The sequence below is a fragment of the Sphingomonas qomolangmaensis genome (genome assembly GCF_024496245.1).
Taxonomy (GTDB): Bacteria; Pseudomonadota; Alphaproteobacteria; order Sphingomonadales; family Sphingomonadaceae; genus Sphingomonas; species Sphingomonas qomolangmaensis.
Genome location: NZ_CP101740.1, coordinates 2367960 through 2481630, shown reverse-complemented (window position 1 = coordinate 2481630; position 113671 = coordinate 2367960). Strand labels below are relative to the sequence as shown.

Genomic DNA, 113671 nt, shown 5'->3' with positions numbered 1-113671 from the left:
ACGACGGCACCGCGCGCTTCGTCGCGTGGTTCGAGCCCGAGCACCATATCGTGCGCCACAATGCGCGCTTCTTCGTCGATCGCTTCAATTCGATGCGCTGGTCGATCCTCACGCCCGAATTGTCGGTGCACTGGGATTGCGAAACGCTGTCCGAGGGGCCGCCGGCGACAAAGGAGGATGCCCCCGACGGCGATCCGATCGAGGCGGTGTGGAAAACCTATTATGCGTCGATCTTCAATCCCGCGCGGCTCAAGGTCGGCGCGATGCTGCGCGAGATGCCGCGCAAATATTGGAAGAACATGCCCGAAACCGCGCTGGTGGGCGAACTCATCGCCGGCGCCCGGGCGCGGGAGAGTGGCATGATCGAAACCGCGCGCAGCGCCACCGGCGGCAATATCGCGGGCGCATGGGTAGCGCTTCGCGACGAAGCGGCGGGCTGCACGCGCTGCCCGCTCTACAAGCCGGCGACGCAGACAGTGTTCGGCGAGGGGCCGGTCGATGCCGAATTGATGTTCGTCGGCGAACAGCCGGGCGACCAGGAGGATTTGGCGGGTCGCCCGTTCGTCGGGCCTGCGGGGCAAGTGTTCGACCAAGCGTTGGCGGAGGCGGGCATCGACCGGACGCGGGTATACGTCACCAACGCGGTCAAGCATTTCAAGTTCGAACCGCGCGGCAAGCGACGGATCCATTCCAAGCCCGGGGTGGGGGAGATCGACGCCTGCCGCTGGTGGGTCGAGCAGGAACGGATGCTGGTGACCCCGCGGCTGACGGTGGCGCTGGGCGCGACCGCCGCGCGCTCGCTGCTCGGGCGGACGGTGACGATCGGCCGCGAGCGCGGGCGGCCGATCGAGCTCGCGGACGGCGGCGAGGGCTGGATCACCGTCCACCCGAGCTATCTACTACGGATCACCGATCCCGCGCAGGCGGCGGAGGAATCGGCGCGTTTCGTCGAGGATCTGAAGGCCGCCGCCGCCCGGCTCGGCTAACAGAAGGTCACGTCACCCCTGGGCCAGAGGATCGGGCCCCAGCCGCCCGTCGGCGCGATCCATCGAATCGATCGCCGCCATGTCGTCGGCATCGAGCATCCCCTCGGTGGCGCCGAAATTGTCGCGCATATGCGCTTCGTCCGACGCCTTGGGGATCACCGCCAGCCCGTGCTGGATATGCCAGCGCAGGATCACCTGTGCAGGACTACGACCGTGCTTCTCGGCAATCTTGGCGATCACAGGGCTGTTGATCGTTGTTCCCTGACCAAGCGGGCTCCAGCTCTGCGTGACGATCCTGTGCTGCTCGTGGAAGGCACGCGCCTCGCGCTGTTGGAAATCGGGGTGCAGCTCGATCTGGTTTACCGCTGGCATTACGCCGGTCGCGGCGAAGATCGCCTCGATATGCTCTGGCAGGAAGTTCGACACCCCGATCGACTTGGCCTTGCCCGCCTCGCGCAGCCGCACCAGCCCCTTCCAGGCCTCGACGAACTTGCCCTGGCCGGGTGCCGGCCAGTGGATAAGGTACAGATCGACGCTGTCGCGCCCGAGCAGCGCCAGGCTCTGGTCGAGCGCGCCCTCGGCATCCTCGTGCATGTTCGCCCACAATTTGGTGGTGACGAACACATCGTCGATGCTCGCAAGCGCCTGGCCCACGCCATGTTCGTTTTCGTACAGCGCGGCGGTGTCGACCAGCTTGTAGCCGGTATCAATCGCCGATCGCACGACTTGTGCGGCAATCGCCTGCGGAACCTTGTAGGTGCCGAAGCCGAGTTGGGGAATGGCGCGGCCGTCGTTCAGCTCGAGCATGCAAAGCCTCATGATTTGGGAGTTGGCTGCTACAACCCGCGGCGTGCGGCTTGGTTTCGCGCGATGACGGCGAAGCGTTCAGCGCGGTCGGGGGCGCGCTGTGCCACCATCGCACGATAGCGCGCGACGGTTTCGGGCGAGGCACGCTCGGGCGAGCCCGATTCGAAGGGCGGGGCGGGGTCGTATTCTAGCGAGAGCTGGACGAAGCGCGCATGATCCTCGCCGCGGATCGCCGCCATCAGCGCCAGCGCGAAATCGATTCCCGCGGTCACCCCGCCGCCGGTGACGCGGTTGCCGTCGAACACCACCCGCTCCGCCACCGGGATCGCGCCGAACAGCGCCAGATGCTCGCGCGTCGCCCAATGGCACGCGGCGCGGCGGCCATCGAGCAGCCCCGCTGCCGCCAGCAGCAGCGACCCGGTGCAGACGCTGGTGACCCAGGTAGCTTCGGTACCGACGCTGCGCACCCAGTCGAGCGTCGCTGCATCCTCCATCGCCGCGGTGGTGCCGAACCCGCCAGGCACGCACAATATGTCGGCGCGGGGCACCTCGGCAAAGGTGGCAGTGGGATGCAGCGGAGAGCCGCTATCGGTGGCCACCGGGTCGCGCGTCGCCGCGACCAGGTCGATCGTCGCATTGCCCAGCCGCGACAGCACTTGCGCCGGGCCGGTCAAGTCGAGCTGGGTAACGTCGTCGTACAGCAGGAACGCGATGTGGAGTGGGTTGCGTTCGGCCATCCGGTCCTCGGTCCGATTTCGGTTTAAAGTGTATCGTATAGGCGATACACTGCACGCAACTAGCGAAAGGTCTCGACCATGGGCATTCTCGATTTCCTCAAGAAGCAGTTTGTCGACGTCATCGATTGGGTGGAGCAGCCCGGCGACCTGGCGATGCGCTATCCGATGGAGGATCGCGAGATCCAGAACGGCGCCGCGCTGACGGTGCGCGAGGGGCAGGTCGCGTTCTTCTATAACGAAGGCCAGATGGCCGACGCCTTCGGGCCGGGCATGCACAATATCGAAACCGCGAACCTGCCGCTGCTCACCGCGCTGCAGAATTGGGACAAGGGTTTCCAGTCGCCCTTCAAGGCCGATGTTCTGTTCTTCACGCAGAAGGAGCAGGCGGGGCATAAATGGGGAACGTCGCAGCCGGTGACGGTGCGCGACAAGGAGTTCGGCCCGCTGCGGATCCGCGCGTTCGGCGGCTACAGCTTCCGCATCGAACAGCCGCCGGTGTTCCAGGCCAAGCTGATGGGCACGCTCGAGCGCGTCCGCGTCGAGGATGTCGAGCAGCAATTGCGCAGCGCGATCGCCACCCAGCTCGCAACCTCGCTCGGCCGCAGCGAATTCGGTTTCGTCGACATGGCGGCCGATCAGGCGGCGATGTCCGATCGGCTCAAGGAAATGGTCCAGCCAGCGTTCACCCAATGGGGGCTGTCGTGCCAGACCTTCTTCGTCGAAAGCGTCTCGCTGCCCGAGGAAGTCCAGAAATATCTCGACAAGGCATCGTCGATGCGAGTCGTCGGCGACCTCGACCGCTTCGTGAAGTTCCAGAGCGGCGACGCGATCGAGAAGGCGGCGAGCCAGGAGGGAGGGATCGCCGGCCTGGGGGTCGGTGCGGGCGCGGGCATGGCAATGGGCCAGGCGATGGCGGGCGCGCTCGGCGGCGGTGCCGGCGGTGGCGCGGCACCCGCCCCGGTGGCGAGCGAGGACGCCTATGGCCAGATCGAAAAGCTCCACAAGCTGCTGACGATCGGCGCGATCACCCAGGCCGATTTCGATGCCAAGAAGACCGAATTGCTGGGGCGGATCCGGTAAGCTGCTCCCCTCCCTGGCTGGGCCCGAAACATCCGTTCGTGCTGAGTAGAGACCGAGTAGCCGCGCAGCGGCGTGTCGAGGGCTCGTATCGAAGCACCGCCTCCCGGTGGCCTCCTTCGATACGCCGTCTCGATACGCCCCTGCGGGGCTACTCGACGGCTACTCAGGACGAACGGACCCAGGGCCGGCAGGCGAGCCTATTGGAAAATCCATGCTGACCATCGATTGTCCCAATTGCGGCGCCCCGGTCACCTTCCGCTCGGCGGGGCTGCCCGATCGTGTGTGCGACCATTGCCGGTCGATGCTGGTGCGCAGCGATTCGGGCGTAGCGATCGTGGGGGTGCAGGCGGCGTTGCCGTTCGATGTCAGTCCGTTGCAGATCGGTACGCGCGGGCGATTCGATGGCAGGCCGTTCGAGATCGTCGGCCGCGTTCGCTGGTCGTGGACCGACGGATCGTGGAACGAATGGCTGTGCCTGTTCGGCGACAACGGTTTCGGCTGGTTGGGCGAGGCGATGGGGCAGTTCATGATGACCTTCGAACGGCCGATGCCGCGGATCCATTCACCGGTGCTGATCGCGATCCAGCGCGGCGCCGACGCGCCGATCGGCGACCGGATCGAGCTCGAAGACGACATGCTGACGGTCGCCGACGCGCGCGAGGTCGAATGCATCGCGGCCGAGGGCGAGCTGCCCTTCACCGCGCCGCCGGGCTGGCGGATCTACTCGGTCGATTTCCGCACAACATCGGGCCGCGTCGCCAATATGCAGCGCGATGGCGACGAGGCGCATTTCTATGACGGGCGCTACGTGACGCTCGCCGAGCTGCAGCCCGCGGGGTTGCGCGCGATCGACGGCTGGGCGATCCCGGCGAATGGCTGACGCCGCCCCGCCCGCCCCCGCCGCCAAGGCGCTGGGCTGCCCGTCTTGCGGTGGCACGCTGGCGGTGCGCGCGGCAGGCTATACCGTGACGATCGCGTGCCAATATTGTTCGAGCATCCTCGACGTATCGCAGCCGCAAGTGAAGCTGGTGACGCAATATCACGAGGCGGCGGCGCGGCTCGAGATACCGCTCGGCACGCGCGGCACGCTGCGCGGGGTCGAATGGGAGGCGATCGGCTATCTCGCGCGCAGCGAGCGTGGCCAATATGGCTGGGAGGAATATCTCCTCTTCAACCCCTATCACGGTTATCGCTGGCTGATCGCCAATCGCGGCGGCTGGAGCTTCGGCGAGCTGCTCACCGTGGTGCCGGGGCATGAGGGCGGGATCACGCTCGACGGCAAGCGCTACAAGCCCTTCTTCGCCGACGGCACCGCGCAGGTCGATTATGTCGTCGGTGAATTCTATTGGCGAGTGAAGCGTGGCGAGACCGTCCGCACCGACGATTGGGTTCGACCGGGCTTCATGCTGTCGCGCGAGGCCGACGACCGCGAAGTCAGCTGGTCGCTGTCCGAACTGCTCGATCCCAAGGAAATGAAGGCGTTCGGGGTCACCGCCAATCCTAGCCCCTCGCCGCCACTGCCGCACCAGCCCTCGCCGCATGTCGGCTGGCTCAAGCAGGGGCTGGTCGTCGCGCTGCTCGCCATCGCGGTGCTGCTGGGGGTGGCGATCTTCAGCGGCGGCGGGGGCACGGTATTCACCGGCACCGCGCCGATCGCCGCCGACGGCAGCGAGCAGGAAGCGACGCTCGGCCCCTTCACGCTGGCGCGCGCGCGCCAGGGGGTGAAGATCGAGACGCGGGTGCCCGCGCTGTCGAATGGCTGGGTCGATATCAACTATGCGCTGGTCAGCCGCGCCGACCAGAAGGCCTATACCGCGTCGAAGGCTGCCGAGGCCTATTCGGGGCGCGATACCGATGGCAGCTGGAGCGAGGGATCGCGCAGCACCGGCGCCAGCTTCGCCGCGGTGCCCGCGGGAACCTATGACCTGATCGTGTCGTATCGCGGCAATGTCTGGGTCGATCCGACCGCGCCGCTCAATGGCGGATCGAACCCCGGTGATTTCTTCGGCGGCGGTGGCGCGGCGGCGCCGCAGCCCGCAGCGCCCGACTGGCGCCGCGACGGCGGCGAGCCGCCCCAACTACAGATCGAGGTGCGAACCACGCGGTTCCAGGGCGGCGTGCTGGTCCTGGCGCTGTTCCTGATCGCGATCCCGCTGTTGATCGGCCTGATCCGCCACGCCGCGTTCGAATCGGCACGCAGCGGCGAAAGCGATTTCGCCCCCGTGCTCAGCGATGAGGAAGACTGATGCGCAGCGGTATCCTGTTCTACGGCCTGTGGTGCGCCGGAATCGCCGCCGCGTTCCTGTTCGCGACCAACTACGCCTGGTCGCCCTTCGCCGATGCCAGCCGCCCGGTACAGGGGACGCGCACCGGCGGCGGTGGCGGCGGCATCATCTTCATTCCCACGCATAAATAAGGGACACGACACATGGTCACGACACTCCCCGTCCTGCTCAATACCCTGCTCTATGCCGGCATCGGCATGATCGTCTTCGCGGTGGGCTTCTGGGTGCTCGACAAGCTGACCCCCGGCCATTTGTGGAACGAGATCCACGACCAGCGTAACATCGGCGTTGCGATCGTCACCGCGGCGATGGCGCTCGGGCTCGCGTTGATCATTGCCGCGGCAATCCATGGCTGATTCGGACCCCGCCACGCCGCGCACCAAGCTGACGGCACCGGCGGGGGCGTTATTGGTCTCGGCCTTTGTCGTCGCGACCTGCGGGCTGATCTACGAATTGCTGGCGTCGACGATCGCCAGCTATCTGCTGGGCGACAGCGTCACGCAGTTTTCGACCGTTATCGGCAGCTATTTGTTCGCGATGGGGATCGGCAGCTGGTGCTCGCGCTATGTGAAACGCGGCGAGTTGCGGCTGTTCGTCCGCGTCGAATTGCTGATCGCGATCATCGGCGGCTGTTCGGCGGCGGCGTTGTTCCTGCTGTTCCCGCTGATCGATCATTTCCGGATCACGCTCTATGGCATCGTGCTGGCGATCGGCTTCCTGGTCGGACTCGAAATCCCGCTGCTGATCCGGATCCTCAAGGATTTCGACTTTCGCGAAGTCGTCTCGAGCGTCCTGACCTTCGACTATGTCGGCGCGCTGTTCGCTTCGTTGCTCTTCCCGCTGGTGCTGATGCCGCATCTGGGAATGATCCGCACCGGGTTCCTGTTCGGCTTCGCGAATGCAGCGGTCGCGCTCGCGGTGCTGTTCGCGTTGCCACGCGCCACCGGGCTGCGCGGCGAGAAGGTGGCGGCGGTGATAATCCTGGCGGCGCTGGCGGCGGGGTTCTTCGCCTCCGATCGGTTGCAGCGGATGGGCGAGGTCGCCGGCTATGGCGAGCCGATCATCTACGCCAAGTCGAGCCGGTTCCAGCGAATCGTGCTCACCCGCCGCGACGACGATCTGCGGCTGTACCTCAACGGCAATCTGCAGTTCTCGTCGCGCGACGAATATCGCTATCATGAGGCGCTGGTGCATCCGGCGTTGGGGCGCGTGACCAACCCGCGCAACGTGCTGATCCTGGGCGGCGGCGATGGCTTGGCGGCGCGTGAGGTGTTTCGCTACCCCAGCGTCGAGAAGGTGACATTGGTCGATCTCGACGGCGCGATGACCGGGCTGTTCCGCGATACCGGCACGCTGGCGCGGATGAACCGGGGATCGCTGTCCGATCCGCGCATGACGGTGATCAACGACGACGGCTTTCGCTGGGTGCGCGAGGCGACCGATCGCTACGACGCGATCGTCGTCGATTTTCCCGACCCCGTCGATTATTCGGTGGGCAAGCTCTACACCGAAACCTTCTATAACCAAGTCCGCCGGCTGCTCGCCCCCGGCGCGATGATGGTGGTGCAGAGCACCTCACCGCTGATCGCGCCCGACGCTTATTGGACCGTCGCAACGACGCTCGAATCGGCTGGGTTCGTGACGCGCGGCTATCACGCCTATGTCCCGAGCTTCGGCGAATGGGGGTTCCTGCTCGCCGCCAACCGCCCGATCCCGGTCGAAGCGCGTTTTCCGACCGGGCGGTTTCTGACGCCCGCGGTCGAGCGGCAGCTATACCAATTCCCACCCGACATGGCGCGCCGCCCTACGCAAGTGAACCGGCTCGACAACCAGGTGCTGGTGCGCGAGTTCGATTCCGCATGGAGCCGCTATGAAGGCTGATCGGCGAACGTTTCTGGGGGTAGGGGCGGGCGCGGTCGCCGCGGCGGGGGCGGGTGCTGCCTATGCGTTTCGCGAGGCACCCTTGCCACAGGGGGCGCTGCTGGGGGCCGATCTTGAACGCGGGCATCGGTTGCGCAAAGGGGGTTTTCCCGCGCCCACGCGGTTTGACGAGGCGGGGGTCGTCATCGCCGGCGGCGGGGTCGCCGGGCTGGCGGCGGGATGGACGCTCAACGAGGCAGGCTATAGCGATTTCCGGTTGCTGGAGCTCGAGGACGTCGCGGGGGGGAATGCGCGTTCGGGGCGCAATGCGGTGTCGGCTTATCCGCTCGGCGCGCATTACCTGCCGATCGCCAATGCCGAGGCACGCGCGCTGCGCAAGCTGCTGACCCGGCTGGGGATCATCACCGGCGAGCAGGACGGGTTGCCGGTCTATGACCCGCAGCAATTGTGCGCCGATCTGCAGGAACGGCTGTTCTGGCGCGGGCGCTGGCATGAAGGGCTGGTGCCCACCACCGGCCTGACGCCCGAAGATCAACGCCAGCTTGCGCGCTTCGGTGCCGAAATGACGGCGTTTTCGGCGGCGACGGGCAGCGACGGGCGGCCCGCCTTTGCGACGCCGATCGTGTATAGCTCGGAGGACGCGAAGTGGCGCGTGCTCGACCGGATCGGCTTCGGCCAATGGCTCGACGAGCGTGGGTTTAAGTCGCCGGTGCTGCGCGCGCATGTTCGCTATGCGACGCGCGACGATTATGGGACCGAGCCCGAAGATGTGTCGGCTTGGGCTGGCATTCATTATTTCGCGGGGCGGCGCGGAGCTGCGGCGGGCGATGTCGGGGACAATGTGCTGACCTGGCCGGGAGGCAACGGCCGCCTGACCCAGGCGATGGCGGGTGCCTTTCCGAAAAACATCACAACCGGGCGGATCGTCCACGCGATCGAGCGCCAGCCCGACGGGGCGTTCCACGTCGATCATTTCGACGTCGGCGAAGGCGTCACCCACCGAACGCGTGCGGCGGCGGTGATCGTCGCGATGCCGTTGTTCGTCGCCAAGCGGGTCTGCGCCGAACTGCCCGATACGGCTGCGTGCAGCTATGCACCGTGGCTGGTCGCCAACATCAGCGTGTCGCGGCTGCCCGGCGGCGCGGGCGTGCCGCTGGCCTGGGACAATGTTTCGACCACCAGCAATTCGCTGGGCTATGTCGTCGCGACCCACCAGTCGCGTGCGCTGGGCGCCGAAAGCGTGCTGACCTGGTATCTGCCGCTGTCGGACATGTCCCCCGCCAATGGCCGCCGCCTGCTGCTCGAACGGCCCGCCGGCGAATGGAAGCGGATCGTTCGCGACGACCTGCTGGCGATGCATCCCGACATGGCCGATGCGATCACCGGGATCGAATTATGGCGCTGGGGGCATGCGATGGCGCGTCCGGTGCCGGGCTATGTCTGGGGCGCGGCGAAGGCGTTCGCGCCCGAGGCGCCGCTCTACCTCGCGCATAGCGACCTGTCGGGGCTGTCGATCTTCGAGGAAGCGCACTATCACGGCACCCGCGCTGCCGAGGCGGCGATGGCGCGGATCGGCCACGCGCATGAGGCTCTGACATGATCCCCCCCTATGATGGCCGCCACCTGATTGCCGACCTTCACGACTGCAGCGGGCTCGACGACCTTGCGCTGGTCGAGCGCGCGCTGCGCGACGGCGCCGCGGCGGCGGGGGCGACGGTGCTCGACGTTCGGCTCCACGCCTTCGGGCCGGGACAGGGGGTGACCGGGGTGGCGCTGCTCGCCGAATCGCACATCTCGATCCATAGCTGGCCCGAGCACGGCTATGCCGCGATCGACATCTTCCTGTGCGGACGGCGCTGCGATCCGCAGGCGGCGCTGGCGGTGATCGTCGCGGCCCTGCGTGGGCGGGTGGCGAGCGAGACGGTCATTGCGCGGGGATTTGGGGTGGTGCCCACACCCGTTCGTGCTGGGTAGCCGCTGAGCTTGTCGAAGCGGCGTATCGAAGCATCCGCCCGCTTGTGGCAGAGTCCTTCGATACGGGTCTTCGCCTTCGCTCAGCCCCTACTCAGGACGAACGGTCATCCACGTTTCTCACCGCGCCGCCAGCGCAGCATTCGCCTCTCGCAGCCGCGCGGCGGTGTAGGGCTTCTCGATGATCGCGATGCAGCGGTCGTCGGCGTAGCGTTCGACCAATGCCGGGTCGGGGCCGTCGGAGGCGACCAGGATCGCCAGGCAGCGATGCTGCGCGCGCAGTTCGGCGACGAGCGCCTCGGCAAGCTCGGCATCGATCACGACGAAGGCATAGTCGCCGCGCGCGGCGCGCACCTTGCCCAGCGCTTCGCCCGCGGTCGCCGCGCCTTCGGACGGCACCCCCGAGCTCGCCAGCGCTTCGACCGCTAGGCCGCGGACCTGGTCGTCGCCCTCGACCACCAGCACGCGTTCGCTGCGTCCGCGATCGAGCACGTTGCGCACCGTCCGCGCGAGCGTTTCGAAGCTGAACGGCTTACCGATCATCTCGACACCGGGATCGAGCCGCCCGCCATGGACGATCGCGTTGCGCGTATAGCCCGAGGTGTAGAGCACGCGCAGGTCGTGCTGGATTTCCTGCGCCGCCTCGGCGACTTCGCGCCCTGACATGCCGGGCATCACCACATCGGTGAACAGCAGATCGACTGGCACGTCCTGGCGTTCGAGCAGGCGGATCGCCGAGGGGCCGTCATGCGCTTCGAGCACGCGGTAGCCGAGCTCGCGCAGGCATTCGACGGTATAGGCGCGGACATCGTCGTCGTCCTCGCACACCAGCACCGTCTCGCGCCGGACGCTGGGTTCGAGCCCTGTCGCGAGTGCCGGCTCGGGTTCGATCGTCACGTCGCGCAGCAGCCGCGGCAGATACAGCTTGATCGTCGTGCCCTCGCCGACCTCCGAATAGATCTTCACATGGCCGCCCGACTGCTTGACGAAGCCATAGACCATCGACAGCCCCAGCCCGGTGCCCTTGCCCACTTCCTTGGTGGTGAAGAAGGGTTCGAACGCGCGCTGAACCTGGTCGGGGGTCATGCCGCAACCGGTGTCGGTGACGCACACCATCACATAGCTTCCCGGCGCTACCTCGGCATGGAGCGCGGTATAGGGTTCGTCGAGATTGGCGTTGGCGGTTTCAATCGTCAGCTTGCCGCCATCGGGCATCGCGTCGCGCGCGTTGACGGCGAGGTTGAGGATCGCGCTTTCGAGTTGGTGCGGATCGGCCTCGGTGCGCCACAGTCCGGGCGTCGTGACGGTTTCGAGCGCAACAGTCTCGCCGAGCGCGCGGTTGAGCAGGTCGGCCATCGACGTGATCAGCCGGTCGACGTCGATCGGCTTGGGAGCGAGCGGCTGGCGCCGCGAAAAGGCGAGCAGCCGCTGGGTAAGCGCGGCAGCCCGCTCAGCACCCTTCATCGCACCGTCGAGCGCCCGGCTGGCGCGCGGATCATTGACCCCGGCGGCGGCGATCGCGCGCTGGGTGATGCCGATATTGCCGGTGACGATCGTCAGCAGATTGTTGAAATCGTGCGCGATGCCGCCGGTCAGCTGGCCGACCGCTTCCATCTTTTGCGCCTGGCGCAGCGCTTCCTGCGCCAGCATCAGCTCCTCGGTGCGCGCCTGGACGCGGGCTTCGAGCGTCTCGTTGAAATCGCGCAATTGGTCGCGCGCCACTTTCAGCTCGTGGATGTCGGTGCAGGTGCCGAACCAGCGGGTGATGTTGCCGTCGCCGTCGCGCATGCACTGCGCACGCCCGAGCACCCAGCGATAGTCACCGCTGTGGTGGCGAAGGCGATATTCGATTTCATAAGGATCACCGGTGGCCAGGCTGTGCCGCCAGCGCTCCCAGGCCTGGGGCTGATCTTCGGGATGGAAGATCCGGTTCCACTCCTCGCCATCGGTCGTTCCCGCGGGTACCCCGGTATATTCGTACCAGCGCGCATTGTAATAATCGTGGAAACCGTCGGGCAAGGTCGTCCAGATCATCTGGTCGATCGAATTGGCGATCGCCTCCATCCGCATTTCGCTGGCGGCGAGCGCGGCTTCGACACGGCGGCGATCGGCGAGCTCGCGCTGCGCGGCTTCGAACAACCGCGCATTGTCGATCGCGATTGCCGCCTGCCCCGCAAGCCCGACGATCAGCCGCTCTTCATGCTCGCCGAAACGGCCGGGTTCGGGATGGCCGAGCAGGATGCCGCCCAGCACCGCGCCCGAACGCCCCACCACCGGCACCGCAAGATAGCTACGCACCGGCAGATGCCCCGCGGGCAGGCCGTGATGCGGGGAGTTATGGCCATAGCGCGGATCGGCGAGGACATCGTCGGCGCGCACGACGCGATTGTCGAAGGTGGGCGCGAAGATTTGGGTCGCGCGCGGGTGGCCGAGTCCCTCGAAATCAGCGCGGCGCGCGCCCGATAGCGTGTAGAGCCCTAGCCGACCGCTGCTTTCGTCGACCAAATTGTGGAAATAGGCGGCATAGGCCGCGCCGGTCAGCTCGCGGCTCGAATCAGTGACCTGCTGGACGATTCGCTCGCTGTCGAAATCGGCGAACAGTGCAGCGCCCGCGCGTCCGAGTATGTCGAGGATGGCGAGGTTGTCAGTCGTGGGCTGGGGTGATCGTTGCAACAATAGATACTCTGCTCGCGCTTGCCGGCGCGGGGCCGGGGACAATCGGGGTGGCGGAGCGGGTGGGATTCGAACCCACGATGGGCTTTTGACCCATACTCACTTTCCAGGCGAGCGCCTTCGACCACTCGGCCACCGCTCCGCATACCCTTGGTGCAGAGGAGGCCGACTACGCTAACATTGCGGTAGTCGCAAGGTTCCCGCAACCATGTTGGCATTGCGTATCGGTGCGCCGGCGTGCCACCTTGGCACCCATGCCCATTTACGCCTTCGCACTCGCTGCGCTCGCCCTGCAAACGCCACCCGCGCCGCTGCCCGGCGATGCGTTGCCTACTGATTGGCGGCCGGTTCCGGCGGATGAATTGCTGGTGATGACGCTAGCCGACGGCCGTACCGTGGTGGTCCGGCTCGCGGCCCGGTTTGCGCCTGCGCATGTCGCGAATATCCGTACGCTGGCGAAGGCCGGCTGGTGGGACGGCGAAAGCGTCTATCGCGTCCAGGAAAACTGGGTCGCGCAATGGGGCGATGCGACTGAGAAGAAGCCGTTGCCCGCCGGCGTCGCCGCATCGCCCGCCCCCGAGTTCGAGATTGCGGGGTTCGAAGCGGCGCAGCGTATGGCGCGGTCCGATAGCTATTCGACCGCGTCGGGCTTCACCGCCGATGGCTGGCCGATCGCGACCGACGGCAAGGCTGCGTGGCTGACGCATTGCTACGGATCGGTCGGCGTCGCGCGCGATGCGCTGCCCAATACCGGCAGCGGCGCCGAGCTGTTCACCCCGATCGGCCAGTCGGCGCGGCGGCTCGACCGGAACTACACCGTGGTCGGGCGGATCGTCGAGGGGATGCAGAATCTGTCATCGCTCAAGCGCAGCGACGCGCCGCTCGGCGTCTATGCCGACCCCGCCGAGCGGACGCCGATCGTGTCGGTGCGGCTGGCGAGCGATCTGCCCGAGGCGGCGCGGCCGAAGTTCGAATATCGCGCGGCGGATAATGTGCGCTTCGCGGCCTATGTCCGCTCGCGCGAAGTGCCCGCGTCACCGACGGTAGCGGTGGGGGCGGCGGTGTGCGACTTGCCGGTGCAGGTGCGGCGGGCGGGGTGAGGACACCTCCACCGTTCATCCTGCGCTCGGTCCAAGAAGGATCGTCCTTCGACAGGCTTAGCACGAACGGGGCTAGGGCGGCGCGCTAACCCCTCGACTCGACCGGCGCTAGCCGCTCAGCGCCCCACCCAGTCAGCCACTTCGGCGGCAACCTGGTTCGCCGCCTGGTTCAGCGCGACTCCGGCATTGGCGGCGTCGATCGCGGTCACCGGCACGCGCGCCTCGAAGCGGCGCTTCTCGAATGCGGTCGCGTCCTTGCGCAACAACGCGCCATCATAGGTGACGACCGCCTCGCTGGTCGCCGCCTCGAAACCGAAGCTGCGCAATTCGCCCGACAGCAAGGCGCCCGGATCGACGTTCGACTGGCGGCCCGACAGCACGACGCGACCGGTGCGTGCGGTCATGGTGTCGGCCAGCAGCCGCGCGAACAGCCGGGCAGGGGGCTCGACCCATTGCGCGTCCTTCACATAGGCGATCGAGGTGTCGGTCGATCGCACCGGCACCCGCGCAACGCCCAGCTCCTGCGGCGTCGAGGGAACGCCGATAGTGATGGTCGGCGCGGTGCCCGAGTTCTGCGTCTCGCCGACCGGCACCGCCGCGGCGCTGGTAAGCGTCAGCAGCGAGGGCGGCGGCTCGGCGCCGAAGCTGATGCACGCCGACAACGGCAGCGCGGCGAGGAGGATTGCGAGCGTCTTCATGGCCGGTGCCTCACGAAATGCATCACTTGGGTTCATAATCGGGTAGCTTGGGCGAGCCGACCAGCGACCCTGCACCGCCGCGGTTCACCTTTTCGGCGACCTCGGAAAGCGCTTCGGTCATCTGGCGAAGGTCCGATACCAGCTGGCCGACCTCGGGAATGGTCTGCTTCGAAAATGCCTGCAGCCCCGGCCGCGCATCGCCGATCGCTGCGTCGAGCGATTCTGCGCTACGCTGCGCGGTTAGGATCGTCTTGTTGAGGTTTGCCATCACCGGGCGGATATCCTCGGCGAGCACGGTATTGGTGGTCGCGGCGAGCTGGCCGATCTGTTCGGCGGCAACCCCGGCGCGGCGGATCGCCATCTGCGTCTCGGCAAGCGTCGCGGCGATCTCGGGCCCGCGATCGGCCAGCGCATCGGACAGGCGATTGGTGTTTTCCAGGATACCCGCGATCGATTCCTGGTTGCGATCGGACAACAGCTCGGTCAGCCGCTCGGTCAGCGTCGAGATGCGCTCTAGAAGCAGCGGCGCGGTGTTCAGGATCGCGCCGAGCCCGCCCTGCTTGGTGGGAATCGTCGGCACGCCGAACGGACAATCGGCCGAGACGCCGTCGCTCGGGCACGCCAGCGGCGCAGCGCCCTTGACCGAACCATCGAGTGCGACTTGGCTGACGCCGGTGAAGCCGACGCCTTGGATCGTCGCGGTGGTGCCCTCGAGGATCGGCACGTCGCTGTTCACCCGGATGCGGACGCGCACAAATTGCGGATCGGGCACATATAGCGCGATGTCGGTGACCTGGCCCGACGGAACCCCCGAAAAGGCGACCGGCGATCCCTTGTTCACGCCATCGACCGCTTGCTTGAAGAAGATGTCATACTCCTTCTCGTCGCCACCGCTCAGTTGCGCCAGCCACACGGTGAAGAGCGCCAGCATCAGCAGCAGGATCAGCACGACGGCGCCGACGAGGACGTGGTTCGATCGGGTTTCCATGCCTTACCTCATGCTCGCTTTGCGGTCGGCCCGCTCGGCGCTGTCGACCGCTGCGCGTCCGCGCGGCCCGTTGAAATATTCCTGAATCCACGGGTGGTCCAGCGCCAGCAGCTCGGGGATCGTGCCGACTGCAATGACCTTCTTGTCGGCCAATACCGCGACGCGGTCGCAGATCGCATACAGCGTGTCGAGGTCATGGGTGATCAGGAATACGGTGAGCCCCAGCGTCCGCTGGAGCGATTTGGTGAGTTCGTCGAACGCCGCGGCGCCGATCGGGTCGAGCCCCGCGGTGGGTTCGTCGAGGAACAGCAATTCGGGATCGAGCGCGAGTGCGCGGGCGAGCCCGGCGCGCTTCTTCATGCCGCCCGACAATTCGGAGGGGTATTTGGGGCCGGCATCAGCCGACAGCCCGGTCATCACCACCTTGTACGATGCAATTTCGGCGAGCAGCGTGCGATCGATCCGAGGATAGAATTCCTTGATCGGCACCTGGACGTTTTCGGACACGGTAAGCGTGGAAAACAGCGCACCGCCCTGGAACAGCACGCCCCAGCGCTTGCGAATCTCGACCGCCTCGGTCTCTTCGCGGTCGAGCGTGGTTTCGCCGAAGACTTCGATCTGGCCCTCGACCGGGTGCTGCAGCCCGATGATCGAACGCATCAGCACTGATTTGCCGGTGCCTGACCCGCCGACGACGCCGATGATCTCGCCGCGCCGCACATCGAGGTCGAGATTTTCGTGGACGACCTGCTCGCCGAACGCGTTCTTCAGCCCGCGCACGCAGATGATGTGGTCGCCGTCGCGCGCGTCGGCAGCGGGCGGGTCGGACCGAAGCTCGGTCATATCCAGCCGATCCAGGTAAAGAAGATCGCGAAGAACGCGTCGAGCACGATCACCAGGAAGATCGCCTGGACCACCGCCGATGTGGTGCGCAGCCCGACCTGTTCGGCGTCGTTTTCGACCAGCATGCCCTGGAAGCAGCCCGACATCGCGATGATCGCGCCAAAGACCGGCGCCTTGACCAGCCCGACATAGAGATCGGTGATCGGCACGACTTCGCGGATGCGCTGGATGAAGGTGATCGGCGGGATGTCGAGCGTCGCCCAGCTGAGCAGGCAGCCGCCGACGATCGCGACGATCGACGCGTAGAAGCCAAGCAGCGGCATCAGCAGGATCGCCGCCAGCACTCGCGGCACCACCAGCGCCTCCATCGGGGAAACGCCGATCGTGCGCATCGCGTCGATCTCTTCGGTCAGCTTCATCGTGCCGATCTGCGCGGCGAAGGCCGAACCCGATCGGCCCGCGACCATGATCGCGGTCATCAGCACGCCGAGCTCGCGGAAGGTGAGCCGGCCGATCAGGTTGATCGTGAATACCTCGGCGCCGAACTGACGCAACTGCACCGCACCCTGCTGCGCAATGACGATGCCGATCAGGAAGCTCATCAAGCCGACAATGCCGAGCGCCGACACCCCGACGACTTCGAAGCGGTGAACGACCGCGTTGAAGCGGAACCGGCGCGGATGACGGATGACGTTGGCAAAGGCGATAACGGTGGCGCCCATGAACCCCAGCAGGCCGAGCATCGTGCGGCCCGCCTGCGCGGTAGCCGCGCCGATCTCGTCGAGGACGCGCAAGCCCGAGCGCATCGGCTTGCCGGAAACCGCTATCGGCTGATCGGCGGCTTGCACCTGCTCCATCAGCTTGCCGCTATCTTCGCCCAGCCCGACGATCTCGGCATTGCGATCGCGCGCGAACCGGTGGACGACCCAAGCGCCGACGGTGTCGATCCGATCGACGCCGCTGAGATCGATCCGGGTCACCCCGCTATCGACCTGCTCGAGCCGGTCGGGCAGGTCGCCCAGCTGCGCCAGCGACAGATCGCCCTGCATACGGATGGTGTCGCCATCGGCGCCGTCGCGGGCAAAGTCGGCCATTCGCTTCATCGCCTGCCTCCATCGTCGATTTGAGATGGATCGGCAAGGTTATAGGCGGCATGGCGCAAAGGATGATGCGGCTGGCGATCTACGACATGGACAAGACGGTCACCCGCCGCGCGACCTGGACGCGCTTCCTGATCGCGGGCGCGGCGGGCCATGCGCGCTGGCGGCTGGCGCTGTTGCCCGTCGCGGGGCTGTTGGCGCTGGGGCACCCGCTCGGGCTGATCGACCGATCGCGGCTCAAGCACGCGACGCAGCGGCTGATGCTGGGGCCGCGGCTGAGCGAGCAGGACCTTGCGCGGCTGACCGCGGCGTTCGCCGAGGCGATCGACCGCGACGAGGTGCTGGCGGCAGCACGCGCGCAGATCGCCGCCGATCGCGCCGCGGGTTACCGGCTGGTGCTCGCGACCGCGTCGTACCGCTATTATGCTGAAGTGATTGCGGCCCGCCTTGGCTTCGACGCCGTGGTCGCGACCGAGGTCCGGCGCAATGCTGCGGGCGATGTGCTGAGCGGAGTCGCGGGCGACAATTGCTATGGTCCCGCCAAATTGGCGATGATCGAGGCGTGGATGGCGCGCGAGGGGATCGCCCGCGGCGAGGCCCAGGTGCGGTTCTACAGTGATCACGTGTCCGACGCCCCCGCGTTGGCCTGGGCCGATGAAGCGTTCGCGGTGAACGCGCATGCGCCGCTCAAGGCACTGGCGGCGCGCGAGGGGTGGGAAGTGCTCGACTGGCGGTAAGGGTCTTTGGCGTAAACGATTGGAATTACAGCCAGCCATCGATCGCGTGGATCGCCAAGCCGACGATGCCGCCCACCAGCGTCCCGTTGATCCGGATATATTGCAGGTCGCGGCCGACCGCGTTTTCAAGGCGTCCGGTGATCGTCGCTGCGTCCCAGCCGCGCACGGTGTCGCTCACCAGCCGGACGATCGCGTCGCCATAATCGGATGCCGCCCCCACCACGGCGCGGCGCGCGAAGCGGTTGATCGTCGCGGCCAGCACCGGGTCGGATTGCAGTGTGGTGCCGAGCTGGCGAAGCGCCTCGCCCAGCCGGCCCGCCATCATCGCGTCGGGATCGCGCGCCATCCGCAGCAGGCCGGCGCGCATCGTCTCCCACACCCCCTGCCACCAATTGCCGAGCGCGGGGTTGTCGAGCATCTCGTCCTTGAACCGCGCCACTTTGGCCTGCGTCGCAGGATCGTGCTGCAGGTCGTGGGCGAGCTGCGCCAGGCCTTCTTCGGCCTTGGCGCGCAAGGGGTGGTCGGGATCGTCGGCCATGGCGTGGACCAGCTTTTCCAAGCCGTCGATGATCTTGTTCGCCAGCGTCTCGTCGAGCCCGGTCCAGCGCAGCACCGCGCCTGCGCGTTCGTGCACCATCGCGCGGATCAGATGCTGGTTCGATTCGAGAATCCGCGCGGCCCGACGGATCGTGCCGTCCATCAGCGGACCGTGACGGCCATCGGCGATCGCCGCTTCCAGCGCCTGGCCGAGCAACGGCGCGACGTCGAGCCGGCGCAACTGCCCCGACAGCGCGCCGCGGACCATCCCGCCCAGCCGTTCCTGGTCGAGCGATTCGAGGATGTTCGCCGCCAGCCGTGCGGCGCCATAGCGCATCCGCCCGCCCGCGGCGGTGGCGTTGCCCTCGGTCAGCCAGCGCCCCGCCGCGCCGGCGATGTCGATGCCGCGCATCCGCTGCGCGACGACGCGGGGAATGAGGAAATTGTCCTTGAGGAACACCGCCAGCGTGTCGCCGATCCGGTCCTTGTTGCGCGGGACGATCGCGGTGTGCGGGATCGGCAGCCCGAGCGGGTGACGGAATAGCGCGGTGACCGCGAACCAGTCGGCCAGCCCGCCCACCATCGCCGCCTCGGCGAACGCCTGGACATACCCCCAGGCGGGGTGGCCGCCCGCATTGAAGCGCGCGACCAGGAACAGCCCCGCCATCGCCACCAGCAGCCCGGTCGCGACGCGGCGCATCCGCAGCAACGCGGGCGGGGGGATATCGCCCAATCGGATGCCGGGTGTGCGCAAGCTCATTGCGCACATAATCCCCCAGCGGGGCGAAGGTTCACTCGGCGGGCTGGGTGCCCGGTCCGCCCTGCCCTGGCCGATAGGGGATCCGCCCGCCGGGGGTGTGGTCGAGCGTCGGGCCGACGGGATCGCCATCGCCGGGGCGATAGGTGAGCAGCCGCTTCGACAGCCGCGGCCCGATCCAACGTTCGATGCCGACCGCAAGGCTGAAGCTGGCGGGAACGATCACGAGCGTGAGAATCGTCGAGACGATCAGCCCGCCGATCACGGTGATCCCCATCGGCGCGCGCCACGATCCGTCGCCCGACAGCGACAAGGCGGTGGGCACCATGCCCGCGACCATCGCGACGGTGGTCATTACGATCGGCTGCGCGCGCTTGTGCCCGGCGTCGACGATCGCGGTGAACTTGTCGACGCCATGCTCCATCTCCTCGAGTGCGAAATCGATCAGCAGGATCGAGTTCTTGGCGACGATGCCGAGCAGCATCAGCAGCCCGATATAGACCGGCATCGAGATCGGGTTGCCGGTAAGCCACAGTGCGAGCAGCCCGCCTAGCGGCGCGAGCAGCAGCGACCCCATGTTCACGAAGGGCGGCATGATCCGCTTGTAGAGCAGCACCAGCACCGCGAAGACCAGCAGGATCCCCGATATGACCGCGACGATGAAGTTGTTGATCATCTCGCCCTGCCACTTGGCCTGGCCCAGCGTCAGCCGGTTCACGCCGATCGGCAGGTTCTGCATCGTCGGCAGCGTGTCGATCGCCTTCATCGCCTCGCCCGAGACGACGCCTGGGGCGAGATCGGCGCCGATCATCAGCCGGCGCTGCTGGTTGATCCGGTCGATCCGCGTGGGACCCGCGCCGAAGCCGATATCGGCGACGACGCGCAAGGGAACCGATCCGCCGCTATTGGTGGGCACCGGCAGATTCTCGATCGTCGACAATTTCTCACGCGCGTCTTCGCTCAGCGCGACGCGGATCGGGATCTGGCGATCGTTGAGCGAGAAGCGCGCGCTGTTCTGGTCGATGTCGCCGAGCGTCGCGATCCGGATCGCGCTCGACAGTGCCTGCGTCGTCACGCCGAGGCTCGCCGCCAGGTCGAGGCGCGGGCGGATCGTGATCTCGGGACGCTGCATGTCGCCCGTCACGCGCGGCGCGACCACCATCGGCAGCGTCGCCATCTCGGCCATGATCTTGTTGCCGGTCTCGTTGAGCAGCACCGGGTCTTCGCCGCCGAGCGTGATCGACAGGTCGCGCCCGCTCGATCCCCAGCCCATCTGCGAGCGGAAGGCGACGCGCGCGTCGGGGATCTTGTTGAGTTCAGGCGCGAGGCTGCGCTCGAACTCGACGCTGGTCATCTCCTTGTCCTCGGCCAGGATCGCGGTGACGCGGCCGTTGCCGACGAAGGCGCGGGCATAGGTGTCGGTGACCGCGGGCTGCGCCGCCAGCAGGTCGCTGACGCGGTCGACCACCGCTTGCGTCTGCGCCAGGGTGGTGCCGGGGACCATTTCGATCGTCGCGGTCGAATTGTCCTGATCCTGCGTCGGCTGGAACGTCTGCGGCAGCACCATCAGCAGCGCCGCGGTCGCCGCCATCGCCAGTGCGCCGAGCCCCATCACCCACAAACGATGATCGAAGATCGGGGCGATGAAGCGGTTGAACCCACCCTTTGCCGCGACGCGTGCCGCGCGATCGCGATTGAGCGACCAGCGCAGCAGCCCGACATAGCGGTCCATCACCCAGCCCTCGCCATGGACGGCATGGCCCTTCGACTTCAGGAAATACGCGGCGATCATCGGCGTGATGAGCCGTGCGACCGCTAGGCTGACGAGCACCGCCGCGACGACGGTGAGGCCGAAATTCTTGAAGAACTGCCCCGAAATGCCGGGCATCATGCCGACGGGCAGGAACACCGCGACGATCGCCATCGTCGTCGCCAGCACCGCCATGCCGATCTCGTCGGCGGCGTCGATCGACGCCTGATAGGCCGATTTGCCCATCCGCATGTGTCGCACGATGTTCTCGATCTCGACGATCGCATCGTCGACGAGCACGCCCGCGACCAGGCTCAGCGCCAGCAGCGTCATCTGGTTCAGCGTGAACCCCATCAGGTCCATGAACCAGAAGGCGGGGATCGCCGAGAGCGGAATCGCCAGCGCCGAGATGATCGTCGCGCGCCAGTCGCGCAGGAAGAAGAAGACGACGATCACGGCCAGGATCGCGCCTTCGACCATCGCGGTGATCGCGGTTTCGTATTGCGCCTCGACATATTTGACGTTGTTGAACAGCAGCTCGAACCGCACCTTCGAATTGCGTTCGTTGAGTGCCTTCAGCTTCTCCTGCGCGCCATAGAAGACCGCGACGTCGGATTCGCCCTTGGCGCGTTTGATGTCGAACGCGACGACCTGCGCGTCGTTATATTCGGCGTTCGATCGGCGCTCGGCGATGCTGTCGCGCACCTGAGCGATGTCCGACAGGCGAACCGTGCGCCCCGCGACGGGGATCTGCGTCTGGCCCAGATCATAGGCGGTCTGGGCATTGCCGATCACGCGTACCGATTGTTCGGAGCCAGCGATCTCGGCGCGCCCGCCCGCGGCGTTGAGGTTCACCTGGCGCAGCGCCTGGTTCACCTGGCTGGCGGTCAGCCCCATCGATTGCAGCCGCGTAGGGTCGAGGACGACGCGGATCTCGCGATTGACGCCGCCGATGCGATCGACCGCCGACAGGCCGGGCACCGACAGCAATTCCTTGGCGACGGTGTTGTCGACATACCAGCTGAGCTGTTCGATCGTCATATCGGGGGCGACCGCGGTGAAGCTCGCCAGGTCGTTGTCGGTGGTGTTGGCGCGGAACACCTGCGGCTCGAGAATACCCTCGGGCAGGTCGCCGCGAATCTGGTTCACCGCTTCGCGTACATCCTGCACCGCGCGGTCGATCGGCGTGCCGATGTTGAGCTGAATGATCGTCTGCGACGTGCCTTCGGTGACGTTCGATTCGATCTGATCGATGCCCTGCAGGCTGCGTACCGCCGCCTCGACGCGCTGGGTGACCTGCGTTTCGAGCTCGGTCGGCGCCGCGCCCGGCTGGCTGATGACCACGATCGCGATCGGGAAATCGATGTCGGGGTCCTGGTTCACGTCCATCCGCATGAAGCTGACGATCCCCGCCAGCGTCAGCGCCACGAACAGGACGAGCGACGGCACCGGGTTGCGGATCGACCAGGCCGAGATGTTGCGGAAGTTCATGGCAGCTTGTCGCCTATTGCTTGAGCGTCGTCAGTTGCGGATTCACCTTCTGCCCCGGCGTCAGGAAGCCACCGGCGGTCAGCACCACGCGTTCATTGCCTTCGAGCCCGCTCATGATCGAAACCCCGCGGTCGGACACTTCACCGACGGTGACGCCGCGCCGCACGGCCTCCTGCTTGCCGTTGAGCACATACACGTAATTACCCTGGGTGTCGCTCAAAACCGCCGATTCGGGCAGCAGCGGCGCGACCGCCGCGCCCGCCACGATACTCGCGCTGGCAAAGCCACCGGGGCGAAGCGCGCGGTTGAAGGGCAGCGCGATCCGCGCGATTCCCTGGCGGGTCTGCGGGTCGATCACCGGGGAAACCTGCCAGACTTCGCCCTTCACGGTCAGGTTGGTGCCGACCGGCGTGACTTCCGCGGGAACGCCGACCGAAATTCGTGAAAGGTCGTTTTCGCTCATCTGCGCGCGCATCTCCATCTGGCCGTTCATCGCGATGCGGAACAGCACCGCTTGGCCCCCGCCGACGATCTGGCCCGCCTCGACATCGCGCGACAGAACCAGCCCGGCAGCGGGCGCGCGGATGTCGAGCCGCTGATTGCGGGCGCGTGCCTCGGCCAACTGCGCTTGGGCGACGCTGACGCGTGCGCGCGCGGCGTCGCGGGTGGCGGTGCGGCGCTCGACATCGGCCTTGGACACGAAGCCGCGCGCGACGAGCTGGGCTGCACGATCGAGCTCGGACTGCGCGATCCGCGCGTCGGCACGCGCGACTTCGACGCCCGCGGCGAGCGACTGCGCGGTCTGCGTCTGCACCGAGCGATCGACCGTGGCGAGCACTTGCCCCGCGCGCACCAGATCGCCGGGTTCGACCAGCACGCGGGTGACGACGCCGCCCTCGCCGACGACGCCGATCGGCATCTCGCGCCGCGCGGCGAGCGAGCCGGTGCCCGACAGGATCGTGCGAATCGTCTGGCGTCCGGGCACCGCGACGGTGACGGTGGGAATCTGGCCCCCCTTATCGGCAGCTGCCGCGGCGGTCTTGGCTGCCGCGGCATCGTCGCCGCGGGCGAGGAAGAACCACGCCCCCGCAGCGATCGCGATCGCGACGACGATCGCGATGATGACCCAGCGCCGACGCTTGGGCTCGACGACCTCGCCGGGCAGCAACCGCCCGTCACTCTCGATCGTCGAACTTTCGTAATTCATCCATCCACCCCTTGGTACGCCCGGCGAGCCGATCCCGATCGGGATCGACCTGCCGCAATCTCGCTGTATTACAGGAATAACTCACCGGTCTCAAGCCACCGATTTCTAATGCGATGAGATGCCCGTTCCAACGTGATATCGCAAGCGAATGCGGATGCCCGGCGGGCGCCTTTCGGTACGGACGCGAATCGACTAAAGTCGGATCGATTTCGTTCAGCCGAGGTTGCCGACTTTATGGCACCTGATGGACGCGACTCATCCCCGGGGCGGAGAAATTCGATGCGATTCCTGATCCTTACTGCTGCGATTCTTACGCAAGGCGCGCTGCCCGTCGCCGCGCAGACCACCGTGACTGCAGCGGCGCCCGCCGACGTCACCTTGCTCGACGTCGTCGCCGAGGGGCGCACCACGCGGGTGCCCGATTTGGCGACGATCGGTGCGGGAGTGGTAACCCAGGCCGCCACCGCAAGCGAGGCGATGACCGCCAACGCTACCGCGATGGCGCGCGTCCTGGCGGCACTCAAGCGCGCCGGCGTCGCCGATCGCGATGTCCAGACCGCGTCGATCTCGCTCAGCCCGCAATATCGCTATGGCGAGAACCAACCGCCGATTCTCACCGGCTATCAAGCGTCGAACCGGGTCAACGTCCGTTTTCGCGACATTGCCAAGAGCGGGACGATCCTCGACGCGCTGGTGAGCGCGGGGTCCAACCAGATCGACGGGCCCAATCTGACGCTGGCCGAACCCGATGCAGCGATGGACGAAGCGCGCGCCGATGCGGTGAAGCGCGCCCGCGCCCGCGCCGAATTATACGCCCGCGCGGCGGGGCTTCGCGTCGATCGGATCGTGTCGATCAGCGAAAGCGGGCAGATCGCCCAGCCGATGCCGGTGATGATGCAGAGCGCGCGGATGGAAGCCGATGTCCGCACCAAGATCGCCCCGGGCGAGCAGGAGGTCGCGATCACGCTCAATGTCCGCTTCGCGCTACGCTGAGGCCAAGGCGATAAAGGACGCGCAATAAAAAAGGGCCGCCCCGCTGGGACGGCCCTTTTCGGCTTGGCTTTACGTTCGCAGAAATTAGCGAACGCGGCCGCGACGTACCAAGTTGACGATCGCGAGCAGGATGATCGCGCCGACCAGCGACGTCAGGAACGACGTAATCGTGATCTGCTGATTGATCGAACCGCCGTTGAAGATCAGACCTGCGATGAACGCGCCGACGATGCCGACGACGATGTTCAGCAGCACGCCCTGCTGCGCGTCAGTGCGCATGACCATGCTTGCAAGCCAACCGACGACGCCGCCGACGATAAGCCATACGATAAGACCCACCATGTTATTCTTCCCTCTGTTATCGCCCGGAATCAGCCGGGCGGTTCGGAAGGTAATGACTCGCGAAGCGGCGGAATGTTCCGGCAACGTTTTGAAACGAGTGCCCGAGGGTTGCAAAAAGATCAGAATTTTGTCTGGCGCTCGTACAGAGAACGATAATGCTGGATTCGCGTCACCCGCAGTCCCGGCATCCCCGAGCGATCGATCGCACGCTGCCAGCTGGCAAATTCCTCGACCGTCAGATTGTAGCGTTCGCACACTTCATCGACCGTCAGCAGCCCGCCATTGACCGCGGCGACCACTTCGGCCTTGCGCCGGACCACCCAGCGCGTGGTGCTGGGGGGCGGTAGCGTGTCGAGCGTGAGCGGTTCGCCGAGCGGCCCGATCACCTTGGCAGGTCGGATCTTTTGATTCTCGATCATAGGTACCCTCGATCGGGGCGGGGGGCCCCCGTCAATTTCATCATCTTGTACACCGTGCCTCTGAAGATCGGCTGAAATCCAAGGGTAAACATCGTCTTCATTCGCTAGTCCGTCGTGCCAGCGCTGCGGCGGTAGCGGCATTGAATGCAGCGTCGCATCGCAGCGGCGCGGTTTCGGTCACTGGCTGCAACGCCAGCCGCGCCTGCAATCGAGCGGTGACGCTGCCCGCCTGCCGCCCAGCCGCCGCGGCCAACAGCACCGCGAGCCCACCGGGCACCGCGGTGACGATGGTACCACGGTCGAACCGGGCGAAACTCAGATCCACGACTGCAACTCGATCATGCAGCCGGGGTAGCGACCATAACTGAAGGGCTGGTAAAGACGCGTTTTGCATCGACGGACCGCGCGCCTTATGTGACGGACCGATGATCGAAGCCGATTTCCAGCTTGGCACAGGCCAAAATCGCACGCCGCGCATCGTCGTCGCCATGTCGGGCGGGGTCGACAGCTCGGTGGTGGCGGCGCTCGCGGCACGTTCGGGCGCCGAGACGATCGGCGTGACGCTCCAGCTCTACGACCATGGCGAGGCGGTGGGGCGCGCGGGCAGCTGCTGTGCGGGTCGCGACATCCGCGATGCCCGCGCCGTCTGCGACCGGCTGGGGATCGCGCATTATGTGTTCGACCATGAATCGTCGTTCCGCGAACAGGTGATCGACGATTTCGCCGACAGCTATCTTGCCGGGCGCACCCCGATCCCCTGCGTGAAATGCAACATGGGGCCCAAGTTCACCGATCTCTTCAAGATGGCGCGCGACCTCGGCGCAGATGCGCTGGCGACGGGGCATTATGTCCAGCGGGTGATCGGCGCGGACGGCCCCGAACTCCACCGCGCGGTCGATCCGGCGCGCGACCAGAGCTATTTCCTGTTCGCGACCACCAGCGCGCAGCTTGATTTCCTCCGCTTTCCGCTGGGCCGGCTGCCCAAGGCGGCGGTGCGCGAGATGGCGGCCGAGATGGGGCTGGGGGTGGCGGGCAAGCCCGACAGCCAGGACATCTGCTTCGTCCCCGATGGCGACTATGCCTCGCTGGTGCGCAAGCTGCGACCGCAGGCGGCGGCGGTGGGCGAGATCGTCCATCTCGACGGGCGCGTGCTGGGCGAGCATCGCGGGCTGGTCAACTATACCGTCGGCCAGCGGCGCGGGCTTGAGATCGGTGGCTTGACCGAGCCGCTCTACGTCGTCCGATTAGACCCCGAGACCAAGCGCGTGCTGGTGGGCCCGCGCGCTGCGCTGGCGGTGGCGGCGGCGCGGATCGAAGACATGAACTGGCTGGGCGGCGACCATCGCGGGCCGCTGACCGCCAAGGTGCGATCGATGGCCAAGCCCGTCGACGCGCGGCTCGACGGCGACCGGGTGGTGTTCGATGCCCTCGAATATGGAGTCGCGCCGGGGCAGGCGGCGGTATTCTATGCCGGCGAGCGCGTGCTGGGCGGCGGGTGGATCGCCGAGACCGAGGCGGCGTTGCTCGCGGCTTAGGTGGGCGGATACTTCAACAAGAGAAAGAACGGCACTTCGACAGGCTCAGTGCGAACGGGGTTACGGATCAGACCTCGAAGCTTCCCTCGATCACCGTGACGCAGGCGCCGCGCACGATCACGCGCGCGCCGTCGACTTCGCAGTCGAGATGGCCACGGCGCTGGCTTGCCTGGAGCGCGGTGAAGCGGTTTCGCCCGAGGCGCTTGGCCCAATAGGGGGCGATCACCGCGTGCGCGCTGCCGGTAACGGGGTCTTCGTCGATCCCGGCGGCGGGGGCGAAGACGCGGCTGACCACGTCGGTCGACTCGCCGGGCGCGGTGACGATGTTGAGCGTGTCGCCGATCGCGGCGAGCGCGGCGAAGTCCGGCTTTACCGCCAGCACCGCAGCTTCGTCGGCGAGCACGACGACGCCATAGCCATTGGGGTGCCACCGCGTATCGACGGGATCGGTGACGCCGAGCGCCTTGACCATCGGCGCCATGTCGGCGCGTTCGGGGGGATAGGCGGGCAGCGCCATCGCATATCCGTGATCGTCCTCGCGTACCTCGAGCACGCCCGCCTTGCGCGTCATGAAGCGCACCCATTCGCGGTGGAAATCGGTGTGGCGCAGCACATAATGCCCCGCTGCCAGCGTTGCGTGGCCGCACAGCGCGACCTCGACCGTCGGGGTGAACCAGCGCAGCAGATAATCGGCCTGTTCGTTGCGATCGGCCACCAGGAAGGCGGTTTCGCTGAGGTTGTTCTCGGCGGCGATCGCCTGGAGCACCGAATCGTCGAGCCATGCGTCGAGCAGGAGCACCGCCGCGGGATTGCCGGTGAAGGCACGCGTCGCGAAGGCGTCGACCTGGGCAAAGGGTAGTTTCACACGCGCTTCCCGAACCAATGGGGGGTGACGTCGGCCTCGACCAGCGGATTGTCGGTATCGACATGCCCCTGCGGATCGAGATGGATCAGCACTTCGACCTTGGGGTGGCTGCGGCGAAGCGCGCGCTCGACATTCTCGACGATGTCGTGCGCGGCGGCGACGGTGAGCGTCGAATCGACCTCCATATGGAACTGCGCGAAATCATGCGCGCCCGACCGACGGGTGCGGAAATCGTGGATCCCCTTGAGCCCGGGCTGGCGCGCGGCGACCTCGATGAAGGCGGCGCGCTGGGCTTCGGGCCATTCCTTGTCCATCAGCTGGTCGATCGCGTTCGACGATGCCTTGAACGCGCCCCAGCCCAGCCAGAGCGCGATGGCGATGCCGAACACCGGATCGGCCCAGGTGAGCCCGGCGAACTGGTCGAGCGCGAGCGCACCGATGACCGCGGCGTTGAGCAGCACGTCGGACTGGTAATGGACATTGTCGGCCATGATCGCGACCGATCCGGTGCGATGGATGATGCTGCGCTGATACAGCAGCAGCGCGGCGGTGGCGCCGATCGCGATCACCGACACGCCGATGCCGAATTCGGCGTCGGCGGTGGGCTGGGGCGACTGGAAGGCGACGATCGCGCGCCAGCCGATCGCCAGCGCCGACGCAGTAATGAGTGCGACCTGGAACAACGCCGCCAGCGCCTCGGCCTTGCCATGGCCGAAGCGATGGTCGTGGTCGGCGGGCTCGCCCGCGAGCTTGACGCCGTACAACGTCACCAGGCTTGCCAGCAGGTCGAGCCCGGTATCGGCAAGGCTGCCGAGCATCGCGACCGAGCCGGTGTGCCACGCGGCGAAGCCCTTGAGCGCAAGCAGGAACAGCGCCATTGCAACGCTCGCCAGCGCAGCGCGCATCGCGAGCGGAATGAAGCGGCGGCGTTCGTCGAGCGTCATGGGAACAGCATTCCTTCGGTCCAGCCGGCGCCGGCATTAGGGGCCGATCGTTCGAAGACCCGGCGCTCGTGCAGGCGGTGCGCGCGGTCGTTCCACAATTCGATCCGCGCGGGGACGATCCGATAGCCGCCCCAGAAGGGGGGGCGCGGCACGCCGGTGCCGTCGAAGCGCGCCTTCACTTCCTCGAAGCGTGCTTCGAAGGTCGCGCGATCGGCGAGCGGGCGCGATTGGTCGCTCGCCCAGGCGCCGAGCTGCGAATCGCGGCCGCGGCTGGCGAAATAGGCGTCCGATTCGGCGTCGCTCACCCATTCGACATGGCCCTCGACGCGGACCTGGCGGCGCAGGCTCTTCCAGTGGAAGAGCAGCGCGGCATGGGCGTTCTGTTCGAGCTCGCCGGCCTTTCGGCTGCCGCGATTGGTGTAGAAGACGAAGCCTGCATCGTCATGCCCCTTGAGCAGCACCATCCGCACCGAGGGGCGGCCGGCGGCATCGGCGGTGGCGAGCGCCATCGCGGTGGGGTCGTTGGGTTCGCTGGCCCGCGCTTCGTCGAGCCAGGCGGTGAAGGTGGCAATCGGATCGGTCGTCATGGGTGATTCGCGCTCGGAAGGCTACAAAAGCTACACCACGTCCCCCCCGAATTGCCCTTCTCCGCGCCAAACGGATGCAGGGCGCGCGAGCAAAGGCGGGCATTGGAAGCGGGATTTCGCATAGCGCCCCTTAGCGCAAGTGACCGCTTGTAGGACAGCCCCGCCCAGAGGCTGTATCGCGACGGTATCGCAGGGGGATCGTGCCGGGGCGGAACGACTCGCCGCCTCGCGAATTGAATCGCCTTCGCAACGAAGGAACCGGCGATGGCGGCACGTGCATATTGGCAAGGGCAGATCCGGCTGGCGCTGGTGTCGATCCCGGTCGAAATCTATTCGGCGACACGGTCGGGGGCGTCGGTGTCGTTCCGCCAGATCCACGAGCCGACGGGCAAGCCGATCGCGTATGAGAAGGTGGTCGCGGGCGTCGGCCCGGTCGATGCCGAGGATATCCTGAAGGGCTACGAGATCGAGAAGGGATCGTACGTCCTGCTAGAACAGGACGAGATCGAGGCGGTGAAGCTCGAATCGAAGAAGACGCTCGAGCTGACGCAGTTCGTCGATGCCAACGAGATCGACGTGCTCTATTACGAGAAGCCCTATTTCGTGGTGCCCGCCGACGACCTGGCAGAGGAGGCGTTCATCGTGCTGCGCGAGGCGCTGAAGCGGACGAAGAAGGTGGGGCTGGGGCAATTGGCGCTGCGCGGGCGCGAATATGTCGTCAGCCTCAAGCCGTGCGGGCGCGGGATGGTGCTCGAGACGCTGCGCTATGCCGACGAGGTCCACAAGGCGCAGGGCTATTTCCGCGACATCCCCGATTCGAAGCCCGACGAGGATCTGCTCGAATTGGCCGAGACGCTGATCAGCAAGAAGAGCGCGAAGTTCGATCCGCAGATCTTCCACGATCGCTATGTCGATGCGCTGAGGGAGCTGATCGAGCGCAAGCGCAAGGCCAAGGGGGGCAAGATCATCGAGCAGGCCGACGAGGCGCCGGCGAAGCGCGGGTCGAACGTGGTCGATTTGATGGCGGCGCTGAAGAAGTCGCTCGAAAAGCCGGGGGCGACGACGGGGGCGGATGCCAAGAAGCCGGCGGCGAAGAAGGCGCCGGCGGCGAAGGCACCCGTGAAAAAGGTGCCGACCGAGGCTGCTGCGGCGAAGAAGGCGCCGGCGAGGAAGCGGGCGTGATGGGGCCACCGTTCGTTTCGAGCGAAGTCGAGAAACGGCAGCTAAGCGCGCCATATGGGTTTCTCGACTTCGCTCGAAACGAACGGGGAGAAAGGGATCGCCGTGGCTAAAGCCCCCGATCCGCTCGCCAAATATAACGCCAAGCGCGATTTCTCGCGTACCGCCGAACCCGCCGGGACGCTTGAGAAGGGCAAGGGCAACCGCTTCATCGTGCAGAAGCACGACGCCAGCCGGCTGCATTATGATTTCCGCATCGAGGTCGACGGGGTGCTCAAGAGCTGGGCGGTGACGCGCGGGCCTAGCCTAAACCCCGACGACAAGCGCCTCGCGGTGCGAACCGAGGACCATCCGCTGTCGTATGGCGATTTCGAAGGCGTGATCCCGGCCAAGGAATATGGCGGCGGGACGGTGATGCTGTGGGACGACGGCAGCTGGGCGCCGATCGCGGGCAAGTCGGCGAAGGATATCGAGGACGGCCATCTACACTTCATACTCGACGGGCAGCGGATGCGCGGCGAGTGGATGATGATCCGGCTGAAACCGCGCGGCAAGGAACGCGGCGAGAACTGGCTGCTGCGCAAGGTGAACGATGCCTATGCGGGGGGATCGGATGCGCTGGTCGAGGGCGAACTGACCAGCGTGAAGACCGGGCGGACGATGGCCGAGATCGCCGAGGGGAAGGCGGCCCCTAAAATCCTCCCCCAGCGGGGGAGGGGGACCGCGCCCGCAGGGCGTGGTGGAGGGGGGGAGCCGCAGGCGGTGCGCTCGCGGAAAGCCCCCTCCACCGCTGGGGGAGGATTTAGGGCGTTGCAGCTCGCCACGTTGGTCGACTCGGTGCCTGCCGGGAACGGCTGGCTCCACGAGGTAAAATATGACGGCTATCGCGCGCTGATCTCCACCGGGCCTAGCGCCAAGGTCTTCACGCGGTCGGGGCTCGACTGGTCGGACAAGTTTCCCGGGATCGTCGCGGTCGCCGAAACGATCGCGCCCGCGCTGATCGATGGCGAGATCGTCGCATTCAAGGATGGCAAGCCCGATTTCTCGACATTGCAGAAGGCGATTTCGGAGGGCGGCGACGGGCTGACATTGTTCGCGTTCGACCTGCTGGCAGAAGGTGGTGAGGATCTTGCCGCATTGCCGCTGGTGCAGCGCAAGGAGCGGTTGCGTCCGCTGATCCCCGCCGAGGACGATCGCATCCAGTTCGCCGAGCATGTCGTCGGCGCGGGCGAAGAGCTGTTCGAGGCGATGTGCCGCGAGGGCTATGAGGGGATCGTGTCGAAGAAGATCGACGCGCCCTATCGCGGCACGCGGACCAAGGCGTGGCTGAAGGTGAAGTGCACGCGGCGGCAGGAATTCGTGATCGTCGGCTGGCTGCCGACCAAGGCCAAGGGGCGCGGCTTCGCGTCGTTGCTGGTCGGGCTGCACGGCGACGACGGCCTGGTCTATGCGGGCAAGGTCGGGACGGGCTTCGATGCCGCGACGCAGGACGATCTGCTGGGACGGCTCGAAAAGCTCGCGCGCAAGACCGCGCCGGTGGACGTGCCCCAGGCCGCGGCGCGCGGGGCGCAGTGGGTGACCCCCAAGCTGGTCGCCGAGGTGGCGTTTGCCGAATTCACCGGAGAGGGCGTGCTGCGGCATGCGAGCTACCTCGGCCTGCGCGGCGACAAGGCGGCCAAGGACGTGGTGGCCGAGGTGCCGGTGGCGGTCGAGCGCGCGGCGTCGAGCGTGAAGATCAGCAGCGCCGATCGCATCATCTTTCCCGAGGACGGGATCACCAAGGGCCAGCTCGCCGATTATTATGCCGATGTCGCGGGAATCCTGCTGCCCTTCGCGGCGAACCGGCCGATCAGCCTGGTGCGCTGTCCGCAGGGGCGCGCCAAGCAATGCTTCTTCCAGAAGCACGACGCGGGAAGCTTCGGCAAGCAGGTCCACCAGGTCGATATCCGCGAGAAGGACGGATCGACCGAGCCGTATCTATATGTCGACGACGCCGACGGCCTGGCGGCGTGCGTGCAGATGGGGACGATCGAGTTTCACGGCTGGGGATCGCTGGTGGGCGATGTCGAAAAGCCCGATCGGCTGGTATTCGACCTCGACCCCGACGAGGGGCTCGGCTTCGACGAGGTCAAGCGCGCGGCGATCGATATCAAGACGCAATTGGCCGATCTGGGGCTGACGAGCTTCGCGATGCTGTCGGGGGGCAAGGGGGTGCATGTGGTGGTGCCGCTGACCCCGGTGGCGCAGTGGCCCGCGGTCAAGTCGTTCGCCGACCGCTTTTGCCGCGCCTTGGCGGCGAACGAGCCCGAACGCTATGTCGCGACGATGTCGAAGGCCAAGCGCAAGGGGCGGATCTTCCTCGACTGGCTGCGCAACCAGCGCGGGAGCACCGCGGTGCTGCCGTATGTCGCGCGCGCACGGCCGGGGGCGCCGGTGGCGGCGCCGGTGTCGTGGACCGAGCTCAAGGACATCGACACCCCCGCACGCTGGAGCGTGCGCGATGCCGCCGAGCTGATCGAACGTGCGAACGGGCGCGGGCTGGCAGGCTGGGGCGCGGCGCGGCAGGTGCTGCCCGATTTGTGAATTGCTCCCCTCCCTGGAAGGGAGGGGATGGGGGTGGGTGGAGTTGGGTGCGGTACGGTTGCCCGCGCGGTTGGTCGCGGTCGCCTGCACCAGCACTCGACCCACCCCCGGCCCCTCCCTTTCAGGGAGGGGAGTTATCCCGGTTGCGCCGTCGCAGAACTTGTGGTCACGTCGGCCTTCGTTTCAGCAGGGCTTTAAAGAGTGAACATGGCGACGCGCGCGACCAGCTTGTTCGACGCCGGCGTCATCGCCGATCGCTGGATCACCGAGTATTGCGGCGCGCACCCGCGCGGCGGCGACGTGCTGTGCAGCGCCAAGGGCGCCGCCGCCGAAGCATGGCGCACCGCGCTCGAGGAAATGGCCGGGGTGACCGGCGATTCGCTCGAATATGCGCGCGAGCGGGCGCAGCGCCAGGCCGACGATATCGGCACCGGCTTTCGCATCGCGGGCGAGAGCGAGGAGCGCGCCTGGCCGCTGTCGCCGATCCCGCTGATGATCGAAGCCGACGAATGGCGCGCGATCGAGGCCGGGGTGATCCAGCGCGCCGAATTGTTCGAGACGATCGTCGCCGACATCTACGGCCCCGGCCGGCTGGTGTCGGGCGGGCTGCTGCCCGCGAGCGTGGTGACGGGCAGCCCGTGGTTCCTGCGGCCGATGATGGCGCTCGAGCCGCCGGGCGGGCATCACCTGCATTTCGTCGCGGTCGACCTGTGCCGCGGGCCGACCGGCGAATGGCGGGTGCTGGGTGACCAGCTGCGCGCGCCGGTGGGGGCGGGCTATGCGCTCGAGAACCGGCTGGCGATTTCGCGCACCCTGGGCGGCTTGCAATCGCGGCTGCATGTCGAGCGCCACGCGCCCTTCTTCGCGCAATTGCGCGATGGGCTGGCCGAGGCATGCCACCGCGTCGAGCCGCGGATCGGGCTGCTGACTCCCGGGCGGCTCAACCAGAGCTATGCCGAGCAGGCGCATCTGGCGCGCTATCTGGGGTTCCTGCTGGTCGAGGGTGCCGACCTGGCGGTGATCGAGGACAAACTGTATGTCCGCACGATTGCGGGGCTCAAGCGGATCGACGGCATCTGGCGGCGCACCGATCCGCGCCTGCTCGACCCGCTGGCGTTCGATTCGACCTCGGCGATCGGGGTGCCGGGGCTGATCGATGCGATGGCGGCGGGCAATGTCGTGATCGCCAACGCGCCGGGCGCCGGCGTGCTCGAAGCCCCCGCGCTCGCGGCGTTCCTGCCCGCGCTCTGTACCCGGCTGACCGGCGACGCGCTCAAATTGCCCAATATCGCGACCTGGTGGTGCGGCCAGCCGCGCGAGGCGCGCCAAGTCGCCGACGAACTCGACAGCATGATCATCGCCTCGGCATTCGGGGTGGCGACGCGGGTGCTGCCCGATTGCAACGCGGTAGTGGGCGCCGACCTGAATGCCGCCGAGCGTACGGCGTTGCTCGCCGACATGAAGCTTCGCCCGCAGGATTATGTCGGGCAGGAGGTGGTGCACCTCTCGACGATGCCGGTGGTGATCGACGATGCGCTGGCGGCGCGGCCCTTCGCGCTCAGGGTGTTCGCGGCGCGCAACGGCGCGGGCGGCTGGACGGTGCTGCCCGGCGGCTTTGCGCGGCTGGGGCGGCAGGGCGATGTCCGCGCGACCGCGATGGGCGAGGGGCTTTGGTCGGCCGATGTGGTGGTGCACGGCCCCGAGCCGGTCGAGCCGCTCTCGCTGCTGCCCGCGGTCGATTCGCAGCATCTGCGGCGCAATCCGGGGACGCTGCCCAGCCGGGTGGCGGACAATCTGTTCTGGCTGGGGCGCTATCTCGAACGCGGCGAGGCGCTGCTGGGCGTCATCCGCGTGCTGCTGGGCAATTCGATCAGCGCCGATACCGGTGCGGCGCTCGCCGGGCCGACGGTCGAGCGGCTGGTGCGGCTGATCGTCGAAACCGGCGCGGCGCCCGCGCCGCCCAGCCTGAAGCGGCAGGACCTGACCGCCTTCGCGCGCGCGGCGATGGAGGGGGTCGAGGAGGGCTGGTATTCGGTGCGCGCGACCAACCGCCAGGCGCGCGGGCTGGGCCGCGTGTCGCGCGACCGGCTGTCGGCCGACATGATCCGGCTGCTCGACGCGCCGCATCCGGTGCGCGGCGGCATCCTCGATCGCGCAGGCTCGCTGCAGCGGCGCTATGCAGCGCTCGCGGGGCTGTCGGCCGAGCATATGGGGCGCACCGATGCGTGGCGGTTCCACGATCTGGGGCGGCGGATCGAGCGCGCGGCCAAGGTGGTGCGCAACCTGGTGGCGTTCGGGATCGATGCCTCGACCGCCGATGACCTGTCGACGCTGCTCGATTTGGCCGACAGCCAGATCAGCTATCGCCAGCGCTATCTGACCGGGATCGCGCGGGTGCCCGCGATCGACCTGGTGGCGCTCGACCCGGGCAATCCGCGCGGCCTGGCGTTCCAGGTCGCGGCGATCGGCGAGCATCTGGCGGCGCTGCCGGTGCTGAGCGACGACGGTCTTGGCGAGCCGCAGCAGATGGCGGCGACGCGGCTGCGTGCGATGGTGTCGACGCAGGCAGCCGCGACGCTCGATGCGGCGACGTTGGGGGCGGTCGAGGCGGAGCTTTACACGCTCGCCGAGGCGGTGGCGCGGCGCTATTTCCTGCAAGGGTCGGAACCGTTGCGCGGGGCGGGGCTTACGCTCGCGTGAGTTTTTCGGTTCCTTGCGGTGGCGGTGTGCCTGTCGGGGCGTTGGCTCCCGTTTTCCGCGGGTCGCGTCCGTGGATGGTTCGCGGCGGCCCTTCGACAAGCTCAGGGCGAACGGGGGGTGAGGGGTGTCGACCCCAATCTCCGTTCGTGCTGAGCTTGTCGAAGCATCGGCCCGCATTTTCCGCCGGGCGCGTCCGTGGATGGTTCGGGCCGACCCTTCGACAAGCTCAGGGCGAACGGGGGGTTGGGGCGCGCGCACCTCACCCGGACGGGGATAGGGTGGTTCGTTCGTCGATACGGGGATTCCCCGCCCGATGATGCGCTACGCCATCCGCCACGTGACGCGCTTCGATTATGACGAGCCCGTCGCATTCGCGCGCTGCAACCTGCGGCTGGAGCCGATCGAATGGCCGGGGCAGCGCGTCGAGCGTTATGCGCTGACGATCCTGCCCGGCGGGCGGACCAAGCCCGCGCGCGCGCAGGCGGGGCTTGCCAATGTCGTGCGGCTGGTGATCGAGAGCGCGGTCGAGGTGCTGACGATCGAAAGCGTCGCCGATGTCGTGGTCGAGCGGCTGATCCCGATGCCCGATCCGAGCGACCCGACGCTGCGCGAGATCGGCGAAATGGCGCGCGCCAGCCGCGATCTGTCGGCGCTGTCGCCCGCGGCGTATCTGTTTCCCTCGCCCCGCATCCCGATCGACGACGGCATCGCCGATTGGTGCGCGCAGGAGCTCGATCCCGAGCGGGGCGGGCTCGTGGCGGCGATCGCGCTGGCGCAGCGGATCCAGCGCGAATTCGCGTTCGATCCCGCCGCGACCCTGGTCGATACGCTGCCCGCCGAGGCGTTCGCCAACCGCCACGGGGTGTGCCAGGATTTCGCGCAGATCATGATCTGCGGCCTGCGCGCCGCGGGGCTGCCCGCCGCTTATGCGTCGGGCTATCTGCGCACGCTGCCGCCGCCGGGCGAGGAACGGCTGGTCGGCGCCGATGCGACGCATGCCTGGGTATTGCTGTGGTGCGGTCCGACGCGCGGCTGGATCGGGGTCGATCCGACCAACGGCATCTGGATGGCCGAAGACCATGTGATCGTCGCGATCGGCCGCGACTATGGCGACATCGCGCCGATCGACGGCGTGGTGCTGGGATCGGGGGCGCAGGCGATGGATGTGTCGGTCGATGTGGCGCCGGTGGGGTAACTACTCCCCTCCCTCCTAGGGAGGGGTTGGGGGTGGGTAGCGTCCTGGGGATATGGTTGCTGTTGCGCGTGCGGCTTCCGTATCGCGAGCACTCGACCCACCCCCGGCCCCTCCCTTTCAGGGAGGGGGGAAGAAGGGGAGGAAGATTGCGAATCCGGCTCCCTTCGCCCATCTAGGGCGCGACCAACCAACGGGGAACTACGTGGCCGATCCTTATGCAGCTTTGGGCGTATCGCGCGGGGCGAGCGCCGACGAGATCAAGAAAGCGTATCGTACGCTCGCCAAGCAGCTGCACCCCGACCGCAACAAGGACAATCCCGCCGCCACCGAGCGCTTCGGCAAGGTGACGCAGGCCTATGACCTGCTGACCGACAAGGACAAGCGCGCGCGCTTCGATCGCGGCGAGATCGATGGCGACGGCAATCCGACCTCGCCGTTCGGCGCGGGGCCGTTCGGGCAAGGCGGGCCGGGCGGGCCGGGCGGCTTCCGCCCCGATTATGGCGGCGGCAGCGACGGCGATATCGGCGACATCTTCGAAGGTCTGTTCGGCGGGCGCGCGGGCGGCGGCGGCTTTGCCGGCGGGTTCGGGCGACGCCAGCCGCCCGCAAAGGGCGCGAATGCGGCCTATCGGCTGGCGGTGCCTTTTATCGATGCAGCGACGCTCGCGCCGCAGCGGATTACGCTGGGCGACGGCAAGACGATCGACCTGAAACTGCCTGCGGGGGTCGAGAACGGCACCCAGATGCGGCTGGCGGGCAAGGGCCAGCCGGGGCCGGGGGGTGCGGGCGATGCGATCGTGACGATCGAGGTGCAGCCGCACCGCTTCTTCACCCGCGACGGCGACGATATCCGGCTCGACCTGCCGGTGAGCCTGGCCGAGGCGGTGCTCGGCGGGCCGGTGCGCGTGCCGACCCCCGACGGCGCGGTGATGCTAACGGTGCCCAAGGGGTCGAGCTCGGGCAAGACGCTGCGGATCAAGGGGCGTGGCTTCCACAAGAAGACCGGCGGGCGCGGCGACGAATTGGTGACGCTGATGATCGAGCTGCCCGCCGACGATGCCGCGCTGGCGGCGTTCGTCGAGGGGTGGGAGGGCCGCGACCAGGGCGATCCGCGCGCGCGGTTCGGGGTTTGAAATTACTTGAACAGGCCCTCACCCTTCCGGCGCTACGCGCCTCCCTCCCTCTCCCGCAGGCGGGAGAGGGAGGGAGGCGCGATAGGGTGAGGGCCTGTATCCGTGATTGAAGCCTCACCCCCCGAATATACCCCCGAAGCGCGCGCCAAGAGCGGGATGCGGCGGCGGTTGGCATCGCTGGGGATCGGCGACCGGTTCATCGAGGTCGCCAGGCGGGTGGCGCTGGGAACCTATGACGATGGCTTCATGCACGCGGGCAACCTCGCCTATCTGTCGCTGCTGACGCTGTTTCCCTTCTTCATCGTCGCGGCATCGATCGCGCAGATCTTCGGGCGGACCGGCGATGGGTTGCAGGCGCTCAACGCGTTCCTGCAGACGGTGCCGCCCGAGGTCGCGGTGTTGCTGCAACAGCCGATCACCGATGTACTGGCGGCGCGCGCCGGGTCGCTGGTGTGGTTCGGTGTGATCGTCGGGCTGTGGACCACCGCGAGCTTCGTCGAGACGGTGCGGCTGATCCTGCGCCGCGCCTATGGCGTGACGATGTCGCGGCCGTTCTGGGAATATCGGCTGGGGTCGGTCGGGCTGATCCTCGCCTCGGTGATCCTGGTGATGGTGGCGTTCAGCTTCCAGGTGATCCTGACCGGTGCCGAGACCTTCATCACGCGGCTGTTGCCCTTCGCATCGGATGCCGCGCGGATCGTGTCGCTCAGCCGGATCGCGCCCGCGGTCGCGCTGTTCGGCGCACTGTACATGCTGTTCTACACGCTCACCCCGTCGCGCTGGCGCTGGTCGAAATGCCCCAAATGGCCGGGGCCGTTGGTGGTGACGATCTGGTGGAACGCCACCACTGCGTTGCTGCCGCCGACGCTGGGGATGCTCGGCGGTTACGACCGCACTTATGGCAGCCTGGCGGGGGTGATGATCGCGCTGATCTTCTTCTTCATCATCGGGTTGGGGGTGGTGATCGGCGCCGAGCTCAACGCCGCACTGGCGGAAGTGCCCGAAAACGGGCTAGAGGACGCCCCCAATGACGAGAAGGCGGGTGCGGCGTGACGGGATTGATGCAGGGTAAGCGCGGGCTCATCATGGGGCTCGCCAACGAACGCTCGCTGGCGTGGGGGATCGCGCAGCAGCTCGCCGGGGCGGGCGCCGAGCTGGCGTTCAGCTATCAGGGCGAGGCGCTGGCCAAGCGCGTGCGACCGCTGGCGCAGCAATTGGGCTCCGATTTCCTGTTCGATTGCGACGTGTCGGACATGGCGGCGCTCGACCGCGCGTTCGAGACGCTCAAGGAACGCTGGGAGACGATCGACTTCGTCGTTCACGCGATCGGCTTTTCGGACAAGAACGAGCTGCGCGGTGCCTATTACGATACCAGCCTCGACAATTTCCTGATGACGATGAACATCAGCGTCTATTCCTTCACCGCGATCGCGCAGCGCGCGCAGGCGATGATGCCCAATGGCGGATCGCTGGTGACATTGACCTATTACGGCTCGGAAAAGGTGGTGCCGCATTACAACGTGATGGGGGTGGCCAAGGCCGCGCTCGACATGTCGGTGAAGTACCTCGCGATGGACCTGGGGCCGCGCAACATCCGCGTGAACGCGATCTCGGCGGGGCCGATCCGGACGCTGGCGGCGAGCGGGATCGGCGATTTCCGCTATATCCTGAAGTGGAACGAGCTGAACGCGCCGCTGCGCCGCAACGTGACGATCGAGGATGTCGGCGGCGCGGGGCTGTATCTGTGCAGCGACCTGGCGAGCGGCGTGACCGGCGAAATCCACCATGTCGATGCCGGCTATAACGTGATCGGGATGAAGGCCGAAGACGCACCGGATATCGCGCTGGCTTGAGGGGCGAGGACGATGCCGGTTGTCTTTCAAGCCGACGGGTATCGCTTCCATTTCTTTTCGCGCGAGGGCGATCCGCGCGAGCCGGTGCACATTCATGTCGCCAACCGCGGCACGGGCGATGCCAAGCTATGGCTTTATCCCGAGGTGGCGATCGCCTATAATTACGGCTTCGACGCTCGAACCCAGCGATGGCTCATCGCGCAGGTGACCGAGCGGCGAGAGGAAATCGAGAGCGCGTGGCATGAGCATTTCGGTACAGGCAACCAAGGTTGAGTTCGACGACGACCAGATGTGGGTTCATCTGAGCGACGGACGGACGCTTGGGGTGCCGCTCGCCTGGTATCCGCGGTTGTTGAACGCGTTGCCCGCCGACCGCGCCAAGGCCTGGATCAGCCCCAGCGGGCTGCATTGGGACGAGATCGACGAGGATATCTCGATCGCCGGATTGCTCGCCGGGCGGGGGGACATGGATCAGGCGCCGCGTTACGCCGCATGAGCTACAATAGTTTCGGCCGGGTCTTCCGGTTCACCACCTGGGGCGAAAGCCATGGCCCCGCGATCGGCGCGGTCGTCGATGGCTGCCCGCCGGGGATTGCGCTGAGCGAAGCCGATATCCAGCCCTTCCTCGACAAGCGCCGCCCGGGGACGTCGCGCTTCACGACGCAGCGGCAGGAGCCCGATGCGGTGCGGATTCTGTCGGGGGTGTTCGAGGGGCGCAGCACCGGCACCCCGATCAGCCTGATGATCGAGAATGTCGACCAACGATCGAAGGATTATTCTGAGGTCGCCAAGGCGTATCGCCCCGGCCATGCCGATTATGCCTATGACGCCAAATACGGCTTTCGCGACCATCGCGGCGGCGGGCGGTCTTCCGCGCGCGAGACCGCGATGCGGGTGGCGGCGGGCGCGGTCGCGCGGCTGGTGATCCCGGAGGTGACGATCACCGCCTGGGTCGAGGCGATCGGCGGCGACGCGATCGATCCGGCGCGCTTCGACGCAAGCGAGATCGACCGTAACCCGTTCTTCTGCCCCGACCCCGAAGCAGCCAAGCGCTGGGAGCGGCTGGTCGACGACGCGCGCAAGGCGGGATCGTCGCTGGGCGCGGTGATCGCGTGCGAGGCGACGGGGGTGCCCGCGGGCTGGGGCGCGCCGCTCTATGCCAAGCTCGACAGCGAATTGGCGAGCGGCATCATGTCGATCAACGCCGTGAAGGGCGTTGAGATCGGCGACGGCTTTGCCGCGGCGGCGTTGCGCGGCGAGGACAATGCCGATGCGATGCGGCCGGGTGAAGGCGCGCCCACGTTCCTGGCGAACCATGCCGGCGGGATCGCGGGCGGCATATCGACCGGCCAGCCGATCCGCGTGCGCGCGGCGTTCAAGCCGACCAGTTCGATCCTCACCCCGGTCGAGACGATCGACCGCAAAGGCAACGCCGCCGAGATCGCGACGCGCGGTCGCCACGACCCGTGCGTCGGTATTCGCGGGGTGCCGGTAGTCGAGGCGATGGTGGCGTTAGTGCTCGCCGACCAAAAACTGCTGCATCGGGCTCAATGCGGCTGAAGCGAGGCTCGGGTCGCCGCAGAAGCGAGCTGTATCGAAGATGAACCGTTTTTCGGGGTGCGACCAAAGCTGCGTGCGACTGTTCTGCTCTCACTAGTTTCAATCACGGAGAGCAACAATGCGCACCAAGATCCTTGGAGGCATGCTGATTCTTTGCGGTTCGACCGCAGCCATCGCCCAGACCGCACCGACGCAGACCGCGCCGACGCAGACCGCCCCGGGCCAGACCATGCCGGCCCCGTCGAGCGACGGCACCGCGGTCGACGAAGCAATGGAAGGCCAGACCACGCCAACCGACCCGACGGTGCCCGATTCGATGACCGAGACGGCGCCGACCGACCCGACCGCCGATCCCGCGGGCACGCCCGAGACCGATGCCGAGGTGCCAGGCGAATCGCCGACGACGACCCCGCCACAGGGCTAAGGTCGAACCACAAGAAAGAGGCCCGGTGTTCGCCGGGCCTTTTTTGTGCGTGTCGTCCGAGCGCGCTCAGTCCGAGAAGGGATCGCGGACCAGGATCGTGTCCTCGCGCTCGGGGCTGGTCGATACCAGTGCCACGGGGCAGCGGATCAGCTCTTCGATCCGGCGGATATATTTGATCGCCTGCGCCGGGAGTTCGGCCCAGCTGCGCGCGCCCGCCGTCGTTTCGGACCATCCCTCCATCGTCTCGTAGATCGGCACCACGCGCGCCTGGTCGGCGGCGTGCGCCGGGAAATGGTCGAGCGTGGTGTCGCCCAGGCGATAGCCGGTGCAGATGTTGATCGTCTCGAACCCGTCGAGCACGTCGAGCTTGGTCAGCGCGATCCCGGTGATCCCCGATACCGCTGCCGACTGGCGCACCAGCACCGCGTCGAACCAGCCGCAGCGGCGCTTGCGCCCGGTGACGGTGCCGAACTCATGGCCGCGTACGCCTAGCCGCTCGCCGGTCTCGTCATGGAGCTCGGTGGGGAACGGCCCCGATCCGACGCGGGTGGTATAGGCCTTGGCGATCCCGAGCACGAAGCCGACCGCCGCCGGCCCCAAACCCGAGCCGCCCGCCGCGGTGCCCGCGATCGTGTTCGACGAGGTGACGAACGGATAGGTGCCGTGATCGATGTCGAGCAGCACGCCCTGCGCGCCCTCGAACAGGATGCGGCGACCGCGCGAGCGCGCTTCGTTGAGCGACCGCCAGACCGGCTGGGCATATTGCAGCACGAAATCGGCGATCTCGCGCAATTGCTCGATCAGCCCGGCGCGGTCGATCGGCGGTTCGCCGAAGCCCGCACGCAGCGCGTCGTGATGCGCGGCGACGCGGTCGAGCTGCGCACCAAGATCGTCGAGATGCGCCAGATCGCAGACGCGGAGCGCGCGGCGACCGACCTTGTCTTCATAGGCAGGGCCGATGCCGCGCCGCGTGGTGCCGATCTTGCCCGCGCCCGAGGCATCCTCGCGCAGCCCGTCGAGATCGCGGTGGAAGGGCAGGATCAGCGCGCAGGTGTCGGCGATCATCAGGGTGTCGGGCGAGACGGTGACGCCCTGGCCGCGCAGCCGCTCGACCTCGTCGCGCAGCGCCCAGGGGTCGAGCACGACCCCGTTGCCGATGACGCTGGGGGTGCCGCGCACGATACCCGAGGGGAGCAACGAGAGCTTATAGACCTTGTCGCCCACCACCAGGGTGTGGCCGGCATTATGCCCGCCTTGGAAGCGGACGACGACGTCGGCGCGCTCGGCCAGCCAGTCAACGATCTTGCCCTTGCCCTCGTCGCCCCATTGGGCGCCGATTACTGCCACGTTCGCCAAAGCGCTTCGTCCTTCGTAGATGGTCGGGAATGCGGGGAAGCCCTATCGCGCGGCGGCGGCGGCGTCCACCGCCTGCGCGAAAGCCGTGATGTCAGGCGTCGAGCACCTGGCGGACGCCGAGCGCGAGCTGCGAAAGGTCGAACGGCTTGGGCAGGATCGGCGCGTCGAGCCCGTCGTCTCCCGCGACGTCGCCGGTATAGCCGCTGGTGTACAGCACGCGCAGCCCGGGCAGCCGATCGCGCGCCAGCCGCGCGAGTTCGGGGCCGGTCATGCCGGGCATCACGACGTCGGTGAACAGCAAGGCGGGGCGGCGCCCGGCGTCGAGCAAGGCGATCGCCTCGGCCCCGCTACTGGCATGGGTGACGTCATAGCCGAGTTCGCGCAGCGCCTCGACCGAATGCGCGCGCACGCGGTCTTCATCCTCGACGACCAGCACCACCTCGGCCCCGCGCACCAGCGTCTTCGCGCGCGGCGGCAGGTCGGTCGCGACGAGCGCCCCGGTCGAGGGGAGATAGACGCAGACGGTGGTGCCGCTTCCCTGTTGGCTGTCGATACGGACATGCCCCGCAGACTGGCGAACGAAGCCGAACACCTGGCTGAGCCCCAGCCCGGTGCCCTTGCCCACCCCCTTGGTGGTGAAAAAGGGCTCGAACGCGCGCGCGGCAGTTTCGGGGGCCATCCCCTCGCCGGTGTCGGCGACCGCGATGGTAACGTAATCGCCCGGGCTGATACCATAGCCCGCGGCCATGTCGGCCCCGATGTGCGCCCGGTCGGTCGCGATCGTCAGCGTGCCGCCGCGCGGCATCGCATCGCGCGCGTTGACCGCGAGGTTGAGGATGACATTTTCGAGCTGGCTCGGATCGGCGATCGCGCTGCCGCTGCGCTCGCCCAGCTTGGTTTCGACGCGGATGTCGTCGCCGATCGTGCGGATCAGCAGCTCGATCATCCCGCGCACCATCTGGTTGACGTCGATCGGCCGCGCCGCAAGCGGGCTCTGGCGCGCAAAGGCTAGCAATCGCTGGGTCAGCCCCGCGGCGCGCGTGGCACCGTCGCGCGCCGCCATCACATAGCGCCCGACGTCGGTCGATCCCTGCGCCAGCCGGCGTTCGAGCAGGTCGAGCGCGCCGATCACCACCGCGAGCATGTTGTTGAAGTCGTGCGCGATTCCGCCGGTGAGCTGGCCGACGGCCTCCATCTTCTGCGCCTGGCGCAGCTGGTCTTCGGCGCTCATCAGCTGGCGGGTGCGCTGGTCGACCGCGCGCTCGAGCTCCTCGCGCGATCGCGACAAGATCTCGCGCGCGTCGACGATGTCCTGGATGTCGGTGCAGGTGCCGAACCAGCGGGTGATCGCGCCGCCATCGTCGCGCACCGCGCTGGCGCGTGCGAGCACCCAGCGCCAGCCGTTCGACGCGGCATGGCGCATGCGATATTCGAGGTGATAGGGCTGGCCGGTCGCCAACGCGGTGCGCCAGCCTTCGAGCGCATTGTCGCGATCATCGGGATGGACGACCTGCGCCCAATCGTCGCCGATCATCGCGCGGTCGGTCGCGCCGGTGAAGTCGTACCAGCGCTCGTTCAGATAATCGATCCGCCCATCGGGCAGCGACGACCAGACCATATGGTCGATCGAATTGGCGATCGCGCGGAACTTGCCTTCGCTTTCCTTGAGCGCGGCGACCGCGGCGACGCGCTCGACCGCGTCCCAGGTGATTTCGGCGACGGCTTCGATGAAGGCGACTTCCTCGGCCGGCCATTCGCGGGGACTGGCGCAATTGCCGTACATGCTCGCCACCCAGCGGCCGTGGCGAAGCAGCGGCACGCCGATCGCCGCCACCGTCGTCCGCGCGATCGCCGATCCGTTGAAGCTGGGATCGCGCGCGGTGTCGCTGACGATCAGCGTGCGCCCCGATTCATATTGCGCGCGCTGGGCTGCGCCGAGCTCATCGGCGGTGAAGCCGCCGCGCAGCTCGGGCATCGCACCGTTGGTCCAGCCGGGACCCAGGTCGATATCGCCGTTTTCGCCGACGCGGTAAAAGCCCGCGCGATCGAGCCCGAGCCGCTCGCCGAGCGCGCTGGCGGTGATGCACATGATCGCCTCGGGGGTGTCGAGCGCACGCTGGCGCTCGGCGAGCGCATAGAGAAACGACTGCGCCTCGGTCGCGGCGCGCAATTCCTCGGCGGTCGAGCGTGCGGCTTCCTCGGCGGCCTTGCGGTTGGTGATGTCGAAGGTGATGCCGGGGAAGCGCACCATGTCGCCGCCGTCGCTGCGCAGCGCGCGGCCCTGTGCGGCGACCCAACGGGTGCTGCCATCGGGCTGGACGAGGCGATATTCCTCGGAGAATGCCGCCCCGGTCAGCAGCGTCGAATCGACCGCGGTGCGGACGCGCTCGGCATCGTCAGGGTGGATCGCCGAGAAGAAATCGACCAGCGGGGCGCCGATCTGCGCTGTTTGCTCCTCAACCCCGTACATCCGCGCGAAGCCCGCATCGGCGGTCACCCGATCGTTGACGACGTCCCAGTCCCAGGTGCCCACGCCTTGCGAGACGTTGAGCGCCAATTGAAGCCGCGCCTGGCTTTCGCGCAGCGCGGCCTCGGCCTGCGCGCGATCGGTGACGTCGGTGGCCTGGATGAAGATATCGGTGACGGTGCCCGCGGCGTTGCGGATCGGCTGATAGACGAAATCGACGATGCGTTCTTCAAGCGCGCCATCGCCCGACCGCGCCAGCCGCACCGCCTCGCCCCAGGCGCGATAGGTCTTGCCGGTGGAAAAGACATTCTCGAGCAACGCGACGAAGCCCTGGTCGACCACTTCGGGCATCGCATCGGCGACTCGCTTGCCCAGCAGGTCGCGGCGCCCGACGAGCTCGAGAAAGGCGTCGTTGGCGAGCTCGAAGCGCTGCTCGGCGCCGTGCAGCAGCGCCACCGCGCCCGGCGATTGCTGGAACAATTCGTGCAACCGAAGCACCTCGGCCTGGCGGGTGCGCTCGGCCAGAACGAAACGGGTGGTTTCGTTGCCCTGGTTGAGCACGCCCACGACCTGGCTATCTTCGTCGCGGATCGGCGTGCCGCTATAGTTCCAGTAGGTTTCCTGCGCGACGCCGTTGCGCGCCATCATCAACAGCTGATCGTAGCTGGCAAAGGCGATGCCCTGGTCGCGGACATTGTCGAATTCGGGGCCGACGACGTCCCAGATATCGGCCCATACCTCGGCGCCGGGGCGGCCGAGCGCCCAGGGGTGGCGATCGGCGGGGATCGCTGACCAGGCATCGTTGTAAAGCAGATGATAGTCGCGGCCCCAATAGATCGCCATCGGGAAGCTCGACGACAGCACCAGATCGAGGATGAATCGCAGCGCCTGCGGCCAGCTTTCGGGCGCACCCAGCGGGTGCCGCGACCAATCGTGTGCGCGGATTCGGTCGGCCATCTCGCCGGGGTGATCGAGGAAGCCAAGGCCGCGCTGCATAGCGCTGCGATGCGGAACCAAAGGGGGGCTGTCAACTGCCGCGAAGCGCTCGACTTCGCGGCGCCAGCGGCTATGCAGGGGGGCGAAAATAGTGCCAAAAAATAGTGGAGAGCGCGATGAAGCTGGCAAGCCTGAAGCATGGTCGCGACGGACGGTTGGTGGTGGTGTCCGACGATCTGGCGTGGTGCGCCGATGCCGGGCATATCGCGCCGACGCTGCAGGCCGCGCTCGACGACTGGGAGGCGGTCGAGGGGGCGTTGCGCAACCTGGCGACCGACCTCAACCACGAGGCGATCCCGATGATGCGCTTCCATGAGCGCGAGGCGGCGGCGCCGCTGCCGCGTGCGTATCAATGGGCCGATGGATCGGCCTATGTGAACCATGTCGCGCTGGTGCGGCAGGCGCGCGGCGCCGAGATGCCCGAGACTTTCTGGCACGATCCGCTGATGTACCAGGGCGGGTCCGACGGGTTCCTGGGACCGCGCGACGACATCCCGCTCGCCGACGAGGCCTGGGGCTGCGACCTCGAGGCTGAAGTGGTGGTGGTGACCGGCGACGTGCCCGCGGGCGCGAGCCGCGAGCAGGCGCTGGCGGCGGTGCGGCTGGTCGGGCTGACCAACGACGTCAGCTTGCGCAACCTGATCCCCGGCGAGCTCGCCAAGGGGTTCGGCTTCTTCCAGTCGAAGCCCGCCAGCGCCTTCTCGCCGGTGTTCGTCACCCCCGATTCGCTGGGCGATGCCTGGGCCGACGGCAAATTGCACCGCGCGCTCAACGTCGACCTCAACGGGCAGCCCTTCGGCCGCGCGCAGGCGGGCGAGGACATGACCTTCGATTTCGGCACGCTGATCGCGCACGCCGCCAAGACGCGCGCGCTGGGGGCTGGAACGATCATCGGATCGGGCACGGTATCGAACCGCGACGCGAATGGCGGCCCGGGCAAGCCGGTGGCGGCGGGCGGGGTCGGCTATTCGTGCATCGCCGAGGTGCGGATGATCGAGACGATCGAAGGCGGCAAGCCGGTGACGCCGTTCCTGAAGGCCGGCGACACGGTGCGCATCTGGGCCGAGGACGAACGCCACCACGCGATCTTCGGGACGATCGAGCAGACCGTGATCGCGGGGTGAGCTTCAGCCTGTTTGTCGCCAAACCGGCGTCGATATGGAGCCTTTGTTAACCACTGCCCGGCTTAAAGCGCCGCGCGGGGGCAGCTCCTCGCAAGAGGAGATTTTGATGAAATTACCAATGCTTATCGCCGTGCTTGCAACCTCGTTCACGGCGGTGCCGGCGATGGCGCAGGACGGCGCGTCGGTGTTCACCGGCCCGCGGGTCGAAGGCCGGGTGGGCTATGACAATGCCACGATCCGCGCTAGCGTGACCGATGGCGTCGATCGCTTCAGCCGCAGCGCTGTCCGCAGCGGCGCGGTCTATGGCGGCGAGCTGGGTTACGACGCTGCAGCCGGCGCCAATGTGCTGATCGGTGGCTATGCCGGGCTGGAGGGCGCGACCACCGAGGAGTGCGGCGAGCTTTATGGCGTCGACGAGCTTTGCCTCAGCGCGGGTCGCAGCATCACCGCGGGCGCGCGAATCGGCACCCGGCTGGGCAACCGCTTCGCGGTCTATGGCAAGGGTGGCTATTCGAACACGCGCGTGACGCTCGATTACCAGGATTATGAGTTCATCATCCCCGATTATCGCGAAAGCACCAATGTCGACGGCTTCCATCTGGGCGCCGGCGTCGAGGGTGCGCTGCCCGGCGGCATCTATGGCCGCCTCGAATATGTCTACACCGGCTATGGCGAGGTGAGCGCGACCGCCGACGACATCACGGCAACGCTGAAACCGCACCGTCATCAGGTGGTGTACGGCATGGGCATCCGCTTCTGATCGTGGGGCCTGGTCGGCGTTCTACCGGCCGGGCCTTTACGCGGGTGACAGCGGGGAGCGGCGTGCGTGGGAGCGTTGCAAGGCTAAGCGATCCGCATCAAACCGCGAGGATGTGGGAAGCCGTCGCTCGCCGATCCTCACCCCGGACCAAGTCCGGGGTGACGCGCCAATTCGGTCCGCACTTTGGTGATAGCTGCCTAGGAGGATCGACATGCGCTACCCCCATGGCGCACGATGTGATCCGCAGCCATCCCCACCATCCCCTCAAGGAGTCCCCAATGCGCTCTGCCCTTGCCTGTCTTGCCCTAGTTGCCTGCGCGATCCCTGCTTCGGCGCAGCAGGCGGCGGTCGATCCGCAGGCGTTGTTCTATGAACTGCGCGTCTATTACCCCGCACCGGGCAAGCTTGCGGCGCTGAACGCACGGTTCCGCGAACATACGCTGGCGCTGTTCGCCAAGCACGGGATGCGCAACGTCGCTTATTGGAACGAGCAGCCGACCGACGCTGCGGCCGAGGGGCGGATCGTGTATGTGCTCGCCTATCCCAGCCGCGCCGCGCGCGAGGCGAGCTGGAAGGCGTTCGTCGCCGATCCGCAATGGCGCGCGGTGGCGGCGGCTTCGGAGGCAAACGGCAAGCTGGTCGCCAAGGTCGACAGCGTCTTCATGACGATGGCCGATTATTCGCCGCCGCTGACGCTGCCGCGCTGATCGCCGCCCGCGGCGGCGGTGGCCGGTCTGCCGTCCGCCGCCGCGGCTGCTAGGCAGCCATCCGCGTGCAGTTTCGCCCGCCCGCCTTGGCGGCATAGAGCATCGTGTCGGCGCGCTCGAGCCATTGCGGGAAGGACGTCATTTCGGGGCCGAGCGCCGCGACGCCCATGCTGGCGGTGACGTCGATCGCGATGTCGCCGTCGAGCACGACCGGGCTTTGCGCGATCGCGCCGCGCAGGCGCTCGGCGACGACCACCGCATCGCTGGCCGCGGTCTCGGGCAGCAGGATCGCGAATTCCTCGCCCCCCAGCCGGCCGAACACGTCGCTGGGGCGAAGCGCGCCGCCGGCGATCTTGGCGACGTGGTTCAGCACCCGGTCGCCCGCGGGATGGCCATAGGTGTCATTGACCGATTTGAAGTGATCGAGGTCGAGCATCACCAGGCTGCTCGGGCGGCCATAGCGGCGCGCGCGCGCGATCTCGCGCTCGGCCTGTGCGACGAAGCCGCGGCGGGTGAGCGCGCCGGTCAGGTGATCGACCTGCGCGATCAGCCGCAGCTCGAGCTCGTCGCACACGATGTTGGCAAAGTTCGACAGGATCGCGAGGTCGGCGGGACTGAAATGGCGCGGCCGCGTATCCATCGCGCACAGCGCGCCGACATTATAGCCCTCGGGAGTGCGCAGCGGGATGCCGGCATAGCTTTTGACATAGGGCGGACCAGCGACCAGCGCGGTGCCGGCGAAGCGCGGATCGAGATCAGCATTCTCGACCACGAACGGCGCGCGCTGCTGGATGGTGTGGGTGCAGAACGATACCGAGCGCGGCGTCTGGTCGGCATCGACCCCGCGCTTGGCCTTGAACCACTGGCGATCGCGATCGACCAGCGTCACCGTCGCGATCGGTACCGAGAGCACGGTGCGCACCAGCGTGACGATCTTCTCGAACGGTTCTTCGACCGCGGTGTCGAGCACGCTCAGCCGATGGAGTGCGGCGATCCGCGCCTCGTCGTCGTGCAACAGGGCGTCAAACATGCCGATCCACCTTCATCATCTCTCGGATCGCGACGGTAAGTTCGTCGGCATAGCTGTCGACCAGCGTGCGGACACTCGTCTCGATCGTGTCGTCTTGGACGCCGGCGGCTTGCATGCTGGCGATGAGCGCCGCCAGATGCGCCTGGTGGCGCTGGACGCTTTCGAGCAGCTCGCTGGGGATTTCGAGCGGCTCGGCGTCGGTGGGGGTGGGGTGGAGTTGATCGATACGCATAACCCATCCTGAACTAAACTGGATCAAGTCTGCCTAGGCGCCAAAAGTTAACGGAGCGAAAAAAACGGGCGCATCTGGCGGCAATCGCGTCTTGGCGTCGCCGACGGCGGAGCCTGCCTTGACCGCCATCGGGCGGGGGCCGGTGGGCTGGCCCGACCAACGGACAGGCTGGTAATATCATTTGAAACTTTATAACAAGGCGCCGAACCGGCTCTGGAGCGTTGTCCAAGCAACGTCCGAGGCGAATCTGGAGAGTGTCTTGACCGGCGAACCCCGCGCCAACCTGCCCCCGCTGTCGCTCCACGTCCCCGAGCCCAAGTTCCGCCCGGGCGACAAGGCCGAATTCAGCGACGTCATCGTGCCGCCCGCGGGCAGCGGCCGGCGCCCCGACCCCGCCGAGCCGGCGGCGCAGTTCCACGAACTGGCCTATGGGCTGGTGCGCGTGCTCGACGACGAGGGCAATGCGGTGGGGCCATGGGCGCCGCGGCTGACCCCCGACACGCTGCGGCGGATGCTGCGCTACATGGCGCTGGTGCGCGCGTTCGATGAGCGGATGTTCCGCGCGCAGCGGCAGGGCAAGACCAGCTTCTACATGAAGTGCACCGGCGAGGAGGCGGTCGCGGTCGCCGCGACGATGGCGTTGCAGCGCGACGACATGACCTTCCCCAGCTATCGCCAGCAGGGCATCCTGATCGCGCGCGACTGGTCGCTGGTCGACATGATGAACCAGATCTATTCGAACAAGGGCGACCGGCTGCAGGGCAAGCAATTGCCGATCATGTATTCGACGCGCGAAGGGGCGTTCTTCTCGATCTCGGGCAATCTGGCGACGCAATATCCGCAGGCTGTGGGCTGGGCGATGGCGAGCGCGGCCAAGGGCGACACGCGGATCGCCGCGACCTGGTGCGGCGAGGGATCGACCGCCGAGGGCGATTTTCATTCGGCCTGCACTTTCGCCAGCGTCTATCGCGCGCCGGTGATCCTAAACGTCGTCAACAACCAATGGGCGATTTCGAGCTTTTCGGGATTTGCGGGTGCCGAGGCGACGACCTTTGCCGCGCGCGCGCTGGGCTATGGCATCGCCGGCCTGCGGATCGACGGCAACGACGCGCTGGCGGTGTACGCCGCGACCGAATGGGCCGCCGAGCGCGCGCGGACCAACCAGGGGCCGACGCTGATCGAGCATTTCACGTACCGTGCCGAGGGGCATTCGACCTCGGACGATCCGTCGCAATATCGCTCGGCCAACGAAGCCAGCGACTGGCCGCTGGGCGATCCGATCGCGCGGTTGAAGGGTCATCTGGTTCGCCTGGGCGAATGGGACGACGAACGCCACGCGGCACAGGACCTCGAGCTCGCCGAGCTCGTGAAGCGTTGCCAGAAGGAGGCCGAGGCCAATGGTATCCTTGGGCATGGCCTGCACCAGCCGCTCGACACGCTGTTCGACGGGGTGTTCGAGGAAATGCCGTGGCATCTGAAGGAACAGCGCGCGCAGATGCTCGCCGAGGAAGAAGCGAGCGGGCGGCCATGGGCGTTGAAGTCATGAGCGTCGCCCAGCGCCCTCTTCCCCTCTCCCCTGGACAGGGGAGAGGATACCGCAGCTTGGTCGCGAAGCGGCCTAGCGAAGGTTGGAGAGGGGTCGAGCGAAGCGGAGCTTCGCGCGGTCGCAAGTGCGACCGCACCACCCTCACCCAGCTCCGACTAGGCCGCGCTGAAGAAGCGCGACCAAGTCTGCGCAACCCTCTCCCGCCAGCGGGAGAGGGAATATGAGCGAGACCATGACCGAACCAACCACCCGCATGAACATGATCCAGGCGATCAACTCCGCCATGGACGTCGTGATGGCGCGCGATCCCGACGTCATCGTGATGGGCGAGGATGTCGGCTATTTCGGCGGCGTCTTCCGCGCGACCGCCGGATTGCAGGCGAAATATGGCAAGACGCGGGTGTTCGATACGCCGATCACCGAATGCGGCATCATCGGCGTCGCGGTCGGGATGGGGGCGTACGGCCTGCGCCCGGTGCCCGAGATCCAGTTCGCCGATTACATCTATCCCGCGCTCGACCAATTGGTCTCCGAAGCGGCGCGGCTGCGCTATCGCTCCGCGGGCGAGTTCATTTCGCCGATCACGGTGCGCTCGCCCTTCGGCGGTGGGATTTTCGGCGGGCAGACGCATTCGCAGTCGCCCGAGGGCATCTTCACCCATGTCTCGGGGATCAAGACCGTCATTCCGGCGACCCCCTATGACGCCAAGGGGCTGCTGATCTCGGCGATCGAGGACAATGACCCGGTGCTCTTCTTCGAGCCCAAGCGGATCTATAACGGCCCGTTCGACGGCTATTGGGACCGCCCCGCCAAGAATTGGTCGGCGCATCCCGCGGGCGAGGTGCCGACGGGCTATTACAAGATCCCGCTGGGCAAGGCGGCGATCGCGCGGGCCGGTAACGACCTGACGATCCTGGCCTATGGCACGATGGTGCATGTCGCGATCGCGACGGTCGAGGAAGCCGGGGTCGATGCCGAGGTGATCGACCTTCGCACCTTGGTGCCGCTCGACATCGAGACGATCGAGGCGTCGGTGAAGAAGACCGGGCGCTGCATGGTCGTCCACGAAGCGACGCGCACCGGCGGCTTCGGTGCCGAGCTGGCGGCGCTGGTGCAGGAGCGCTGCTTCTACCACCTCGAAGCGCCGGTCGAGCGGGTGACGGGGTTCGACACGCCGTATCCGCACAGCCTGGAATGGGCGTATTTCCCGGGGCCGGTCCGCATCGGACAGGCGCTCAAGAAAATCATGAAGGACTGACGATGGCGCGATTCTCTTTCCGCCTGCCCGATATCGGCGAAGGCATTGCCGAGGCCGAGATCGTTCAATGGCATATCGCGGTCGGCGACCGGGTCGAGGAAGACCAGCAGATCGCCGACATGATGACCGACAAGGCGACCGTCGAGATGGAATCGCCGGTGTCGGGGGTCGTCGTCGAACTGGCGGGCGAGGTCGGTGACCAGGTCGCGATCGGCGCGACTTTGGTGGTGATCGAGACCGAGGCGGTGACCGAGAGCGCGACGATGGTCGCGGAGAATCCGGGGGTCGAGGAGGCAAGCGACGCGCAGGCGGTTTGCCTGACGCCCGAGGAAGATGCGCGGATCCGTGCTGAGGCGAAGGACGCGGGGCTTGCGCCGATCCTCCCCGACACGGGGAGGGGGACCGCCGGCGAAGCCGGTGGTGGAGGGGGATCGCCGCAAGCGGTGCCGCCTGCGGAAGCCCCCCTCCACCATCCTGCGGATGGTCCCCCTCCCCGTGCCGGGGAGGATCGGCCCCAGGTGCTGGCTTCGCCGGCGGTTCGTGCGCGGGCCAAGGCGCTGGGCGTCGATCTCGCTTCGGTGAAGTCCGACGGCAACCATGTCCGCCACGCCGATCTCGATGCGTATCTGCGCTATGGCGGCGGCGAGGGCTATCATGCGCCGGGTGCCAGCCGCGCGCGCGCCGATGTGCCGGTCAAGGTGATCGGGATGCGCCGGCGGATCGCCGAGAATATGGCGGCATCGAAGCGCGCGATCCCGCATTTCACCTATGTCGACGAGATCGACGTCACCGCGCTCGAGGAGATGCGCGCCGATCTCAACGCCAATCGTGGCGGGCGGCCCAAGCTGACGATGCTGCCGCTGCTGATCGTCGCGATCTGCCGCACGATCCCCGATTTCCCGATGCTCAACGCGCGCTATGACGACGAAGCCGGCGTCGTGACTCGGCATGGTAGCGTGCATCTGGGGATGGCGACGCAGACCGATGCCGGGCTGATGGTGCCGGTGATCCGCGACGCGCAGGACAAGAATGTCTGGCAGCTGGCGAGCGAGATCGGCCGGCTGGCCGACGCCGCGCGCACCGGCAAGGCGAAGTCCGAGGAGCTGTCGGGATCGACGCTGACGATCACCTCGCTCGGGCCACTGGGCGGAATCGCGACGACGCCGGTGATCAACCGCCCCGAAGTCGCGATCATCGGGCCGAACAAGATTGTCGAGCGGCCGATGTTCCGGGGCGATGATTTGGTCCGCGCCAAGCTGATGAACCTGTCGATCAGCTGCGACCACCGTGTCGTCGATGGCTTCGACGCGGCGAGCTATGTCCAGGCGGTGAAGAAGCTGCTCGAAACCCCGGTGCTGCTGTTCGCCGAGTGAGGTAGCTCCCCTCCCTGGAAGGGAGGGGTTGGGGGTGGGTAGGGTCCTGGAGATGGCTCTCCTCGCACCTATCGCCGCCGTAGCGCGAGCACTCGACCCACCCCCGGCCCCTCCCTTCCAGGGAGGGGGGAAGAATTCGAACTGTCATTATCGTGCGCTACGCCTGCCCCCATGCATTTCGACCTGCTCCAGTCGATCGGCCTGGCGGGCGACGCCGCCACCCCCAATGACGACCGTGCAGGCTGTGGTGACACGCTCGCCTGGGTGATCGACGGCGCGACCGATCTGGGGCCGCCGGGGCTGCTCGGCGAGCGCGGCGGCGCGGCGTGGCTGGCGAGCGTGACCGACGCGGCGTTCGCGGGCGTCGCGCCGGGATCGATCGCGCGGGTGTGCAGCGACGTGTTCGCGGTGATCGAGCGACGCTATCGCAGCGAGCATCGCCGCGAACCCGAAGCCGCGTGGGAATTGCCCAGCGGATCGATGCTGGCGGTGTCGATCGTCGGCGAGCAGCTCGATTGCGGCTGGATCGGCGATTGCGCGGGGTTGCTCCGGCACGGCGATACGGTGCGCTGGATCGGTGCGGCCCCCGACCGATCGGGCGAGCGCGCGCAGGCGGCGGCGCTCGGCGTCGGGATCGGCGCAGCCAAGCAGCGCGCGCCGTTGGTCACCGCCGATCGCCGCGCGGCGCGCGGACGGCCCGGGCGGCGGGTGCTGGGGGTGAATGCGGGGCGATCGCAGGCGGTGCTCACCACCGCGCGGGTGCCCGTCGCGCGCGGCGACATGCTGCTGCTGATGAGCGACGGCTTTTCGGCGCTGGTCGATGCCTATGGCGCCTATGACGGCGAGGGGCTGATGGCGGCGATCGAGGCGCGCGGGCTGGCGGCGCTGGCGGTCGAACTGCGCGCAATCGAGGCCGAGGATGCCGCCTGCGTCCGCTTTCCGCGCTTCAAGCAGTGCGACGATGCGACCGCGCTTTGGGTGCGGGTGGGCTAGCTCACTCCGCTGCGAGCAGCCCCTCGGCGCTGCCGAGATCGACCGACACCAGCCGCGATACCCCGCGTTCGACCATCGTGACGCCGAACAATCGGTGCATCCGGCTCATCGTCGCGGCGTTGTGCGTGACGATCAGATAGCGGGTGTCGGTTTCGCGCGTCATCACCTCGAGCAGATCGCAGAAACGGTCGATATTGGCGTCGTCGAGCGGGGCGTCGACTTCGTCGAGCACGCAGATCGGCGCGGGGTTGGTGAGGAACAGCCCGAAGATCAGCGCGACCGCGGTGAGCGCCTGTTCGCCGCCCGACAGCAGCGTGAGCGATTGCAGCTTCTTCCCCGGCGGCTGCGCCATGATTTCGAGCCCGGCTTCGAGCGGATCGTCCGAATCGACGAGTTCGAGATGCGCCTCGCCGCCGTCGAACAGCGTGGCGAACAACCGGCGGAAATGGCGGTCGACCGCCTCGAACGCCGCGAGCAATCGCTGCCGCCCCTCGCGGTTGAGCGTACCGATCGAGCCGCGCAGCCGCGCGACGGCTTCACCGAGTTCGGCGCGCTGGCGGGCATTATTGGCGCTTTCGGTTTCGAGCTCGGCGAGTTCGTTGTCGGCGATCAGGTTCACCGCGCCGATCCGCTCGCGTTCGGCGACCAGGCGGTCATGGGCGGCGGCTTCGTCGTCGGGGGCGCCGACGCTCGCCGAGGCGAAGCCCGCGCGTTCGGGCAGCAAGGGCGGCGGGCATTCGAAGCGCTCGCCCGAGACGCGGCCGAGTTCGAGGCGGCGTTGCTGCTGGCTCTCCGCGCGTGCGGCGGCGCCGGCACGGCGCTCGCGCGCTTCGCTCAAGGCTTCGGCGGCTTCGCGCGCGGTGTCTTCGGTAAGGCGTAGCGCGGCTTCGGCACCGCGTTCGGCGGTGGCGAGGGTTTCGGCTTGCGCGCGGGTCGCGGCGGCGGAGGTGGTGGCTTCGTCGATCGCCAGCGCCAGCGCGACGGGCTTGTCGGCTAGCGTCTGGGTTTCCTGGGCAAGGTCGGCGGCGCGCTTGTCGATGTCGGCGATCCGGCGTGCGGCCTCGCCCGCGCGGGCGCGCCAGCTCTTGGCCTCGGCGGTGGCGGCAGCGTGGCGCTCGCGGTCCTGCGCCAATGCGCGATCGAGCGTGGCGCGTTCGGCGCGCGCCTGCGCTGCGGCGGCGCGGCGTGATTCGGCTTCGCCCGATAGCTTCGCGACAGCCTCGCGGGTGGCGGTGCCGTCGGGGAGTGCGGTGATGGCCTGCGCGGCGCCATCTGCTTCGGCTTCGGCCTCGTGGAGATCGGCTTCGATCCGCTGGCCGCGTGCGTCGATGTCGGCGCGCTGCGCGTCGAGACGTTCGAGCTGGCCCGCCGCGCGATCTTCGGCGCGCGCCATTTCGCGTTCGGTGCGGTCGGACTGGTCGAGCACGCGGCGGGCATCGGCGGCGGCGCGGCGCGATTCGGCGATGACCGCCTCGATCCGCGCGAGTTCGGCCTCGGCGCCGTCGACCGCGCGGATGGCGGCGGGGCGCAGCGCCTCGATCGCGCGCAGCCGGCTGATCCTCTCGAGGCGTTCGGCTGCGGCTGCGCCACCGCTCTTGGCGACATAGCCGTCCCAGCGGCGAAGCACGCCGCCAAGCGTCACCAGCCGTTGGCCGACCGCCAGCGCCTCGCCGCTGTCGGTCTCGGCGACGAGGATCTGCGCCAGGCGGCGCGCGAGGGCGGGGGGCGCTTCGACATGCGCGGCGAGCGGCGTCGTGCCCTGCGGGGGGGGCGGATCGGCGGCGTCGATGTCGGCGCCTGCCCACCAGCGTTCGGTGCTGGCGTCGAGCCCTGCTTCGAGATCGTCGCCGAGCGCGGCGGCGAGCGCGCGTTCATAGCCCGGCGCAGGGACCACCGAATCGAGCAGGCGGATGCGCCCAGCGGGGCGGGTCGCCTTGGCGAGCGCGGCCGATTCGCTGTCGAGCGCGGCGAGTTCGGCATGCGCCGATGCGCGCGCCGATTGTGCGCGGCCTCGCGTGTCGATCGCGCCGCGTTCCTCGGCATCGGCCTGCGCGAGCGCGGCGCGGGCGGTTTCGGCGTGGCGCGCGGCTTGCGCACGGGCATCGGCGGCGCGGGTGCGCTCGGCATGGAGCGGGGCTGCGTCGCCCAGCGCCTTGGCTTCGGCGGCGATTCGTGCGCGGTCGCGGGTGGCGCGATCGAGGCGCGCGCTGGCGGCGGCGAGTGCGGCTTGCGCGACGCGGACCTCGGCGGCTTCTTGGGCTTGCGCGGCGAGCGCCTGCGCGAGCGCGACCTCGGCATCGCGCGCCTGGCGTTCGGCTTGCGCGAGCGTGGCGTCGAGCGTGGGGATTCGTTCGGCGGTCTCGGCGATCCGGGCGTCGAGCGTTTCGCGTTCGGTGGCAAGGCGCGCGATCGCTTCGGCGGCGTCGCTCGCTAGCGTGCCCTCGCGGGTGCGGTCGCCGGTCAGCCGCTGCGCGCTGGCGCGCAATTCGCCCAGCCGAAGGGTGATCGTAGCCTGTTCGGTGCGCAGCGTATCGAGCCGGTGGCCGGCGCCGGTGGCGGCATCGCGCGCGGTCTGTGCTGCGGCGCGGGCATCGCCCAAGGTAGCGGCGGCGGCGGTCTGATAGGCGGCGGCGGCGCGCTGCGCCTCGGCGCGGTCGGTGACCAGCGTGTCGGCCTCGGCGGCTTCGCGCTTGGCGAGATCGGCGGCGGCGGCGGCGTCGCGCCAGCGCGCGAAGATCATTCGCCCCTCGGCAGTGCGAATCTGCTCGGACAGCGCGCGATAGCGCTGCGCCTGGCGCGCCTGGCGTTTGAGCGCGCCGGCGCGCGCGTCCTGGTCGGCGATGAGTTCGTCGAGGCGCAGCAGATTGGCCTCGGTCGCGCGCAGCTTTTGCTCGGCATCCTTGCGGCGGACGTGGAGTCCGGCGATGCCGGCGGCCTCCTCGAGCATCGCGCGGCGCTCGGCGGGGCGCGCGGCGATGATCGCGCCGATCCGTCCCTGGCTGACCAGGGCGGGCGAATGCGCACCGGTCGCCGAATCGGCGAACAGCAAGCCGACATCCTTTGCGCGGACGTCGCGGCCGTTGATCCGATAGGCCGAGCCCGCGCCGCGCTCGATCCGGCGGACGACTTCGACCTCGTCATCCGCGCCCACCCCCTCGGCATGCAGCGCGACCTCGGCGAAGTCGCGCGCGGGGCGGGTGGCGGTGCCCGCGAAGATCACGTCTTCCATCCCCGCGCCGCGCAGCGACCGGGCCGAGCTTTCGCCCATCGCCCAGCGCAAAGCCTCGAGCAGGTTCGACTTGCCGCAGCCATTGGGGCCGACGATGCCGGTAAGGCCGGGTTCGATCCGCAGGTCGGAGGGGTCGACGAAGCTCTTGAAGCCGGTCAGCCGGAGGCGGGTGATCCGCATGGCAACGCCGACCCTATCGTCCGTTTGTCCTGAGCCTGTCGAAGGACCGTTCTTCTCTTCCCGCGCGGAAGGAAGGACAGTGCTTCGACAAGCTCAGCACGAACGGGAGGGATGGTTCACCCAATCGCGATTACGCCCCCGCGTTCTTCAGCGCCGCTTCGACCTGCTGCCAGTTCACGGCGTTCTCGACCTTTTCGCCGTTGATGAAGAAGCTGGGGGTGCCCTGGACTTCGGTCGCCGATTCGGTGGTCTTCACCAATTTGTCGACCAGCGCGGTGTCGGCGAGGCAGGTCTTGGCCTGCGCGTCCGAAATGCCGCGCTGCTTGACGAAATCGACATAGCCCGCGGCTTGCGCGATCGCCGCGATCTGGTCCTGCGGCGGCAGCGACTGCAATTGCTGCTGCTGCGCCTCGGACAGGTTCTGCAACCGGTCGAGCGTCGCCGACTGGTCGGCATACATCTGCTCGAGCATCGGGAAGAAGGGCGCGGTGCCGCCGCAGCGGCCGAGCACTGCCGAAGCGAGGTCGGGCGCGCCGTGGATCAGGAAGTCGCGGAATTCGAACGAGACCTTGCCGCTTTCGACGAGCTTGGTCAGCGGATCGAAGCCGTCGCGGGCGAAGGCGGCGCAGGCGGGGCAGGTGCGCGAGCCATATTCGACGAGCTTCACCGCGGCATCGGGATTGCCCATGCGATAGCCGCCCTCGGGGGTTTCGCTGACGGTTTCGGTCCAGTTCTGGCCGGCGGGCGCGGGCGCGGCGGCGACCGGCGCAGCAGGCGCGCTGGTGTTCGAGCTGGTGTCGGCGCCGTTGCACGCGGCGAGCAGGGCCAGGGCGGCGAGAGCGAGGGTGGTACGCATGGAAGACGGGTCTCCTGGAGGGTGTCAGCGGGCGCCGGCGGTGAGCAGGCGCGGTTTGAGGCTTGCCCAGTCGTTGCCGGGCACGAGCGTGCCGTTGACTTCGAAGCTGGGGGTGCCCTGGATCTTGGCGAAGGCCGCCTCGGCCATCGCGACGAGCTTGGCGCGGTCGGCGGTGGCGGCGAGGCAGGCTTGGGGAGCGGTCTTGAGGCGCGGGCGGATCAGCGCCGTGACGCCGCTGGCATCGGCTAGGCCGGCGAGCTGCGCTGCCTGCGATGCGCCCTCGGCGGGGCGATAGGCCTGCGCCTTGGCGAGCATCGCCTCCTGGTTGGCGAACACCGCGTTGTGCGCGGCGACGAAATTGGCGGGGCCGGTGCAGCGCACCAGCATCGCCGCCGACAGATCGAGCCCGTCGCGCACCGCGTGCCGCACTTCGAGGCTGACGCTGCCGCGGCGGACCATGCCGTCGAGCAGTTCGGGCTTCGATTCGGCGACGAATGCCGCGCAATGCGGGCAGGTGTAGCTGAGATACTCGACCAGCTTCACCTTGGCGGCGGGGTTGCCGATGATGTGTGCGCCGGTGGGGGTCTGGCGGATCGCGGTGCGCCAGTCGCGCTGCGAAGCGGTTTGGGCCTGGGTCGAGCCGGTGAGTAGCGCGCCGAACAGCAGCGCGAGGACGATCAGATAAGGGCGCATCAGCGTATCTTTCCCAGGATGGGGATCGAGCGGGGTTCGGCGAGGCCCGATGCCAGCGCTTCGAGCACCGCTTTCAATTCGGGATCGGCGATGTCGCGCAGCGAATCGCCGAGCTCGGCGGGAACCGGCGCGCGCGGCGGGCGCGCGACCGGGCGGGTGGGGCGGCGGATCTCGCCCTGGCGAAACACCAGCTTGATGACGGCTGGATAGCCGAAGAAGCGGTTCACCCGCTCGATGATCTCGGGTGCGATATGCTGCATCATCGTAGCGTGCGCGCCGCCGACGGTGAGCGTCAGCACCCCCTCGCCGCGCTTGCCGTGCGGGAAGCGGATCGATTCGGGGGCCGAGACGCGCGCATAGCGATCGCCGACGATCTCGTGCCAGCGGCTGACCACGGCGGACTGGACGAAGCCGAATCGCTTGAACGCGGCGCCGCCGACCTGCGGCAGCAGATCGGCGACCGGCCGCGCGCGGTTCGAGCGCGGCGGCGGCTGGATCGGTTGCCTCGCGATCGAGGTGGTACGCGGTGTCTTCGCCATCGCGAATGTCCATGCCATAGGCCGGGCGTGTCCGCCAAGGTTCCTTTGTCCCCGCTGCCGCAGCGCCTGCCCGGCGTCGCGCGCGATCTGCTCGATTGGTATGACGCCAATGCCCGCTCGCTGCCATGGCGCGCGCCGCCGGGGACCGCTGCGCCCGATCCGTATCGGGTGTGGCTGTCCGAGGTGATGCTCCAGCAGACGCAGGTCGCGACGGTACGCCCCTATTTCGAGCGCTGGACCGCGCGCTGGCCGACCTTCGCCGCGCTGGCAGCAGCCGAGGATGCCGAGGTGATGGCTGCCTGGGCGGGGCTTGGCTATTATGCGCGGGCACGCAATCTGCTCGCCGGCGCGCGGGTGATCGCTGCCCAGCATGGCGGGCAGCTGCCCGACACCGAGGCGATGCTGCGGACGATACCCGGGATCGGCGACTATACCGCGGCGGCGATCGCGGCGATCGCGTTCGGCCGGCGTGCGGTGGTGGTCGATGCCAATGTCGAGCGCGTGGTCGCGCGATTGTTCGCGATTCAAACGCCGTTGCCCGCAGCCAAGCCGCTGATCCGCGCCGCTGCCGATCGCGTGACCCCCGAGGAGCGCGCGGGCGACTTCGCGCAGGCGATGATGGATCTGGGATCGGGCATCTGCACCACGCGGGGCCCGCGCTGCCTGTTGTGCCCGATCCGCGCGCATTGCGAAGGCTTTGCGCAGGGCGCGCCCGAGCGATTGCCGGTGAAGGCGGCCAAGCGCGTGCGCCCGGTGCGGCATGGGACGATGTTCTGGCTCGAATGCGATGGCCGCGTGCTGCTGCGCCGCCGGCCCGCCAAGGGGCTGCTCGGCGGGATGCTCGCGCTGCCTACCGGGCCTTGGGCGGATACCGCGCCGCTGCTCGACGACGCCCCTGCCGACGTCGCCTGGCGGCTGCACGACGAAACCGTCGCGCACGGCTTCACCCATTTCGAGCTGGTGTGCGCGCTTGCCAGCGGTGGCTGGCGTCGTCATCCCGACACAATAGACGGCGAATGGTGGCCGATCGACGCACTCGATTCGGCGGGGTTGCCCGCCGTCTTTCGGAAAGCGACAGATGCGATGCGGAGGATATGCGGATGACGAAGGTGAAGCGCTGGATGCTGGGCTCGGTGGCAATGACGCTGGTGGCGTGCATCGGAGTCGATGGAGCCCCTCCGGTCCAGGCGCAGCGCCAGCCAGCGACCGCCGCCGCTTCGAGCGCGATGCCGACCATGGCGGCGCTCGCCACGCGCTACGTCGCCGAGAAGAAGGCACCGGGGATCGTGCTGGCGATCGGCCAGGGCGATCGGCCCACCAGCTTCACAGCCAAGGGCACGATCGCGATGGCGCCGGGTGCCGAGGCGACCAGCCGCGACACGCTGTGGCGAGTCTATTCCATGACCAAGCCGATCACCGGGATCGCCGCGATGATGCTGGTCGAGCAAGGCAAGTTGAAGCTCGACCAGCCGATCGGCGACTTCATTCCCGGCTTCAAGACGATGACGGTGCTCACCGATCCGGCGAACAGCCTGGCGAGCCGCCCCGCCAAGACGCCGATCACGGTGCGCCACCTGCTGACGCACACCGCCGGCCTTGGCTATTCGATCACCACCAAGGGGCCGCTGCTCAAGGAATATGAGCGGCTGGGGCTCGTCCCCTTCGCCGCCAACCGCCAGATCGAGGCCGCGGTGCGGCCGGTGCGTCCCACTTCCTTGCGCGAATTCGCCGAGCGCACCGCGACGCTGCCGTTGATCGCCGAGCCGGGGACGGTGTGGAGCTATTCGATGAGCCTCGACGTGCTGGGCGCGGTGATCGAGGTGGCGTCGGGAATGCCCTTCGATCGCTTCGTCGCGACGCGAATCTTCCAGCCGCTGGGGATGGATTCGAGCTATTTCACCGTCCCCGGCAGCGAAGTCGGGCGGTTCGCCGACAATTATATCTGGGCGGGCGACAATCTGATCCCCGGCGATCCGGCTGCGCGCTCGACCTTCCTCGATCCGCCCTCGTTTCCCTATGGCGGTGCGGGGCTGGTGATGTCGGCGCGCGATTATGATCGCTTTCTGCACATGCTGCAGAATTACGGCGAGCTCGACGGCCGGCGGCTGATGAAGCGCGAGACCGCGATGCTGGCGATGTCGAACCTGCTGCCCAAGGGGGTGAACTATGGCAGCGTCGCGGGCACGACCGGCGGCAGCGCCGGGCCGACGAGCGGCTATGGCGCGGGCGGATCGGTGACGCTGGCCGACACGCCCGGCGGTGGCCCGGGGGCGGGCACCTATGGCTGGGGCGGCGCGGCGGGCACGATCGCCTGGGTCGATCCCAAGAACCAGGTGCGCGGCACCGTGATGGTGAATTATTTCCCCGCCGACCGCTGGCCGCTGCGCGCCGACGTCGTTCGTGCCGCCTATACCGACCTGGCGACGAGCCGCCCGCGTCCGTGAATCCGCCGGGCTTTACCGGCGCGACGATCGATCGCGCCGACCGGTTGCGCGGCGATGCCGAGGCGCTGGCGGCAGCGATCCGCGATCCGCGCGCGCGGCTGCTGGTGCTCGACGGGCTGAACCCCGTGGTAGAGCATGACCGGCTGGTGTGGCGCACGCTCGCCGACGCACCGGCGGGGGGCGAGTTGCTGCTGCTGGGGCTGATCGATGGCGTTCCGCATTTCGCCGCGCTCGCGCCCGATGCGCCCGCCAGCGGCCCTCGCCCGCCCGAGCTGTTCGCGCTGCTGGGGGTGCTGCCGCGCGAGGAAATGGCGCTCTATGCCGCAGCGCGTAGCCTGGTCGACTGGCATGTCCGCCATCGCTGCTGCGCGGTGTGCGGCACCGGCACCGCGTCGATCAAGGGCGGCTGGGCACGCTCTTGCCCGGAATGCGGCGCGCAGCATTTCCCGCGCACCGATCCGGTGGTGATCATGCTCACCGAATGCCGCGGGCGGGTGCTGCTGGCGCGCGGGTCGGGCTGGCCGGCGGGGCGCTATTCGGGGCTTGCGGGGTTCGTCGAGCCCGGCGAATCGATCGAGGAAGCGGTGGCGCGCGAGACGCTCGAGGAAGCAGGCGTGCGGGTCCGCGACGTCCGCTATGTCGCGAGCCAGCCCTGGCCGTTTCCCTCGTCGCTGATGATCGCGTGCACCGCGGTGGCGGACGACGATTCGCTGACGCTCGATCGCGCCGAGCTCGAGGATGCGTTCTGGGCGACGCGCGACGAGGTGGCCGCGGCGATGGCGGGGGTGGAGGGCGCGCGGTTTGTGGCGCCGCCGCGCTACGCGATCGCGCATACGCTGCTGGAGGCCTGGTTGGAGGAGGATTCGCGCGGAAGGGGCTGAGCGCTGGACCAGTCCGTCACCCAGCGAAGGCTGGGGGTCTCCCGTATGCGAGCGCGCGCCTAGCGGCTCTGGACCCCAGCTTTCGCTGGGGTGACGATATGGGGGGCTGCCTCGTTTATAGCTCCGCGTCCTCTGCGCCTCTGCGCGAACAATCCTGCTTCGCGCCTCGCCCCCGCCTACCCCCGCGACCTCGCCTGGGGATACGACCCCAACACGCGCAGCCACTTCGAATGAAACCCCAGCTCCTCGAGCGCGCGATCGACATTGGCGTCGCCCGGGCGCCCCTCGATATCGGCATAGAATTCGGTCGCGGCGAAGCTGCCGCCGCGCTGGTAGCTTTCGAGCTTGGTCATGTTGACCCCGTTGGTCGCGAACCCGCCCATCGCCTTGTACAGCGCCGCGGGGACGTTCTTCACCTCGAAGATCAGCGTCGTCATGATCGCGCCGTCGGTGACGATCGGCTTCGATCCGCGCGCCAGCACGACGAAGCGGGTCATGTTGTGGTCGGCATCGGCGATGTCGTCGGCAAGGATGCGAAGCCCGTACAGCTCGGCTGCGGCCGCCGGCGCGAGCGCGGCGATTCGCGGGTCGCCGAGCTCGGCCACCAGCGCCGCGGCACCCGCGGTATCGGGATAGGACTTTTGTTGAATATCATGCGCGCGCAGCCAGTGGCGGCATTGGCCCAGCGCCTGCGGGTGGCTCATCGCCTCGCGAACCTCGTCGCGCGTCCCCAGCCCCATCAGCGTGTGGCGGATCGTCAGGAAATGCTCGCCGGTGATCGCCAGCCCCGATTCGGGCAGCAGGAAATGGATGTCGGCGACGCGGCCGTGGAGCGAATTCTCGATCGGGATGATCGCGCAATCGGCGCGCCCTTCGCGCACAGCATCGATCGCGTCGGCGAAGTCGAAGCAGGGCAGCGGCAGGCCGTGGGGAAAGGCTTCGCGCGCTGCGACATGGCTGTTGGCGCCGGGCGCACCCTGGAACGCGACCGCGCGCGCGGGGTCGGCGGCGGCGGCGGCGGTCATCGCTTCGACCAGCGGGCGGGCGGGGGCGGCATAGCTTTCCATGGTGCGCTTGCGCCTATCGGGCGGTTCGCCGCCGGGCAAGCGCGGCTTGCCGTGCCGGGAAAGCCAATCTAAAGGGACCGCACCTTTCCCCTCGTTGAAGAGTTTTCGGCAGCGCAATGGATAATCGCACCAATACGATCGCCGGCTGGGCCTTGGCCGGTTGCACCGCGGCACTCGGGCTGACGATCGCAAGCGGCATGATCTTCCACGGCGGTCGCCCCGAGACGATGGGCTACCCGATCGAGGGTGTCGTCGAAGAGGGCGCGGCGGCTGCATCGGCGGTGCCGATCGCCACGCTGCTCGCCAGCGCCGACGTCGCCGCGGGCGAGAAGACGTTCTCGAAATGCGCGTCGTGCCATTCGATCAACCAGGGTGGCGCCGCCGGGATCGGTCCGAACCTGTACGGTGTCGTCGGCCAGCCGCATGGCGCCAAGCCAGGCTTTTCTTATTCGGACGCGCTGAAGGGGATTGCGGGCAACTGGACCTTCGATGCGATGAACGAGTGGCTGCTGAGCCCGCGTAAATACGCGCCGGGCACCAAGATGAGCTTCGCAGGCCTGTCGAACGACCAGGAGCGCGCCAACGTGATCGCGTATCTCAACGCGCAAGGCTCGAACCTGCCGCTGCCGGCAGCGCCTGCCGCGGGTGCAGAGGCGGGTGCGGGCACCGACGAAGCCGCGACCGCGAACCAGACCGACGCTGCCGCCAATGTCGCGGCCGAAGCGCCGACCGCCGACATGGCGAACCGCTCGACCCCGGCTGCCGGTGCACCGTCGCAGGATCCTGCGGCCGCTGCCGAGGCTGCAAAGGTCAAGTAAGCCTTATGGCCCTCTCCCCGGAGGGAGAGGGCGTTTGGGTCAGCCCTCGGCGTTCTTGGCCGCCCAGAAATCCTGGACCACGCGCCAGCCTTCCTCGGCAGTCTCGACGAAGGTGATCAGGTCGAGGTCGCGCTCGGAGATCACCCCCTCCTCGCACAATGCCTCGAAGCTCACGACGCGCTCCCAGAATTCGCGGCCGTAGAACAACACCGGCATCCGCTCGATCTTGCCGGTCTGGATCAGCGTCAGCAGCTCGAACGATTCGTCGAACGTACCGAACCCGCCCGGGAACACCGCGACCGCGCGCGCGCGCAGCAGGAAGTGCATCTTGCGCAGCGCGAAATAGTGGAACTGCATCGACAGCGACGGGGTGACATAGGCGTTGGGCGCCTGTTCGTGCGGCAGCACGATGTTGAGCCCGACCGATTCGGCGCCGACATCGGCGGCACCGCGATTCGCCGCCTCCATGATCGACGGCCCGCCGCCCGAGCACACCACGAAATGGCGATTGCCCTCTTCATCGCGCGGGAACGCGCTCGCGAGCCGCGCCAGCTCGCGCGCGACGTCGTAATATTTCGACTTGTCGACCAGCCGCTGGGCGATCGCGCGCGCCTTGTCGTCGGCGGCGAGCTCGAACAGCGCCTTGGCCTTTTCGGGCTCGGGAATCCGCGCCGAACCGTACATCACCAGCATCGATGCGATCTTGGCCTCGTCGAGCAGCAAGGTCGGCTTGAGCAATTCGAGCTGGAAGCGGATCGGCCGCAGATCCTCGCGCAACAGGAAATCAAGGTCCTGGAACGCCAGCTGATAGGCGGGATGCTCGGTTTGCGGGGTGTGGCTGCCGGTGCGGGCGGTCTGCGCATCCTCGTCCGCTCGGCGGAACATGCGCGATGGTACTCGTGTATCGGTCATCGCGCGGCTCTAGGGTATCGGGCGGGGCGAGGGCAACCGATACCGGAAGCGGGGGCTACATCACCTCGAGCAGCGACTGGATCGGTACCGAGGCGAACGCGACCGAGGAATCGGCGACGCCGTAAGGGATGAACAGATTCTCGCCATGCTTTAGCGCGCCGCACGAATAGACGACGTTGGGGACATAGCCTTCGCGGTCCTGGTCGGCGGCGGCGAGGATCGGGCGCGAGGTGCGGCCGATCACCATCGAGGGATCGTCCTTGTCGAGCAGCACCGCGCCGATCGAATATTTGCGCATCGCGCCGACGCCATGCGTCAGCAGCAGCCAGCCCTCGGCGATCTCGATCGGCGGGCCGCAATTGCCGATCTGGACGAATTCCCACGGATATTGCGGCTTGAGCAGCAATTCGCCCTCGCCCCAATCGGTCAGCGTATTCGATTTGATCAGGAACAGGTTTTCGCCGTCCTGCCGGCCGATCATCATATATTCGCCGCCCACCTTGCGCGGGAACAGCCCCATGCCCTTGTTGCGCGCGGCGCTGCCGGTCATCGGCACCAGATCGAAGCTGCGGAAATCGCGGGTGCGCAGCATCTCGGACTGGATCACCGAGCCGTTATACGCGGTGTAGGTGCCCAGCCATTCGACACTGCCGTCGTCATGGGTGAAATTGACCAGCCGCATGTCTTCGAGGCCGTTCGACTGCGCCTTGGTGATCGGGAAGATCACCGTTCCCGACAGCGTCGAATCGCGGTGGCGGAACACCGTCACCTCGCCCTCGGGCATCGCCTGTTCGTCGCCATGGGTGTCCGCGGCGGTGGCGAAGGGGGGTTCGGGGGCGAGCGTGAATTCATTGTCGGCGGTGATGATCCCCTCGCGGAACGCCACCGACGAGATATGGCCTTCGCCGACCGCGCGCAGCGACATCAGGATGCGGAGCGATCCCTCGGGCATGCCGGTCTGGTCGTAATGCGGCACCGCGCTCGGGTTCATCAGCGCGGCGGCGGCATAGCTGTATTCGTGGCAGAAATAGGCACCGATCAGCTGGCGCTTCTCGTCGGAGATATGGGCGCCGTCGAGCGACAGCAGCGCCTCGATCTCGTCATAGCGCGTCATGAAGACGCGGCGCGTCTGCCAATGCCGCGCCTCGAAATCCTTGAGCACCGCGCGCAGCTGCGCACGCGCCTCACCCGGCGACATGTCGAGCACTTCGCGCACCAGCCGCTCGGTGCGGCTGGGCGCCGAACCGTTTGATTGCCAGGCAATATGGAACGGACGCACCACCACGCGCGAGGGGTCGGCATGGAGCCGAAGCTCGTGGTTAAACAAATCGAGCAAGTCCCGCCCCCCCAAAGGCCGAACGCCGTTTACATCATGCTACGGCGCGGGGCGGGTCTGCCATGGATTCGGCTGCTTTTGAAAGGGAGGAAATCGCGCAATTGGCCAATTGGAGCGCCAAAATCGATTCGGCGCCCTGATTGCGGTTCAAACCATTGGGCTGGAGTCCATCGAAACAGCCGCCGTCCTGGCTGGTCGCCAGCGGCAGATCGAGATCGTTCGCCCCCAGATACCAGCGATAGGCCTTGAGCCCCTCGACGATCCACTTGCGATCGCCGGTCGCGACGAACGCCGCCGAGCACGCATCGACCGTCGCCTGCGCCTCGAGCGGCTGCTGGTCGAACGGCAGCGGATCGGCGAAGGGTCGGCCAAAGCTTTCGGTGCCGACGGCGCGGAACCGGCCGCTGGGCGAGGTCTGGCGCTCGACGATCCATTCGAGCGTTTCGATCCCGCACTGGACGAAATCGGGGCGACCGAGCGCATGGCCGGCGCGGATCAGCGCCTCGGGCATCCGCGCATTGTCATAGGCGAGCACGATCTCGAACCATTGCCATTCGGGACGACGGGTGATGTCGCACAAGGCGATCAGCTGCTCGGCGAAACGGTTGAGGATCGACGTCGCCAGGCCGTGCCCCGGATGCGCCTCGACCATCGCCGCTGCGCCCAGCATCGCGAACGCCTGCGCACGCGGGCTGCCGAGGTCGAAGGCGATGCTTGCGGTCTGGTCGAACAAGGCGCCCGCCCAATCGCGATGCTTTTGCGCACGCGCTTCGCTCGCGGCGACCCCCAGCGCCCACAATGCGCGACCATTCGAATCTTCGGATCCCTGATCCTCGCACCACGTCCGGTCGAAGTTCATGAAGTTGCGGAAGCGCCGCGCATCGGGGTTCCAGGCGAACTGGACGAACGAGCCATAGACCGCCATCCACTTGTCGCGCTGTTCCTCGGTCAGCGGATCGATCCGGCACATCAGGATCAGCGCGCGCGCATTGTCGTCGATGCAATAGCCGTGGCGACGATCGGGCATCGAATAGATCGAATGCTGGAGCATCCCCGTCGCATCACTCATCCGCTCGACCGCCGACAGATCGGGGGCCAGCGCGACATATTCTGCAGCCATGCCGGGCAGCCGGCGCGGGCGCGCGGCGATGACCGCCTCGAACTCGACCAGTGCCGCCTCGGCGAGCCGCGGCCAGATCATCGTGCGACCGCGCGCATAGGCACGCTGCGACAGGCGATCGCGGCGGCTCTCGTCGGTCAGCAGGTCGCCGATTTCGCGCGCGAAGGCTTCGGTGTCGCGGAAATCGACCAGGATGCCATGATGGTCGGCGAGGATCTCGGTCGCGTGGACATAGGGTGTCGACACCACCGGCTTGCCGACGCCGACCGCGTAGGACAGCGCACCCGAGGTGATCTGGGCCGGGTTGTGATAGGGCGTCGCATAGATATCGGCAGCCTGGAGATAATCGAGCAGCTCGTCCTGTTCGACGAAGGCGTCGACGAACTCGACATGGTCCTGCATCCCGAGCGCCGCGACCAGCGTCGCCAGGCTCTCGCGATAGCGCTCGCCCTCATGCGCCACCAGATTGGGGTGGGTCGCGCCGAGCACGACATAATGCGCCTTGGGGCAGCGCTCGACGATTGCGGGCATCGCCTCGATCACCGTTTCGATCCCCTTGTTGGGGGCGAGCAGGCCGAAGGTGAAGATGACCTCGCGCCCCTCCCAGCCGAAGCGGCCCTTCAGCGTGTCGGGATCGACCAGCGGGCGATCGGGAACGCCGTGCGGGATCATCGCGATCGCGCGCGGCTGGGCGCCATAGACGCGCAGCAGGATCTCGCGCCCGCGCTCGGCCATCACGATCACCTTGCTCGCGCGGCGAAGGATCGCCTCCATCACGCGGCGTTCGTCGGCGCTCGGGCGCTCGAGGATCGTGTGCAGCGTGACGATGACGGGCAGCGAGATGCGGTCGAGCAGCGTGAGCAGATGGTCGCCCGCGGCGCCGCCATAGATGCCATATTCGTGCTGGACCCACAGCGCCTTGGCACCGCTCGCCTCGATCACGCGCGCGGTATCGATATAGGCGGCAAGATCCTGTTCGGGGATGCTGCGGGTAACCTCGGGGGGATAGGCATAGCGTCCGGGATGGTCGTCCATCGCATAGACGTCGATCTGGAGATCGGGAAACTGATCGACCAACGCCTGATAGGTGTGCGTCGTATAGGTCGCCAACCCGCACTTGCGCGGCAGGAAGTTGCCGATCAGCGCGAGATGATCGACCCGCGCAATTGCCACGTCGATAGGGGCCGACATCCGTTTCCCTCCAGCAATGTTAAAGAGCGGCATCTCAGCCGGTTACGATCTCCCAACGTACTATACGCAATATGGTTGCAACAATTGTGCAACGCAACAAGCCCGGCGCGGTGAGCAGCGCCCGATTTTCGATCAGCCGCGGCCGCGATAGCCGGGGACATCCTGGTCGGGAATCCACACGTCTTGCGGCGGCGCGCCCGATTGCCAGAAGACATCGATCGGAATGCCGCCGCGCGGATACCAGTAGCCGCCGATCCGCAGCCATTTGGGCGCCATCTCGCGAAACAGCCGGTCGCCGATACCGACGGTGCAATCCTCGTGGAACGCGGCATGGTTGCGGAAGCTGCCGAGGAACAGCTTGAGCGATTTCGATTCGACGATCGTCTCGCCCGGGACATAGTCGATCACCAGATGCGCGAAATCGGGCTGGCCGGTCACCGGGCAGAGCGAGGTAAATTCGGGGGATACGAAGCGTACGCAATAGGCAAGCCCCGCGCGCGGATTGGGAACATAGTCTAGCGTCGCTGCTTCGGGCGATGCGGGGAGGGCGGCGGTCTGGCCAAGGAATTTGGGGGTCATGCCCAGCGATGTAGGATGGAGCCGGCAGACATGGAAGCATACGCATGACGATCCTGATCCCGGTGCTGGGCGATCAGCTGTCGGACACCCTCTCGTCGCTGCAAGACGTCGACCGCGCCGACGCGGTAGTGCTGATGATGGAGGTGGTCGAAGAGGCGACCTACGTCCTGCACCATCAACGCAAGATCGCGCTGCTTTTTGCTGCGATGCGGCATCATGCGCAGCGGCTGCGCGCGGCGGGGTGGCGCGTCGACTATGTGACGCTCGACGACCCCGATAACGAGGGCGGCTTTTCCGCCGAGGTCGCGCGTGCGGTCGAGCGGCATTCGCCCGAACGGATCGTCGTCACCGAAGCCGGCGAATGGCGGGTGCGCGCGATGCTCGAATCCTGGGAGGATCGCTTCGATTGCGCGGTCGAGATCCGCTCCGACGATCGCTTCGTCGCCAGCCATGCCGATTTCGAGCAATGGGCGGCGGACAAGAAGCAGCTGCGGATGGAATTCTTCTACCGCGGCATGCGGCGCAAGACCGGGCTGCTGCTCGATGCCGACGGCAAGCCCGAGGGCGGCGCGTGGAATTACGACGCCGAGAACCGCAAGCCCGCAAAGAAGGGTGCGCGCCCGCCGCGGCCGCTGTCGTTCGCGCCCGACGCGATCACCCGCGAGGTGCTGGCGCTGGTGGCGGACCGCTTCGGCGACCATATCGGCGACCTCGAGGGGTTCGACTTCGCGGTGACGCCGCAGGACGCGCTGGCGCAGCGCGAGCATTTCCTCACCCATGCGCTGGCGAGCTTCGGCGATTATCAGGACGCGATGGTCACCGGCGAGCCCTTCCTGTGGCACGCAGTGCTGTCGCCCTATATCAATTGCGGGCTGCTCGACCCGCTCGATTTGTGCCGCCAGGTCGAGAAAAGATATCGCGCGGGCGCCGTGCCGCTCAACGCCGCCGAGGGGTTCATTCGGCAGATCATCGGCTGGCGCGAATATGTCCGCGGCATCTATTGGCGCGAGGGCCCCGACTATGCCGAGCGCAATTTCCTGAACGCGCAGCGTGACCTGCCGGGCTTCTACTGGACCGGCGACACCGACATGCACTGCATGGCCCAAGCGATCGGCGAGACGATCGACCATGCCTATGCGCACCATATCCAGCGGCTGATGATCACGGGCAATTTCGCGCTGCTGATCGGCGCCGATCCCGCGCAGGTCCAGCGCTGGTATCTCGAAGTCTATGCCGACGCCTATGAATGGGTCGAGGCGCCCAATGTGCTGGGGATGAGCCAGTTCGGCGATGGCGGGCTGCTGGCGTCGAAGCCCTATGCCTCGTCGGGCGCCTATATCAACCGGATGTCCGATTATTGCGGCCATTGCCGCTACGACGTGAAGCAGCGGCTGGGCGACGATGCCTGTCCGTTCAACGCGCTGTATTGGGATTTCCTGGCGCGCAATCGCGGCAAGCTGGGCGACAATCAGCGGCTGGGGATGCCGTATCGCAACTGGGACCGGATGGATGCCGAGACGCAGGATGCGCTGCGGCAGCAGGCGGCGGGGTTTTTGGATCGCCTTTAATCTCCCCCCTCCCTTTCAGGGAGGGGGGAAGTAGCGGGTGTTGCCCCCGATCCCGGATGCTCTAGAGTTGCGTCGACGACCCCGCAGGAGAGAAATTATGGAATCGCTGGTGACCACCGAATGGCTTGCAAACGAGCTCGGCGCGAGCGATCTGCGGGTGGTCGACGCCACCTGGTTCATGCCCGAACCCGGCGGGCGCGACGCCGCTGCCGAGTATGAAAAGGCGCATATCCCCGCCGCGGTGTTCATGGACCTTGGCGAGCTGCGCGATTCGACCAGCACCCTGCCGATGATGATGCCCCCCGCCGAGAAATTCGCCAGCCGGATGCAGTCGCTGGGCTTGGGCGATGGCAGCCGGATCGTGCTGTACGACGATGCCCCGCTCAAGACCTCGGCGCGCGCGTGGTTCATGCTCAAGGCGTTCGGCGCGCACGACGTCGCGATCCTCGACGGCGGGCTCGCCAAGTGGAAGGCCGAGGAGCGCGAGCTTTCGAGCGGCAAGGAAACGCTGCGCCATCGCCACTTCACCGTGTGGGAGGACCGCAAGGATCTGCGCGACCTCGAGCAGATGAAGGCCAATGTCGACAGCGGTGCCGAACAGGTGGTCGATGCCCGCTCGGCAGCGCGCTTCACCGGCGAGGAGCCCGATCCACGCCCCGCAACGCATGCCGGCCACATCCCCGGCAGCCGCAACCTGCCGATCTCGGCGATCCTGAACGAGGATGGCACCTACAAGGACAGGCAAGCGATCAAGGCAGCGTTCGAGGGCGCGGGCATCGACACGACCAAGCCGATCGTCACCACCTGCGGATCGGGGGTCACCGCCTCGGTGCTCGCCTTCGGGCTGCACCTGATAGGCAACAAGGCGGCTTTGTACGACGGCAGCTGGTCCGAATGGGGTGCCGATCGCACCACGCCAAAGGCGATGGGCGCGGCGTGAATCGAGACGATAAGGCCGAAATCGAAAACGAAACGCGCGTCGTCCAGGCCGGGCGGCGCGCCGAATGGACCCAGGGGATCGTCAATCCGCCGGTGTGGCGCGCATCGACGATCCTCTACGATTCGGTCGCCGACCTGCGCGCCTCGGGCAAGCGCGATACCCATCACCGGCTATTCTACGGCCGACGCGGCACCCCGACCCAGTGGAGCTTGGCCGACGCGCTGACCGAGCTCGAGCCCGGCGCCAGCGGCACCCTGCTCTATCCCTCGGGGGTCGCGGCGATCGCCACCGCCTTGCTCGCCGTGCTGTCGCCCGGCGATGAATTGCTGCTGCCCGACAGCAGCTATGACCCGACCCGCGCGCTGGCGGGCGGGCTGCTGGCGCGGATGGGGATCACCACGCGCTTCTACGATCCGATGGTCGGCGCGGCGATCGCGCAGCTGATCGGCGAGCGCACCCGCGCGATCTTCATGGAAAGTCCCGGCAGCCTGACCTTCGAGGTGCAGGACGTCCCCGCGATCGTCGCGGCGGCGCGCGCGCATCGAATCGTGACGCTGCTCGACAATACCTGGGCGACGCCGTTGCTGTTTCCCGCCATCGCGCGCGGGGTCGATTATACGATCCTTGCCTGCACCAAATATGTCGTCGGGCATTCGGACGTGATGCTCGGATCGGTCACCGCGGGGCATGGTCGCTACGACGCGCTGCGCACTGCGACCTATCAATTGGGGCAATGCGTCAGCCCCGACGATGCCTGGCTCGGCAGCCGCGGCCTGCGGACGATGGCGCTGCGGCTGAAGGCGCAAGGGAGCGCGGCGCTGCAGATCGCGCAGTGGCTCAAGATGCAGCCCGATGTCGCGCGGGTGCTCCACCCGGCCTTGCCCGATTGCCCCGGTCACGACGTGTTCGTGCGCGATTTCAAGGGAGGCTCGGGGCTGTTCAGCTTCGTGCTCGATGGCGGCGGCGAGGCGGCGCGCGCCGCGCTGATCGACGGGCTCGCGCATTTCGGCATCGGTTATAGCTGGGGTGGGTTCGAAAGCCTCGCGCTGCCGGTCGATCCGCACCATCATCGCAGCTGCACCTGCTGGCACGCCGAGGGGCCGCTGGTGCGGTTGCAGATCGGGATCGAATCGGTCGACGACCTGATCGCTGATCTCGACGCGGGACTCGCGCGCTTTCGCGCAGCACGATGAAAATCGTCACAGCCTGGCTCGCGGCGAACGGCTTCACCGTGCCGACCCAGCCGCAACTGATCGAGGCCGCGATCGCCGGCGCGCTCACGATCGCCGCGCTGGCGGTCGGCTGGTACGCCTCGCGCACGATCGGGCCGCGGCTGGCGCAGCTCGCCGCCGACCGCGCTGGGCTGAAGGACGGGCCGTTCCAGCCGCAAATCTGCGCGATCGTTCGCCACGTCAGCGCCGCGCTGCTACTGGCGATCATTCTGGCGTCGCGCAGCTGGGAAGCGCTGGCGACGCTGCCGATCGGTCTCGCGCTGAGTGCCGCCGCGGCACGCGCGACGGTCGCGCTGTTGCGCAGCGCCAACCTGTCGCGCTGGGTGTCGTGGGGGGTGGCTGGGTTCGTCTTCCTGTCGCTGTTCAGCTATTCGGTCGGCGGGCTTACCCCGGTTACCACGGTACTCGGGCGGATCGGGGTCGAGGTCGGATCGAAGCGGATCACCTTGCTGTCGGTCGTCACCCTGATCATCGCGTCGGTGGCGATCTACGCGATCGCGCGGCTCGCCAACCGCGTGATCAACCATGCGATTGGCCAGGCGCGCGGCTTCGACCCCGCGCAGAAACTGCTGTTCCAAAAGCTGGCGGGGATCGTGGTGATCGTCGTCGCCTTCTTCGTCGGCGTCGACATGCTCGGTATCGACCTGACGACCTTTGCGATCTTCGGCGGTGCGTTCGGTCTGGCAATCGGCTTCGGCCTGCAAAAGACGATCGGTAACCTGATCGCCGGGATCATCCTGCTGATGGACCGGTCGATCAAGCCCGGCGACGTCATCGTGATCGGCGAGGCGGTGGGACAGGTGAACAAGATCGGCGTGCGCGCGGTGAGCATCATCACCCGCGACGGCAAGGAGCATCTGATTCCCAACGAGAATCTGATGACCCAGGAGGTCGAGAACTGGTCCTTTTCCGATCGCAACGTGCGCGTGCGGATTCCGGTCGGCGTCTCCTATCATTGCGATCTCAAGCTGGCGCAGGAACTGATGCTGCGCGCCGCCAACGACAGCCCGCGCGTGCTCAAGAGCCCCAAGCCCAATGTCTGGCTGGCGGCGTTCGGCGACAATGCGGTCGAGCACGAGATACTGGCGTGGGTCAGCGATCCAGAAAGCGGAATCGGCAATGTCCGCTCGGACGTGCTCAACCGCCTGTGGTGGCTGTTCAAGGAACATGGCATCGAGATTCCGTTCCCGCAGCGCGACATCCATGTGCGCAACTGGCCCGCGGCGGCGCCGGCAGCGGTAACCGATCGAAACCCGACCTGATGGCGGTGTTGCAGCCGCGCCGAACCGCTCTACATCTGCCGGGGTGAGCGAAACCCAAATTCTCGCGCGGATTGCCAAGGGCGTCTCGGGCCTTCCCGCCGACCAGTGGGACGCCTGTGCCGGCTCCGGCAACCCCTTCGTCAGCCACGCCTTCCTGTCGATCCTCGAGGAATCGGGGTCGGTCGGCGGGCGATCGGGGTGGCAGGCGGCGCCGATCGTGATCGACGGGCCCGATGGCCGGATTGCGGGCGCGGTGCCCGCTTATGCCAAGGCCGACAGCCAGGGCGAATATGTCTTCGACCAGGGCTGGGCCGATGCCTGGGATCGCGCCGGCGGCACTTATTACCCCAAGCTCCAGATCGCCGCGCCCTTCACCCCGGTGCCCGGCCCGCGACTGTTGCTGCGCGACGAGCGCCAAGCCCCCGCGCTGATCGCCGCGATCGAGGCGGTGACCGACCAGAACGAGCTGTCCTCGGCGCACGCGACCTTCGTCGACGAAGCCCAGATCGGCCATTTCGAGGCGGCGGGCTGGCTGATCCGCCAGGGAACCCAATTCCATTGGTCGAACGAGGGCTATGGCTGCTTCGACGATTTCCTCGGCGCGCTCGCCAGCCGCAAGCGCAAGGGGGTACGCAAGGAGCGCGCCGCCGCGGTCGAGGGACTGACGATCCGCCACCTGACCGGCGCCGAGATCACCGAGGCATATTGGGACGCCTTCTGGGTCTTCTACCAGGACACCGGCAGCCGCAAATGGGGCCGGCCCTATCTGACGCGCGCGTGCTTCTCGCTGCTCGGCGAGCGAATGCCCGATCGCGTGCTGATGATCGTCGCCGAACGCGACGGCCGTCCGATCGCCGCCGCGCTCAACCTGATCGGCGACGACGCGCTATATGGCCGCTATTGGGGCTGTACCGAGGACGTGCCTTTCTTGCATTTCGAGCTTTGCTATTACCAGGCGATCGACGTGGCGATCGCACGCGGGCTGCAGCGCGTCGAGGCGGGGGCGCAGGGCGAGCACAAGCTGGCGCGCGGCTATGCGCCGATCACCACCTGGTCGGCGCATTACCTGCCCAACCCGGGCTTCAGGCGCGCGGTGGCCGACTTCCTGGCGCGCGAGCGCGAGGCGGTGGCGCAGGAACAGGTGTTCCTGGGCGAGATGACGCCTTTCCGAAAGCGCGACGGCGGCTGATCGCTTCGAAATATTCGGGCCCATAGGGGCCGAGATCCTGCATCAGCAAGCGCGGCGGCCGCCGGTCCTCGACGCGGAACAGCGCACTGTTGCCGTCGCGCCATAACGGGGTCAGCCCGGCTTCGAGCCGGCGGTCATAGGCTGGCGGATCGACCATCCAGACATAGTCGAACGCATTGCGCGGGAAGCGCGTCAGCGCCACCGCGATCGGCCGCCAATATTGCCGCGGGCATTTGACGTCGGTGACGATCTGCGCCGGATCATGGTTGAAGCCGCGCCCGGCTTCGTATTTCACCGTCAGCATCTGCGCGCCCGCCATCGACCATTGATCGTTCGAAAAGGCGAGCTTGCGCGTCAGCGCCATCGCGGGGAGGTGCTCGAGCCGCGACATCGTCCATTCGTCGCGGCAGGTCTCGCCGATGAAGGTCAGCAGCCGCGCGCCGACGGGCAGCTTGTCGAGCGCGGCGAGCTGGCGGTCATAGCTCTGGTCATACTGCCAGAAGCTCACCGTCGTCGCCGCCACGCGCCCGACGAAGAACACCATCCCGATCGCCGCGACCACCGATGCGCCGCGGATCGACAGCCCCGCCTTGGGGCGCAGTGCGAGCAGCGCGATGCCGAGCAGGAAGGGCGCCAGCCGCATATCGGCATAGGCCGAGCCGAACACGATGCGCGGCAGCAGCAGATAGACCGCGAGCAGAAACAGCGCCGACAGGCTCAGATTGCGCGAATATTCGATCGCGGGGTCGCGCACGCCCTTGAGCAGCAGCAGGAAGCACGCCGCCAGCGTCGCCATGTCGAGCAATTCCCAGCGGTCGCGAAAGATCATCAGCACCCAGCGCGCCTTGATCCGCCAGTTGAACCAGTCGGCGGTCTGCCCGGTGACGTCGCCGCCGCTGCGCCACACCAGCATCAGGATCGCGGGCGGCAGCAGCACGATGCAATGGAGCCCGGCGACGAACGCGGCGATGAACCAGTTGCGCCCGCGATCATGCTGGCGGATCAGCTCGCCCGAAAAGGCCAGCACGCCGAGCAGCCCCCAGCCATAGGTATGCGTCACCCACAGCACGAGCCCGAGCGGCACGAACAGGATGGCGCGCAGCCGGATATGCCCCAGCCGCGCGAGCCGCAGCCACAAGGCGAAGGCGTTGAGCGCCAGCGCCATCGCCAGCGCGAAATTGACGAAGCCGAAATGGAAGGGGAAGCTGTAGACGATCGGCAGCGCGAACAAGGCGGTGGCCGGGATGCGCCCATGCACCTCGCGCGCAATCCAGAGCAACCCTACCGCAGTGAGCACCGGAATCGCAATCACGATCAGCTTCACCGCACGCTCTAGCCCGAGCAGCGGCTCGAGCGGCACGACCAGCAGGTCGATCCCCAGATTGCCGATCAACTGCCATTCGAAATTATACCAGTCGGCGAGCCACGGCGCCTGGCCGATCGACTGCTGCACCCGCCACCGCCCCAGATGGCCCGGCAGGTCGACCAAGGGCGGCACATCGGGCAGCAGCAGCGGGATCGCCGCGACGAACGCCATCACAGCCACGAACCACCGCGTCTGCCACCAGTTCAGTCGTTCGTCGCCCGCCTGCATCGTGCTGCCTTAGCGAGCCGAGCGCCGCGCCGACAAGCGGCGATCGCTGCGGTCTGCCGCACAAGCGATAACGCCGCGGTAAGTCGTTGCTGCTAGGGCGATCTGTATGGGGGGCATGATCGGTTCGCCGCGCGAGGCGCGGTTTGGCGGCAGCGAGCCGAGGCGCGGTTGGACATGGCTTGCCCCCTGGATCGTCGGCAATCTGGTCGTCCTGGGCCTGTTCGCGCTCGATCTGCGCCATCTCGACGGCGGGATGGTTTCGCCCGGCGCCTATTGGGGGCGCGATTTCGTCAATGTCTGGACCGCGGGGCGGCTGCTGATCGAGGGGCGGCTCGAGCTGCTATATGATCTGGCTGGCTATCATCGCTTCCAGCTCGAACAGTTCGGGCGGATCGGCCAGCATAATTATTCCTATCCGCCGCTCGCGCTGCCGCTGGCGCTGCCGTTCGGGCTGCTACCCTATCCGGTCGCGTTGCTGGCCTGGCTGGGGGCGACCGGATGGTTCTTCGTGCGCGCCGCGCGGTCATGGTGGGTGCGCGCTACCGGGTTGCCGGCATGGCTGGTGCTGGCCACCCCCGCGGGGTTGGTCAACATCTGGGCGGGGCATTACGGATTCCTTATCGGCGGGCTGCTGCTGTATGGCTGGCGCAACCTCGAAGCCCGCCCTGTCCTGGCGGGGATTTGCTTCGGGCTGCTGGCGATCAAGCCGCATATCGCGATCCTGGTGCCGCTGATGCTGCTGGCGCGCGGCGAGTGGCGCGCGATCGGGGCGGCGGCGGTGACGGTGGTGGTGCTGGTCGCGGGCAGCGCGGCGCTGTTCGGGATCGATCGCTGGATCGAATACATCACCGTCACGCTCGGCGTGCAGGCGGCGCTGATCGATGCCGGGAACAGTTTCTTCCGCTTCATGTCGACCTCGCTCGCCACCGGGCTACTGCATTGGTCGATGCCGCGCACGACCGCGTTCGCGATTCATTGGGCGCAGGCTGCGCTCGCGGCGGCGATGGTGGTGCATGGCGCGCGGCGCGGCAGCACCCAGCAAGTGGCGCTGCTTGCCGCCACCGCGACCTTCCTGGTGCTGCCCTATGCGTTCAACTACGATTTGACGGTGTCGGCGATGGCGGCGGGGATGCTGCTGTACGTACCGCGACTGCAGGGCTGGGAGCGGCGGTTGGTGCTCGGCGGCTTCATGGCTGCGCAGCTGGGAATGGTGCTGGTCGCCGCGGGAATCCCCGGCATCGCGCTGCTGCTCTGGGGGTTGTTCGTGGCGCAATATCGCTCGACCGTGACCGCCACGGTCGAGCGATAGCGCCGCTTACTGGTCGCGGCGGCCCAGCAGGCGCAGGCGCAGTGCCTGCAGCTTGATGAAGCCCGCCGCGTCGCGCTGGTCATAGGCGCCGGCATCGTCCTCGAAGGTCACGACCTTTTCCGAATAGAGCGAATCGGGCGATTGCCGGCCGATGACGTGGACGCCGCCCTTGTAGAGCTTGAGCCGGACCATGCCGTTGACCTTCTTCTGGCTCAGGTCGATCGCCGCCTGCAGCATCTCGCGCTCGGGGCTGAACCAGAAGCCGTTGTAGATCAGCTCGGCATAGCGCGGCATCAGCTCGTCCTTGAGGTGCGCCGCGCCGCGATCGAGCGTCAATTGCTCGATCGCGCGGTGTGCGGCGTGCAGGATCGTGCCGCCGGGGGTTTCGTACATCCCGCGCGACTTCATGCCGACGAAGCGGTTTTCGACCAGGTCGAGCCGGCCGATGCCGTGGGTGCGGCCAAGCTCGTTGAGCGCCGCCAGCAGCGTTGCCGGCGTCATCGAAAGCCCGTCGATCGCGATCGGGTCGCCATGCTCGAACTCGATCTCGATGACCTGGGGGCGGTCGGGCGCATCCTCGGGATCGACGGTGCGCGAGAAGACATAGCCGGGAACCTCGGCCCAGGGGTCTTCTAGTACGAGCCCCTCGGACGAGGTGTGGAGCAGATTGGCGTCGGTCGAGAAGGGGGCCTCGCCGCGCTTGTCCTTCGGCACCGGGATCTGGTGCTGCTCGGCATAGGCGATCAGCGCGGTGCGGCTGGTCAAATCCCATTCGCGCCACGGCGCGATGACCTTGATGTCGGGCGCGAGCGCGTAATAGCCGAGCTCGAAGCGCACCTGGTCGTTGCCCTTGCCGGTCGCGCCGTGGCTGACCGCATCGGCCTCGACCATCCGCGCGATTTCGATCTGGCGCTTGGCGATCAGCGGGCGCGCGATCGAGGTGCCGAGCAGGTACAGCCCCTCGTACAGCGCGTTGGCGCGCATCATCGGGAAGACATAGTCGCCGACGAATTCCTCGCGCAGATCGTCGATGAAGATATGCTCGGGCTTGACCCCCATCATCTCGGCCTTGGCGCGCGCGGGCTCGAGCTCCTCGCCCTGGCCGAGATCGGCGGTGAAGGTGACGACTTCGCAATTATAGGTCTGCTGGAGCCATTTGAGGATGACGCTGGTGTCGAGCCCGCCCGAATAGGCGAGGACGACGCGATTGACGGGGTCGGTCATGGGCAGGCTCCGGGGATGGTGATGCGGGGGCGTTTAGGCGAATGGACGATGCGAAGGAATACCGTTCGTCCTGAGCGGCGCACTGCTCCCCTCCCTGGAAGGGAGGGGCTGGGGGTGGGTGGCGTGCTCGTGATACGGCAGGGGTCACGGACCAGCCCAGCCGTATTGCCCGGCCTCGACCCACCCCGACCCCTCCCTTTCAGGGAGGGGAGAGTCTCACCGCTCGCTCAGATAATAACGGTCGGTCGCCGCCATCGCATCGTTCAATTCGTACACGATCGGCTGGCCGGTCGGGATCTCGAGGCTCGTGATCTCGTCGTCCGAAATCCCCGACAGATGCTTGACCAGCGCGCGCAGCGAATTGCCGTGCGCCGAGATCACGACGCGCTTGCCCGATTTCAGCTCGGGGACGATCCGCGATTCCCAATAGGGCAGCACGCGCGCGATCGTGTCCTTCAGGCTCTCGGTCGCGGGGACGGCGATGCCGGCATAGCGGCGGTCGGCCGACAGGTCATATTCGCTGCCGGGCTCGATCGGCGGCGGCGGCACGTCGAAGCTGCGACGCCAGATATGGACCTGTTCGTCACCATGCTTCGCGGCGGTCTCGGCCTTGTTGAGCCCGGTCAGCCCGCCATAATGCCGCTCGTTGAGGTGCCAGTCCTTCTCGACCGGCAGCCACAGCCGCTCCATTTCTTCCAGCGCCAGGTTGAGCGTGCGGATCGCGCGGCGCTGGACCGAGGTGAAGCAAAGGTCGAAATCGAAGCCCTTCTCGGCGAGCAGCCGGCCCGCGGCCTTGGCCTCTTCGACCCCCTTGTCAGTCAGGTCGACGTCCCACCAGCCGGTGAAGCGGTTTTCGAGGTTCCAGGCCGACTGGCCGTGGCGGATCAGGACGAGCGTGGGCATGGGGGTGTCTCCGGACGGGGCGGGGGTTGCCGTCGCTCTAGCGGCTGGAGCGAGGGAGGCAAACCGGGCTTCTCCTTCCCCTCCCTGCAGGGAGGGGCTGGGGGTGGGTCGAGTGTCCGCGATACGGGGGCATCGGGATGCCGGGTGACCGTAGCTCCAGGCCTCGACCCACCCCCGACCCCTCCCTTCCAGGGAGGGGGGAAGGGCGCCTAGATCGCGCGGGTCATGAAACGGTTGAACGGCGTCGCTTCATAATCGCCAAACGGTTCGCACCAGTCGAAGCCGTGGCACAGGTACAGCGCCACTGCCGCCGCGAAGGGCTCGCCCGATCCGGTCTCCAGACTCAGCCGGGTCATGCCCTGCGCGCGTGCCGCATCGACGATCGCCGCCAGCAAAGCCGCCGCCACCCCGCGTCGCAGCGCATGATCGGCGGTGCGCATCGACTTCACTTCGCCATGCCCGGCATCGATCGCCTTGAGCGCGCCGCAGCCGAGCAACGTCTCGCCCTCCCACGCGGTGAGGAAGGTCACCTCGGGCGCGGCGAGCCCCGACAGGTCGAGGAAATGGCACGCGCCGCGCGGCGAATGCGCGAGCATCGAATCGAAATGCTGCTGGAGCAGCGCCACGGTCGCCGGATGCTCGAGCTCGCCCTGCGCGACCCGCATCACAGCGTGTCGATCACCTCGGCGAGCGTCACGAGGCACGCATGCGCCAATTGCTTCGAACGATCGGGCGACCAGCCATACACCGGGTCGGGCGAGGGATCATGATCCTTGAAGGGCATTTCGAGCGTCATCGACACCGCGCCGAAGCGCTCGGCGAGCTGGTTGGTCGACATCGACAGATTGGCGCGCCCCGGCGCCGATTTCTCATAGCCGCGCTCGGTCTGGAACAGCGGGGTGTTTGCCGCGAGGCGCCGGCCATAATCGTAGAATTTGGCGCCATGCGCGTCGGTCCACGACGCGATGCCCTCGAACCCGGCGATGAAGTTCGCGGGAATCGCCTCGTCGCCATGGACGTCCATCGCGAATGTCACGCCGGTGGCGTCCATCGCGTCGCGCACCGCGAGCACTTCGGGGCTGCGATCGAGCGTAGGGGCGTGCCATTCGCGGTTGAGGTTCACCCCCGCGGCATTGGTGCGCAGATGGCCGCGCGCCGATCCGTCGGGGTTCATGTTGGGGACGCAGTGCAATGTCACCTTTTCGCGCAATGCGCGTGCGACGGCGTCGTCGGGATCGGTCAGCTTTTCGAGCAGCCCTTCCATGAACCATTCGGCCATCGATTCGCCCGGATGCTGGCGCGCATAGAACCACACTTGCTTGGGGCCGTCGCCGATCCGCAGGCAATCGATCGGCTGGCCGTCGAGCGAATTGCCGAGCGACCGGTGCGAAACGCCGGGCATCGCGGCGATCCGCGCGACCGTCGCGCGGTGGCGGTCCATCGAATAGGGCGCGAAATAGGCGAACCACGCCGCGTCGCCCTCGAACCGGTGGGTGAAGCTGAGCACGCCATCGGCATAGGATGTGTCGGTCATCGGCCATTCGACCTGATCGGTGCTCACCCGCGCGCGATAGCCCGGCCAGCCGAAGGCATAGGCCGCCTTCCCCGCATTAAGGATGCGGAAGGTCAGCGTCCGATCCGCCGCGCCCGACACGCGGAAGTGGAACCACTGGAAGAAATCCGAATGGGCGTCGCGGCGGATCTCGAGGTCGACGCGGTCGCCCTCGATTCCCACCAGTTCGATGTTGCCGCTGTCGAACGCGGCGCTGATCTCGATCGTCATGGGACGGTAGTAGTGATCCCCGACTGGCCCGGAAAGCCCTGGAACAGCGCATCGGCGAGGCGATCCGACTGTTTGGCGGCCTCGATCGCGTCGCGCGGCACGGTGCCGACGGTGCGCGCGGCGCCTTCCCAGATCACCGTCGAATCGGTGCGGCGGCGAAGCTTGGCCGACAATTCGGTCTCGACGATGTCGCGTCCGCCGCCGAGCCCGGTGCTGAGACCACCCCCCAGCCCCACGCCGCCGCCGCGGCGACCGAAGCTGCCGCCACCGCCGCCGAGCCCGATCGATACCGGCGGCGGGGTGCGCTGCCCGGTCGCCTGGCGGTTGAACGCGATCTCGACCAGATAGGCAGCGGGTTCGTCGCCGGTCACGCGGCGGAAGTTCAAGCCTTCCAGCGCGCGCGCGACCGAATCTGCCTGCGCCTGATATTCGCTGCTGATCGTCGGCGCTGTGCGCAGCGGTTCGATGCTGAAGGTACCCGGCCCCACCGGCGTGCCCAGATTGTAGCGAATAACGTTGACTGGCCCGCTGCGGCCACCGCCCGCCGCGCAGGCGCTGGTGAGGGCGGCGAGAGAGAGTATGGCGATCCTGGCAAGCATGAGACGACGTCCTTGTGCACCGCCCCGGCAGGGGTGGCATATGGGCAACCGCGCCGCCCGGCGGGCAAGCGATATAAGGTTGTAACGCACGCGTTGCGATTTGGCTTCACTGGTTTGCGCGGCGGTGCTCGCCTTGACTTGGTGCGGGGCCACCGCTAACCGAGCGCCTCTTTCCGGCACATCCATTCAAATAGAAGCGAATCGGTCATGAAGATCGTCAACTCCCTCAAGTCGCTCAAGGGGCGGCACCGCGACAATCGCGTGATCCGTCGTCGCGGTCGCGTGTACGTCATCAACAAGACCAACCGTCGCTTCAAGGCGCGCCAGGGCTGATTCTGCCCGGACCGCGTCGCCGCTTTGCGATTGCATAGAGTGGCAACTGGTCCGACCGCCGTTATTTTCGATATCGGCAACGTCCTGTTCAGCTGGCATCCGCGGTTCTTGTACGAGCGCCTGATCGGTGACGATCGGGCGCTTTCGACGTTTGTCGAGCAGGTCGTGACCCCCGAATGGCATTTCCAGCACGACGAGGGGCGCCCCTTCGCCGAGACCTCGGCCGAGCTCGGCGCACGCTTCCCCGAGCATGCCGAACTCATCGCGCTATGGGGGCCGCGCTTCAACGACAGCGTCGGTGGGCCGATGCCGGGGATGTTCGAGATCGTCGAGGCGCTCGACGACGCGGGGGTACCGCTGTTCGCAATCACCAATTTCAGCGCCGAATTCTGGCCCGCGTTCCGCGCCGCCTGGCCGCAGCTGTTCGATCGTTTCCGCGACATCGTGGTGTCGGGTGCCGAGCGGCTGGTGAAGCCCGATCCCGCAATCTACGCGCTGGCGCTCGATCGATTCGGCTTGCGCGCGCAGGACGCGGTGTTCGTCGACGACAATCCGGCGAATGTCGCGGCCGCCTGCGCGATGGGGATCGATAGCGTCGCGTTCACCGACGCCGCGGTGTTCCGCGCGCGGTTGGTGGAAGTGGGGCTGCTGGCGTAGCTCCCCTCCCTGAAAGAGATTATCCTACGCCGTCACCCCGGACTTGTTCCGGGGTCCACCTCTAGGTTCGCGATGCCGTGCGAGGCTGCGACCACAGCTTCCGCGGCGCCGTGGACCCCGGCACAAGGCCGGGGTGACGGCATTCGAAGCTCACCGCTCGCCGGGATAATTCTTCAGTTCGTCGCCGATGATCTGCGTTACGTGCAGCACGTTGGTCGACCCCGGCATCCCGAAGGGCACGCCGGCGCACACCACCACGCGGTCGCCGCCCTTGGCGATGTGGTTGCGCAGCGCCATCCGCTTGGCCTTGGCGACCATCTCCTCGAACGAGGCGACGTCGCGGGTGACCACGGCATGGACCCCCCACAACAGCCCCAGCCGCCGCGCGGTTTCCTTCTTGGGGGTCAGCACCAGGATCGGCACGCCGGGCCGCTCGCGCGCGATTCGCCGCGCGGTCGATCCCGACAGCGTGAAGCAGATGATCGCGCTCGCCGACGCGGTCACCGCGATGTTCTTGGCCGCCTCGGCCAGCGCATCGGCGGTGGTGGGATCGGGCTTGAGCACGGTGAAATGCACGCGGTCGCCATGCATCGGATCGCGCTCGACCGCATTGGCGATCGCATCCATCATCGCGACCGATTCGACGGGCCAGTCGCCCGCCGCGCTCTCGGCCGAGAGCATGATCGCATCGGCGCCGTCATAGACCGCGGTCGCGACGTCGCTCACCTCGGCGCGGGTCGGCGTCGGCGCGGTGATCATCGATTCGAGCATCTGCGTCGCGACGATCACCGGGCGGCCCAGCCGGCGCGAGGTCTCGACGATCCGCTTCTGGAGCGGCGGCACCGATTGCGGCGGCAGCTCGACGCCGAGATCACCGCGCGCGACCATCACGCCGTCGCACGCCTCGACGATTTCCTCCAGCCGCGCGACCGCGCTCGGCTTCTCGATCTTGGCGAGCAAAGCGGTCTTGCCGCCGATCAGCTTGCGCGCCTCGGCCAGATCCTCGGGGCGCTGGACGAAGCTCAACGCGATCCAATCGACCTTCTGCTCGACCGCGAAGGCAAGGTCGCTCACGTCCTTTTCGGTCAGCGCCGCCATCGGCAGCACGACATCGGGAACGTTCAGCCCCTTCGAATTCGACAGCCACCCGCCGACCTCGACGACGGTGACGATCTGTTCGTCGTCATGATCGGTGACGCGCAGCACCAGCTTGCCGTCGTCGAGCAACAGCCGCGCATCGCGCGCGATCGCGACGAAAATCTCGCGGTGCGGCAGCTCGACGCGGTTGGCGTCGCCCGGGGTCGGGTCGCGATCGAGCACGAAGCGCTTGCCGACCTCGAGCAGCACCTTCCCCTCGGCGAAGCGGCCGACGCGAAGCTTGGGGCCCTGCAGATCGGCGAGGATCGTCGTCGGTCGATCGTAGATCTTCTCCATGGCGCGGATCGCTTCGATCACCGGCACCTTCGATGCCTGGTCGCCATGGCTCATGTTGATGCGGAACGCATCGGCGCCGGCCTCGAACAGCCGGCCGATCATCTCGGGGGTGTTGCTCGCGGGGCCCAGCGTGGCGAGAATGCGCACCTTGCGCGAACGGGGGGCGATTGCCTTGGTCATTGTAACGCTTCCTCGGCTTGTTCGCGGGTGGCTGTACCCAATATTGGTGGTCGATCAACCTTGATGGGGACATGATGACCGATATCGACCAGCTCGACGACCACACCGCCGCCGCCGCCTTCCGCCGGCTGGTGCGCCATCTGCAGCATCGCACCGACGCGCAGAATGTCGATCTGATGGGGCTGGCGGGGTTCTGCCGCAACTGCCTGGGCGACTGGGTGGCCGATGCCGGCGGGCTGTCGAAGGACGAAGCGCGCGGCGCGGTGTACGGCATGCCCTATACGCAGTGGAAGGCCGAGCACCAGCAGCCCGCGACGCCTGAGCAGATCGCGCGGATGGAGGCGAGCGTCGCCCTGAACGCGCGCGTCGAGCAGGAAGCGGCGCTCGATGAGGCGCTCGAGGATACGTTCCCTGCGAGCGATCCCCCCGCGATGACCGAGCCCAAGTAACGCTCCCCTCCCTTCCAGCGAGGGGAGCAAGGGGGCTTTCCTTCCGCGAGCGCTCGGCTACGTTCCCGCAACCAAGGGGGAACACCAACGATGCGAACGATCCTGACGGCAGCCGCGCTGCTCGCTACCACTGCCACCGCCATAGCGCAGACGCCGCCGGCACCCGCCCCGCGCCCCGCCCCTGTCGTCACCTACATCCATGCCGGCCAATTGCTCGACCGCCCCGGCCAGCGCGCGCGCGGGCAGAGCACGATCGTGGTGCGCGACGGCAAGATCGCCGAGATCCGCGACGGCTTCGCCGCGCCCGAGGCGGGCGCGAAGCTGGTCGATCTTAAGGACCACTATGTCCTGCCCGGGCTGATCGACATGCACGTCCATCTCTATTCGACCGGCTATCCGCTTCAGGCGCGGCTCGACGAGACCACCAAGGATCTCGAGGACGGGCTGCTCACTGCAATGCAGAGCGCGCGCAAGACGCTCGATGCCGGCTTTACCACGGTGCGCGACCTGGGCGGCGAGCCGCGCGGCACCCGCGCGCTGCGCGACGCGATCGCGCGCGGCGATGTCGAGGGGCCGACGATCGTCAATGCCGGGCGGATGGTGTCGGTTACCGCCGGCCATGGCGACGCCAACGGGCTGCGCCGCGACTTCGCGCATGTCGAGCGCGAAGGTTCGCCCGAATTGTGCAACGGCGCCGATGACTGCCGCCGCGCGACTCGCGAGCAGATCTTCACCGGCGCCGAAGTCATCAAGTTCGCCGCATCGGGCGGGGTCGGCAGCAATATCGCCGGCGGGCTCGAGGCGCAGATGACGCTCGAGGAGATGAAGGCGATCGTCGACACCGCGCACGCCTTCGGCCGCAAGGCGACCGCGCATGCGCATGGCAAGTCGGGGATCGACACCGCGCTTCGCGCCGGCGTCGATTCGATCGAGCATGGCAGCTATATCGACGACGAGACGATCGCGCTTTTCAAGGCCCGGGGTGCGTATCTGGTGCCGACGATGCACGCCTTCGAAAGCGTCATCCGCCAGGGCCGCGCGGGCGAGCGCCCCGCCGCCAGCGTCGCCAAGGCCGAACAGGTCGCGACCGTCGTCAAGGAAAGCCACCGCCGTGCCTTCGCCAGCGGCATGAAGATCGCGTTCGGCACCGATTCGGGGGTCGGCCCGCACGGCACCAACGGGCTCGAATTCGGCTATATGACCGCGGTCGGCATGAAGCCGATCGACGCGATCCGCACCGCGACGGTCGAGGCGGCGACCCTGCTCGGCCGCGCCGATCGAATCGGCACGATCGAGGTGGGCAAGGACGCCGACATCATCGCGGTCGCAGGCGACCCGGTCGCCGATGTCGCGCGGTTGAACGATGTCGGCTTCGTCATGCGGCGCGGCGCGGTGCACAAGCTGGGCGGGCAGCGGCAGGGTTTTCCCGCCCGCTAAGGTTGCGCCGGCCATAGTGGTTGCGCCGGCGCGCGCATGGTTTATGCCGCGCCGCCTGACCCCAATTCATCGCGAGAGAATCATGAGCGACAATATTTCCGCCGAGCAGCTGCGTCTTCTGATCGAGCGGATCGAACGGCTCGAAGAGGAAAAGCGCGGCATCGCCGACGACATCAAGGACGTGTATGGCGAGGCGAAATCGACCGGCTTCGACGTGAAGACGATGCGGACCATCGTGCGGCTGCGCAAGATGGAGAAGCACCACCGCGACGAGGCAGAAATGCTGCTCGAGACCTACAAGACCGCGCTCGGGCTGGTGTGATCATAGCCCTCTCCCCTTCAGGGGAGATGGTTGGGAGAGGGGCAGTACGGGACGGCAGTATACTGCCCCTCTCCCCGGCCCTCTCCCCTCAAGGGGAGAGGGGGAAGGAAAAAAGATGGCAGGCCATTCCAAGTTCAAGAACATCATGCACCGCAAGGGTGCGCAGGATAAGAAGCGCTCGTCGCTCTTTTCCAAGCTCAGCCGCGAAATCACCGTCGCGGCCAAGGCGGGCACCCCCGATCCCGACATGAACCCGCGGCTCCGCGCCGCCGTCAACGCCGCCAAGGCGCAGTCGGTGCCCAAGGACAATATCCAGCGCGCGATCGAAAAGGCCTCGCGCAGCGATGCCGAGACCTATGAGGAAATCCGCTATGAGGGCTTCGGTCCCGGCGGCGTCAGCCTGATCATCGAGGCGCTGACCGATAATCGCAACCGCACCGCCACCAACGTGCGCACCGCAGTGTCGAAGAATGGCGGCAATCTGGGCGCGGGTGGTTCGGTGAGCCATGGCTTCGACCGGATGGGCCTGATCAACTATCCCGCCAGCGCCGGCGATGCCGAGAAGGTGTTCGAGGCCGCGCTCGAAGCCGGTGCCGAGGATGTGACCTCGAGCGACGACGGGCACGAGATCTGGACCGCGATGGATGCCTTGCACGAAGTCGCGCGCGCGCTCGAACCGGTGCTCGGCGAGCCCGAGGGCGCCAAGCTCGCCTGGCGCCCGCAGACGATGGTCGAGGTCGGCGAAGCCGATGCCGGCACGCTGATGAAGCTGATCGACGTGCTCGAAGAGGATGACGACGTCCAGACCGTCTGGGGCAATTACGAGGTCTCCGACGAGGTGATGGAGAAACTGGGTTGAGCAGCTGGGTGCGATGATCCTGCTCGGCATCGACCCAGGCCTCGGCACCACCGGCTGGGGGCTGATCCGCGCCGAGGGCAACCGGTTGTCGCACATCGCCAATGGCAGGTTGAAGACCGACACCGCCGCGCCGCTGCCGCGCCGGCTCGCGCATCTCGATGCGATGCTCGCCGCGCTCATGGCCGATCACGCACCGCAGGCGGCGGCGTGCGAGGAGGTATTCGTCAATTCGAACCCGCAATCGACGCTCAAGCTCGGCCAGGCGCGCGGCGTCGTGCTGTGCGCGCTCGCGCGCGGCGGGCTCGAGGTTGGCGAATATGCCGCGCGGCTGGTCAAGAAGGCGGTCGTCGGCACCGGGGCGGCCGAAAAGGCGCAGGTCCATGCGATGGTCGCGCGGCTGCTGCCGGGGGTGAAGATCGACGGCGCCGACGCCGCCGACGCGCTCGCAGTGGCGATCTGCCACGCGCATCATCTGGCGAGCCGTCGCGTCACCGGCTGAAGTCGCTCGCCAAGCCGGCAAAAAGCTGGTTTGTTCGGGGCATGAGAAACGCCCGCCCGCTCGCGCTCGCCCTGATCCTCGCCAGCGTCGGCACCGCCACCGCGCACGCGCAGGACGATGACCCGCGCGGCCCCCGCCGCACCCGCATCGCGCTCGGGCCGCAGCTGGTGCCGAGCTATCCCGGATCGGACAGCTACGACGTTCGCCCCTTCATCGACGTCTCGCGCACCCGCGGCGACATCCCCTTCGCCTTCGAAGCCCCCGACGAAAGCGGCGGGCTGCCGCTGCTGACCAAGGGGCGGTTCCAGATCGGGCCGGCGTTCGGCTTCGAAGGCCGGCGCCGCGGACGCGAGGTCGGCGGTGCGCTGCCCGATGTCGGCTTCACCGTCGAGCTTGGCGGCTTCGCACAATATGCCGTCACCGACGCGGTGCGGATCCGTGTCGAGGCGCGGCAGGGAATCGGCGGCCATAAGGGGCTGATCGCCAATATCAGCGGCGATTATGTCATGCGCGACGCCGATCGCTGGCTGTTCTCGATCGGGCCGCGGCTGACGCTGTCGAACAGCCGCTACAACCGCGCGTTCTTCGGCGTCGCGTCCGCCGATGCGGCGGCATCGGGGCTGCCCGCCTACACCGCCGATGGCGGGCTCCAGGCGGTCGGCGCGACCGCGGGGCTGCTGCGCCAGCTCACCCCGAGCTGGGGCGTCTATGGCTATACCAAATATGACCGGCTGGTCGGCGATCCCGGCGGCTCGCCGCTGGTGCGCGAATTCGGTTCGCGCAACCAGCTGTCGGGCGGCCTGGCGCTGACCTACACCTTCGGCGCGGGCGTGCGCTGACAAAGCTTTCGCGTTCCTCGATCGCGCGGACCCTGATAGATCGTGGCGATGAACCCATCTGAACTTCCCGTCGAGCCGCTTTTCCGCATCGTTGGCACCGCATGATCGCGCACCTCACCGGACGGCTGGCGGCGACCGATATCGACCATGCGGTGATCGACGTCGGCGGCGTCGGCTATCTCGTCGGCGCGTCGGCCAAGACGCTCGCGGCGATCGGCCCGGTCGGCGGCACGGTGACGATCCACACCGAAATGCTGGTGTCGGAGGATTCGATCCGGCTGATGGGCTTTGCCGATGCCGACGAGCGCGACTGGTTCCGCCTGCTCACCGGGGTGCAGGGGGTCGGCGCGCGCGTCGCGCTCGCGATCCTGTCGGTGCTCGCTCCCGACGAACTGCGCGCAGCGGTGGCGCGGCAGGACAAGGCGATGGTCGCGCGCGCCAATGGCGTTGGCCCCAAGCTTGCCGAACGGATCGTGCGCGAACTGAAGGACAAGGCGGGGGGCCTTGGTATCGGCACCGCGGGCGTCGCGGGTGCTTCGCCCGCTGCCGGCGGGCAGGCGCAGGATGCGGTGTCGGCGCTGCTCAACCTGGGCTTTCGCGCGCCCGAGGCCAATGCCGCGGTGCGCGCCGCCGAGGATGCGATCGGCCCCGAAGCAGCCTTCGACACGCTGGTGCGTGAGGCGCTCAAGCGCGCCTCGCGCTGAGCGATACGGTATTTGGGTAGGGCTGCTCGACCGATATTGCGCAGCCGTGTGATAGCGCTAGCATCTGTCTGGCGACTCGGAATCGAATCCGGGCGTAGACCGCGATCCACCGGATCGCCGGGGAGGAGAGCGATGATGAAGGCCTATTCGCGGCGCGAAACCCTTGTGCTTGCCGGCGCGCTCGGCGTCACTGCGTGCAGCGGCGGCGGGGGTGACAGCAGCAGCCCGCCGATCGCCGCGCCCAGTCCGACGCCCACGCCCGCCCCGACCCCGACGCCCACACCAACGCCGACCCCCACGCCGACTCCGACCCCTACCATCACGCTCGCCGCCGCGGCAGCCGCGCGCGGCATGCGCTTCGGCTCGACGCTGGCGTGGAGCGCCGCCGGGGCCGATGCCGGATCGTTCGCCAACCCCGCTTATGCCGCGCTGCTCGAGCGCGACTGCCAGTTGCTGGTGCCCGAAAACGAAATGAAGTGGGAATATCAGTCGAGCGCCGAGAATGTGTACGACTGGACCCGCGCCGATGCGATGCTCGCTTATGCCGAAAGCAAGCGGCTCGAGATGCGCGGCCATGTGATGCTGTGGTACATCCAGGAGCGCTTTCCAGCCTGGCTGCGCAGCTATGATCTTGGGACCAATCCGCGCGCCACCGCCGAACGGCTGATCCGCACCCATGTCCAGAACGTCTCGCGCCATTTCGGTAACCGGATCAAGAGCTGGGACGTGGTGAACGAGGCGATCGAGCCGAGCACCGGCGCGATCCGCCGCAACAGGCTCGGCGACACGGTGGGCGGCGACGCCAGCATCATGGACCTGGCCTTCCGCACCGCGCGCGAGGAACTGCCCACCGCCGAGCTGGTGTATAACGATTACATGGACTGGGGATCGGTCACGCATCGCAACGGCGTGCTCGCGCTGCTGCGGGGGTTTCGCGATCGCAACGTGCCGGTCGATGCGCTGGGCATCCAGTCGCATATCGGCTTCTATTCGTCGGGCACCGCGCAATCGATCGCCGACGCGCAGATCCCCGGTATGCGCAGCTGGCTCGATCAGGTGACCGGGCTGGGGTACAAGCTCATTATCACCGAACTCGATGTCAGCGATCGCAACCGCACCGGTACCATCGCGCAGCGCGACGCCGATGTCGCGGTCTATGGCAAGGCATGGCTCGACTTGTTGTTCAGCTATCCGCAGCTCAAGGACGTGCTCGTCTGGGGGATGAACGACAAATATAGCTGGCTGCAGAATTTCTCGCCGCGGCCCGACGGACAGCCGGTGAGGCCCTGTCCCTATGATGCCGAGGCGCGGGCGAAGCCGTTATACGATGCGATCCGCGCAGCCTTCCAGGCAACTACCGCGCGCTGATCGCCATCGGTCGCCAGGATGGGGGCGGGCGGTTCGATGTCCCGCTTTCGTTCCGCCGCGCGCGCGGCTAATGCAGGGTGTGACCGACACCGACCGCATCCTCACCCCGTTGCGCAAGCCCGACGATGTCGATGCCGCGCTTCGCCCCAAATCGCTCGACGATTTTGTCGGGCAGAAGGGCGCGCGCGAGAATCTGCGGATCTTTATCGAAGCGGCGCGGTCGCGCGGCGAGGCGCTCGATCATGTGCTGTTCTTCGGCCCGCCCGGCCTCGGCAAGACCACGCTGGCGCAGATCGTCGCGCGCGAGATGGGGGTGGGGTTTCGCGCCACGTCGGGACCGGTGATCGCCAAATCGGGCGATCTCGCCGCGCTGCTGACCAATCTCGAGGATGGCGACGTGCTGTTCATCGACGAGATTCACCGGCTGGCGCCCGCGGTCGAGGAAGTGCTCTACCCGGCGATGGAGGATCGCGCGCTCGACCTGATGATCGGCGAGGGGCCGTCGGCGCGCAGCGTGCGGATCGATCTGCCGCGCTTCACCCTGGTGGGTGCGACGACGCGGCAGGGGCTGCTAACCACCCCCTTGCGCGACCGGTTCGGCATTCCGATCCGGCTGCAATTCTACACCGTCGACGAGCTTGAGCGCGTGATCACCCGCGCGGCCGGGCTGCTCGACCTGGCGATCTCGCCCGATGGCGCGCGCGAAGTGGCGCGGCGCGCGCGTGGCACCCCGCGCATCGCCGGGCGGTTGCTGCGCCGGGTGCGCGACTTCGCTAACGTGGCCGGCGCGCCAATCGTCGATGCGCGCACCGCCGATTCGGCGCTCAACCGGCTCGAGGTCGATTCGCTCGGGCTCGACGCGATGGATCGCCGCTATCTGCTGATGATCGCCGACATTTATCGCGGCGGGCCGGTGGGCGTGGAAACGCTGGCGGCGGGGCTGTCCGAGCCGCGCGACACCGTCGAGGAAGTGATCGAGCCCTATCTCATCCAGATCGGCATGATCGCACGCACCGCGCGCGGGCGCTGCCTCAACGGCGCGGCGTGGAAGCATCTGGGACTGCCGGTACCCAGCGGCGTCCAGGACGGGCTGTTCGACTAGCTTCCCCCTCCCTGAAAGGGAGGGGCAGGGGGTGGGTAGGGTCCGGGAGCTACGGAACCCGCGCACCGCACCCATCCGTATCGTGAGCACTCGACCTACCCCCGACCCAGTGCCGGGTGAACAGCGCCCCGCGCTGTCCAGGCCATGCCGGGGGCATGGCCGACCCGGCACTCTTCCAGGAAGGGGAGAAGCGCGCGACCAGCGGTTCGCGGAATACGACGGGGCTTTCGCCACCGCCACATTCGCGCTTCCCTCGCGCCCGCATCCACCGCACAAGCTTTGACCCGCCCTCAAGCCTTGGTTAATGCGCGCGAATGACGCCCGACACCCCGCAATCGGGCCGCTTCGTGGGCGGCGAGCATCGCTTCGCGGTGCGCGTCTATTTCGAGGATACCGACCTGTCGGGCGTCGTCTACCACGCCAATTATCTGCGCTACATGGAGCGTGCGCGCTCGGACATGCTGCGCGTCGCGGGCGTCGATCAGCGCGCCGCGCATGAGGCGGGCGAGGGCGCCTATGTCGTGCGCGATCTGCGCATCCGCTATGCCGCGCCCGCCCGGCTCGACGATGCGCTGGTGGTGATTTCGACGATCACGCGAATTCGCGCCGCCTCGGTCGATATTCATCAACGAGTCATGCGCGATGGGCTGGTGTTGACCGACGCGCACGTCGAAGCCGCGTTCGTCGCCCCCTCGGGTCGTGCGAGACGCCAGCCGGCAAAGTGGGTAGAGGCGTTCGACGCCGTGTCTGAAAAGGGAAAGCCGAGCTAGATGGAAGCAATCGTGAACGCCGACGCTGCGACCCTGTCCCCGCTGGCGCTGTTCCTCACCGCCGACTGGGTGGTGAAGGGCGTGATGCTCGGGCTGTTGCTGGCGAGTATCTGGACCTGGGCGATCATCGTCAGCTTCCGCCGCAAGATCGGCCGCGCGCGCAAGGCGATCGACCAGTTCGAGAACGACTATCGCCGCGCCGAGGATGTCGATGCGTTCCACCGCACCCATTCGGAAAGCGACATGGCGATCGCGCGGGTGTTTTCCGCCGGGGTCGCCGAATGGCGGCGATCGACCGCGGGCAAGGCGATCGACCGCGAGGGCACGCGCGAGCGGCTCGGCACCGCGATGGGAGCTGCGGTCGCGAGCGAGATCGATCGGATGTCCGACCGGCTCAATGTGCTCGCGACGATCGGCTCGGTCGCGCCCTTCGTCGGGCTGTTCGGCACCGTCTGGGGGATCATGCGCAGCTTCACCGCGATCGCGCAGGCGCAGAATTCATCGCTCGCGGTGGTCGCCCCGGGCATCGCCGAGGCGCTGTTCGCCACCGCGATCGGCCTGTTCGCGGCGATCCCCGCGGTGATCGCGTACAACCGCTTCAGCCATGGCATCAACAAGATCGAGGCGCGGCTGAACCGCTTCGCCGATGGCTTCCACGCCACGCTCAGCCGGCAATTGGAGCTGGGGGCGTGAGGAGCTTTGCAATCCTCCCCGCGCGAAGCGGAGGGGGACCATGCGTAGCATGGTGGAGGGGGTCGCCGTGCAACGGCGGCTGCGCCGCCGCCCCTCCACCATCGCTTCGCGACGGTCCCCCTCCCCAAGCAAGCTTGGGGAGGATTAAGTAATGGCGATGAATCTCCCCTCGTCGCGCGGCAAGGGCAGGCGCGCACCGATGGCCGACATCAACGTCACCCCGCTGGTTGACGTGATGCTGGTGCTGCTGATCATCTTCATGGTCACCGCGCCGTTACTCACCACCGGGGTGCCGGTGAACCTGCCCGACAGCCGCGCCAAGGCGCTCGACCAGGAGCAGGAGCCCGTCCAGGTCGCGCTCGACGCCGGCGGCAAGATCTTCGTCAACGACAATGAAGTGAGCGCCTCGATCCTGCCCGACGTGCTCGCCGAAATCGCCGCCGCGGGTAATGCCGAAAACCCGCGCCAGGTGTTCCTGCGCGCCGATCGCGCGCTCGATTATGGCGAAGTCATGCGCGTGATGGGCGAACTCAACCGCGCCGGGCTCAACCGCGTCGCGCTGGTGACGGTGGGGTCCGAGGCGCGTTGAGCCGGGGCCGCGCCTGATGGATCGCGCCGAAAAGGTCGGGCTCGGCGTCGCCGCGGCGGGTCATGTCGTGCTGTTCGGGCTGTTGTCGGTCGGCTTCCTGGCGACCCCCAATCCCGAAAGCCTGGTGTCGACCCCGGTCGAGGTGAGCCTGGTCGACGAGGTCGGGCTCGTCGCCGAATCGCCGAGGCTCGAAGCGCCCTCGGCCTCGGTCGCGCCCGAGGAGGGGCCGCCCGAGGACGCGGCGCCGCCCGCCCCCGCCGAGGCCGAGCCCGAACCGGCGCCCGAGCCAGAGCCTGCGCCGCCAGAGCCTGCGCCCGCACCGCGGCCGGCGGCGAAGCCCGCGCCGCGGCCCGTCACCAAGGCAGCGCCGCGCCCGGCGGCCAAGCCTGCACCGAAGGCAGCACCCAAGCGCCCAGCGCCCGCCGAAGCGCCGCCCGCCAAGGCCAAGGCAGCACCGCGCCCCGCCGCCAAAGCACCCGCCAAGGCGGCCCCTAAGGCAGCCGCTGCAAAGGCCGCGCCCAAGTCGACCGCCGCCGCCAAGGGCAGCGGCACCGACGCCGCCGCCAAGAAGGCGCGCCCACGCGGGTCGCGGCTGGGCGACGATTTCCTCAAAGGGCTCAGCGCCGACGACACCCCGCGCAAGGCGAGCAACGCCGCGCCTGCGCAGCGTGTCGGCGCGTCGCAGCTCGCCAATATCGGCTCGGCGATCCTGCGCCAGGTCCAGCCCTGCGCGAACCGCCAGGTGACGCCGGGACCGGGGGCGGAGCGGATCCGCGTCGCGATCCGGCTGCAATTGGCCGAGGACGGATCGCTGCGCTCGCGCCCGACGGTGGTAGGCCAGCCGCAGGGGGTCGACGACGGCAACCGCCGCTATGTCGATCGCGTCAACGATCTGGCGATCGCGACCTTCGTCGGCTGTTCCCCGCTTCGCGGCCTGCCCGCCGAGCTATATGATGCCCCCGGCGGCTGGCGGACGTTCACGCTGCGCTACAAGCTGCCCGGTTGAGGAGAGAAGTTATGCTTGAACGTTCGGTCTTTGGGATTGTGAGGCTTGAGCCCCACCTCTCCCCGTTCGCTCGAACGGTGATGGGGGTGATCGCGCTGACCATCGCCATCCCTGCAGCCGCGCAGGAGATCGTCCCGCCTCCCCTCGCCGCCCCCGCCGAGCAGCAGGGCGAGGAACTCGTCGTCGACGTGACCGGTGGCATCTCGGCGCCGATGCCGATCGCGATCCCCTTCTTCCCGACCCCTGCGGTCACCAGCACCGCCGCGGGATCGACCGATGCGCTTGGGCGCCAACTCGCCGAGATCATCGCCACCGACCTTCGCAACTCGGGGCTCTTCACCCCGATCGCGCCCGCGCAATTGCGCACCGTGTCGTTCCCCGAAGTCACCGCGCCCGCCTATGATTATTGGAGCGGCACCGGCGCGCAGGCCTTGGTGCAGGGGTTCATCCGCGCCAATAACGACGGCACGCTGACGGTCGGCTGCTATCTCTACGACGCGCTCAGCCGCGCCGAGCTGTCGCGCCAGGGCTTCGTCGTGCCGCCCGCCGATTGGCGCCGCGCCGCGCATAAATGCGCCGACACCGTCTATACAAGGCTGACCGGCGAGGGGCCGTATTTCGACACCCGCATCGTCTATGTCTCCGAAACCGGCCCCAAGAACCGGCGGATCAAGCGGCTGGCGATCATGGATCAGGACGGCGCCAACCACAAATTCCTCACCAACGGCCAGTCGATCGTGCTGACGCCGCGCTTTGCGCCCAACCAGCAGTCGATCGTCTATATGAGCTATGTCGACGACAAGCCGACGATCTATGTCTACGACATCGGCACCGGGCGTCAGCGCCGCGTCGTTTCGGGGGTCAGCCTCGCCTTCGCGCCGCGCTTCTCGCCCGATGGCCGCAGCATCCTGTTTTCGATGGCGCAGAACGGCAATACCGACCTGTACCGCGTCGCGGCCTCGGGGGGCACGCCGCAGCGGCTGACCAATTCGCCCGGCATCGACACCGGCGGCAGCTATTCGCCCGACGGCAGCAAGATCGTCTTCGAAAGCGATCGCGGCGGCACCCAGCAGCTGTATGTGATGAACGCCGACGGATCGAACCAGAGCCGGATCAGCTTCGGCAGCGGCCGCTACGGCACCCCCGCCTGGAGCCCGCGCGGCGACCTGATCGCCTTCACGCGGATCGCCGGCGGGTTCAAGATCGGCATCATGAATCCTTCGGGCGGCGGCGAGAAGATCCTCACCGAAGCCTGGGGCGACGAGGGGCCGAGCTGGGCACCCAATGGCCGCGTCATTACCTATCTGCGCTCGGGCCGCGGATCGGGGGCACAGGTCTGGTCGGTCGACCTGACCGGCGTCAACGCGCGGCGTATCCCCACCCCGCTCGACGGGTCGGACCCCAGCTGGGGCCCGGTCCGGCCCTGATACCGGAACCATCCAACCGCGTACCGATTTGAAGTTTCAGAGGAGACGACGACATGGCGACCAAGAAAACGACGGTGCTGATCCTGGGTGCGGCCTTGCTGGCCACCGCCGGCTGCGCCAAGAAGCGCCCCGAAGTGCTGCCGCCGGCACCCGGCGAAACCGGGACGGCGGCACCCGGCACGGGCATGAACGACGGCAATGTCGGCACCGGCAGCGTCCCCGGATCGGCCGAGGATTTCCGCCGCTCGGTCCAGAGCGACACGGTGAATTTCGAGCTCGACAGCTACGACATCGATCCCACCGCGCGCGCGATCCTCGACGGGCAGGCGACCTGGCTGGCGCAATATCCCGCGACGCGGATCACGATCGAGGGGCATGCCGACGAGCGCGGCACCCGCGAATACAATCTCGCGCTGGGCGATCGCCGCGCCAATTCGGCGAAGAACTATCTGGTCGCGCGCGGCATCTCGGCCGATCGGATCACGACGATCAGCTATGGCAAGGAACGCCCGCTGGGTGGTTCGGGCGAAGCCGCCTGGGCACAGGATCGCCGCGCGGTTACCGTGGTGGTGAGTTGAACTTGGTCCCCCTCCCGATTGCGGGAGGGGGATAGCCTACCCACGCCAATCGTCACCCCAGCGAAAGCTGGGGTCTCCTGCGGCGGGGCGTGCGCTCGATTAAAGGGAGACCCCAGCTTTCGCTGGGGTGACGGGAGTAGCGGCGGTCTCCCCCTACCGCCGCCGCTCAGGCGTGAACGCCTTCGTCGGATCGAGCGCCTCGTCGAGCAGCCGCGCCAGCCGCAGCCCCGCGCGCTCGACCTGCAACCGCGCAGGCGCGATCGCCTGTTCGATCGCGGCGTTGGTGAGGGTCACCCGCCCCTCGGGCTTGGGTCCGCACGGATCGCCGCCGAGCGCCAGCGCATAGGCGACGTCGTGGCTCGCCCCCCAGGCCTCGCGACTCCAGTCCTCGGTCGTTCCGGCGGCTAGCTCGGCGCGCTCCTCCGCCGAATAGACACGCTCGAGCGAAGGCGGCGTCGTCAGCGCACGTTCGGCCAATTGGCCGTCCCACACCGAATGCAGGTTGAGCCGCTCGCTCACATAGTCGCCATAGCTCGATTTCACGTCGTTGCCGCCGCGATCGCCGCGGTCGCCGGCATGGAGCGGCATGTGCAGGTCGCCGACGAAGTGGATCAGGAAGGCAAGCGCCGCCACCTTTTCGCTTTGCGGGATCGTGCTGTTCTGCAGGATCTTCACCTGCCGGTCGATCTGCGCCGACACGCAATTGCCGTCCTTGCACGCGCTTGCCGGGTCGAACGGCTTGCAGATGTCGATGTTCTGATAGTGCCAGGGCGAGGTGTAGCTGAACCGCTCGCCCATTGCGCGGATGCAATCGGGCCAGACGCTGGCATCTTCGGGGCTGGCGGCGCGGCAGCTGGGGGTCTGGAGCAGCGCGGTCTGCCGCAGCATCGCCGCTACCTTGGCGCGGGTCGCGGGGCTCGCGTTGGCGAGCGCGATCCGCGCGACCGCGCCGTGCGCGTAGCGGCCATAGGCCTGGGCGGGGGTGTGGAAGGCGAGTGCGAACAGCGCGGCGAGCAGGGCGAGGGTACGAAGCATGTGCCCGCGCTAGCGGCGCTTTATGACGAATCCAATACTTCCCCCTCTCCCCGTGGCGGAGGGGAGAACCGTCACTCGTCCCCGTAAATCGCCACGCTCCGCTTGCCCCCAGCGTTCGCCATGCCGCGATACATCCCCGGGGTGTTGAAGCTGTACGCCATCTCGCCGCTCGGCCCCGTGACGATCACCCCGCCGGTGCCGCCCAGCGCCAGCGTCTCGGCCATCACGACATCGGCAGCGGCCTTCAGCGTCTCGCCCTTGAAGCGCACCCGCGCGCAGATTTCGTGCGCGACGCCCTCGCGGATGAAGAATTCACCGGCCCCGGTGGCCGAGATCGCGCAGGCGCGGTCGTCGGCATAGGTGCCCGCCCCGATCAGCGGCGAATCGCCGATCCGGCCGCAGCGCTTGCCGGTGACGCCGCCGGTCGAGGTCGCGGCGGCGACATGCCCCTTGGCGTCGCGCGCGACCGCGCCGACGGTGCCGTATTTCATGTCGATGTCGTAGGCGCTGGCGCCCTGCGACTTGAGCTCGTCGAGCTGGCGGCGGCGTTCGTCGGTGGCGAACCACTCGGGACCGGCCTGTTCGAGCTTCTGCTCGCGCGAGAAGCGGTTCGCGCCTTCGCCCGCGAGCATCACGTGCGGGCTGTTCTCCATCACCGCGCGCGCCAGGCCGATCGGGTTCTTGGTCGCGTTGATGCCGGCGACCGCGCCCGCCTTGCGCGTGGTGCCCTCCATGATCGCGGCGTCGAGTTCGTTGGTGCCTTCATAGGTGAAGACCGCGCCGCGCCCGGCGTTGAAGCTCGGGTCATCCTCGAGCACGCGCACCGCCGCCTCGACCGCGTCGAGCGCGCTGCCGCCCGCCGCCAGGACCTTGGTCCCGGCATCGAGCGCGGCGTTCAGCCCGGCGCGCGCGGCGGTTTCGCGCTCGGGGGTCATCCGCGCCCGTTCGATCACGCCCGCGCCGCCATGGATGACCAAAGTCCAGCCGGGATTGTCTTGGGCGGCGGCGGGGGTGGCGGTCATGGTCAGGGCTCCGATGGTAGCGATGATGGTGCGTGCGAAGGGCATGGATATTCCTTCTTCCCCCCTCCCGCTGGCGGGAGGGGTCGGGGATGGGCTCGATGTTTATGCAACGGGGAGTAAGAAAGTCCCACCCCTAGCCCCTCCCGCAAGCGGGAGGGGGACCGGTCAAGGCAGGATCAACCCCGCCAGCGCCGCCGACATCAGGTTCGCCAAGCTCCCCGCGAGCAGCGCGCGGATGCCCAGCCGCGCGATTACCGGCCGCTGGTTGGGCGCAAGGCTGCCCGTCGCTGCCATCTGGATCGCGATCGAGCTGAAATTGGCGAAGCCGCACAACGCGAAGGTGATGATCGCGGTGGTGCGCGTGCTCAATTCGCCGCCCATCCGGCCGAGATCGATGAACGCGACGAATTCGTTGAGCACCAGCTTGGTGCCGAACAGCCCGCCCGCGCGCCCGGCTTCGTCCCAGGGGATGTTGAGCAGGAACATGATCGGTTTGAAGAAGCTGCCGATCACCGCCTGGAAGCTGAGCGTCGGATAGCCGAACCAGCCGCCGACCGCGCCGAGCAGCCCGTTGGCCATTGCCACCAGCGCGACGAACGCCAGCACCATCGCGCCGACCGCGACCGCGATCTTGACGCCGATCTGCGCGCCCATCGCGGCGGCCATGATGACGTTGGCGGCGCGCTCGTCTTCCTCCACCTTCTCGCCGACCGCGATCACCGCGTCGTCGGGCTCGCCCGCCAGCGGCAATTCGGGCTCGACCGGATCGTCGGGCATGATGATCTTGGCCATCAACAGCCCGCCCGGCGCCGCCATGAAGCTCGCGGCGAGCAGATAGGGCAGGGCGGCTGGCCCGAGGAACGAGGCATAGGCCGCCAGAATCGTGCCTGCGACCCCCGCCATGCCTACCGACATCACCGCGAACAGCTGGCTGGGGGTGAGCGCCGCCAGATAGGGCTTGATGACGAGCGGCGACTCGCTCTGGCCGACGAAGATGTTCGCCGCCGAACACAGCGATTCGACCTTCGACACCCCGGTCACCTTCTCGATCGCGCCGCCGACATAGCGGATGACGAACTGCATGACGCGCAGGTGATACAGCACCGAGACGAGGCTGGCGAAGAAGATGATCACCGGGAGCGCCGAGATCGCGAAGCTCGCGCCGCCCATGTCGGGGCGCGCGAGCGGGCCGAAGATGAAGTCGGTGCCCGCCTGGGCATAGCCGAGCAAGGCGGTGACGCCCGCTGCCATCGTGCCGATCATCGCGCGTCCGGCGGGGACGTAGAGCACGAGGAAGGCGATCCCCGCCTGCAACGCAAACGCAGCCCCCACCACGCGAAGCCGGATCGCGCGGCGATTGGTCGACAGCAGGACGGCGAGCCCCAGGATGACCGCGATACCGGCCAGGCCGATCAGAAACCGTGTGAACAAAACCCTGTCGCTTCCCCAAGCGCGCCGCGCGGAGCGGCGAAGGTGAAAGGTCGCAGGTGACACAGGACGCCGGGCGATGGAAGCGCGATGTGACGATCGATCCTCCCCGGGCCGGGGAGGGGGACCAGCCAAAGGCTGGTGGAGGGGGGCTTCCGCCAGCGCGCCGCGGCGTGGATGCCCCTCTCCGTCAGCCCTGCGGGCTGCCACCTCCCCGTACCGGTGAGGATTTGCTTGCGTCGCCTTTTCCTCTACCCCCCTGGCATGCACCCCAACTCTCCCGCGATCCCGCGCTCGCTGTTCCTTTTCTCGATCTTCTACGGCGGCATGGTCTGCATCGCGGGCGTGCTCGGCAACAAGCAGGTGGCGCTGGGGCCGCTCGCGGTCGAGGCGGGGATCTTCGCCTTCCTGCTGCTGGTCGTCGTCTCGAGCGCGATCGCCGAGCTACACGGCGCGACGATCGCCAAGCATCTGGTGTGGTTCGGCTTCATCCCGCTGATCTTCTCGATCCTGCTGGTGCTGCTGGTGCTCCAGGTGCCGGCCTCGGCGAGCATGGAGCCCGAGCGGCTGGCGGCGTTCGACCTGATGATGCGCGCGACCTGGCGGATCTGGATCGCGGGGATCATTGCCTATGGCGTGTCGCAGACGCTCAACGTCACGCTGTTCGATGCGATGCGGCGCGGGCAGGGTGGATTGTTGTGGCTGCGCGCGGCGACGGCGAGCGCGTTGTCGCAGATCGTCGACACGCTGATCTTCATCTCGGTCGCCTTCTATGGCTTGTTCCCGATCGGCGAATTGCTGGTGGGGCAGTTGCTGACCAAGGTGGTGCTGTCGATCGTGATGGTGCCGCCGCTGATCTATCTCTTCGTCGGGCTGGGACGGCGGCTGGATAGGACGCGGGCGGCTGCCACCGCCTGAACGGGGTTGGGGAAAAGCGCGCGTCGCATTATGGCGCATCGCATGACCGACCACGCCCCCGACCCCGCCATGCTCGCCAAGGCCGAGACGCTCACCGAAGCCCTGCCCTATCTGCAGCGTTATGCGGGCGCGACCTTCGTCGTGAAATATGGCGGGCACGCGATGGGCGATCCCGAGCTGCAGCGCGACTTCGCCGAGGATGTGGTGCTGCTCAAGGCGGTGGGGATCAACCCTATCGTCGTCCATGGCGGCGGACCGCAGATCGGCGCGATGCTCAAGCGGCTGGGGGTCGAATCGCGCTTCGTCAACGGCCTGCGCGTCACCGACAAGGCGACCGCCGAGATCGCCGAAATGGTGCTGGCGGGCAGCATCAACAAGGAAATCGTCGGCTGGATCGCCGCCGCCGGCGGCCGCGCGGTGGGGATTTCGGGCAAGGATGCCGGGCTCGTCATCGCCGAGAAGGTTCGGCGTACCGAGCCCGATCGCAATTCGGGGATCGAGCGCCATGTCGACCTCGGCTTCGTCGGCGAGCCGGTGGCGGTCGATCCGTCGATCCTGCAGGTGCTCGCGGCGCAGAACGTGATCCCGGTGATCGCGCCGGTGGCATTGGGCGCCGACGGCCAGACCTACAACATCAACGCCGACACGATGGCGGGGGCGATCGCGGGGGCGATCGGGGCCAAGCGATTCTTCCTGCTGACCGACGTCGCCGGGGTGATGGACAAGGACCGCAACCTGCTGACCGACCTCAACCCGCAGCAGATCGCCGAGCTGACCGCCGACGGGACGATCTCGGGGGGCATGATCCCCAAGGTCGAGACCTGCGTCAACGCGGTCGCGGCAGGGGTCGACGCCGCGGTGATCCTCGACGGGCGAGTGCCGCACGCGATGCTGCTCGAGATCTTCACCCGCGGCGGCGCAGGGACGTTGGTGCGGCGGTGATCCGATAATTCCTCTCCCGCCAGGGGGAGGGGGACCAGCGAAGCTGGTGGAGGGGGCGGGCACGAGCCGGGTGTTGGTAATCCGCCCCCTCCGTCAGCCCTTCGGGCTGCCACCTCCCCCTGGCGGGGGAGGATTAAAGGGACGCACCTTGCCCCAGCGCGGCGAGACCCGATATGACGGCACACGTCGTAACGCGGAGAGCCAAGCTTGTTGATCCTGCTCGAAATCATCCAGATGCTGATCACCATCGCGCGGTGGGTGATCATCATCCATATCGTGCTGTCGCTGCTCATCGCGTTCAACGTCATCAACACCAGCAATGATTTCGTCCGTTCGATCTGGAACGGGCTCGATGCGCTGACCGAGCCGGTCTATCGCCCGATCCGGCGGATATTGCCAGATTTCGGCTCGCTCGACCTGGCGCCGATGGTGGTGCTGATCGGACTGTCGATCGTCGACATCATCGTCAGCCGGCTCGCCGCCAACATCGCAACGGGCGGCGCGGTGCCGCTTTAAGCGATCGGTCGCTGGCGGGGCGGGCGACTAGCCTGTATGCCGCCGTTCCATGACTGCAACGATCATCGACGGCAAAGCCGCCGCCGCCGCCCTGCGTGCCCGTGTCGGCACGCTTGCCGAAGCCTTCACCGCCGATTCGGGGCGCAAGCCCGGCCTCGCGGTGGTGCTGGTGGGCGAGGATGCGGCCTCGTCGGTCTATGTCCGCAACAAGGGCAAGGCGACGCTCGCCGCCAACATGGCGAGCTTCGAACACCGCCTCCCCGCCGATACGTCGCAGGCCGAGCTGATCGCGCTGGTCGATGCGCTCAACCGCGACGACAAGGTGGACGGCATCCTCGTCCAGCTTCCGCTGCCTGATCAGCTCGATGCGCAGGCGGTGCTCACGCGGATCGATCCCGAAAAGGATGTCGACGGCTTCCACCCGGTCAATGCCGGGCGGCTGGCGACCGGGCTCAACGGCTTCGTGCCGTGCACCCCGCTCGGCTGTTTGATGCTGCTGCGTGATCAGCTCGGCGAGCTTGCCGGGCTCAACGCGGTGGTGGTCGGCCGGTCGAACATCGTCGGCAAGCCGATGGCGGCGTTGCTCACCGCCGCCGATTGCACCGTGACGATCGCGCATTCGCGCACGCGCAACCTAGCGGCGCATCTCGCCCACGCCGACATCGTCGTCGCGGCGGTCGGGCGCGCGAAGTTCGTCAAGGGCGAATGGATCAAGCCCGGCGCGACGGTGATCGACGTCGGCATCAACCGCACCGAAGACGGGCTGGTCGGCGATGTCGATTTCGAGGGCGCGGCCAGCGTCGCGGCGGCGATCACCCCGGTGCCCGGCGGGGTCGGTCCGATGACGATCGCGTGCCTGCTGCGCAACACGCTGGTGGCAGCGCATCGCCGCACCGGCATCGTGCTCGACGCCCAAGCGATCTGACATGCTTGAACTCTTCATCTCATCGTTCATCACCTTCTTCGTGATCATCGACCCGCCGGGCTGCGCGCCAATCTATGCCGGGCTCACGTCGGGCGCGTCGCCGATCCAGCGGCGATCGATGGCGATCCGCGCGACGATGATCGCGGGCGGCATCCTGTTCGGCTTCGCGCTGTTCGGCGAAGATTTGCTCCGCGTGCTCCACATCAGCCTCGATGCGTTCAAGATTGCGGGCGGCATCATGCTGTTCCTGATCGCGCTCGAAATGGTGTTCGAAAAGCGCACCCAGCGCCGCGAGGACCGCGCGCAACAGATCATGGACACCCCCGAGGTCGACGACGTCGCCGCCTTCCCGATGGCGATGCCGATGATCGCCGGCCCCGGATCGATCGCGTCGGTGATGCTGATGATGAGCCAGAATAGCGGGCTCCCCTCGGCGCTGACGGTGCTGGCGGCGCTCTTGTCGGTGCTGCTGGTGACGATGCTCGCGCTGATCGCGGCGGGGCCGCTGATGCGGGTGATGGGGGTGAAGATCGAAGCGGTGATCACCCGGCTGCTCGGGGTGCTGCTGGCGGCGTTGGCGACGCAGTTCGTGCTCGATGGGCTCGACGCGACGGTGTTGTAGACAACCACCCGTTCGTCCTGAGTAGCCGCTGAGTAGCTGCGCAGCAGCGTATCGAAGCGGCGTATCGAAGGACCGCCCGCTTGGGGCACATCCTTCGATACGGGCCTTCGCCTGCGCTCAGTCCCTACTCAGGACGAACGGCGGGAGGGGGCCAGTCCTCACCGTATCCGCCACAACCGATACGGCGAATTGCGCGGCAGCGGCACGCGTTCGAGGAAGCCCGGCACCTCCCCGCGCGCGATCTGCGCATAGAAACCGCCCGGCGAGCGCGACCGGTAATTGGTGGTCTCGGCCATGTTGGGGCAGATCAGCAGATAGCGCGCGCCATGCGCCTGCGCGATCCGGCGGAAATCGGCAGGAGTCCGCTGGAAGGCGTGATGGACGTCGAGGATCGCGTCGCCATTGCGGTGATACGGCCCGGTAATCCCACTGTGATGCGAACCGACGATCAGCCGCGGCGCGAGGTCGACATGGGTGAAGACCGTCGCGGCGGGCACGCGATTGAGCGTCGCGAGCGCGGGCAGGCTGGTGCAGCGCGCGCCCGCGCGGCTGATCATCTTCGCGCGTGGATCGGGCCGATCGACCGGCACCCAGCGCACCACCAGCCCCGCGAACAGCCCCGACACCAGCATGAAGGCGACCACGGTGCCGAGCACGCGTACCAGCACCGACGTCCGCGTCATCAGCCAGGGAAAGATGATCCAGCCGAGCGCGGTCGCGCCGGGCACCGCGAGCAGCTGCGCCGCGGGCGCCGCGCGCACCTGCCACAACAGCATCGCGCAGGCGAAGGCACCGAACAGCGCCACCGCGACCCAGCCGACGAAACGCTCGGTCCCGCGCGCGCGCCAGCTTGCGACGATCGCGCCGACCAGCCCGATCACGGGCAGTACCGCCATCGGGAAGGCGGTGTCGAAGGGGTGGCGATAGATCGGCTTGGCCTCGCGTACATTGCTCAGCCAGGTGCGCGCGAGTTCCTCCGATACGCCCTCGGGCCGGCCGAGGCATTGCGGGAACAGCAGTGCGAAGCCCGCGGCGATCACCCCGCCCGCGATCACCGCCGCGACCAGCCGCAACGTCCGGTTCGCCGGGTTTGCCGCCGCCAGCGCGAGCAGCAGCGCGCCCGCCACCACCATCACCGAAAGCCATACCGGGGTCAGCGCGTCGCAGCGCATCGCGTAATTGGCGTTCGAGGCGAAGGCGGCGAAGCCGAGCGCGCAGCCGCCGCCCAGCGTCGCGGCATAGGCCGCCATCCGCCGCGCTTCGTCGCGGTGCCACACCCAGCGCAGCGCGATCACCGCGCCCGCGCTTGCGCAATAGGGCAGCATCTCGAGCCCGATGCTGAGCGAAAACGCGCTCGCCAGCCCCACCACCGCGCCGCCGCGCGCGCGGCGCGGATCGGCGAGTCCCGCCACCGTCACCGCTAGCGCGGCGAGCTGCCAGCCATGATGATCGATCCGCAGCGGCCAGAACATCCGGATCGTCACCGCGCAGCACAGCAGGAACACGATCGCCAGTGGCCAGGCGAGCGGCGCGACCAGCCGCCGCGCGACCAGCGCGACGCTCGCCATCGTGATCGACAGTGGCAGCATTGGCGCGAATCCCACCGCCAGCCGCTCGGCCCAGGCGGGGGTGGTGAACCAGCCGAAGATCCAGATCAGCGCGGCGATCGGCAGGTCGACGATTCGGCTCCAATGGATGTCGATCCCGCGCGGCGGATCCATCCGATATTGGCGCAGATCGTACCACCCCTGGCCGCCCATCCACGCGCGCACCTGCGCCAGCCGCATATTGTCGTCGGTGTCGGCGAGCGACAGCCAATAGATCCCGCCCCAGCGCTGGTGGATATAGAACGCCACCACCGCGACCCAGGCGAGCAGGGTCCAGCGCAGCCAGTGGCGGTCGAGATCGCGGGCGAGGTCGAAGGCGAGCGGGCGACCAGAATGCAAAACGACTTCCCTCCGCGCGATGCGCCCTTTAGTGCCGCATCACTTCCGTTCGCCCTGAGCCTGTCGAAGGGTGTCCCGAACGATCCGCAAGCGTTCCACCGGCGGATCATGCGGGCCGGACTTCGACGAGCTCAGCCCGAACGGGGAAATACGATATCGCTCCTACTATCTCAGCGGGCGCAAAGGGCAAGGATGGCGTGGCGGCGGTGATGCGACAGATACGGGCGATGCGCGGGCACCCGGTGGTCGGCCAGCTGGTGCGCTTCCTGTTCGCAGGCGGCATCACCACCGCGCTCTACACCGCGGTCTATCTGCCGCTCGCCACCTGGGTATTCGCGCGCGATCAGGCGGTGTTCGCGGTGCCGCCCGCCTTTCTGGTCGCGGTGACCGCAGGGTTCTGGCTGCACAGCCGCTGGAGCTTTCGCGGCCATGGCGAGCGCACCGGAGCGGGGCAGCAGGCCAGGTTCGTCGGCGTCCAGGCAAGCGGCCTGGCGATGCACGCTGTGATCACCTGGGTCGCGACCGACCTGCTCAACCAGCCGCCCTGGGTGCCGCTGATCCCCGGCGTCATCCTGGTGCCGATCGTCACCTTCTTCCTCAACCGCCAATGGGTTTTTCGCTGATGGGACCTAGCTGATGGATCGTATCGTCTATGACCGGATGGCGGCGCACGACACCACCCATTGGTGGTATCGTGCGCGCCGCGACATCCTGGCCGATTATGTCGCGCGCGAGGGTGGATTGCCCGCCGCTGCGCGGATCCTCGAGATCGGTTGCGGCACCGGGCATAATCTGCCGATGCTTGCGCGCTTCGGCGAGGTCGACGCGATCGAGATCGATCCCGCCGCCGCCGAATTCGCCAGCGCCAGGCTCGGCAAGCCGGTCGGCACCGCGCCGCTGCCGCAGCTCACCGGGGTGGCGCGCGGCAGCTACGACATGGTCGCGGTGCTCGATGTGGTCGAGCATATCGAGGACGATGTCGGCGCGCTGCGGGGGATCGCCGACACGCTCAAGCCCGGCGGCCGCGTGCTGATCACCGTTCCCGCGCACCCCTGGATGTGGTCGGCGCACGACGTGGTGAACCACCATCATCGCCGCTATTCGAAGGCGACGCTTGGCGCTGCGCTTTCGGGCGCTGGGCTGACGCATAACGGGCTTCGCTATTTCAATTCGCTGCTGTTCCCGCTGGCGGTGGGCGCGCGCGCGGTCGGCAAGCTCACCGGCAAGGACGACAGCGACGATTCGCCGCCGCCCAAGCCGGTGAATGCGCTGTTCCAGGCGGTGTTCGGGCTCGAGCGGCATTTGATCGGGCGCGTGCCGATGCCGCCGGGGCTGTCGCTGATCACGATCGCGCGGAAAGCCTAGTTATCTGTCATGCCGGGCTTGACCCGGCATCCAGGCGGGAGTTTTCCAGCGGCGTATCGCTTGTGGTGGAGGGCGCACCTGGACCCCGGATCAAGTCCGGGGTGACGAGGGGTCTTATTCTAACGGTCGTTCAGACGGACGGGGGGTATCCCCCTCGCCCATCTGCCCATCCCCCGCGCGATAGCCGAGCGTCGCCACCCCGCGCACTGGCCCCGCGACATCGGCGACCAGATAGAGCGGCCGCCGCTTCGATTCGACGTATAGCCGCCCCAGATATTCGCCGATCATCCCCAGCACGAACATCTGCACCGCGCCCAGAAACACCGTCACCAGCATCGTCGAGGTCCATCCCTGCACCGCGCTGCCGGTGAAAAAGCCGATGCCGATATAGATCATCAGCAGGAACGACAGCGCGAACAGCCACAGCCCGATATGGCTGGCGAAGCGCAGCGGCGCGGTCGAAAAGCCGGTGACCGCGTCGAAGGCGAAGCTCAGCATCTTCGACAGCGGATATTTGGTCTCGCCGGCGTGACGCTCGGCGCGGTCATAGGCGAAGGGCACTTGGCGGAACCCCACCCACGCTACCATCCCGCGGATGAAGCGCGCCTGTTCGGGCATCGACAGCAATGCATCGAGCGCGCGCCGGCTCATCAGTCGGAAATCGCCGGTGTCGAGCGGGATCGGGGTGTCGGTGACGCGATCGAGCACGCGGTAGAAGGCGGCAGCGGTCAGCTTCTTGAAGAAGGTCTCGCCCTCGCGTCGGCGCCGCACCGCATAGACGACGTCGGCGCCCTCGGCGGCCATCACCGCGCGCATGTCGTTGAGTAATTCGGGCGGGTCCTGCAGATCGGCGTCGAGGATCAGGATCTGGTCGCCTGAACACAGGTCGAGCCCCGCGGTGAGCGCCAGCTGATGGCCATGGTTGCGCGACAGGTTGATCGCCACCAGCCGCGGATCGGTGGCGGCAAGCCGCTGCATCACCGCCCAGCTTGCGTCGCGCGATCCGTCGTTGACCAGCACGATCTCGTGATCGCCGCCCACCGCGCCATGCGCGGCTGCCGATACCCGGGCGTGCAACGCGTCGAGGCAGGCGGCCTCGTTATAGCAGGGGATGACGATCGATAGGGCGGGGCGGTGCATGGAGGCGCTTTAGCCGATGCGGTGGGGAGGGCAAACCACCTTGCTCCCCTCCCTGGAAGGGAGGGGTTGGGGGTGGGTGGGGACCTGAGGAAACGCACCGCCCGCCAACCGGCCGACCCACCCCCGACCCCTCCCTTTCAGGGAGGGGAGTGAGAAGAAAAAGAAGGGAGAAGAAGCGTCACCCCATCGCGGCGTTCGCGCGCTCTTCCACCAGCCGTTCGAAGATCGTCAGCGGCATCGCGCCCGACGACAGGATGTCGTGGAACGCCTTGACGTCGAAGCGCTCGCCCATGATCGCCTGCGCCTTGGCACGCGCGCGCAGCCAGCTGGTGTGGCCGATCTTGTAGCTGCACGCCTGGCCCGGCTGGGTGCAGTACCGCTCGACCTCGCGCAGCGAGCGCGGGCGCGCGAAGCCGACGGTTTCAACCAGATAGTCGGTGGCTTTTTCGCGGGTCCAGCGGTGATGGTGAAGGCCGGTGTCAATCACCAGCCGCGCGGCGCGGAACAGATAGGATTGCAGGAACCCCGCGCGGTCGAGCGGGGTGGCATAGCCGCCGAGTTCGTCGGCGACGCTTTCGGCATAGAGCGCCCAACCCTCGGTATACGCCCCGAAAAAGCCGATCTTGCGCAGCAACGGCGCGGTCGCGCCCTGCGCGATGCTGATCTGCAGATGATGCCCCGGCACCCCCTCGTGATAGGTCAGCGACGGCAGCGTATATTTCGGCCAGTCGGCGACGCTCTTGAGGTTGATGAAGTAGATGGCCGGGCGCGACCCGTCGAGCGCGGCGCGGCGATAATAGCCGTTCGAGGCCCCGTCCTGGATCTCCGCCGGCACCGCGCGGATGTCGAGCGGCGCGTCGGGGGGCAGGTCGAACATCGCACCGAGCTTGGCCTGCATCGCCGCATTGTCGGCGTTGAGGCTGGCGATTAGCTGCTCGCGCCCCGCCGGGGTGTCGGGATAGAGCTGCTCGGGCCGCGCGTTGAGCGCGTTGAGCCGCGCGGCGACGCTGCCGCTGGTCAGCCCCTGCGCCTTCAGGATCGTGTCGAGCTCGCCGCCGATCTCGGCGACCTGTTCGATCCCCATCTGGTGGACTTCGGCGGGAGTGAGCGTGGTGGTGGTCGCCTGGGCGAGCGCGGCGGCATAGATTTCGGCACCCTGCGGCACCTCCCAGATCCCGGCAGAACTGCGCGCCCCCTCGCGCAGCCTGGCGATCACCGTCTGCTGGCGATCGAGCGCGGGATAGACCTTGTCCTCGACGATCGCCGCTGCGCGCGCGCTCCAGTCGCCGGCGATCCCGGCTGCCGCCGCCCGCCGCGCAAGCGACGTCGTCAGATTG

107 protein-coding genes and 1 tRNA gene (2 of these 108 only partly in view) are annotated in these 113671 nt (G+C 67.6%); 65 read left to right on the top strand and 43 right to left on the bottom strand.

The features are described from left to right. Positions 1-986, top strand: the 3' portion of a protein-coding gene (locus NMP03_RS11750) for a UdgX family uracil-DNA binding protein (RefSeq protein WP_256505601.1). 403 nt of this gene lie to the left of the window's left edge; only the last 986 of its 1389 coding nucleotides appear in the window; the start codon falls outside the window, past its left edge; its stop codon occupies positions 984-986. 12 nt (positions 987-998) lie between these two features. On the opposite strand, the gene NMP03_RS11745 is transcribed toward NMP03_RS11750, so the two are convergent. Further along, the gene (locus NMP03_RS11745; RefSeq protein ID WP_256505600.1) at positions 999-1793 is read right to left on the bottom strand and encodes an aldo/keto reductase; all 795 of its coding nucleotides are present in this window, start codon (positions 1791-1793) and stop codon (positions 999-1001) included. 29 nt (positions 1794-1822) lie between these two features. Then, a complete protein-coding gene (locus NMP03_RS11740) occupies positions 1823-2530 on the bottom strand; it encodes a DJ-1/PfpI family protein (protein WP_256505597.1) in 708 nt (235 codons plus the stop codon). 78 nt (positions 2531-2608) lie between these two features. Between NMP03_RS11740 and NMP03_RS11735 the strand changes: the two genes are divergently transcribed. The 8 genes from NMP03_RS11735 to speD all read left to right on the top strand — a co-directional run bounded on the left by NMP03_RS11735 (position 2609) and on the right by speD (position 9750). Continuing rightward, a complete protein-coding gene (locus NMP03_RS11735; protein ID WP_256505596.1) occupies positions 2609-3610 on the top strand; it encodes an SPFH domain-containing protein in 1002 nt (333 codons plus the stop codon). A gap of 211 nt (positions 3611-3821) precedes the next feature. Beyond that, positions 3822-4490, top strand: a complete 669-nt coding sequence (locus tag NMP03_RS11730) for a DUF4178 domain-containing protein (protein ID WP_256505595.1) — start codon at positions 3822-3824, stop codon at positions 4488-4490. Continuing rightward, the gene (locus NMP03_RS11725) at positions 4483-5856 is read left to right on the top strand and encodes a DUF4178 domain-containing protein (RefSeq protein WP_256505593.1); all 1374 of its coding nucleotides are present in this window, start codon (positions 4483-4485) and stop codon (positions 5854-5856) included. The genes NMP03_RS11730 and NMP03_RS11725 overlap by 8 nt, the downstream gene beginning before the upstream one ends. Further along, positions 5856-6026: a hypothetical protein gene (locus NMP03_RS11720; RefSeq protein ID WP_256505592.1), complete on the top strand. Its 171-nt coding sequence runs from the start codon at positions 5856-5858 to the stop codon at positions 6024-6026. Before NMP03_RS11725 ends, NMP03_RS11720 begins: the two co-directional genes overlap by 1 nt. Positions 6027-6038: 12 nt before the next feature. After that, positions 6039-6251 (top strand): DUF350 domain-containing protein, encoded by a 213-nt coding sequence (locus tag NMP03_RS11715; protein WP_256505591.1) that lies wholly within the window; start codon positions 6039-6041, stop codon positions 6249-6251. Continuing rightward, on the top strand, positions 6244-7776 hold the full coding sequence (locus NMP03_RS11710; RefSeq protein ID WP_256505590.1) for a polyamine aminopropyltransferase: 1533 nt from the start codon (positions 6244-6246) through the stop codon (positions 7774-7776). Before NMP03_RS11715 ends, NMP03_RS11710 begins: the two co-directional genes overlap by 8 nt. Then, positions 7766-9376: an FAD-dependent oxidoreductase gene (locus NMP03_RS11705; RefSeq protein WP_256505589.1), complete on the top strand. Its 1611-nt coding sequence runs from the start codon at positions 7766-7768 to the stop codon at positions 9374-9376. The genes NMP03_RS11710 and NMP03_RS11705 overlap by 11 nt, the downstream gene beginning before the upstream one ends. Further along, positions 9373-9750, top strand: coding sequence for an adenosylmethionine decarboxylase (speD, locus tag NMP03_RS11700; protein ID WP_256505588.1), 378 nt, complete (start codon positions 9373-9375; stop codon positions 9748-9750). The genes NMP03_RS11705 and speD overlap by 4 nt, the downstream gene beginning before the upstream one ends. Before the next feature lie 117 nt (positions 9751-9867). Here the strand turns inward: speD and NMP03_RS11695 are convergent, their stop codons facing one another. Then, complete coding sequence (locus NMP03_RS11695) at positions 9868-12420, bottom strand: ATP-binding protein (RefSeq protein WP_406697698.1); 2553 nt, start codon at positions 12418-12420, stop codon at positions 9868-9870. Between the two features lie 51 nt (positions 12421-12471). Next, positions 12472-12562 (bottom strand) — tRNA-Ser (locus tag NMP03_RS11690). Between the two features lie 112 nt (positions 12563-12674). Between NMP03_RS11690 and NMP03_RS11685 the strand changes: the two genes are divergently transcribed. Then, on the top strand, positions 12675-13520 hold the full coding sequence (locus NMP03_RS11685; protein ID WP_256505586.1) for a peptidylprolyl isomerase: 846 nt from the start codon (positions 12675-12677) through the stop codon (positions 13518-13520). A gap of 116 nt (positions 13521-13636) precedes the next feature. On the opposite strand, the gene NMP03_RS11680 is transcribed toward NMP03_RS11685, so the two are convergent. The 4 genes from NMP03_RS11680 to NMP03_RS11665 are packed head-to-tail and all read right to left on the bottom strand — an operon-like array spanning position 13637 to position 17152. Beyond that, positions 13637-14218 (bottom strand): ABC-type transport auxiliary lipoprotein family protein, encoded by a 582-nt coding sequence (locus NMP03_RS11680; protein WP_256505585.1) that lies wholly within the window; start codon positions 14216-14218, stop codon positions 13637-13639. 22 nt (positions 14219-14240) lie between these two features. After that, positions 14241-15206, bottom strand: a complete 966-nt coding sequence (locus NMP03_RS11675) for an MlaD family protein (RefSeq protein WP_256505584.1) — start codon at positions 15204-15206, stop codon at positions 14241-14243. Between the two features lie 3 nt (positions 15207-15209). Further along, positions 15210-16049, bottom strand: a complete 840-nt coding sequence (locus NMP03_RS11670) for an ABC transporter ATP-binding protein (protein WP_256505583.1) — start codon at positions 16047-16049, stop codon at positions 15210-15212. Next, positions 16046-17152 carry an ABC transporter permease gene (locus NMP03_RS11665; RefSeq protein WP_256505582.1) on the bottom strand — a complete coding sequence of 369 codons (1107 nt, stop codon included), beginning with the start codon at positions 17150-17152 and terminating at the stop codon, positions 16046-16048. The genes NMP03_RS11670 and NMP03_RS11665 overlap by 4 nt, the downstream gene beginning before the upstream one ends. A gap of 50 nt (positions 17153-17202) precedes the next feature. Between NMP03_RS11665 and NMP03_RS11660 the strand changes: the two genes are divergently transcribed. Further along, entirely contained in the window at positions 17203-17886 is a 684-nt protein-coding gene (locus NMP03_RS11660) for an HAD family hydrolase (RefSeq protein ID WP_256505581.1), read from the top strand. A gap of 25 nt (positions 17887-17911) precedes the next feature. On the opposite strand, the gene NMP03_RS11655 is transcribed toward NMP03_RS11660, so the two are convergent. Genes NMP03_RS11655 through NMP03_RS11645 form a run of 3 tightly spaced genes read right to left on the bottom strand, consistent with a single transcriptional unit; the run spans position 17912 to position 23628 of the window. After that, positions 17912-19183 carry a DUF445 domain-containing protein gene (locus NMP03_RS11655; protein WP_406697694.1) on the bottom strand — a complete coding sequence of 424 codons (1272 nt, stop codon included), beginning with the start codon at positions 19181-19183 and terminating at the stop codon, positions 17912-17914. 31 nt (positions 19184-19214) lie between these two features. Beyond that, positions 19215-22421: an efflux RND transporter permease subunit gene (locus NMP03_RS11650; RefSeq protein ID WP_256505580.1), complete on the bottom strand. Its 3207-nt coding sequence runs from the start codon at positions 22419-22421 to the stop codon at positions 19215-19217. A 13-nt stretch (positions 22422-22434) separates the two neighbouring features. Beyond that, positions 22435-23628: an efflux RND transporter periplasmic adaptor subunit gene (locus NMP03_RS11645; RefSeq protein WP_256505579.1), complete on the bottom strand. Its 1194-nt coding sequence runs from the start codon at positions 23626-23628 to the stop codon at positions 22435-22437. A 279-nt stretch (positions 23629-23907) separates the two neighbouring features. Here NMP03_RS11645 and NMP03_RS11640 point away from each other — a divergent pair, with 279 nt between their 5' ends. Further along, the gene (locus NMP03_RS11640) at positions 23908-24621 is read left to right on the top strand and encodes an SIMPL domain-containing protein (protein WP_256505578.1); all 714 of its coding nucleotides are present in this window, start codon (positions 23908-23910) and stop codon (positions 24619-24621) included. Positions 24622-24705: 84 nt separating this feature from the next. Here the strand turns inward: NMP03_RS11640 and NMP03_RS11635 are convergent, their stop codons facing one another. The 3 genes from NMP03_RS11635 to NMP03_RS11625 form a co-directional block, all read right to left on the bottom strand. Beyond that, on the bottom strand, positions 24706-24960 hold the full coding sequence (locus NMP03_RS11635; RefSeq protein WP_256508107.1) for a GlsB/YeaQ/YmgE family stress response membrane protein: 255 nt from the start codon (positions 24958-24960) through the stop codon (positions 24706-24708). A 122-nt stretch (positions 24961-25082) separates the two neighbouring features. After that, positions 25083-25382 (bottom strand): CtrA inhibitor SciP, encoded by a 300-nt coding sequence (gene sciP, locus NMP03_RS11630; protein ID WP_033920667.1) that lies wholly within the window; start codon positions 25380-25382, stop codon positions 25083-25085. A gap of 97 nt (positions 25383-25479) precedes the next feature. Beyond that, entirely contained in the window at positions 25480-25707 is a 228-nt protein-coding gene (locus NMP03_RS11625; protein ID WP_256505577.1) for a hypothetical protein, read from the bottom strand. A gap of 100 nt (positions 25708-25807) precedes the next feature. On the opposite strand from NMP03_RS11625, the gene mnmA reads away from it, so the two are divergent. Further along, a complete protein-coding gene (mnmA, locus tag NMP03_RS11620; protein WP_256505576.1) occupies positions 25808-26917 on the top strand; it encodes a tRNA 2-thiouridine(34) synthase MnmA in 1110 nt (369 codons plus the stop codon). A 67-nt stretch (positions 26918-26984) separates the two neighbouring features. Here the strand turns inward: mnmA and NMP03_RS11615 are convergent, their stop codons facing one another. Genes NMP03_RS11615 through pdxH form a run of 3 tightly spaced genes read right to left on the bottom strand, consistent with a single transcriptional unit; the run spans position 26985 to position 29313 of the window. Next, on the bottom strand, positions 26985-27782 hold the full coding sequence (locus NMP03_RS11615; RefSeq protein WP_256505575.1) for a PhzF family phenazine biosynthesis protein: 798 nt from the start codon (positions 27780-27782) through the stop codon (positions 26985-26987). Then, positions 27779-28726 (bottom strand): cation diffusion facilitator family transporter, encoded by a 948-nt coding sequence (locus NMP03_RS11610; protein WP_256505574.1) that lies wholly within the window; start codon positions 28724-28726, stop codon positions 27779-27781. Before NMP03_RS11610 ends, NMP03_RS11615 begins: the two co-directional genes overlap by 4 nt. After that, complete coding sequence (gene pdxH / locus NMP03_RS11605) at positions 28723-29313, bottom strand: pyridoxamine 5'-phosphate oxidase (protein WP_256505573.1); 591 nt, start codon at positions 29311-29313, stop codon at positions 28723-28725. Before pdxH ends, NMP03_RS11610 begins: the two co-directional genes overlap by 4 nt. A gap of 264 nt (positions 29314-29577) precedes the next feature. Between pdxH and ku the strand changes: the two genes are divergently transcribed. The 11 genes from ku (at position 29578) to NMP03_RS11550 (ending at position 41939) form a co-directional block, all read left to right on the top strand. Then, entirely contained in the window at positions 29578-30495 is a 918-nt protein-coding gene (gene ku / locus NMP03_RS11600) for a non-homologous end joining protein Ku (protein ID WP_256505572.1), read from the top strand. A 102-nt stretch (positions 30496-30597) separates the two neighbouring features. Next, the gene (gene ligD, locus NMP03_RS11595; protein WP_256505571.1) at positions 30598-33075 is read left to right on the top strand and encodes a DNA ligase D; all 2478 of its coding nucleotides are present in this window, start codon (positions 30598-30600) and stop codon (positions 33073-33075) included. Positions 33076-33282: 207 nt separating this feature from the next. Then, positions 33283-35775: a circularly permuted type 2 ATP-grasp protein gene (locus NMP03_RS11590; protein ID WP_256505570.1), complete on the top strand. Its 2493-nt coding sequence runs from the start codon at positions 33283-33285 to the stop codon at positions 35773-35775. Between the two features lie 316 nt (positions 35776-36091). Next, on the top strand, positions 36092-36970 hold the full coding sequence (locus NMP03_RS11585) for a transglutaminase family protein (protein ID WP_256508106.1): 879 nt from the start codon (positions 36092-36094) through the stop codon (positions 36968-36970). A gap of 202 nt (positions 36971-37172) precedes the next feature. Further along, positions 37173-38102: a DnaJ C-terminal domain-containing protein gene (locus NMP03_RS11580; protein WP_256505569.1), complete on the top strand. Its 930-nt coding sequence runs from the start codon at positions 37173-37175 to the stop codon at positions 38100-38102. A gap of 156 nt (positions 38103-38258) precedes the next feature. After that, a complete protein-coding gene (locus NMP03_RS11575) occupies positions 38259-39155 on the top strand; it encodes a YihY/virulence factor BrkB family protein (protein WP_256508105.1) in 897 nt (298 codons plus the stop codon). Then, on the top strand, positions 39152-39955 hold the full coding sequence (fabI, locus tag NMP03_RS11570; protein ID WP_319937591.1) for an enoyl-ACP reductase FabI: 804 nt from the start codon (positions 39152-39154) through the stop codon (positions 39953-39955). Before NMP03_RS11575 ends, fabI begins: the two co-directional genes overlap by 4 nt. A 12-nt stretch (positions 39956-39967) precedes the next feature. Further along, positions 39968-40228 (top strand): DUF4160 domain-containing protein, encoded by a 261-nt coding sequence (locus NMP03_RS11565; protein WP_256505568.1) that lies wholly within the window; start codon positions 39968-39970, stop codon positions 40226-40228. Then, positions 40197-40451, top strand: coding sequence for a DUF2442 domain-containing protein (locus tag NMP03_RS11560; protein ID WP_197054248.1), 255 nt, complete (start codon positions 40197-40199; stop codon positions 40449-40451). The genes NMP03_RS11565 and NMP03_RS11560 overlap by 32 nt, the downstream gene beginning before the upstream one ends. Continuing rightward, the gene (aroC, locus tag NMP03_RS11555; RefSeq protein WP_256505566.1) at positions 40448-41515 is read left to right on the top strand and encodes a chorismate synthase; all 1068 of its coding nucleotides are present in this window, start codon (positions 40448-40450) and stop codon (positions 41513-41515) included. The genes NMP03_RS11560 and aroC overlap by 4 nt, the downstream gene beginning before the upstream one ends. Before the next feature lie 118 nt (positions 41516-41633). Beyond that, positions 41634-41939 carry a hypothetical protein gene (locus NMP03_RS11550; protein WP_256505565.1) on the top strand — a complete coding sequence of 102 codons (306 nt, stop codon included), beginning with the start codon at positions 41634-41636 and terminating at the stop codon, positions 41937-41939. 66 nt (positions 41940-42005) lie between these two features. Here NMP03_RS11550 and NMP03_RS11545 read toward each other — a convergent pair whose 3' ends face one another. Next, positions 42006-43295, bottom strand: a complete 1290-nt coding sequence (locus NMP03_RS11545; protein ID WP_256505564.1) for an adenylosuccinate synthase — start codon at positions 43293-43295, stop codon at positions 42006-42008. 91 nt (positions 43296-43386) lie between these two features. Continuing rightward, on the bottom strand, positions 43387-46758 hold the full coding sequence (locus NMP03_RS11540) for a PAS domain-containing protein (RefSeq protein WP_256505563.1): 3372 nt from the start codon (positions 46756-46758) through the stop codon (positions 43387-43389). 116 nt (positions 46759-46874) lie between these two features. On the opposite strand from NMP03_RS11540, the gene NMP03_RS11535 reads away from it, so the two are divergent. The 3 genes from NMP03_RS11535 (at position 46875) to NMP03_RS11525 (ending at position 49349) form a co-directional block, all read left to right on the top strand. Further along, positions 46875-47882, top strand: coding sequence for a fumarylacetoacetate hydrolase family protein (locus NMP03_RS11535; protein ID WP_256505561.1), 1008 nt, complete (start codon positions 46875-46877; stop codon positions 47880-47882). A 106-nt stretch (positions 47883-47988) separates the two neighbouring features. Continuing rightward, complete coding sequence (locus NMP03_RS11530; protein WP_256505560.1) at positions 47989-48642, top strand: outer membrane protein; 654 nt, start codon at positions 47989-47991, stop codon at positions 48640-48642. A 278-nt stretch (positions 48643-48920) separates the two neighbouring features. Then, a complete protein-coding gene (locus NMP03_RS11525) occupies positions 48921-49349 on the top strand; it encodes an NIPSNAP family protein (protein ID WP_256505559.1) in 429 nt (142 codons plus the stop codon). Positions 49350-49398: 49 nt separating this feature from the next. On the opposite strand, the gene NMP03_RS11520 is transcribed toward NMP03_RS11525, so the two are convergent. Both NMP03_RS11520 and NMP03_RS11515 read right to left on the bottom strand, forming a co-directional pair. Continuing rightward, positions 49399-50379, bottom strand: coding sequence for a sensor domain-containing diguanylate cyclase (locus tag NMP03_RS11520; protein ID WP_256505558.1), 981 nt, complete (start codon positions 50377-50379; stop codon positions 49399-49401). Continuing rightward, positions 50372-50611: a hypothetical protein gene (locus NMP03_RS11515; protein ID WP_256505557.1), complete on the bottom strand. Its 240-nt coding sequence runs from the start codon at positions 50609-50611 to the stop codon at positions 50372-50374. The genes NMP03_RS11520 and NMP03_RS11515 overlap by 8 nt, the downstream gene beginning before the upstream one ends. Before the next feature lie 259 nt (positions 50612-50870). Here NMP03_RS11515 and NMP03_RS11510 point away from each other — a divergent pair, with 259 nt between their 5' ends. From NMP03_RS11510 to NMP03_RS11495, 4 genes are all read left to right on the top strand, one after another. Next, entirely contained in the window at positions 50871-52157 is a 1287-nt protein-coding gene (locus tag NMP03_RS11510) for a 3-methyl-2-oxobutanoate dehydrogenase (2-methylpropanoyl-transferring) subunit alpha (RefSeq protein WP_256505556.1), read from the top strand. Positions 52158-52410: 253 nt separating this feature from the next. Next, positions 52411-53415, top strand: coding sequence for an alpha-ketoacid dehydrogenase subunit beta (locus tag NMP03_RS11505; protein ID WP_033919559.1), 1005 nt, complete (start codon positions 52411-52413; stop codon positions 53413-53415). Between the two features lie 2 nt (positions 53416-53417). Beyond that, positions 53418-54788 carry a dihydrolipoamide acetyltransferase family protein gene (locus NMP03_RS11500; RefSeq protein ID WP_256505555.1) on the top strand — a complete coding sequence of 457 codons (1371 nt, stop codon included), beginning with the start codon at positions 53418-53420 and terminating at the stop codon, positions 54786-54788. Positions 54789-54959: 171 nt separating this feature from the next. Next, a complete protein-coding gene (locus NMP03_RS11495) occupies positions 54960-55781 on the top strand; it encodes a protein phosphatase 2C domain-containing protein (protein WP_256505554.1) in 822 nt (273 codons plus the stop codon). A gap of 1 nt (position 55782) precedes the next feature. On the opposite strand, the gene smc is transcribed toward NMP03_RS11495, so the two are convergent. The 4 genes from smc to NMP03_RS11475 form a co-directional block, all read right to left on the bottom strand. Further along, entirely contained in the window at positions 55783-59190 is a 3408-nt protein-coding gene (gene smc, locus NMP03_RS11490; protein WP_256505553.1) for a chromosome segregation protein SMC, read from the bottom strand. Between the two features lie 130 nt (positions 59191-59320). Further along, positions 59321-60046, bottom strand: coding sequence for a thioredoxin domain-containing protein (locus tag NMP03_RS11485; RefSeq protein ID WP_256505552.1), 726 nt, complete (start codon positions 60044-60046; stop codon positions 59321-59323). Between the two features lie 24 nt (positions 60047-60070). After that, positions 60071-60739 (bottom strand): thioredoxin domain-containing protein, encoded by a 669-nt coding sequence (locus tag NMP03_RS11480; protein ID WP_256505551.1) that lies wholly within the window; start codon positions 60737-60739, stop codon positions 60071-60073. After that, positions 60739-61278 (bottom strand): DUF721 domain-containing protein, encoded by a 540-nt coding sequence (locus NMP03_RS11475; RefSeq protein WP_256505550.1) that lies wholly within the window; start codon positions 61276-61278, stop codon positions 60739-60741. Before NMP03_RS11475 ends, NMP03_RS11480 begins: the two co-directional genes overlap by 1 nt. A 27-nt stretch (positions 61279-61305) precedes the next feature. Here NMP03_RS11475 and mutY point away from each other — a divergent pair, with 27 nt between their 5' ends. The 3 genes from mutY to nudC are packed head-to-tail and all read left to right on the top strand — an operon-like array spanning position 61306 to position 64603. Beyond that, positions 61306-62382: an A/G-specific adenine glycosylase gene (gene mutY / locus NMP03_RS11470; RefSeq protein ID WP_256505549.1), complete on the top strand. Its 1077-nt coding sequence runs from the start codon at positions 61306-61308 to the stop codon at positions 62380-62382. 35 nt (positions 62383-62417) lie between these two features. Beyond that, positions 62418-63722 (top strand): serine hydrolase domain-containing protein, encoded by a 1305-nt coding sequence (locus NMP03_RS11465; protein ID WP_406698453.1) that lies wholly within the window; start codon positions 62418-62420, stop codon positions 63720-63722. Beyond that, positions 63719-64603, top strand: a complete 885-nt coding sequence (nudC, locus tag NMP03_RS11460) for an NAD(+) diphosphatase (RefSeq protein ID WP_256505547.1) — start codon at positions 63719-63721, stop codon at positions 64601-64603. Before NMP03_RS11465 ends, nudC begins: the two co-directional genes overlap by 4 nt. Before the next feature lie 176 nt (positions 64604-64779). On the opposite strand, the gene NMP03_RS11455 is transcribed toward nudC, so the two are convergent. Then, positions 64780-65670 carry a prephenate dehydratase gene (locus tag NMP03_RS11455; protein ID WP_256505546.1) on the bottom strand — a complete coding sequence of 297 codons (891 nt, stop codon included), beginning with the start codon at positions 65668-65670 and terminating at the stop codon, positions 64780-64782. Positions 65671-65786: 116 nt separating this feature from the next. Here NMP03_RS11455 and NMP03_RS11450 point away from each other — a divergent pair, with 116 nt between their 5' ends. Beyond that, complete coding sequence (locus tag NMP03_RS11450) at positions 65787-66488, top strand: c-type cytochrome (protein ID WP_256505545.1); 702 nt, start codon at positions 65787-65789, stop codon at positions 66486-66488. Positions 66489-66527: 39 nt separating this feature from the next. Here NMP03_RS11450 and NMP03_RS11445 read toward each other — a convergent pair whose 3' ends face one another. From NMP03_RS11445 to queF, 4 genes are all read right to left on the bottom strand, one after another. Beyond that, positions 66528-67400: an LOG family protein gene (locus tag NMP03_RS11445; RefSeq protein WP_256505544.1), complete on the bottom strand. Its 873-nt coding sequence runs from the start codon at positions 67398-67400 to the stop codon at positions 66528-66530. 55 nt (positions 67401-67455) lie between these two features. After that, entirely contained in the window at positions 67456-68736 is a 1281-nt protein-coding gene (locus tag NMP03_RS11440; protein ID WP_256505543.1) for a glycoside hydrolase family 130 protein, read from the bottom strand. 34 nt (positions 68737-68770) lie between these two features. Continuing rightward, a complete protein-coding gene (locus NMP03_RS11435; RefSeq protein WP_256505542.1) occupies positions 68771-71047 on the bottom strand; it encodes a glycosyltransferase family 4 protein in 2277 nt (758 codons plus the stop codon). 132 nt (positions 71048-71179) lie between these two features. Continuing rightward, entirely contained in the window at positions 71180-71626 is a 447-nt protein-coding gene (queF, locus tag NMP03_RS11430; protein WP_256505541.1) for a preQ(1) synthase, read from the bottom strand. Between the two features lie 44 nt (positions 71627-71670). Between queF and NMP03_RS11425 the strand changes: the two genes are divergently transcribed. The 5 genes from NMP03_RS11425 to NMP03_RS11405 all read left to right on the top strand — a co-directional run bounded on the left by NMP03_RS11425 (position 71671) and on the right by NMP03_RS11405 (position 77817). Further along, positions 71671-73194 carry a cryptochrome/photolyase family protein gene (locus NMP03_RS11425; RefSeq protein ID WP_256505540.1) on the top strand — a complete coding sequence of 508 codons (1524 nt, stop codon included), beginning with the start codon at positions 71671-71673 and terminating at the stop codon, positions 73192-73194. Positions 73195-73291: 97 nt separating this feature from the next. Further along, positions 73292-74134 (top strand): 3-mercaptopyruvate sulfurtransferase, encoded by an 843-nt coding sequence (sseA, locus tag NMP03_RS11420; RefSeq protein ID WP_256505539.1) that lies wholly within the window; start codon positions 73292-73294, stop codon positions 74132-74134. Next, the gene (gene metC, locus NMP03_RS11415; protein WP_256505538.1) at positions 74089-75327 is read left to right on the top strand and encodes a cystathionine beta-lyase; all 1239 of its coding nucleotides are present in this window, start codon (positions 74089-74091) and stop codon (positions 75325-75327) included. The genes sseA and metC overlap by 46 nt, the downstream gene beginning before the upstream one ends. Further along, positions 75324-76628, top strand: a complete 1305-nt coding sequence (locus NMP03_RS11410; protein WP_256505537.1) for a mechanosensitive ion channel family protein — start codon at positions 75324-75326, stop codon at positions 76626-76628. Before metC ends, NMP03_RS11410 begins: the two co-directional genes overlap by 4 nt. Before the next feature lie 43 nt (positions 76629-76671). After that, complete coding sequence (locus tag NMP03_RS11405) at positions 76672-77817, top strand: GNAT family N-acetyltransferase (protein WP_256505536.1); 1146 nt, start codon at positions 76672-76674, stop codon at positions 77815-77817. On the opposite strand, the gene NMP03_RS11400 is transcribed toward NMP03_RS11405, so the two are convergent. Next, positions 77711-79411, bottom strand: coding sequence for a hypothetical protein (locus NMP03_RS11400; RefSeq protein WP_256505535.1), 1701 nt, complete (start codon positions 79409-79411; stop codon positions 77711-77713). The two genes, NMP03_RS11405 and NMP03_RS11400, sit on opposite strands and share 107 nt — an antisense overlap. A 115-nt stretch (positions 79412-79526) precedes the next feature. On the opposite strand from NMP03_RS11400, the gene NMP03_RS11395 reads away from it, so the two are divergent. Continuing rightward, positions 79527-80720 (top strand): glycosyltransferase family 87 protein, encoded by a 1194-nt coding sequence (locus NMP03_RS11395; protein ID WP_256505534.1) that lies wholly within the window; start codon positions 79527-79529, stop codon positions 80718-80720. A gap of 6 nt (positions 80721-80726) precedes the next feature. Here NMP03_RS11395 and NMP03_RS11390 read toward each other — a convergent pair whose 3' ends face one another. The 5 genes from NMP03_RS11390 to NMP03_RS11370 form a co-directional block, all read right to left on the bottom strand. Next, the gene (locus NMP03_RS11390) at positions 80727-81944 is read right to left on the bottom strand and encodes an argininosuccinate synthase (RefSeq protein ID WP_256505533.1); all 1218 of its coding nucleotides are present in this window, start codon (positions 81942-81944) and stop codon (positions 80727-80729) included. Positions 81945-82160: 216 nt separating this feature from the next. Further along, positions 82161-82847, bottom strand: a complete 687-nt coding sequence (gene gpmA, locus NMP03_RS11385) for a 2,3-diphosphoglycerate-dependent phosphoglycerate mutase (protein WP_256505532.1) — start codon at positions 82845-82847, stop codon at positions 82161-82163. A gap of 209 nt (positions 82848-83056) precedes the next feature. Beyond that, positions 83057-83512, bottom strand: a complete 456-nt coding sequence (locus tag NMP03_RS11380) for a GNAT family N-acetyltransferase (protein ID WP_256505531.1) — start codon at positions 83510-83512, stop codon at positions 83057-83059. Then, positions 83512-84630: a M14 family metallopeptidase gene (locus NMP03_RS11375; protein ID WP_256505530.1), complete on the bottom strand. Its 1119-nt coding sequence runs from the start codon at positions 84628-84630 to the stop codon at positions 83512-83514. The genes NMP03_RS11380 and NMP03_RS11375 overlap by 1 nt, the downstream gene beginning before the upstream one ends. Beyond that, positions 84627-85229, bottom strand: coding sequence for a hypothetical protein (locus NMP03_RS11370; protein WP_256505529.1), 603 nt, complete (start codon positions 85227-85229; stop codon positions 84627-84629). The genes NMP03_RS11375 and NMP03_RS11370 overlap by 4 nt, the downstream gene beginning before the upstream one ends. A gap of 207 nt (positions 85230-85436) precedes the next feature. Between NMP03_RS11370 and ykgO the strand changes: the two genes are divergently transcribed. Together ykgO and NMP03_RS11360 are read left to right on the top strand one after the other, a co-directional pair. Then, positions 85437-85562 (top strand): type B 50S ribosomal protein L36, encoded by a 126-nt coding sequence (ykgO, locus tag NMP03_RS11365; protein WP_033920696.1) that lies wholly within the window; start codon positions 85437-85439, stop codon positions 85560-85562. A gap of 39 nt (positions 85563-85601) precedes the next feature. Next, complete coding sequence (locus NMP03_RS11360; protein WP_256505527.1) at positions 85602-86219, top strand: HAD family hydrolase; 618 nt, start codon at positions 85602-85604, stop codon at positions 86217-86219. 150 nt (positions 86220-86369) lie between these two features. On the opposite strand, the gene pyk is transcribed toward NMP03_RS11360, so the two are convergent. Then, positions 86370-87833 carry a pyruvate kinase gene (pyk, locus tag NMP03_RS11355; protein ID WP_256505526.1) on the bottom strand — a complete coding sequence of 488 codons (1464 nt, stop codon included), beginning with the start codon at positions 87831-87833 and terminating at the stop codon, positions 86370-86372. Positions 87834-87904: 71 nt separating this feature from the next. On the opposite strand from pyk, the gene NMP03_RS11350 reads away from it, so the two are divergent. From NMP03_RS11350 to pal, 15 genes are all read left to right on the top strand, one after another. Then, on the top strand, positions 87905-88282 hold the full coding sequence (locus NMP03_RS11350) for a DUF1244 domain-containing protein (protein WP_256505524.1): 378 nt from the start codon (positions 87905-87907) through the stop codon (positions 88280-88282). A gap of 90 nt (positions 88283-88372) precedes the next feature. Continuing rightward, a complete protein-coding gene (locus NMP03_RS11345; RefSeq protein ID WP_256505523.1) occupies positions 88373-89719 on the top strand; it encodes a metal-dependent hydrolase family protein in 1347 nt (448 codons plus the stop codon). An 82-nt stretch (positions 89720-89801) separates the two neighbouring features. Further along, positions 89802-90041 (top strand): DUF2312 domain-containing protein, encoded by a 240-nt coding sequence (locus NMP03_RS11340; RefSeq protein ID WP_256505522.1) that lies wholly within the window; start codon positions 89802-89804, stop codon positions 90039-90041. Positions 90042-90156: 115 nt separating this feature from the next. Continuing rightward, on the top strand, positions 90157-90900 hold the full coding sequence (locus tag NMP03_RS11335) for a YebC/PmpR family DNA-binding transcriptional regulator (RefSeq protein ID WP_256505520.1): 744 nt from the start codon (positions 90157-90159) through the stop codon (positions 90898-90900). 13 nt (positions 90901-90913) lie between these two features. Then, positions 90914-91399, top strand: coding sequence for a crossover junction endodeoxyribonuclease RuvC (gene ruvC / locus NMP03_RS11330; protein ID WP_256505519.1), 486 nt, complete (start codon positions 90914-90916; stop codon positions 91397-91399). A gap of 41 nt (positions 91400-91440) precedes the next feature. Beyond that, positions 91441-92238 carry a MipA/OmpV family protein gene (locus tag NMP03_RS11325; protein WP_256505518.1) on the top strand — a complete coding sequence of 266 codons (798 nt, stop codon included), beginning with the start codon at positions 91441-91443 and terminating at the stop codon, positions 92236-92238. Between the two features lie 101 nt (positions 92239-92339). After that, the gene (gene ruvA, locus NMP03_RS11320) at positions 92340-92942 is read left to right on the top strand and encodes a Holliday junction branch migration protein RuvA (protein WP_256505517.1); all 603 of its coding nucleotides are present in this window, start codon (positions 92340-92342) and stop codon (positions 92940-92942) included. A gap of 132 nt (positions 92943-93074) precedes the next feature. Continuing rightward, positions 93075-94310, top strand: coding sequence for an endo-1,4-beta-xylanase (locus NMP03_RS11315; RefSeq protein ID WP_256505516.1), 1236 nt, complete (start codon positions 93075-93077; stop codon positions 94308-94310). A 79-nt stretch (positions 94311-94389) separates the two neighbouring features. Beyond that, on the top strand, positions 94390-95412 hold the full coding sequence (gene ruvB / locus NMP03_RS11310) for a Holliday junction branch migration DNA helicase RuvB (protein ID WP_256505515.1): 1023 nt from the start codon (positions 94390-94392) through the stop codon (positions 95410-95412). A 314-nt stretch (positions 95413-95726) separates the two neighbouring features. After that, entirely contained in the window at positions 95727-96182 is a 456-nt protein-coding gene (ybgC, locus tag NMP03_RS11305) for a tol-pal system-associated acyl-CoA thioesterase (protein ID WP_256505514.1), read from the top strand. Beyond that, the gene (tolQ, locus tag NMP03_RS11300) at positions 96183-96875 is read left to right on the top strand and encodes a protein TolQ (RefSeq protein WP_256505513.1); all 693 of its coding nucleotides are present in this window, start codon (positions 96183-96185) and stop codon (positions 96873-96875) included. It abuts the gene before it with no gap. A gap of 151 nt (positions 96876-97026) precedes the next feature. Next, entirely contained in the window at positions 97027-97464 is a 438-nt protein-coding gene (gene tolR, locus NMP03_RS11295) for a protein TolR (RefSeq protein WP_256505512.1), read from the top strand. A gap of 16 nt (positions 97465-97480) precedes the next feature. Then, entirely contained in the window at positions 97481-98470 is a 990-nt protein-coding gene (locus NMP03_RS11290; protein ID WP_256505511.1) for a cell envelope biogenesis protein TolA, read from the top strand. Positions 98471-98550: 80 nt separating this feature from the next. Next, entirely contained in the window at positions 98551-99897 is a 1347-nt protein-coding gene (gene tolB, locus NMP03_RS11285) for a Tol-Pal system beta propeller repeat protein TolB (protein ID WP_256508103.1), read from the top strand. A 53-nt stretch (positions 99898-99950) separates the two neighbouring features. Then, positions 99951-100475 carry a peptidoglycan-associated lipoprotein Pal gene (gene pal / locus NMP03_RS11280; protein WP_256505510.1) on the top strand — a complete coding sequence of 175 codons (525 nt, stop codon included), beginning with the start codon at positions 99951-99953 and terminating at the stop codon, positions 100473-100475. Positions 100476-100628: 153 nt separating this feature from the next. On the opposite strand, the gene NMP03_RS11275 is transcribed toward pal, so the two are convergent. The 3 genes from NMP03_RS11275 to NMP03_RS11265 all read right to left on the bottom strand — a co-directional run bounded on the left by NMP03_RS11275 (position 100629) and on the right by NMP03_RS11265 (position 103963). Next, on the bottom strand, positions 100629-101510 hold the full coding sequence (locus NMP03_RS11275; protein ID WP_256505509.1) for a S1/P1 nuclease: 882 nt from the start codon (positions 101508-101510) through the stop codon (positions 100629-100631). 71 nt (positions 101511-101581) lie between these two features. Then, positions 101582-102532, bottom strand: a complete 951-nt coding sequence (locus NMP03_RS11270) for an isoaspartyl peptidase/L-asparaginase family protein (RefSeq protein WP_256505508.1) — start codon at positions 102530-102532, stop codon at positions 101582-101584. A gap of 165 nt (positions 102533-102697) precedes the next feature. Further along, complete coding sequence (locus NMP03_RS11265) at positions 102698-103963, bottom strand: NupC/NupG family nucleoside CNT transporter (RefSeq protein WP_256505507.1); 1266 nt, start codon at positions 103961-103963, stop codon at positions 102698-102700. Between the two features lie 261 nt (positions 103964-104224). Here NMP03_RS11265 and NMP03_RS11260 point away from each other — a divergent pair, with 261 nt between their 5' ends. The 5 genes from NMP03_RS11260 (at position 104225) to NMP03_RS11240 (ending at position 107883) form a co-directional block, all read left to right on the top strand. Next, positions 104225-104878: a queuosine precursor transporter gene (locus tag NMP03_RS11260; protein WP_256505506.1), complete on the top strand. Its 654-nt coding sequence runs from the start codon at positions 104225-104227 to the stop codon at positions 104876-104878. A gap of 42 nt (positions 104879-104920) precedes the next feature. Continuing rightward, positions 104921-105820: an acetylglutamate kinase gene (gene argB / locus NMP03_RS11255; RefSeq protein WP_256505505.1), complete on the top strand. Its 900-nt coding sequence runs from the start codon at positions 104921-104923 to the stop codon at positions 105818-105820. A 210-nt stretch (positions 105821-106030) separates the two neighbouring features. After that, a complete protein-coding gene (locus NMP03_RS11250; RefSeq protein WP_319937590.1) occupies positions 106031-106336 on the top strand; it encodes a YggT family protein in 306 nt (101 codons plus the stop codon). Positions 106337-106385: 49 nt separating this feature from the next. Further along, positions 106386-107261: a bifunctional methylenetetrahydrofolate dehydrogenase/methenyltetrahydrofolate cyclohydrolase FolD gene (folD, locus tag NMP03_RS11245; protein WP_256505503.1), complete on the top strand. Its 876-nt coding sequence runs from the start codon at positions 106386-106388 to the stop codon at positions 107259-107261. 1 nt (position 107262) lies between these two features. Then, a complete protein-coding gene (locus NMP03_RS11240; RefSeq protein ID WP_256505502.1) occupies positions 107263-107883 on the top strand; it encodes a MarC family protein in 621 nt (206 codons plus the stop codon). 158 nt (positions 107884-108041) lie between these two features. On the opposite strand, the gene NMP03_RS11235 is transcribed toward NMP03_RS11240, so the two are convergent. Next, positions 108042-109829: an AcrB/AcrD/AcrF family protein gene (locus tag NMP03_RS11235; RefSeq protein ID WP_256505501.1), complete on the bottom strand. Its 1788-nt coding sequence runs from the start codon at positions 109827-109829 to the stop codon at positions 108042-108044. A gap of 197 nt (positions 109830-110026) precedes the next feature. Between NMP03_RS11235 and NMP03_RS11230 the strand changes: the two genes are divergently transcribed. Both NMP03_RS11230 and NMP03_RS11225 read left to right on the top strand, forming a co-directional pair. Beyond that, positions 110027-110452 (top strand): GtrA family protein, encoded by a 426-nt coding sequence (locus tag NMP03_RS11230; RefSeq protein ID WP_256505500.1) that lies wholly within the window; start codon positions 110027-110029, stop codon positions 110450-110452. Between the two features lie 13 nt (positions 110453-110465). Further along, positions 110466-111194 carry a class I SAM-dependent methyltransferase gene (locus NMP03_RS11225; RefSeq protein ID WP_256505499.1) on the top strand — a complete coding sequence of 243 codons (729 nt, stop codon included), beginning with the start codon at positions 110466-110468 and terminating at the stop codon, positions 111192-111194. 114 nt (positions 111195-111308) lie between these two features. On the opposite strand, the gene NMP03_RS11220 is transcribed toward NMP03_RS11225, so the two are convergent. Both NMP03_RS11220 and NMP03_RS11215 read right to left on the bottom strand, forming a co-directional pair. After that, a complete protein-coding gene (locus NMP03_RS11220; RefSeq protein ID WP_256505498.1) occupies positions 111309-112334 on the bottom strand; it encodes a glycosyltransferase family 2 protein in 1026 nt (341 codons plus the stop codon). 178 nt (positions 112335-112512) lie between these two features. Next, positions 112513-113671 carry the 3' portion of a DUF885 domain-containing protein gene (locus NMP03_RS11215; RefSeq protein WP_256505497.1) on the bottom strand. Its footprint extends 653 nt past the window's final position, so 1159 of the gene's 1812 nt are visible here — the last part of the coding sequence; its start codon lies off the right edge, out of view; the stop codon is at positions 112513-112515.

Bases quoted from the DNA above. Each gene is read 5' to 3' on its own strand.
- NMP03_RS11745 (WP_256505600.1), bottom strand. From the start codon at position 1,793: ATGCTCGAGCTGAACGACGGCCGCGCCATTCCCCAACTCGGCTTCGGC.
- NMP03_RS11740 (WP_256505597.1), bottom strand. From the start codon at position 2,530: ATGGCCGAACGCAACCCACTCCACATCGCGTTCCTGCTGTACGACGAC.
- NMP03_RS11735 (WP_256505596.1), top strand. From the start codon at position 2,609: ATGGGCATTCTCGATTTCCTCAAGAAGCAGTTTGTCGACGTCATCGAT.
- NMP03_RS11730 (WP_256505595.1), top strand. From the start codon at position 3,822: ATGCTGACCATCGATTGTCCCAATTGCGGCGCCCCGGTCACCTTCCGC.
- NMP03_RS11725 (WP_256505593.1), top strand. From the start codon at position 4,483: ATGGCTGACGCCGCCCCGCCCGCCCCCGCCGCCAAGGCGCTGGGCTGC.
- NMP03_RS11720 (WP_256505592.1), top strand. From the start codon at position 5,856: ATGCGCAGCGGTATCCTGTTCTACGGCCTGTGGTGCGCCGGAATCGCC.
- NMP03_RS11715 (WP_256505591.1), top strand. From the start codon at position 6,039: ATGGTCACGACACTCCCCGTCCTGCTCAATACCCTGCTCTATGCCGGC.
- NMP03_RS11710 (WP_256505590.1), top strand. From the start codon at position 6,244: ATGGCTGATTCGGACCCCGCCACGCCGCGCACCAAGCTGACGGCACCG.
- NMP03_RS11705 (WP_256505589.1), top strand. From the start codon at position 7,766: ATGAAGGCTGATCGGCGAACGTTTCTGGGGGTAGGGGCGGGCGCGGTC.
- speD (WP_256505588.1), top strand. From the start codon at position 9,373: ATGATCCCCCCCTATGATGGCCGCCACCTGATTGCCGACCTTCACGAC.
- NMP03_RS11685 (WP_256505586.1), top strand. From the start codon at position 12,675: ATGCCCATTTACGCCTTCGCACTCGCTGCGCTCGCCCTGCAAACGCCA.
- NMP03_RS11680 (WP_256505585.1), bottom strand. From the start codon at position 14,218: ATGAAGACGCTCGCAATCCTCCTCGCCGCGCTGCCGTTGTCGGCGTGC.
- NMP03_RS11675 (WP_256505584.1), bottom strand. From the start codon at position 15,206: ATGGAAACCCGATCGAACCACGTCCTCGTCGGCGCCGTCGTGCTGATC.
- NMP03_RS11670 (WP_256505583.1), bottom strand. From the start codon at position 16,049: ATGACCGAGCTTCGGTCCGACCCGCCCGCTGCCGACGCGCGCGACGGC.
- NMP03_RS11665 (WP_256505582.1), bottom strand. From the start codon at position 17,152: ATGAAGCGAATGGCCGACTTTGCCCGCGACGGCGCCGATGGCGACACC.
- NMP03_RS11660 (WP_256505581.1), top strand. From the start codon at position 17,203: ATGGCGCAAAGGATGATGCGGCTGGCGATCTACGACATGGACAAGACG.
- NMP03_RS11655 (WP_406697694.1), bottom strand. From the start codon at position 19,183: ATGAGCTTGCGCACACCCGGCATCCGATTGGGCGATATCCCCCCGCCC.
- NMP03_RS11650 (WP_256505580.1), bottom strand. From the start codon at position 22,421: ATGAACTTCCGCAACATCTCGGCCTGGTCGATCCGCAACCCGGTGCCG.
- NMP03_RS11645 (WP_256505579.1), bottom strand. From the start codon at position 23,628: ATGAATTACGAAAGTTCGACGATCGAGAGTGACGGGCGGTTGCTGCCC.
- NMP03_RS11640 (WP_256505578.1), top strand. From the start codon at position 23,908: ATGCGATTCCTGATCCTTACTGCTGCGATTCTTACGCAAGGCGCGCTG.
- sciP (WP_033920667.1), bottom strand. From the start codon at position 25,382: ATGATCGAGAATCAAAAGATCCGACCTGCCAAGGTGATCGGGCCGCTC.
- mnmA (WP_256505576.1), top strand. From the start codon at position 25,808: ATGATCGAAGCCGATTTCCAGCTTGGCACAGGCCAAAATCGCACGCCG.
- NMP03_RS11610 (WP_256505574.1), bottom strand. From the start codon at position 28,726: ATGACGCTCGACGAACGCCGCCGCTTCATTCCGCTCGCGATGCGCGCT.
- pdxH (WP_256505573.1), bottom strand. From the start codon at position 29,313: ATGACGACCGATCCGATTGCCACCTTCACCGCCTGGCTCGACGAAGCG.
- ku (WP_256505572.1), top strand. From the start codon at position 29,578: ATGGCGGCACGTGCATATTGGCAAGGGCAGATCCGGCTGGCGCTGGTG.
- NMP03_RS11590 (WP_256505570.1), top strand. From the start codon at position 33,283: ATGGCGACGCGCGCGACCAGCTTGTTCGACGCCGGCGTCATCGCCGAT.
- NMP03_RS11585 (WP_256508106.1), top strand. From the start codon at position 36,092: ATGCGCTACGCCATCCGCCACGTGACGCGCTTCGATTATGACGAGCCC.
- NMP03_RS11575 (WP_256508105.1), top strand. From the start codon at position 38,259: ATGCGGCGGCGGTTGGCATCGCTGGGGATCGGCGACCGGTTCATCGAG.
- NMP03_RS11565 (WP_256505568.1), top strand. From the start codon at position 39,968: ATGCCGGTTGTCTTTCAAGCCGACGGGTATCGCTTCCATTTCTTTTCG.
- NMP03_RS11560 (WP_197054248.1), top strand. From the start codon at position 40,197: ATGAGCATTTCGGTACAGGCAACCAAGGTTGAGTTCGACGACGACCAG.
- aroC (WP_256505566.1), top strand. From the start codon at position 40,448: ATGAGCTACAATAGTTTCGGCCGGGTCTTCCGGTTCACCACCTGGGGC.
- NMP03_RS11550 (WP_256505565.1), top strand. From the start codon at position 41,634: ATGCGCACCAAGATCCTTGGAGGCATGCTGATTCTTTGCGGTTCGACC.
- NMP03_RS11540 (WP_256505563.1), bottom strand. From the start codon at position 46,758: ATGCAGCGCGGCCTTGGCTTCCTCGATCACCCCGGCGAGATGGCCGAC.
- NMP03_RS11535 (WP_256505561.1), top strand. From the start codon at position 46,875: ATGAAGCTGGCAAGCCTGAAGCATGGTCGCGACGGACGGTTGGTGGTG.
- NMP03_RS11530 (WP_256505560.1), top strand. From the start codon at position 47,989: ATGAAATTACCAATGCTTATCGCCGTGCTTGCAACCTCGTTCACGGCG.
- NMP03_RS11525 (WP_256505559.1), top strand. From the start codon at position 48,921: ATGCGCTCTGCCCTTGCCTGTCTTGCCCTAGTTGCCTGCGCGATCCCT.
- NMP03_RS11520 (WP_256505558.1), bottom strand. From the start codon at position 50,379: ATGTTTGACGCCCTGTTGCACGACGACGAGGCGCGGATCGCCGCACTC.
- NMP03_RS11515 (WP_256505557.1), bottom strand. From the start codon at position 50,611: ATGCGTATCGATCAACTCCACCCCACCCCCACCGACGCCGAGCCGCTC.
- NMP03_RS11505 (WP_033919559.1), top strand. From the start codon at position 52,411: ATGAACATGATCCAGGCGATCAACTCCGCCATGGACGTCGTGATGGCG.
- NMP03_RS11500 (WP_256505555.1), top strand. From the start codon at position 53,418: ATGGCGCGATTCTCTTTCCGCCTGCCCGATATCGGCGAAGGCATTGCC.
- NMP03_RS11495 (WP_256505554.1), top strand. From the start codon at position 54,960: ATGCATTTCGACCTGCTCCAGTCGATCGGCCTGGCGGGCGACGCCGCC.
- smc (WP_256505553.1), bottom strand. From the start codon at position 59,190: ATGCGGATCACCCGCCTCCGGCTGACCGGCTTCAAGAGCTTCGTCGAC.
- NMP03_RS11485 (WP_256505552.1), bottom strand. From the start codon at position 60,046: ATGCGTACCACCCTCGCTCTCGCCGCCCTGGCCCTGCTCGCCGCGTGC.
- NMP03_RS11480 (WP_256505551.1), bottom strand. From the start codon at position 60,739: ATGCGCCCTTATCTGATCGTCCTCGCGCTGCTGTTCGGCGCGCTACTC.
- NMP03_RS11475 (WP_256505550.1), bottom strand. From the start codon at position 61,278: ATGGCGAAGACACCGCGTACCACCTCGATCGCGAGGCAACCGATCCAG.
- NMP03_RS11465 (WP_406698453.1), top strand. From the start codon at position 62,418: ATGACGCTGGTGGCGTGCATCGGAGTCGATGGAGCCCCTCCGGTCCAG.
- NMP03_RS11455 (WP_256505546.1), bottom strand. From the start codon at position 65,670: ATGGAAAGCTATGCCGCCCCCGCCCGCCCGCTGGTCGAAGCGATGACC.
- NMP03_RS11450 (WP_256505545.1), top strand. From the start codon at position 65,787: ATGGATAATCGCACCAATACGATCGCCGGCTGGGCCTTGGCCGGTTGC.
- NMP03_RS11445 (WP_256505544.1), bottom strand. From the start codon at position 67,400: ATGACCGATACACGAGTACCATCGCGCATGTTCCGCCGAGCGGACGAG.
- NMP03_RS11435 (WP_256505542.1), bottom strand. From the start codon at position 71,047: ATGTCGGCCCCTATCGACGTGGCAATTGCGCGGGTCGATCATCTCGCG.
- queF (WP_256505541.1), bottom strand. From the start codon at position 71,626: ATGACCCCCAAATTCCTTGGCCAGACCGCCGCCCTCCCCGCATCGCCC.
- NMP03_RS11425 (WP_256505540.1), top strand. From the start codon at position 71,671: ATGACGATCCTGATCCCGGTGCTGGGCGATCAGCTGTCGGACACCCTC.
- sseA (WP_256505539.1), top strand. From the start codon at position 73,292: ATGGAATCGCTGGTGACCACCGAATGGCTTGCAAACGAGCTCGGCGCG.
- metC (WP_256505538.1), top strand. From the start codon at position 74,089: ATGGGGTGCCGATCGCACCACGCCAAAGGCGATGGGCGCGGCGTGAAT.
- NMP03_RS11410 (WP_256505537.1), top strand. From the start codon at position 75,324: ATGAAAATCGTCACAGCCTGGCTCGCGGCGAACGGCTTCACCGTGCCG.
- NMP03_RS11400 (WP_256505535.1), bottom strand. From the start codon at position 79,411: ATGCAGGCGGGCGACGAACGACTGAACTGGTGGCAGACGCGGTGGTTC.
- NMP03_RS11395 (WP_256505534.1), top strand. From the start codon at position 79,527: ATGATCGGTTCGCCGCGCGAGGCGCGGTTTGGCGGCAGCGAGCCGAGG.
- NMP03_RS11390 (WP_256505533.1), bottom strand. From the start codon at position 81,944: ATGACCGACCCCGTCAATCGCGTCGTCCTCGCCTATTCGGGCGGGCTC.
- gpmA (WP_256505532.1), bottom strand. From the start codon at position 82,847: ATGCCCACGCTCGTCCTGATCCGCCACGGCCAGTCGGCCTGGAACCTC.
- NMP03_RS11380 (WP_256505531.1), bottom strand. From the start codon at position 83,512: ATGCGGGTCGCGCAGGGCGAGCTCGAGCATCCGGCGACCGTGGCGCTG.
- NMP03_RS11375 (WP_256505530.1), bottom strand. From the start codon at position 84,630: ATGACGATCGAGATCAGCGCCGCGTTCGACAGCGGCAACATCGAACTG.
- NMP03_RS11370 (WP_256505529.1), bottom strand. From the start codon at position 85,229: ATGCTTGCCAGGATCGCCATACTCTCTCTCGCCGCCCTCACCAGCGCC.
- ykgO (WP_033920696.1), top strand. From the start codon at position 85,437: ATGAAGATCGTCAACTCCCTCAAGTCGCTCAAGGGGCGGCACCGCGAC.
- pyk (WP_256505526.1), bottom strand. From the start codon at position 87,833: ATGACCAAGGCAATCGCCCCCCGTTCGCGCAAGGTGCGCATTCTCGCC.
- NMP03_RS11350 (WP_256505524.1), top strand. From the start codon at position 87,905: ATGATGACCGATATCGACCAGCTCGACGACCACACCGCCGCCGCCGCC.
- NMP03_RS11345 (WP_256505523.1), top strand. From the start codon at position 88,373: ATGCGAACGATCCTGACGGCAGCCGCGCTGCTCGCTACCACTGCCACC.
- NMP03_RS11340 (WP_256505522.1), top strand. From the start codon at position 89,802: ATGAGCGACAATATTTCCGCCGAGCAGCTGCGTCTTCTGATCGAGCGG.
- NMP03_RS11335 (WP_256505520.1), top strand. From the start codon at position 90,157: ATGGCAGGCCATTCCAAGTTCAAGAACATCATGCACCGCAAGGGTGCG.
- ruvC (WP_256505519.1), top strand. From the start codon at position 90,914: ATGATCCTGCTCGGCATCGACCCAGGCCTCGGCACCACCGGCTGGGGG.
- NMP03_RS11325 (WP_256505518.1), top strand. From the start codon at position 91,441: ATGAGAAACGCCCGCCCGCTCGCGCTCGCCCTGATCCTCGCCAGCGTC.
- ruvA (WP_256505517.1), top strand. From the start codon at position 92,340: ATGATCGCGCACCTCACCGGACGGCTGGCGGCGACCGATATCGACCAT.
- NMP03_RS11315 (WP_256505516.1), top strand. From the start codon at position 93,075: ATGATGAAGGCCTATTCGCGGCGCGAAACCCTTGTGCTTGCCGGCGCG.
- ybgC (WP_256505514.1), top strand. From the start codon at position 95,727: ATGACGCCCGACACCCCGCAATCGGGCCGCTTCGTGGGCGGCGAGCAT.
- tolQ (WP_256505513.1), top strand. From the start codon at position 96,183: ATGGAAGCAATCGTGAACGCCGACGCTGCGACCCTGTCCCCGCTGGCG.
- tolR (WP_256505512.1), top strand. From the start codon at position 97,027: ATGGCGATGAATCTCCCCTCGTCGCGCGGCAAGGGCAGGCGCGCACCG.
- NMP03_RS11290 (WP_256505511.1), top strand. From the start codon at position 97,481: ATGGATCGCGCCGAAAAGGTCGGGCTCGGCGTCGCCGCGGCGGGTCAT.
- tolB (WP_256508103.1), top strand. From the start codon at position 98,551: ATGGGGGTGATCGCGCTGACCATCGCCATCCCTGCAGCCGCGCAGGAG.
- pal (WP_256505510.1), top strand. From the start codon at position 99,951: ATGGCGACCAAGAAAACGACGGTGCTGATCCTGGGTGCGGCCTTGCTG.
- NMP03_RS11275 (WP_256505509.1), bottom strand. From the start codon at position 101,510: ATGCTTCGTACCCTCGCCCTGCTCGCCGCGCTGTTCGCACTCGCCTTC.
- NMP03_RS11270 (WP_256505508.1), bottom strand. From the start codon at position 102,532: ATGACCGCCACCCCCGCCGCCGCCCAAGACAATCCCGGCTGGACTTTG.
- NMP03_RS11260 (WP_256505506.1), top strand. From the start codon at position 104,225: ATGCACCCCAACTCTCCCGCGATCCCGCGCTCGCTGTTCCTTTTCTCG.
- argB (WP_256505505.1), top strand. From the start codon at position 104,921: ATGACCGACCACGCCCCCGACCCCGCCATGCTCGCCAAGGCCGAGACG.
- folD (WP_256505503.1), top strand. From the start codon at position 106,386: ATGACTGCAACGATCATCGACGGCAAAGCCGCCGCCGCCGCCCTGCGT.
- NMP03_RS11240 (WP_256505502.1), top strand. From the start codon at position 107,263: ATGCTTGAACTCTTCATCTCATCGTTCATCACCTTCTTCGTGATCATC.
- NMP03_RS11225 (WP_256505499.1), top strand. From the start codon at position 110,466: ATGGATCGTATCGTCTATGACCGGATGGCGGCGCACGACACCACCCAT.
- NMP03_RS11220 (WP_256505498.1), bottom strand. From the start codon at position 112,334: ATGCACCGCCCCGCCCTATCGATCGTCATCCCCTGCTATAACGAGGCC.